The organism is Streptomyces sp. NPDC048185 (assembly GCF_043202495.1).
Taxonomy (GTDB): Bacteria; Actinomycetota; Actinomycetes; order Streptomycetales; family Streptomycetaceae; genus Streptomyces.
On record NZ_JBIDAN010000012.1, the window covers coordinates 66,012 to 153,285 of the forward strand.

The window sequence follows — 87,274 nt, forward strand, 5'->3', positions numbered from 1 at the left end:
GTACCAAAAACTGCCGGCCCACCGGGGGGCCGGGCCGCCCCCCCCCCCCCCCCGGGCCCCCCCCCCCCCCCCCCCCCCCCCCACCCCCCGCCCAGCGGCCGGAGGCGAGGATAAGCACCTGGGGCGACCTACAGGGAGTGCGAGCACGAGCTGGCAGCTTCTGCGGGTGGCGGTCAACCACGCCGCTGTAAGGACCTTACTACTGAGGTTGAACTCGTGATGTCGTGCTGCTGATCAGGCGGGTCTGATGGTCAGGCCGGTCTAGGCGAGGCAGCCGTCTATGAGGTGGCTGCGGTACTGGATGTGCCGTAGGCCGGGCCGGATGCGCCGGACGAGGTGCTCGGGGGTGGAGAAGGCCACATTGGAGAGCCAGCCTCGTCACAGCAGCGACCAGATCCCTTCGACGGGGTTGAGGTCGGGTGCGTAGGGCGGCAGGTAGTAGATGGTCAGCCAGTCCTGAGCCTCTGCCCATTGACGCAGGTCGGCAGCTTTGTGGACGTTGAGGTTGTCCCAGACGAGCACGATGGGGCCGCCGAGCTGATGGTGGGAAGCGATCAGCAGGTCACGGTAGTCGCGCCAGGAGAAGCTCTTGCGTCCGTCACGCCGGCCGTCATCCTGGCGCGGCCGGCAGATGAGCCGAGACCGGTGGCCGGGTTTGTAGCGTCAGCGCTGCGATGGATATCCGTTGAACCGCCGCACCACTCCCGCCCCCGGCCAACCCGTTTCCAGTGATCCGGCTCGGCGAGTCGGATCGCTCCGCCTGTCCGGTCAATCTGCCGGTGAGGGACTACGTGAAGTCCGCGTAGGCGAGGTGGGTTGCGCAGGTCCGGCACCGGAAGAGGTATGCGGTCGGCTGGCCGTCGCTGTCCAGGGAGGCGAGGAAGTCGTCGATCTGAGCGTCCGGCCATCCCCAGCTGCGGATGTCCTGGCGCAGGCTTTGAAGTGCGTCCGGGTGGCGGGCCAGTTCGCGGGCTCCTGCCCTGCCCAGGAAGGCGGCGCCGTCACCGCAGTGCACCAGCCACTGCCCGTCCTGCCAGGCGGTGAAGCCCGGGGTCCGCTCGGCGATGGCCATCAGCACGGCCCTGGCGACCTCGCCGCCTGCCACATCTGCGGTGAAGTGTGCCTCGTACCGGCGGGCGGCGCTCCCGTCCGCGATGCACCACGGGCACAGCCGGCCTGGTTCCCCGGCGGTGTAGACCGGTCCTGTGTAGAGGCATCCGCGCGCCTGGCCGCAGCAGGCGCAGGCTGCGCTGGAGGCCGTCACGGAGCCGGTGGCCAGCGGGTCCGGGTGATACGGGAACTCGGGAAGAGGTTCTGTCACGGTCGGCGACCGTAACAACCACCACCCGCCCGCCGGTACCCGGGGAAACCGGGGCCCTGACGTCAGCGGGAGGCTCCCTCGGGCCACAGAACACGCACGGGGGTGCCCTGCCGTTGCGCGTAGGCGACGACGTCGGCGGTGCCGCCGTAGCCGCGGGCCGGCTTGCCGTCCCAGACGGCGAGGAGTTCGTCGACGAGGCCGACGATGATTTCGCTGCCCGCCATGTGGGCGTGGGAGTCGGAGGTGGTCAGGCCGGTTGCGTGGATGTCGGCGGCGCGGTGGAGCAGCCGGTCGTAGACGGGGTGGTGCCAAGTGGGGAGGCTGTCGCGGTATGCGGTGGCGGGGATGACCGCTTCGATGCGGCCGCCGTGGTCGAGGACGGTTTCGGCGAACCAGACGTCGGGGCCGTCGGCTAGGCAGGAGACCCCGGCCAGCTCACCCGGGCCATAGGCGCGCACCGTCTCGGCCAGCAGGGCGCGGACGCGTTTCTCGGTCCGGTCGTCCAGGCCGCTGTGGCCGGTAATCCCCACCCGCATGTGGAAGGCCTCCTTCAGAGGTAGACGCCGTGGAGGCGTTCGTCGAAGTCCCGCACCACGCGGGGCGGCGACGAGAGTGCCAGCGAGCGGCGTAGGGCGCGGGCCCGTTCCATGATCCGCCCTGAGCGGTAGTGCAGGCCCGCCTCGAGGGCGCGCGTGGCCACGGCGAAGGCGCCTTCGACGCGTCCGGCCGCCAGGTGTCCGGCGGCCATGTCGAGCAGGAGCAGGGCCCGCTGCTTGGCGTGGCCGGTGGCCAGGGCGTCGATGTCGTCACCGAGGACCCAATCGGGCAGGCCGAGCCAGGCGCCGCAGGTGACACGGTGGGCGGCGACCTTGCCGGTGGTGAAGGAGAACACCCACGGCCACGGCGGCGGCGCCCCCTGGCCAGGCAGGGCCTCGGCGGCCGTGCGGGAGCGGGTCAGTGCCGTATCCGCCGCCCGGCGGTCGCCGGCGGCCGCGTGGCCGAGGGCTTCGATGCTGGACAGCCAGGCGTCAGCGACGGCCGGGGTGTTCTCGCGCGGGGCGCGGCGGGCAAGGGCGGCAAGGTTGAGGGCCTGGGCGCCGTTGCCGGTGTGGGCTTCGAACTGGGCGAGGCTGCCGAGCTGGTAGGCGGCGAGCAGCCGGTCGCCCGCGGATCGGGCGGCGTTGACGGCGGCGCCATAGCGGGCGCGGGCGGAGCCGTGGTTGCCCATGTCCCACGCGAGCCATCCGGCGAGGCCGGCCGCTTCGCTGCCGACGGCCGCGAGCCGGGTGCGGTGCTCGGTGCCGGCGGTGCGGGCGGTGGTCTGGATGAGCCGCAGGTGGGCCTGGACGGCGTCTTCGAGGTCTGGGGAGGGGGTGGAGGCGTCCAGGCGCCGGTAGGCGGTGGTCGACAGGCGCAGCGCAGCCACCTGCCCCCCGGCGTCCGCGTCCGCCGCGGCGGGGGTGGGGGCGGGGAGGGTGGCCAGGACGGGGGTGGTGGCTGCGGCTACCGCTCCGCCGAGGAGGGCACGTCGGTGCATGTCGTCGTCTCCCGCCCGTGGCGTGGGCCGGGCGCTGGACAGCCCGACGAGGTCGGGCCGCAGGTCCAGGTGCGCGGCGGCCGCCGCCAGGACGTCGGTCTGGTAGGGCCTCGTGCCGCGCTGTTCCAGACGGGAGACGGCCGGCTGCGACAGGCCCAGCGCGTCACCGAGCTGGGTCTGGGTCATGCCCCGGGTTTTGCGTGCCAGTGCGATGACCCTGCCGTAGTCGCCGCTCCGGGACGCTGCCCGGATCTCCGCCTCCTGCTGCACGGCTCACCTCCCACGCTACGCATCCCCCCGGCCCCTGCCGCTCACGCGTATGCGCACAGCGGGTACGCGTATGCAGGTCCCGCATGGGCGATGGTCCCACAGCGTGCGGTGATCGTTGACTGAGTGTCAGCGGCAAACTCCCGGTGCTGACCGGGAGTTGCCGCCGCGCCCGGGGCGTCCCTGTTCCCCCGTCGGGGACGCCCTGGGCAGCCGGACGTTCACGAGCACCGCGAGGTCCCCGATGGCCAGCACGCAGCAGGACAGCCAGCCAGCCGTGCCCGTGCGGGCGGTGCTGTATGTGTGCTGCGAGCGGAGCCTGCTCAGGCCCGCACTGGGCGCGGAACGCGCCGAGGAAGAAGGCCGCGCGTTCGCCGCCGAGCGGGACATCACCATTCTCGAAACCGTCACCGACCCCTACGGACAGCCCGACCCCGCACGCCGCAGCGGCTGGCAGCGGGTGCGGGAGCTGGCCCACCTCGGCGATATCGGCATGGTCATCGTGCGCTGGCCGCCGTCCATCGCACCGGAGATGCCGCACGATCTGCGGCGCCGGGAGACCAGCAAGCTGAAGGAGCACGGCGTGGACGTGCGCTACTCGTGGGCGCCGCCCGTAGCGGCAGGCCGGCCGAGGTGACCCGCACGAGCATGCTGCATCACACGCACCCGCTCCTGGGCCGCCTGGTCCGCGATACGGTCTCCGGCCGGACCGGCTTCCTGCGGACCATCGCCCCCGACGGCGACTCGCAAAAGCCGGTGGCGTGGCTGCGCCCCGAAGGCGGCGGCACCGAATGGACCACCTCCCTGCCTGCGATCGAACCCGTCACCGCGCCCGATCCCCCGCCGGACGATCCGTCCAGTTCCGGGCGCTGACGGGCCGGACGACGGGGTGGGAGCGCGTCGTGGCGTGACGGAACCTGACCCGTCCCGATTCAGGCGGCAGGCCCAGGTGTTAAGTCAGAGGCCGGCCGTCTGGCCTGGAACGGGGGGCCGGGGCTCAGCGGGCGGCACGGTCAGGAGCCGCACAGAGCCACTGCCTGCGCGGTTCCGATGGTCATCTTGGCCAGCCAGCTGTTGTCGTTGGTGGGGGTGTTGGTGTCGACCGCGTCGACGTACTGGCCCAGTCCGTTCGTGGCCGGGGTCGAGGCATAACCGCCGGAGATGAGCTGGGTGCCTTCCGGGCAGGTCGCCTTGGAGTACCCGCCCCTTTCGGAGGCAGGGCCGAGCACGACCCGAGGGGCGGGTCCGCTGCCCTTGGCGCACATGGCGAAAGCCCTGACCTGGCCGCTGAGCATCTGTGCCGTCCAGGTGTTGGCCTTCAGCGGCTCAGGGGCGAAGACGACCAGACCGTCGGTGACGTTGTTGACGCCGTTGACGGTGTGGCGGGCGTCGTAGCCGCCGCCGACGAGCTGGGTACCGGCAGGGCAGGTGGCGCGGGAGAAGCCGCCCGGCTCGGAGATCGGCCCTGCCACCGTTACCGGGGCCTCGGCGGCCACGGCGGGAGTGCCTGCCGCTGAGGACAGGACGATGATGGCGGCGGCTGCAGCCAAGGTGCGCACACTACGCATGGAACGACAGTCCTTTCGAAGATCCCGGATCTTTCGGGTTCTTGGTAACGGGCCGCGCGCACAACACGCCCGGAAGCCCAGGTTCTGTCACCTGCACGGGCAAAAAGTCACACCGCCCGGCACCTGACCGGCTCGCTGCTCCAACGGAGCACGCGTACACGCGGCGGGTCACCGAGCCGAAGGCACGGTAAGAAGACGGTGGCCTGCCGCGGCATCTCCGCCTCCAGCGCTGCCGTCCCACGCCGCAGGGACCTGGGCGGACGGGCCGCCCGCTCGGGTGAACTCCCGCGCCTACGCGAAGTGCGGTCGAGGCGGGGTGCGTCGCGGCGGTCATGGAAGCGATCAACGATGTGCACGTGTCCGAGCCCGGCCTGGTCGTCTCGACGTCGCCGCGGCTGACGACGAAACCGCGTTCGCCTTCCACGCGGCGCTGGCCGCACGGTGGGCGACCAGGTACGTGGAACGCACCACCCGGGACGCCGGCCAGGCGGGGGTGCGGCTGCGCTGCTACCTTGACCTGCTCCAGCCCCTGAACCCGCCCGGCACCCGCGGCGGCGCCTGGTAGAAACCCGGGGCTGTCGGGCGACCGTCCCCACGGGCTCGAGCCGGTCGTCGGCGTGGCAGTGATGCCGTCGTCGCAGTCCTCGAAGCAGGACGCGATGTTGTTCCACATGAAGGCTGCCTTCCAGCCGGGCACGCCCTTCACCCAGCCGAGTGTGGACGATCGCAAAATTCCCCAGGCGGAAGTTCACGTAATTCCCCAGCTACTGACGTGAGCTGACGGTAGGCAGATCGTGAGCTGTTTCCAACCTCAGCTTGAGCAGGTCAGATGCAGGGGTGAGGACCGCACCCGCAGCAACCGCTTCAAGCGCTGAACACTTCGCGAAGCGCTGCAGGCCGTCGCGAGCCGGCAGGTCGGCAACGACAACGACGAAAGGCGGATCAGCGCGCCGGCTCAGACGTGCCTCGCGCCTGGTCGCGGCTGGCGACCACCAGGTATCCATCGCTCTCGGGGTCGAAGGTGGTGGACTGCACCGTGAGCCCGACACTCTGCAACTGCGCCACGAGGTCCTCGTACCGGTAGGGCCAGATGGACAACCGCTCCGAGCAGGCTCGCACTGCCCCATCCGGCTCGATCTGGGCAACCACGATCTCGAGGAAGTGTTCCTGCTCCCAGCGCTGCTCGATCTGCCAGTAGTAGCTGACGAGCGCATCGCGGCCGTTGCGGCGAACGAGTCGATCACGGACGTCTACCCGTGAGCCGGCGGAGCGCACGAGCTCCCAGTTTCGTGAGTGGAGCACAAGGCGTCCGCCCGGATTCAGCAGCCGCGACATCGCGTCCAGTGCGGTCAGGCGCCCGGCTGCGCCCTCAGCATGCCCGAGCGAATTACCGACGCAGAACACCAGATCGAACGTGGAGTCCTCCAGGTGGTCGGGCAGCTCGTCCCAACTCGCGCGGAGGGCTAGAAGCGAGACACCCCGCTCGTCGGCGGCCTTCTCGGTCCGGCGAACCATCCCACTGCTGGCGTCTGCGGCGACCACGTCAAGGCCAAGACTCGCGAGACCGACGGCGAGCTGGCCGGTTCCACACGCGCAGTCGAGGACGCGAGCGTTGGGCGGCAGAGAGCCCACGACATCGCTGTAGTAAACCGCGGCTGCCTTGGCGGGGGTCAACCTGTCGTCCCCGATCAACCACTCGTATACGTCGGAAAGCGCCCCATAACCAGCCACCGCGATAACCTCCATCACTCGACGACCCACGGGCTAGACCGCGCCTGCGATTCGGACCTTGCACCTCGCACTGTGCCGGGCCGTGTCAGCGAAGCATTGAGCAGGACCCAACCACTTCTGGCCGCTGAGACTCCACCGGAATTCGCGGGAAACCGCGGCACGCCGCACCGAGGCAGGTCCCCACTCCACCGGCGCCCCATCGGCCACGATGGGGACCGCGGTCGGCAAGCGCGCGTTCGCTGCGGAGCGCTTGAGGCACAGCCATCCAAACTGACTGCCGAAACGCCGCGTCCGGATGAAGGACCGCCGGCGTCCGCCTCTACTGCCATATCCCACGACGTCCACTGGTTTTTCCTACTTGGTCTTGTCAATGGGGTTCCTGGGCCGCTTGTTCGGGCGGTAGCTGGGCCCGTTCATGATCACCTGGTGGCTGGTGTTGATAAGCCGGTCCAGGAGAGACTCGGCGACGACGGGGTTGGGGAAGAGGGGATACCAGTCGCTGGGCGCCCTGTTGCTGGTGATGATCAGCGAGCGTCCCTGCCGCTCGAAGCACTTATGGTGCTGTTGACCGCATACGTTCACCGGGTTGGGGATCCGTGACGCCAGGAGCTGAGTTGCTGTCGGAGGCGGCTTGTACTCTGCACTCATTCGACGATCGGACAATCATGAACGCGACCACGGGGGCACGAGTCGGGCGTCCAGGGGTGGGAGCACGGGGATTCGATGAGTGACGCACATCCGATACGAAGCCGCAGACCGGGCCTCTCGGTCGGTGCGCGGATCATCGCCGTGGTCGTCCTCGCCGCCATCGGGGCCGTCGGCGCCTGGCTCCAGCACGATGCTCCCGGTCGGAGTGCGCAGCCGCGTACGGAGTTCACCGCGAGCAATCCGCCCGCCGGTCTGCCCGCCGCGCTCACCACCGGCCAGCACCTGAACTGGTCCCGCTGCACCTCGCCGCCCACCGCGCGCGCGGGCTACGACTGCGCCGTCATGAAGACTCCCCTCGACTACCGGAAACCAGATGGCAGGACGATCGACGTCGCCCTGATCCGCCGCAAGGCCACCGGCCCGAATGCCCGGCGCATCGGCTCGCTCGTCCTCAACTTCGGCGGCCCGGGCGTGTCCGGCGTGAGCGGACTGCCTGAACACCTCGATCAGTACGAGCCGCTCCTCGACCGCTTCGACCTGGTCTCCTTCGACCCGCGCGGCGTTGGCGCAACCATTCCGGTGCGTTGCGGGAAGACCGCGGACGACACTGGCTACGACGGGGCCGACGCCTGCGCCGAGCATTCCGGGGCGCTCCTCCCGTACATCGGCACTTCGCACACCGCGCGCGACCTCGACCTGATGCGCTACCTCCTCGGCGACGAGCGGCTGCACTACTTCGGCGTCTCGTACGGAACGGAGCTCGGCGCGGTCTACGCCCACCTGTACCCGTCGCACGTCGGACGGTTCGTCCTCGAGGCGCCCGTCGATCCGACCGAGGACCTCGTCCAGGAGCAGGTGTCGCAGGTCAAGGCGGTCCAGGCGGCGTTCGACCGGTTCGCTGCGCACTGCGCGGCGCGTATCCGCCACTGCCCGACCGGTGATGGGCCCGAGGAGGCCGCGAGACGCATGGCACGCCTGGCCGACCGCCTGGAGAAGGAGCCCGCCCCGGCCGGTGGAGGAAACGACCTCGACGCCGATGACCTCGCGTACGCCGTCAGCGACCATCTCGACCTCGGCACGGACGGTTGGTCGCCGCTCGCCGAGGCGCTCACCGCGCTGATCGACCACAACGACGGCGGTCCGCTGAGCGAGGGCGCGGACGACGCCGGCTCCGCCGACCGCGCAGCGACCCCGCGCGACAACAGCCGCGTCGCCCAGACCGCGATCACCTGCGCGGACTCCAGCCTGCGCCCAGGCTTCGAACGCCTCGGCAGGGACGAGGCCCGCGTCAGGGCCGCCTCACCCGTCTTCGGCGAAGCCTGGTCCACCGGCGTCTACCTCTGTTACGACTGGCCGTTCGACGGCGAGCGCGCCACGCCCCAGGTGAACGCCGACGGCGCGGCCCCCATCCTGGTGGTCGGCGGCACCGGCGACCCGACCACCCCGTACCCCGGCGCCCGCCGCATGGCCCGCGCCCTGGGCGACGGTGTCGGCGTGCTCCTGACGGCCGAGGAGGAGGGCCACGGCACATACCCGCAAAACCGCTGCGTCACGGAGGCGGTCGACACATACCTCCGCACGGGCCGCACCCCGGCCGTGGGGACGGTGTGCCGGGGCAGCATGTCCTGAAGTTCCGTACGCCTCAGCCGGGCGGCTGTCAGCACACCGGTTCGTTCGCAGGGGACCAGGGGGGCCTGTCCGGTACGGCACCGACGCCGCACGGAGTCGATCGCTCCACCGCAGGCCGCGCCTCAAGTTCGTGCTCGTCGGCTTGGAGAACAGGCACTGGGTCTCACCAATTCCCCACCTGCCGCGTGGTGGTCGTTCACCATCAGACGTCATGGGGGGGATCATGAACATCCGTAGAACCGCCTGTGTTGCTCTTCTCGTCGCAGCGAGCGCGACCGGCTGCAGCAACGATCCAAGCGGCAATAAGGGACCGACGACCACGACCCCGCCAGTCCCCCACAACGCCAACGGCGTCGGCCGCCGCGAAGGGCAACACCGGGAGCGGGTCGCTCGAGCTCGGTGTCGCGATCTCTTGGAGTCGGGCGTCGCCGGCCCGGCCTCCTGGGCTTCGAAGAGGCGGGCCGCGTCCTGCGGTGGCAGGGCGACGGTCAGGTGCCGGATGCGGTCCGGGTCCGTCGACCCGATCGGCGCGGTGTAACCGAGACGGGCGCGGTTGTTGATGACGATGGCTGATGCGGCTCGGCCGGGCTACCGTTCAAGGCGCAGCGGCGTCACCGTCGTCCCCCGCCCAGCGAGCACCGCAGCGACCGATGGCCACGACCGCCCACCAAGGAGAGCCCTTTCGTGCAGAAGACTGTCCTCGTCCCCTACGCCCACCTCCCCCGAGCGCACCACAACCGCCACGTTCTGACCAGCACCATCGACGTCTTCGGCACCGCCCACTGGCTGCTCGCCGAACGCGCTCCGCAGCCCGGCGACGATGTCCTGCCCTTCGACGCGCTGGTCGTCTCGGTCCATCCGGGCGGCGACGTCGGACTCACCGAGCTGAGCGCCGTGCGAGCCCGCTGGCCGCGCCTGGACCGCCTGCCGGACGGTGGGTTCGTCGTCGCCGCGTCGCGTGCCCGCCGGTTCGAGGACGCGGACCAGGTCCAGGTCTTCGACGCGCTGGGGCGTGAGACCTCGTCCTTCTCCGTCGGGGACGCCATCGAGCATCTGCTCGTCGACGAGGCCGGCCATATCTGGGTCGGGCACTTCGACGAGAACCCGGCCGGGATCCGCCGCTGGAGCGCCACGGGTCGGCTCGCCTGGACGTCGGACGGCGCCCGCATCCCCGGTCTCTTCGACTGCTACGCCCTGAACGTGTCGGGCACCGCCGCCTGGGCGTGCCCCTATACGGACTTCCCGCTCGTCGAGATACGCCCCGACCGCACCGACCAGTCCGTGAGGGTGTGGTCGAACCGCGTACGGGGCGCCAAAGCGGTGGCCGTCCACGGCGAGCGAGTCACCTTCTACGGCGGCTACGGCGCGGAGCGGGACCGACTCGCCCACGGAGAGCTCACCGAAACCTCTGTCGAGCCGACGGAGGTCAGCGTGCTCGCCCTGCCCAATGGCCCTGCCCCCGGCCGCCGACGGGTCGTCAGCCGAGGAAGCAGGATCTACGTCCAGGCCGAGCCATTCACCGCTTGGGGCCTGTTCGACCTCAGTAGCTGATGCCCTCCCGCCCCGGAGTTGTCGGGAGCGGGACCAGGTGGAGCGCCGGGCAGCTACGCGGTTCCGGGACAAGACTCGGATGCCGGAGCTCCCCCCCCCCATCGCAGCAGTCTCTTCGCCGCCTTCGTGGCCGCCCAGTACATGGGCCAGTCCGGCATCGACCCGCCGTTGGCGCCCTGTCGGATCCGGTCAGGGAGGTCCGCGACAGCCGGCTGGGCATCTACGCCGTCGCTGAGGCGCTGCGCTCCTGACGCATCTGCCCCGGGCGACGGGCGTATGCCGCTTCCGGGCGTATGCCGGTCCCGGGCGACGGCGTATCCCGCGTATGCGGGTCTCCGTCGGTGGCGGCGACGTACGCCCGCCTACGGCGCGTCGCGGCCGGTCTGCGAGGATGTCGGGCGGCCGTCCGCACCAGGTCCGCCGCGCTGCGCGAGCCCGGGAACGCGAAGGCGGCGACAGGCGGGCGGGGACGGGCCCCGGGGCCCCGCGGGTGGGAGAGCGGAGTGGTGCGGGACGTGCCGGAGTACCCGGAGTACCTTGCCGCGGCGGTGTTCGCCGCGGGCGGCCTCGTGCATGCCGTGCTGGCGCCGCACCGGTTCTCCACCGCGGTCCTGTTCTGCCTCGCGGTGACGTCTGCCGGACTGGGTGTGTCCGCCCGCAGCGCGCAGACCCACCACACCGTCGCCACCGTGCTCGCCGTCCTCGCCCTGCTCGGGGCGCTCGCGCTGGGCCTGCTCCTGCTGGTCGACGCCGTCCTCCTGGTCCGGCGCTACGGGCCGCAGACGCCGTTGCTCGCCACCGGCGCCGCCGGCTGCGCGGTGCTGGCGGTGCTCGGCCTCGACGCCGTCCTGTACGCGGTCGGCGGCGAGGTGGCGGGTGGGCTCATGGTCGCGGTGAACGCGGCCGCGGGGTACCTCTCGCTGCTCTTCCTCGTCTTCACCGGGTACGTGATCGTCGGGGGGCGCAGCACCCCGCCTCAGGGGACCACCCATGTCGTCGTCCTGGGCGCCGGGCTCGAGGGCGACCGGCCCGGCCCGTTGCTGCGGCGCAGGCTGGAGCGCGCCCTCGCGGTCGACGCGCCCGACGTACCGGACACGGATCCTGTGACGTTCGTCGTCTCGGGCGGGCAGGGCGACGACGAGGTCGTCTCCGAGGCGGACGCCATGGCCGACTACCTGCGTGCCCGCGGAGTGTCCTCCGACCGGATCGTGCGGGAGGACCGCTCCGTCAACACCAGGCAGAACCTCCGCTTCAGCGGGGCCCTCATGGAACGCGCCGGTCCCGGCCACCGGGCCACGGTGGTCACCAGCGGCTTCCACGTCTACCGCACCACCCTGCTGGCCCGCCGCGCCGGCGTCCCCGTCGGCGTCATCGGTGCGCCGACCGCCCCCGCGTACTGGCTCTCCGCGACCCTGCGCGAGTTCGCCGCCGTCCTGTGGCTGGACCGCCTCCCGCTGGTCGGGCTCAGTCTGCTGCTGGCGGTGCCCGTGGCGACGGCGGTCTTCGAGCGCTGAGCGAATCCTCGCGCCCTTCGGTGACACCCTCCTCGGCGTGCCGGTGCGATGAGTTCGCCGGTCGTCGGCAGTCTCCCCTGTACACGCACCTCGGTCGGCCGAGCAGGGGCCGCGGGGCCGGAGGCGTGGCGGAGCGAGCGAGGGAGTCCACGATGCCCCACCCGATGCGGCTGTACATGTCGATGTCGCTCGACGGGTTCATCGCCGGGCCGGACGACCGGCCGGGTCAGGAGCTGGGGCGGGACGGCGGACGGCTCTTCGACTGGCTCGACGACCGGGAGTCCGACGGGCCGAGCGGCCAGGTCTACCGCGAGGCGCTGGCGACCGGCGCGCTGATCTCCGGCCGGCGGACCTTCGAGCTCGCCCGGCGCTGGCAGGGCGACCATCACGACGGCGTGCCCATCTTCGTCCTCACCCACCACGTGGACGACGGGGACGAGCCACCCGGCCACGCGCGGTTCGTCACCGACGTCGACGAGTGCGCCCGGCTGGCGCGTGCCGCCGCCGGGGACCGGCCCGTCATGGTGCACGGTGCGGGGGCGGCGCAGGCGCTGCTGCGAGCCGGGCAGCTGGACGAGATGGAGATCCATCTGGTGCCGGTCCTCCTCGGAGGCGGCCGGCGGCTGTTCGAGCACCTCGGTGGTGAGCACACCGAGCTCGAACTCGTCCGGCGGCTCGAGGACCGGGACGTCACGCACCTCCGCTACCGGGTGCGCCGGGCCGGGGAGGCGGCGTGAGGACGCTCTTCGTCTCGTACCGCGTCACCGATCTGGAGCGCTCCCTGCGCTTCTACACCGCCCTCGGCTACGGCGTGCTGGGCCGGGTCGAGGCGGGCGACGGGAGCCGCCTGGTGATCCTGAAGTTCCCCGAGGAGACGGCGGCTTCGCTGGAGCTGGTCCACCGTCCTGCTGACGGAACCGTCGACGTGGGCAGCGGGGTCGACCACCTCGCGGTCCAGGTGGACGGTTTGGCCGGCACCCTGGAGGCGCTGGCCGGAGCCGGTCTGGCCCCGGGGCCCGTCCTGAGTCCGGGCGGCCCCGCAGGCCCGAAGACCTCGTGGCTCACGGACCCGGACGGGTACCGGATCGAACTGGTGGAGTGGCCGGCCGGACACTCCGACGGGATGACCGCGGCGGACTTCTCCTGAGTGGCGGGCGGTCCTGCCCGGCCCCTGGTGGCGGCCGTCGCGGCCGGGTCCGCCGCTGAATTGCCTACGGCCGTCGCCGCCCTGGTCAGTCCGGTTCCGTCGTCGTGATCACCATCAGCTCGGTCCCCTTGCCGTCGCGTCGACCACGTCGCGCACGGGCCTGAAGCCCAGGCGGTGGCACATGGCGAGGCCGGCCGCGTTGTCGGCGCCGACCATGCCGTGGGCCTCCTTCAGGCCGAGGGTCGTCGGCGGCGTGGCGCAGCAGGCCGCGGACCACCACGGCGCCCAGGCCCCGGCCCCATGACTCTGCCCGCGTCATGGGGTTCTGGCACAACTTCCGTGAAGCCGGACCGATCCCCCGGAGGGTCCTGGCTGGCCGGCTGCCGCCGTCTCCCCCGCCGCCATGAACGCAAGGCCGAACACTTCCTCGCCTCCGTCGGCATAGCCGCAGCCCTCATCAGCTACCGCCGACTGGCGACTCTCCTCACGGCCTGAGCCGGTTCTGCTGTACGTCGAAGCAGACCAGCCCCATGGTCTCCGCCACGGCCGCCGCGTAGGCGGACGCCTCCTCGGTTTCGGGGTGCAGCCCGTGAGAACGCCGTGCCCGCAGGACATGTGCCGGGCGAGCGGACGGGTCAGATGCTGCACCGACGCTCCGGCCGGGTAGCGGAGCCGGCCGGCGGGCAGCCGCAGACCGAGAGAGGTCCCGCCGGTGGCGGAAACTCAGATGCTCTGAGCCCACCGTCCGGTTAGGGTCGGGCGGTGCCCAAGCTGCAGCGGCTGCACGCTGGCCATGCCCCGGCGGTCCTGGCCTTCGAGTTGGAGAACCGCGCCTACTTCGCTGCCTCGGTCCCCGACCGCGGCGACGACTTCTTCGACAAGTTCACCGACCGGTACGGCGCCCTGCTGGCCGAGCAGGAGGCCGGCATCTGCGCCTTCTACCTGCTCGTTGCCGAGGACGGCTCAGTTCTGGCCCGGTTCAACCTGTACGACCTTGAGAACGGCACTGCTGAGCTCGGTTACCGGGTCGCGCAGCACGTCGCCGGACGCGGCGTGGCGACCGAGACCGTCCGGGAGCTGTGCCGGCCGGCAGTGGCGCGGCACGGGCTGCGCACCCTGCGGGCGGGCACCTCCTGCGAGAATGTCGCGTCCCAGAGGGTATTGATCAAGGCAGGGTTTGTCCTGGTTGACCCGTCCGACCTTGGGCATGAGTCAGGACCCTGGTTCCAGCGCGACTTGGTACTGCAGCGGTAGACCGTGATCTTGCTAGTGGACCGGTTGCGCCTGCCGTCGGCGACCACATCGAGGCCACCGGGCCCGTCCTGAAGTCCGGCCGGACCCTGACCGTGTGCCGGCTGGAGGTCCACAGCGTCCAGGGCGACGGCGAGCGCAGGCTCGTCGCCACCGTGACCACGCCCGCAAGCCGGAGTGCCGTACGGATCGCGTGCGTTTTTCCGTGCATGCAGGCCCTCGGATGGCAGGTGCTTGCTCGGTAAGGTGCCTTCATCGACGTGCCTGCTTCCGATATGACTTCGATGAATGCGGGCGGGTCACCGGCTTGGCACGCGGTGACAGCAAGGACAGAGGTCGTGCACCGCCTTCGGTGTTCCGCCTGGCCCGGGCGAGCAGGGTGCCGGGTCCGCCGGGCCCCCCGGTGACGGCTGCGGCCTAGGGTGGCGGAATGATTCCGCCTGACGACCGGACGGCCCTGGACCTGCTGGACGCCCACCTCGAGGCGCTGTGGGGGACGTGGGAGGCGTCGGACGTGCTTCCGGCCGAGCCGCCCGGACTCGCGGCGGAAGGAACAGGCGAGCTCGTCCACTGGGCCCTCGGCCGGCTCCGGAGCATCCCGCGCGAGCCCAAGGACGCCTTCGCCCGTGAGATCGGCGACCTGATCATGGAATTCCGCTCCCGCCGCAGCCCCTGGAACGCGGCGGTACTGCGGCTGCTGTACGACCAATGCGTCTTCGTCGCCACCGGCCCGCGGCGGCACGAGGACTGGACGCATGACGTCCACGCCGTGCTGCACCGGACGGTCACCGATCCCCGCGGCTGGCTCCGGCTGGACATGGACTGCCCCGACCCCGCCCGCCAGACCGTGCCCGCCTACCCCTTCGACCCGCCGGCCCCGGCCGACATGCCCGCCCACCTGCATCCCCTGAACGCCCAGGCGGCAGTGGCAGCGCTGGCCGTCATGGCGGAGGAATGGCAGTCGGAGCAGGCCCCCGTCCGCTCCCGCCCGGACCGGGACGCCCTGCTGGCGGACGCCCGGTTGCTGCTCGACCGGTACGGGCCCTGCGCGCACTACTGGACCAACGCGACAGCCGCCGCCACCCCGGCCCCCGACTTCCTCGCCTCAGGACTTGAGGGCACCCGCACCCACCGCTTCCACACCACCGCATACATCGCCGGCCTCGACATCTTCGAGGACCTGGGCGTGATCGCGGTGAACGACGAAGAGGTAGGCGTCTTCTGGTCCTTCGGGGCCTACTGACAACCACCAGGCAAGCGCTGGACGCGTGCGGGCCTTCGCCGACACAGTCCCCTCCGCGCCGGAAGCCCCCCTGGCGCAGCAGTGGGCGCGCAGTGACCGGCACGGCGCGGCGTCGTTGCACCTGGCATCGCGCGCATGCATGCACATCCGACCCCGCGGATACGCGCGCGGCCCCCGGGACCGCTCAGCGGCCCGGGGTCTGGGTCCTGTTCGCGGCCAGGGCAGCGCCTTCAGCCGTCTCGGCCACCGTCAGAGCTGCGACCTGAGGCGTGTGGTCGTCGGCGTCGCCGTCGTCGGCCGACGGCCGACACCACCCCGCATATTGCGATCTCACGCGGCGCTGGCCGCATGGTGGGCGACCACGTCCGTGGGACGCACGGCGCGGGACCCAGCCAGGCTGGGTGTGGCTGCGGGTGGCGGCGGTGTGCCGGTGGCTGCTGCAGTGCGTGACCGTGTCGTCGGCCGGGTGCGGCGACCGCGGGGGCCCAGCCCTGGGGGGCATGGGTCTCGCTGCGGGGGTGAGGCCGGCTGGGGTGGTTCAGGCGGTGGCGGGGGTCGGGTCCGTCACGGGCGCCATATGCGGCTGACAGCACGCCGGCGGGTGCTGGTGCGGGGGCTGGTGTCCCACAGGGTTTCGACGGCGTCGCACCATTGGTCGAGGTCGGGGGCGGCGCTGAGTTCGATGGAGCGGGCCTTGGCCCGCAGGGAGGCTTGCATCCAGGTAGCGGGGTCCTGGAGGGCGGTGAGGGCGTGGATCCAGGCGCCGAGGTCGTCGCGGTAGGCGAAGATGCCGGCGTCGCCGAGGGATTCGACGAGTCCGGGGGTGGGGTGGGCGATGACGGGGATGCCGGAGGCGAAGGCTTCGATGGCGACGCGTCCCCAGGACTCGTACAGGCTGGGCATGAGCATCACGCGGGAGCGGCGGTAGACGTGGTCGCGCATCTGCTGGCCGGGTACGCCGTCGACGACTTCGCAGTTGGGCAGGCGTGGTGGGGGCATGATCTGCTGGCCGTAGGCGCCGCGGACCCCGAGGAAGTTCCACTCGGGGCTCCAGGCGGCGATCTGCCAGAACAGTTCGCCGCCCTTGTCGGCGTTGAGGTTGACCAGGGTGGCGGCTTCGCCGGGTTCGGTGCGGTATTCGTCGGCGAGGACCGGGGGGCGCACGACGATGCTGTTGCGGGGCAGGAACTCGCGGGGGTAGCGGGCGTAGAAGATTTCGCCGTCGCGGCGGATCCATTCGCTGTTGTAGACGACGAGGTCGGCGCCGGCGGCGTTGTGGAAGCTGGTGGCGAAGTTGTCGTGGCAGATCACGGCGAGCGGGATGCGGCGGTCGCGGGCGAGTCCCGCGAGGACCGGGACGTTTTCGTAGTGGGAGAGCAGGACGTCGGCTTCGGTGGCCTGGGCGGCGAAATCCAGGCCCTCCTGGAAGGGGACGACGCGTACGCCGTCGATCTCGTAGCGTTTCTCGGTCTTTCCTGGGTGCGACAGCCAGACGGTCACGTCGTGGCCGCGCTCGGCCAGGGGGCGGAGCATCGAGTGGAGCATCCACTCCGAACCCGCGTTGTGATCCGGTGGGTAGCCGTATACCCGGGCCATCAGGGACATCCGCCGCCTGGTGGGGGCGGCGGCCAGCCGGTAGGGACGCAGTGCCGCTGGGTCCACACGCAAGATGATGGTTCTCCGAACGGGTCGAGTCGGGACGGCGGTTCGCCGGCAATGCCCGCCAAGCGCGGGCTGCCCGCCCGCCCTGGCCACGTCTTCTCGTGCCGGGGCGGCGCCGATGCCACGGCGGTCACACCGAAAACATCAGCAACCGCCTCCATACCCTTCGTAATCACTCGGACACTTTGAGTGCCCAGCGGGAGATGGGCGTGCGGAAGCACGCAACTCCGCAAGTTCTACAGCCTGGTTCACCGCGCGAGCGCCCCCTGCGCCGGGCGCCACCTGCCGGACATGCCGCCAGGCACAGTCCCGCACGCCGGGGCGCTGGCCGCGGACCGCCCGGCGGGGCGCAGCGTCGCGCACGCCGGTGTGCCGGCAGCCCGCATCCCGTCGGACAGGGCGCTCCGCGCTCCGGCGCACCGGCCACGGGCATGCCACGCCGTCACATTCTTCCCATTTATTCACTCACATGAAGGAGATGACGGTTCGCACCGAGGGATGCGGCAAGGCTGCCCGTAGCAGCTGGGCTGTGGGCGCCGCTCACCCGCCGCAAGGTGAGCCGGGCACCCCGCCTTTCCCCAGCACCCCTTTTCCGCCTGGCCGTTCGCGAGCGGGCCAGGTCTCACAGCCATGGGAGTTTGGCATGACTACAACAATGGAGCCTGCGGCCGACGTCGAGGCGCCGGACTGGGCCGAAACGGGCATCGAGACACTCGGCTACGCGAACCGGTTCGCGGTGTGGGATTCGGAGTTCCGCTACGACGGCCGCATCCGCGTCCCCGCGGGTGTCAAGATCAGCAAGGTCGAGTACGCCTACTACGGCCGGGACGACAAGTCCTACGTCACCGCCACCGTCGTCCCTCGCGGACAGATGGGCACCAGCGAGCAGTACGAGATCGTCGACCTGACGTTCCTGGAGGACTCCGACGTCATCACCTTCACCCTGCGCGGCGACCTCAACGTCGACGCCGCCCCGGAGCAGAACCAGTACAGCCGCACCTACCGGCTCGGCGTGAGGCTCAGCCTGAACGACGGCACCACCCGCATCACCCACGTGCCGGTGGAGGTCCTGTGGCCGCACTACAACGCGGACAAGGGGTACGCGGGGCGGCCGTTCGTCCGTCTGCCCTACGACACCGGCTGGGGCGGAAGTCCCAACAGCCAGGCCGGGTTCGGCTACGTGTCCGACAACGGCTACGTCGCCGAGAAACTCATCGTCGACCTGGTCAACCCCCGCCAGGACGTGAGGGACGTGGCCAGCAACTACAGCGACCACGTGTACTGGCAGCTGCTGCACGAGGACGGCACGCCCTCCCACCTCACCCCCGACCCGGTCAAGCTCAACGTCAAGGGACACCAGGGCGGCGGCACCGGTGACAAGAGGATTCTCGAGGCGATCAACCTGCGCGATGCGGGTGACAAGCCCGGCTACTACCGGTTCCTGGTGTGGCCGCAGTCCATCGACACCGCCAGCGGCAAGACCAGCATCTTCAGCTGGGACCGCACCAAGCTCGAGGACGCCTTCCAGATCGGCAGCATCTACTACCGCTACACCGCCACCGGCGCGACCGGCGCACGCTTCAGCGTCGTTCCGGGCGGGCCGCCCGACGTGAGGCTGTCCGCCGGCGGACCCGTCGGCTATCCCGGGGTGCGGCTGTCGACCGACGACGGCCCCGTCCCCGTTCACACCGTCCAGGTCAGCCTGCCGGCGGGCATGGGGCTCGCGTTCGTCGCCGAAGGCAATCCCGGCTACATGCTGACCGTCCTCGACGGCGACGGAGCAGCGAAGCACTACCCCGGCCAGCTCTCCGCCGACGGCCAGACACTCACCTTCTCCAAGGTCAACCTGGCGCTCGCCGGCAAGTCCTCCCAGTCCATCGCGTTCGTCGCCGTCAGGGCCACCGACCCGAACGCCACCGGCCGCACCTCGCTGACCTTCCAGGTCGGCGCCGAAACCAGCCAGAGCACCCCCATCGAGGTCGGGCCCCGCTGACCTGCGCTGCTCGCCGCCCAGCCCCCGCCCCGGGGCCGGGCGGCGAGCCCCGTGCATGCGTGCACCGGACCGGCAGGCGCAGCACAACACTCCCGGCCTGCTACGGGCCAGCACCTCGCCGCACACCGGCTAACGCCATCACCGACGCCGCCCATGGCTCCGTCAAGGGGGCAACGGGACGTCGCCAACTCCTGCCGCCACCTGGAAGCCGACGGCGTGGTGAGGCAACTCCACAGTGGGCCCCGCGGGCCGTCATGGCAGCCCTCCTCGGGGCGCGTGGTGTGGAGGCCACCGCGGTCGAGGCCGCCGCGGACGGCCAGCCTCGGATACGCCCTGATCCGGCCGTGAGCGCGGCCGTGACCGTGGCAATCCGCCCTAGCGTCCTTCGCGCTGTGGTCAGTGGGTGACCACAGCCGTCCCCGTGCCCTGGCGCCGGGACGGTACGGATGTGCGCCGGTGTGTGTCAGCGGAACTGGAAGTGGGCGACGTGGTCGCTGCCGTCGCTCCGCTTCAGGTGGAAGGTGCGGCAGGTGCCGGCCCACGCCCTACCCGGCAGAGATCGTTGTGCAGATCGACTTCGTCAGCGGACGGGTCCGCCTGGTCGTGTCCCCCGCGGATCTGGACGAGTGGGAGCGCTGCCTCGACACCCTGGAGGCGGAGCAGGGAGCCGTATGGCCGGCCGGTGACCGCAGCGCCTGGATGGACATCTGCGCCCGTGGAGGTGGTCCACAAGGGCCTGCTCCGCTCCCGCCTGATGCCGGCGGGCACTGGTGGAGGGCACCAGCGATGAGCCATGACGGCCATGATTCCGCCTCGAGCGTGGCCGGGGCACAGGCTCGAGGGGTGTCTGGGCTACCTGGACAGGGCGTGGGTGAGGGCTTGGTCGAGCAGTTGCCGCAGGATGGAGGAGGACGGTGCGACGGCGGTCGCGAGCAGTGCCGGGCCGCCGGCCAACGGTGTGAGGACGGCACATCCGCTTCGAGAGTCCTCGCCGAGAAGGACGGAGCTGCGGGGAAAGCGGGCGCCGGGGTCGACGAGCAGGAGTTGGCCGACGGCGCGGTGTCGGTGCAAGACGGCGGGGCCGTCCCAGCCGGGTTCTGGGTCTCCGTATGCGGTCTGCTGGTCGAGCAGGACTTGTCCGGCGCGGTGGACGAGGAAGCGGCTGACGAGGTGGCCCGCATCTTCGTTGGCGCGGCCCAGGAGTTGCTCCTCTCGCAGCAGCAGTCGGGCGGTGGGGGCTAGTTCGATGGTGTAGGTCTGCTGGAGGTTGCTTCCGGCGGCGCTGATCAGTGGTTGGGGCAGCCAGCGCAGGCTGGCGTGGTCGCCGGCGGTGAGCCGTACGTCGTAGGTGGCCGGTTGGGTGGTGGGGCCGCGCAGGGCGAGGGTGGCGGCTGCCGTGGTGACGTCCAGCGCGGCTCGGGCGGAGGCGGTGACGTCAATGGTGAGCCGGTCGCCGCCGAGGGGGCCGCTCATCGCGCCGATGATCCCCACTCTGGCGGTGTTGCCGTCGGGGCGCATGCGGCGGAGGTGGAAGGGCCCGTCGCTGTGGAGTCGGGGGAGCGTGGTGACGTGTCCGTTGTGGGTGGCGTGGATGTGGGCTCCTGCAAGCACGCCGGCCGGGTGTGCGGCGGGCTCGGCGGCGCCCGGGACCTCGGCGGCGCCCGGGACCTCGGCAGCGTCCGGGACCTCGGCGGCGTCCGGGTGCTCTGTGGTGGGCACCGGGCGGGGTGCCGTGAGGGATGTGGTGGCGGTCATGCTGTCGCCCTGGCGTGCCAGGTGGTGAGGTGCGCGGTGATCCAGGCGGCGACTTCACGGATGCCGTCGTCGCAGGTGAGGCTGGTGAAGATGACGGGGAGGTTGCCGCGTTGCCGTTTGGCGTCGGCGGCCATGGTGGCGAGGTCGGCGCCCACGTGCGGGGCGAGGTCGGTTTTGTTGATGACGAGGAGGTCGGCAGTGGTGATGCCGGGGCCGCCCTTGCGGGGGATGTCGTCGCCGCTGGAGACGTCGATGACGAAGACCTGTACGTCGACGAGGCCTTTGGAGAAGGTGGCGGTGAGGTTGTCGCCGCCGGATTCGACGAGGACGAGGTCGAGGGGGTTGAGGGTGTCCTCCAGGTGTTCGACGGCTTCGAGGTTGGCGGAGATGTCGTCGCGGATCGCGGTGTGGGGGCAAGCGCCGGTCTCGACCGCGGTGATCCGTTCGGCGGGCAGAACGGCTTCGCGTAGGAGGTATTCGGCGTCTTCGCGGGTGTAGATGTCGTTGGTGACGACGGCGATGGACCAGCGATCGCGCAGGGTGCGGCACAGGGCGGCGACGCTGGCGGTTTTGCCGGTGCCCACGGGTCCGCCGAGCCCGACGCGGAGGGCTCGGCGGGTGCCGTCGGTGCGCAGGGGTGCGGCGCTGTGAGTGTGGCGGTGCGGCATGGTCACGTGGTGGTCGAGGTGCACAGGGGCTCCAGCAGGCGTGGGTGAGAGTCAGGAGGCGAAGAGGCGTACGGGCCAGGCGGCGTGCTGTTCACCGGTGACATCCAGAAGCGGCGAGGACGCCGACGGCAGGGCGTCGATGCCGTGGGTCAGAGCGCGGTCGGCGGCCTGGGTGGCAGCGGTGGCGACGGCGTCGACGTCGGAGCTGAGCCGGGCCAGCAGCCCTGAGGCGTCGAGCGGGTCGAGGCTGAGCAGGCGTACGGCCGCGGTGGCCGGACCGCCGGTGTTCTCGTAGGCGGCGGCGTAGGCGGCGTCCAACGGGGTGAGGCCGGCGGCCCGGGCGGCGAGACCCAGCACGATCGGCTGGTGCGCGCCCTGGGGACGTGCGGCGGCGAGCGCTTCCAGCGCTTGGGAGGGGAAGGTGGCACGGGCTGCGCGCATCATCTGGCGGCCGAGGCGTCGGGCGACGGCGCGTAGCGCGGGGGCGGGAGTGCGGGCGTCGGCGGCCTCGTCGAGCAGCAGGGCATCCATTCCGGCGGCGGCCGCGGCGGCCAGGCCGGCCGTGGTCAGGCCGGTGGTGTGCAGGCGGCCTCGGCAGAAGGCTTCCAGGCTGGCGGTGTCGTGTACGGCCTGGCGGGCGACGGCGGCTTCGACGCCGCCGGAGTGGGCGTGTCCTCCGGCAGGGAAGCGGCCGTCGGCCAGCAGGAGCAGGGCTGCACGGCTCATAGGGGGGAGGCTGCCTTTCGCAAGGGGTGGATGGGGTGCCGGGCGCGGTTCGTCGGGTGCGGGACCTGCCTGGACCCGGGCCGGCCCGGCTGCAGCGTGGTGTCGTAGGCCGGGCGGGTGACCGCATCAGAAAAGGAAGTACCTCTGGGCCAGAGGCACTTCGTCGACGTAGGAGCGCGGCACGGTTGCACCGTTGATCTCGGTGCGGGCGTCGGACGTGGTCGCGCCGCCGATGGTGACCTCGAAGCTGTTGTGGTCGACTTCGAGGCTGTCGGGCACGGTGTCGTTCAGTTTCATGTGGGCCTTCGTGACCTGCCGGGTGCTGGTGATGTCCACGAAGTCCTTGTCGAGTCCGAGGCCGGGATTGCTCCTGGTGCCGTCTCCGTTCAGGGTGTCGGCCACGCCCGGAGCGACGAAGTTGACCGAGTTGCGTCCCGGGGAGCGGCCGGTGGAGCCCCAGACCGGGCGGGGCAGGTAGGGCTGGGGTGTCGGGATCGAGGCGTTGGCGTCTCCGACCTGTGCGTAGGCGAGCTGGCCGGCCTTGAGGAGCATGTGCGGTTTGACGCCGAAGAACTTCGGCTCCCACAGCACCAGGTCGGCGAGCTTGCCGGTCTGCACGTCACCGACGTGGTCGTCGATGCCGTGGGTGATCGCCGGGTTGATCGTGTATTTGGCGACGTAGCGGCGTGCGCGGAAGTTGTCGTTCGGCTGCCGCTGCGCGGTGAACGAGTGGTCTTCGTCATCGGCCATCGTGGGGACGCCGGCGGCCTCGAGGTCTTCCTTCAGCGGTCCGTAGCGGGCCTTCATGACGTGCGCGGTCTGCCATGTACGCATGATCATTTCGCCGATGCGGCCCATCGCCTGGGCGTCGGAGGACATCATCGAGATGGCGCCCATGTCGTGCAGGAGGTCCTCCGCGGCCATGGTGGAGGGCCGGATCCGGGAGTCGGCGAAGGCCATGTCCGCTGGGATCTCCGGGTTGAGGTGATGGCACACGATCATCATGTCGACGTGTTCCTTGACGGTGTTGACCGTCAGCGGCCGTGTCGGGTTGGTCGAGGCCGGAAGGACGTTGGGGTCCTTGACCAGCTCGATCATGTCCGGTGCGTGCCCGCCGCCGGCCCCCTCGACGTGGAAGATGTGGATGGCGCGGGCTTTGTTCGCCGTGGACTTGCCGTCCGCGTCCCGGGCGTTGCCGGTGAAGGCTGCCCGTGTGCTCTCCAGAAAGCCCGACTCGTTCAGGGAGTCGGCGTGCAGGGCGAGCTGGACGCCGCGCTCCTCGCAGATGTCCAGGGCCCGGTCGATCACCGCGGGCGTGGCGCCCCAGTCCTCGTGGATCTTGAAGCCGCAGGCACCGGCGTCCACCTGCGCGTTGAGTTCGTGCTTGTTCATGGTGCTGCCTCTGCCGAGCAGACCGACGTTGACCGGGAACTGATCCAACGCCTCGAAGACGCGGCGGATGTGCCAGGCGCCCGGGGTCACTGTGGTGGCCGTGCTGCCCTCGGCCGGCCCCGTGCCACCGCCAATGAGGGTGGTCACGCCCGCGGCCAGAGCCTCCTGGATCTCGCCGGGGCAGATGAAGTGGACATGGGTGTCCACTCCCCCCGCGGTCAGAATTCTCCCGTTGCCGGAGATCACCTCGGTGCTCGGCCCGACCACGAAGCTTGTCGGCGTCACCGGAACGGGCAGCGTGTTGCCTCGGGTGGTACGGTCCGGCTTCTCGAAGCGGTCGCTCGGGATGGGGTCCATGGTCTCGGGGTTATATGCCTTGCCGAGGGCGGCGATGCGGCCGTCGCGGATGCCGATGTCGGCCTTGACCACACCCCACCAGTCGAGGACCAAAGCGCCGGTGATGACGGTGTCCACGGGCCTGTTACCCGTGTCCTCGCCTGTGACGCTCTTTCCGTCTCGGGCCAGATGCGACATGCCCATCGACTCGCGGATCACCTTGCCGCCGCCGAAGACCATCTCGTTGCCGCTGCAGGAGGGGCCGCCGCTCCAGTCGGCCTCGATCTGCAGCGTGAGGGCGGTGTCGGCGAGCCGGACCCGGTCACGCGTGGTGGGACCGTACAGCGCGGTGTACTCCGCTCGCGTCAGCTCGTTGCTCGCCTTGGGCCGGCTCGTCCCGCCCTCGGGCTCCTGGCTGCGGCCTTGTGCCGGCAAGGTGCTCATCGGACGATCCCTTCGCGCAGTCCGTGGATCTTGCTCAGGTCGCTGGTGCCGCTGCCGCCGGCCGTGACATCACCGCGGAGCTGCACCAGTTCCACGCAGCACTCGTCGCCCGGTTCGAACCGCACCGACGTGCCCGCAGCGATGTTGAGCCGTCGCCCCCTGGCCGCTTCGCACTCCCACAGGCTGCGATCCTCAGGCACTGTCTGGCCGGCCGGGACCACGACACTGATGACCTTCAGCCCCGGGTTGACCTCGGCGAAGTGATAGTGGGAGCCCACCTGCACCGGGCGGTCGGACTCGTTCTTCACCCTGATCCTCGTCCTGCCCGGCCCCGGCAGGACCGTTGCGTCCTGCTGCAGGCTGACACCCTCCAGGTCTCCGTCGAGATGCTCGTTGAAGCAGATCGCGTCATAGCGGCGGACAGCTTCGTCGGGGTCGCAGTCGCTGGGCGGTGTGTCGCTGTGTTCGCAGTCGACGGGCGAGCCCGGCGTGCGAGGCGGCCGGGGGTGCTCGACCTTGCCGGGGTACACCTCGGGCTCCGCTGCGGCCTCCGGGAGGGGATCGTGGATGGTGACCAGCTTGGTGCCGTCCGGGAATGTCGCCTCCACCTGCACGTTCTTGATCATCTCCGGGACGCCGTCCATCACCTCCTCCCGAGTGAGCAGATGGCGTCCCGAGTCCATGATGTCGCTGACGGTCTTGCCCTCCCGTGCCTGCTCGAAGACGTGCACGGACAGCAGGGCCATCACTTCCGGATAGTTCAGGCGCAGCCCGCGCTCACGGCGACGTTGCGCGACGTCGGCCGCGACAGAAATCAGCAGGCGCTCCTGCTCATGCGGAGTCAAATGCACGATGAGGCCGTCTCTGTTGGTCGTACAGGTGCAGCGGCCACGTCTGCCGAGGGGACGTTCTCCCGTGGCGGCAACCGGGCGCTCTTCGAGCATCACGGAGCCACATCACACGCAGAGCCAAACTGTGATCGAACCACACCATTCGGTGAAAAAGCTGGTGCGGGACCCTCAGCGCCCAGCAAGAGCAGGTGCCTGCCGCTTGCCGGCTCCAACAAAAGTTGCTGATCGTAAGGCCGTGGGCAGACTGCGGGTGCCGGACCGGCAGGCCCTGTGCGGGATCCTGTCCTGCACACCGGTATCCAGTGGGAGTACCTGCCTCAGGAGCTCGGCTTCGGCTGGGGCACGACCTTCTGGCGGCGCTTTGCGGTCTGGAAGGAGGCCGGCGTCTGGGACCAGCTGCACCAGCTGCGGCTGAACGAGCTGCGGTCGAAGTACCAGCTGGACCGGGAACAGGCGGTGGTCGACTCCTCGCACGTGCGGGCCGCCCGACGGAGCCCGAGAGCGGACCCAGCCCGGTCGCCCGCGCACGGCCGGGCAGCAAGCACCACCTCATCGTCGACGGACAGGGCATCCCTCTCGCGGTGTCCCTGGCCGGCGGAAACCGCGGGCGACGTCACCCAACTCGAGCCGCTGCCCGGCAAGATCCCCGCCGTCGCGGACCAGGTCGGCAGACCCCCGCCGACGCCTCGAAGCACTCCTGGCCGACCGCGGCTACGACCATGACACATACCGCCGCCTGCTCCGGCAACGAGGCGTCCGCTCCGTGGTCGCGAAAAGAGGCGAGACACACGGCACGCCTGGGCATCTTCCGCTACGTCGTCGAGCGCACCATCGCATGGCTGCACGGCTTCCGCCGACCGCGGATCCGGTGGGAACGACGCGACGACATCCACAAGCCTTCCTCGGCCTTGCCGCCTGCCTGATCACTCACCGCCACGTCCAACGCCTTTGTCAGGGCCTCTTACAAGCAGCGCAAAGAAACGGCCTATGCCGCGGGGGCTGGGGCGGTGTCGTTCGGCAGCTGCGGAGGAGAGCCCTGGGTCCACACAACCCGCAGCGTTGCGCTGGAGATCCGCCACCCATCAGCCGTCCTGACCAGTTCAGAGTCGGCATGGCCGGCGGAGATGAAGATGCTCCCGGAGCCATCTGCCAAGACATGAGTGCTCAGCTGGGCGCCACGGACAGTGGCCTGGGCGCCGTTGATCTTGATGATGGCGTTGGTGCCCAGATGCACGGTTCGGTCGAACAACGACATTCCCCGCCGGACATGAGCCCGCAGGGCATCGCGCCCATGGACGGTGCCGATGGGCATCTCCGCGGTGACGTCTTCGGTATGGAACGCGCGAGCCCACTCTTCGTCGAAAACCCCGTCATCCAGAGAACGCAGGTAGCGGTCCATCAGGTCGGTGATCTCAGCGCGGTCGGTCAAGGCCTGCAACTGTCTCTGCATTTCTTCGGTGTCCATGCCGGAAGACTCCTCCCTCAAGCTGACTTGAGGTCAAGGAAGTTGCGCCGGATCCAACTGACCGAGCGTGTGGATCGGTCACCACGGTCAACCCGTCACAGGTGCCTTCGGTGACATCGGTGGCGGCCGTGCCTCACAAGCAGCAGATGTCCCGCAGTCACACGGACTGATGAACCCATGTGCCTCCCACAACAAGGGTCAGGTCAGGACCGCAGATAGTGATCTGTCGAAGGGCCGTGACGTGGGAGATGACGCGGGCCCCTCGATGTCGTCGACGTTTCGCGCAGCAGGATGGCGGGCACCGGGGTGCCTAGTTCCGGGCTGGCGTTGATCGCGACGATCGCGCGCTCCAGGCGGTGGTGCTCGGTCCGCTGTGAGTTTTTCCCGCTGGCTCGGGCCGGGGCGAAGCAGCCTGGTCGTCATATGGACGGCAGGCTGCTTGTCACGGTGCCTTTCGGTCCCTCACCTCGTTGGCCGGCCGCCGGCGGCCCGGGCGCGACGGCCGTACCGACATGGTGTGACAGTGCCGGTCACATGGACGTGCGTGCGTCGTCGGACCGGGACGGCGCGCGCAGGCCGTTCGTCACCAGGGCAGCTCTCCCTCGTCGTCGAAGAAGCGGCCTGTCGGTTCGTGGCCGTCCACGGTGGCCAGCCGGATCGCGGCGGCTGCGCCTTGCTGCGGAGTGCGCACTCCCCGGAAGCCGTTCAGGTCGGTCGCCGTGTAGCCAGGGCAGACGGCGTTGATCAGGATGTGCGTGTCGGCCAGTTCCTTGGCGTACTGCACGGTGACGGCGTTGAGGAACGTCTTCGACGGAGCGTATCCGATGGAGATGGGTCCCGTTTCGGCGCCAGGCGTGGTCTGGAGGCTGAGGGAGCCGACGCGGCTGGAGACGTTCACGATCCGCGGTGCCGGCGAGCGGCGCAGCAGCGGCAGCAGGGCGTTGGTGACGCGGATGACGCCGATCACGTTGGTCTCCACGGCCGCCCGTACCCGGTCCACGTCGACCGTGGTGGGCTCCTGCGGTATACCGCCGGTGATGCCGGCGTTGTTGACGAGCGCATCCAGCCGCCCGGTCCGTTCCTCGATCATCCGGGCCGCCGCGGTCACGCTCGCGTCGTCGGTTACGTCCAGCGGCACGCCGAACACGTCGGCGCCGGCCGCGCGGAGCTTGTCCACGGCGGCCTCGCGCCGTTCCTCGTTCCGCGCGCCGACCCCGACCGTCCAGCCGAGGGCGCCGAGTCCGGCGGCGATCTCGTACCCGATGCCCTTGTTGGCCCCGGTCACCAGCGCGACCTTGGGGTGGTTCACGGTGTTCGTCTCAGTCATGACACAGATGTTTCTCCCCCGCCGGGCAGGGCGTCCAAGACCGACTGGGTGGGCGGCGATACCGCCTGGGTATCACTCCTGGCCGGGCCGGTTAGGCTGGCGGGGTGGAGACACGAGAGCTGCGGTACTTCGTCGCGGTCGCCGAAGAGCTGCACTTCGGCCGGGCCGCGCAGCGGCTCGGAATCGCCCAGCCTCCGCTGTCACGGGCGATCGCCGGGCTCGAACGACGCCTGGGTGCCCCCCTGTTGGAGCGAGGCAGCCGGGGCGTCGCCCTGACGGAGTCCGGGGTGGTGCTGTTGCGGGAGGCGCGGGCGGCGCTGGACGCCGTCGAGGCCGCGGAACGACGCACCCGCCGGGCCGCACTCGCCGCGACGGGCCGCCCCGCCGTGGTCCTGGCCGCGAAGGCGGGCGCCTCCGACGAGCTGCTGGCCAAACTCCTCGACGCCTACGCCGCCGAGCCCGGCGCCGTCGCCGTCGACGTCGTGCTGTGCGGGCCGGGCGAGCAGGCTACGGTGCTGCGCACCGGCCGGGCCGACGTGGCCCTGCTGCACCGGCCCTTCGACGACACGGCCGGCTTCGACACCGAGGACCTGCACTGCGAGGGTCAGATCGCGATCCTCCCCGCGGGCCACCGCCTCAGCACCCGTCCTCATCTGCGGCTCGCCGAGGTCACCGCCATTGCCGACCTGCCCCTGCCCCGCTGGCCCCGCCCCGACGGCACCTTCCCGGACGGGCCCGGACCGCAGGTGCGCGACCACACGCAGCTCACCCAGCTCATCGCCCTCGGCCGGGCCTGTGCGGTCGTCCCGGAGTCGGGCGGCACCGGCCTGCGCGACGGCCTCACCGCCGTTCCGGTCACCGACGCCCCGCGCGTCACCACGGTGATCGCCTGGCCACCGCACAGTCGGTCAACGGCGGTCGCGGGACTGGTCCGCGCCGCCACCGCCCTGTGACCGACGGCGGTGAACGCCAGGAAACCGTGCCGGATTCCGGGGCCGGCGTCCTGTCCCCCGTCAGCTTCCGGCACACCGTGCGCTGGATAGTGGGAGATGTACGCAGTACCCGCGGCGTTCCTCGGAGCGCATGCGTAGCGTACGTATCGCGTACCTCATGCCTCGGCGCACACGAGACCTGCTGGCAGCCTGCTCAGCGCCGGGGTGCGCCAGCCGCAGCGGAGCCCCGGGACCGCAGGTGTCCCAGGGCTCCTGGCCCGCCTCGCTCGGCCGGCGCTGACGCCGCGGAGGTCAGGCCACAGACAAGACGATCTTCCCGGTGGTGCGTCCAAGCTCACCGATCTCGTGTGCCTTCGCGGCTTCGGCCAGCGGCAGAACGGTCTCGACCACCGGCTTCAGCGCGCCCCGTTCCGCCAGGGCGGCGATCTCGCGCAGGCCGAGGTGGTCGGGCTCGACCAGCATCCACACCGCGCGTACGTGGTCGGGGACGGCAGCCGGAACGTCGTCGGGGCCGGGCAGGGTGACCAGACGGCCGCCTGTCCGCAGCACCTTCAAGGACCGCTCGGCATTCTGGCCGCCGAGCCCGTCCAGCACCACATCGACGTCCCCGACGACGTCCTCGAAGCGGACCGTGCGGTAGTCGATCACCTCGTCCGCGCCCAGTTCCCGCAGCAGGTCGTGCTTGCCGGCGCTGGCGGTGCCGATGACGTGGGCACCGCGGGCCTTGGCGACCTGCACGGCGAGGTGGCCGACCCCGCCGGCCGCCGCGTGCACCAGCACCCGGTCGCCGGCGCGCACGCCGGCGGTGTCCACCAGCGCCTGCCAGGCGGTCAGCCCGGCCAGCGGCAGCGCCGCAGCCTCGACGTGCGTGAGGTTCGCCGGCTTGGGCGCGAGGTGGCGGGCCGGGGCGACGACGTACTCCGCGTACGCGCCGGCCTGCCGCGGGAACAGCGGCATGCCGTAGACCTCGTCCCCGGTTCGGAACATCCCCACCCCCGGGCCGACGGCCTCGACGGTGCCGGACACGTCCCAGCCGACCGCCGGCACGTCGCCCCACTCGATCAGGGCGCCACTGGCCCGGGTCTTGCAGTCCACCGGGTTCACTCCGGCCGCGTGGACCCGGACCAGGACCTCGTTCAGTCCGGGCTCGGGACGGACCGTCTCACGCTCGACGAGCGTTTCGGGTCCGCCCCACTGTTCCACGACCACCGCACGCATGCTGTCCGCCTCACTCTTTCCGTCTCGATCGGATGTGCCGTCCGGGATCTTCCCGGTGCGACGCAGTCCACGATCCGGTATCCGCGCCCTTCATGGTGTTGGCCGTCCGGCCACCATGTGACAGGATCTGGCCATGAGCGAGACGCAGTGGCCAGACACCGGCACCCACCCCTGCCGGGTCGACGACGCGCCGGAACCGCACCGCATCGCGGTCCTCGCCCTGCCCGGCGTCCCGCCCTTCGAGCTCGGTATTCCCTCCCGGGTCTTCGGCAGTGTCCTGGACCCGGGCGGACGCCCTCTGTACGAGGTCACCGTCTGTACCGCCGACGGCGCTCCCGTCCTCAGCGACGCCGGGTTCACCGTGCAGCCCGCAGCCGGTCCGGAGGCCCTGGCCGCCGCCGACACCGTGATCGTGCCGCCCACGCACGCCATGCCCGAACTGGGCCTCGGTGGTCCGCTGCCGCCCGCGGTGACCGCGGCCATCGCCCGGATTCGGCTCGGCACCCGCCTGGTGTCCATCTGCACCGGCTCCTACGTGCTGGCCGCGGCCGGGCTCCTCGACGGCCGGCCCGCCACCACCCACTGGAATCTCGCCCCCGAGTTCCGTCGCGCCTACCCCCACGTCAAGGTCGACGAGGACGTCCTCTTCGTCGACGACGGCGACGTCCTGACCTCCGCGGGCGTCGCCGCCGGCGTCGACCTGTGCCTGCACATGATCCGCCGTGACCATGGCGCCGCAGCCGCCAACCGCGCCGCCCGCATGTGCGTCGTGCCGCCCTGGCGGGACGGCGGACAGGCCCAGTACATCGACCGCCCGGTCCCCGAACCCACCGTCGCCACCACCACCGCCACCCGCGCCTGGGCCCTGGAACACCTGGGCGAGCCCCTCTCCCTCAACCGCCTTGCCGAACACGCCCGGATGAGCCTGCGCTCCTTCACCCGCCGCTTCCGCGACGAGGTCGGGATGACCCCGGTGCAGTGGCTCACCGCGCAACGCCTCGAACTGGCCAAACAGTTGCTGGAGACCACCGACCTGTCGATCGACCTGGTCGCCCACCGCTCCGGCTTCGGATCCGCGAACTCCCTGCGCGCCCACATGAGAACGGCCTTCGGTGTCTCACCCGCCGCCTACCGCCGCACCTTCAGCCCCCACGACCCCGTGGAAGCCCAGCTCTGACCGCGAGCAGACGGAGCGGCACCTACGACCTGGTGGTGCACCTGCCGGCCGACCTGCCGTTGCGGAGGGGCGCCGCTGACGCCGGGCGCCGGCGGGCGAGGTGCTGCCCACGCAATCATCCCCACGGGGTGCACTCCTCCACCGCCGGCGGAACGTTGGCAGCAATGTCCTCCCTATCTCCCCAGTATGGTCAGCCGCCAGGTCACACCGCCTGCTGAGCCGCTGCAGCTTCACCGCCGGCGTCACACCAGTGGCGTCCCCGTCGACGAACCTCATAGCTTGTGCACTCGTGACTGATGCTCCGCAGATGCGCCCGAAACCACACGGCCTCGGCCGGGTGTTCAACGAGGTGCCGGAGCTCTACGACCGGGTCCGGCCGGGATACCCTGACGAGCTGTTCGCAGACCTTGTCGCCGTCACCGGCACGGACGACGGATCGTCGGTGCTGGAGGTGGGCTGCGGCACCGGTCAGGCGACGCGCTCGCTGGCAGCACTCGGATGCTCGGTGACTGCCATCGAGCCAGGCGCAGACATGGCCGCACTCGCTCGCCAACGCATCGCATCCTTCCGCAACGTTGAGGTCGAAACGTCGACGTTCGAGGAGTGGGACGACCGTGGCCGACGCTTCGATGCTCTCGTGGCCGCGTCGTCGTGGCACTGGGTCGACCCGTCGATCGGCTGGCAGCGGGCGCACGACGTGCTCCGTCCCGGAGGCTGGATGGCGCTGCTCGGCCACGTCGTTGTCCACCGGCCGGGAGAGCCGGAGGTGTACGCCGAGACCGCCGATCTCCACGAGCAGTTCTGCCCCGGGAACCCCGACTGGGGTCACCCTCCCCTGGAGGACGACGTGCGTACCACCGACGAGGGCTGGGGCCTGGCCGACGATCCCGGAGGGCTGTTCGGCCCAACGGTCGTGCGCTGGTATCCGACCGTTCAGTGGTTCAACGGGGACGGCTTTGCCGATCACCTGCGCTCGTTGTCGCTGTACCGAAGGCTCGACCGCGAGGTCCGTGAACCCCTGCTCGACGCCGTGGCCGAGCGCATCCGCACCCGGATGGGCGACCGAGCATCACGCCGTTATCTGAGCGTCCTCCGTGTCGGACAGCGTTCCGGGTGAGCGCAGTGGTGAAGGACCTGCCGATTCAGCGGCAGCGGACCCACCGCACTGTCGTGGGACCGCGCCCGCGACGCCGCCTGGAAGCGGACTCTGGGTCGTCCGCTCCGGAACCACAACCGGTCATCGTCCGGACTCGGGTGAGGTATTCAGCGCACCACGTCTCACCGACCGGCCAGCGCGTGGGCTCGCATCGGCGCAGTCGAGCCTGTCCCCCGCGGGAGCTACGCCCGAGTTGGCTCTGTGTGGTGACGACTGCGCCCCGCACTCTCCGTAGCCTTGCACCTGGCCGCAGCGCTCGCGCCAGGCCGATGGCGAAGAGAGAAGAGCTCCGACCATGTCGCATGGTCATTCATCCATGTCCCGTAGAGGGGAACAACCGTGACGCAGGCAGCCAAGAGATTTCTCGTCGCAGCAGCGGCCACTGCAGGCTTGACGTTCGTGATGCCGACGACCCCCGCCTCCGCGGCCAACGAGACTTCTTGCGGAGATCCCACTCTCCCCCAGCGGACGGACCTCGCATGGGTGGAGACGAGCACCGGCAACCGCATGTGCTTCGCCAACGCCGGCAGCTTGAGGGTGTCTTTCAACGACGTCAGGAATTTCCACTCGGGCAACAACATCATCACATTCAGTTACATTATCGAGGAGAACGACTACTACACCGAGCGCACCTTGCGCAAATGGCAGGATTACACCATCGACTGGGGTCTGCACGCCCGCGTGTACAACGTGCGTATCTGCGGAGGCCTCGTGGACTGCCCGGTGAGTTGAGGCAGGGCTCGATGGGAGACACCTGGGCGATGCCGTTCGCGACGCAGTTCAGCAATGCCCTGATCGCGGACGACGAGGGTCCCTGTTTTCCACCTCGAGCCCAGTGGTGGCGAGCCGGATCGTTCAGTGCACCTTCGCCTGGCTCTGCCGTTCTGTGAACCGCGTGCGCGGCAACCGTTCCCTGACCAGAATCCCTCAAGAAGCAACAACGAAAAGGGTGCTCGTGAAACCGACAGTCAAAACCGCGGTCGTAGGAGCAGTCCTCGCGTCCATCACCGTACTGGCGGCTCCGGGAAACGCATCGGCTGATGACCCCAAAGAGGGGGGCGTCAGCCGCTGTTCAGCAGGTAAGGTCTGCCTCTTCGACGGCCACGACAATACCGGGGACGTCCTGCAGCTCGATCCGGTGGACACCCCCAACATCGGCTGGGCGTGGAACGACCGAGCCAGTTCGGTGTGGAACCGTAGCGACAAGTTCGTCTGTATCTGGACCGATGCCGACTACTACGGTTACTGGTTCAGCATCCCGCCGGGCGCGAAGCAGGAACTTCTGTTCGCCTACGACAATGCGGTGACCGCCCTCGGGTACGGTGGCTGCGGGGGCTGAGCCGGCTGGTTCTGAGGTTGGACTCGTGGTGTCGTAGGGGCTGACGGGTCGTCGTCCGTGCGGTATCACCGGGGCGTGCAGTAGCCACGAGGGAGCGGGCTGACGGCCGAGCGTCGGCAGGCTCGCGAGGAGTTACGGCTCAAGGCGGCTGGGGGTTCGCCCGGGACGAGGCGAGCTCGGTGATCGCCAAGGAGTTACGGGTCAGCGTCCGTTCAGTGCAGCGATGGCGGCGGATGCGGGACGAGGACGGTGCGTCGAGCAGTATGTCGGTGCTGCCCTGCCCGGTGGCTTCAGGGCGCCCGGCGGGCGTACGACGAGAGGCGGTCGGCGAGCGCGACGACGAGGCCGCGCAGTTCATCAGGGCGCTCGACGACGAACGGCCGGTCGAGCGAGGCGAGTACCGCAGGCAGCCAGTCGAGCCGCTGCGCCCGCAGTTCGACCCGCAGCCAGCGTTCGGCCGCCCGGTCCTCGCCGGCCGCGGGCTCGTGCTCCTCCAGGCTCGCGATGCCGACGGGGAGGTGGGCGCGGATCTGCTCAACTGTCCCGTGGATCCGCAGGGTCACCTCATGCCGGTACTCGGCGGCGGCGAGTCCTGACAACACGCGCTGTGCCGGGCCGGGGCCCACGGGCGCTTCGAACGAACCGGGCAGGGTCCTCGCGTCCGCGATGCGATCGAGCCGGAAGGTTCGGTCCTCGCCGACCTCGGCGTCCGTGCCCGTGACGTACCACCGGCCCGCGTGGGCGACGATCCCGTACGCGTGCAGTGTGCGTTCGCTGCGCCGTCCGTCGCGGTCGGTGTAGCGGATCGATACCGGCCGGCGGTGGCGCACCGCGTCGGCGATGGTGAGCAGCAGCCCGGCGTCCGGGTGATCCGACTCGCCGGGCTGATCCGTGAAGGCGAGAGCTTCCAGGAGGGTGTCGAGCCGGCGGGCGATGTGCTTGGGCAGCACCCGCCGGATCTTCGCTGACGCCGTCTCGTTTGCCGTGCGCTCCGTCGTCGTGAGCCCCGCCCGGCGGCCTGCGACCAGGCCGAGCAGCACGGCCAGCGCCTCGTCGTCACTGAGCATGAGCGGAGGCAAGCGGTACCCGGGAGACAGCCGGTACCCGCCGTAGCGGCCGCGCACCGACTCCACGGGCACGTCCAGGTCGGTCAACTGGCCCACGTACCGCCGCACCGTACGCCCTTGGACGCCGAGCCGGTCGGCGAGCTCGGCCACAGTCCGGGTGCCGCCCGACTGCAGCAGCTCCAGAAGTGTCAGCACGCGGCCGGTGGGTCGGGGCATGTTCGCAGCCTAACGCGGATACAGGACCGATTCTGTCCTCTATTTCTCCTAGCCTGCGACGTGCACGCCTCCGGAACAGTCAAGGAGATTCCCATGGACTTCGTCTCGATCCGCATCATCACCAGCGACGTCGCGCGCCTCGTCGACTTCTACGAGCGAGCCACAGGGACGCGGGCGACGTGGGCCACCGAGGACTTCGCCGAACTGAAGACCGCGGGCGCCGCCCTCGCGATCGCCGGCACCCGCACCGTCCCGCTGTTCGCCCCGGGCTCCGCCCGCCCGGCGGACAACCACAGCGTGATCACCGAGTTCCTCGTCGACGACGTGGACCGCGTTCACCAGAACCTGACCGGCTTCGTCACCGACTTTGTCACCGAGCCCACCACAATGCCCTGGGGCAACCGGTCCCTGCTGTTCCGCGACCCCGACGGCAACCTCGTCAACTTCTTCACCCCCGTCGCCCCGGCAGCGATCGAGAAGTTCGCACGCTGAGGCCATACTCATTCCGGATCCCCGGCCGAGCCGTACGCATCGCGTACGAGGGGCGCACGCGATGCGTAATTTGCGCGTAGGTCTCGGCGACGGCCATGGGCGGCCGCTGGCTCTGCGCGTCACCGCAGGCCAAGCGGGCGATGCGCCGGTCTCAAGGCCGTCATGGCTGCTAGCCGTTGAGTGGTGGGACGGGGCACATAAGCCATCCACGGTACGAGGCTCAGGTGGGCCGGAGGGCCGATGGGCCGGGTGGCGCTTCGGGCCGCGGGGTGCGGGGCCCGTCACGAGGTCCACCGAACTCGTCGATCTTCACGTACAGTTCGGCTGATGAGGGCGTTCCACGTTCTCGTTCGTCATACAACGAAAACGACGAAAACGACGCCTTCTCCGCGTCCGTGAAGAGGCGGACCCGCATGACAGACCGTGACGTCCTGGTGTTTCCGGAGGAGCGGGACCGCGTCGACAGCCTGCCCGCCGATCACCCGAGCGGCCTCCTGCTGCACGTCGCCGTCGACGCGCATCTCGACCATCCCGTAGCCCGCCCGGGGGGGCCGTCAGTCCTCCGGGAGCGCCGGGTCGGCTACGTCGGTCCGGCCCGGGCCATGCGCTTCCTCGGCCCCGCCGTGGAGGAGCTCCGTGACCCGGAGGACCCCTTCGGGCCGCTGATCACCCGAGAGAACAGATAGGAACCTCTGTGACAGGAAGATCCCCTCGTTCCGCCTGGATGACGGGAATAGTCACCGCCGGTGTCGTCGCCGGTCTGCTCGGCACCGCGATTCCCGCGAACGCGGTGGTCGGTGCCGCCGTCACCGACGCCTCGTACGCGTTCACCGCGAACCTGCACATCGGTGAGGGCGACCAGACACGAGCCTGCTCGGGCGCGCTCATCGACCCGCAGTGGGTCCTCACGGCCGCCGCGTGCTTCGCCGCCGACCCGGTGGCGGGCGGCACGGTTGCCGCGGGCGAGCCGGCCCTGAAGACGGTGGCGACCGTCGGGCGCAACGACCTCCTGGGCGCCAGCGGCCATGTCAGCGAGGTCGTCGAGCTGGTGCCGCGCGAGGGCACCGACCTCGTACTGGCCCGCCTCAACGCCCCGGCGGCCGGCGTCACCCCGGTCCCGCTGGCCGCCACGCCCGTGGCCCAGGGGGAGGTCCTGAAGGCGGCGGGCTTCGGCCGTACGAAGACCGAGTGGCGCCCCGACAAGCTGCACGCCGCCACGTTCGGTGTGGACGCCGTCACGAGCGGAGCCCTGTCCCTCTCGGGTGCCACCGCCGACGACGCGATCTGCGCGGGCGACACCGGCGGCCCGCTCCTGCGCCAGAAGTCCGGCGGCGGCTTGGAGCTGGTCGGCATCAACACCCGTTCCTGGCAGGGTGGCTGCTTCGGCTCGTCCGAGACGCGTACGGGCGCGCTGGCGACCCGCACGGACGGCATGCGCTTCGGCGCGGCCCTCGCGGCCGGCCAGACGCTCCGGGCGGGCGACGTCCTGGTGTCGGCCTCCGCCCGGGTGGCGATGCGCGCCGACGGCGACCTGGTCGTCTCGTCCGTCGCGGGCACGAGCCTGTGGTCCACGGGCACGGCCGGCAACGCGGGCGCGACGGCCCACTTCGGCGCGGACGGTGATCTCGTGGTCCGCGACGCCGCGGGCACCGCGACTCTGTGGCAGTCCGGCACCAGCGCGGCCGGCGGCAGAGCGGTCCTGCTGGACTCCGGCGACTTCGTCATCCGCGACGCGTCCGGTGCCGCCGTGTGGTCCAGCAACACCGCCGTCCGCGGCGACCTCGACCACGACGGCCGCAGCGACATGTCGGCCTGGTACGTCTTCCCGCAGGGCACGGACGCCACGTACAGCTTCTCCGGCAAGCCGGACGGCAGCCTCGGCGGCTACAAGAAGACGTACACCTCGGCCGTGGGCCAGTGGGGCGACGAGCACATGAAGCGCGCCACCGGCGACTTCAACGGTGACGGCCGCGCCGACTTCATGGCGATCCAGGGTTACGGCGACAGCAGCGTCAAGCTGTTCATCGCGCTCGGCAAGTCGGACGGCACCTACAGCGAGCCGAGCAAGGCGTGGGAGGTGGTCCCGAACCACGTCACCTTCCACGAGACCTACATGACGCCGCTGGCCGGCGACTTCAACGGCGACGGCTACGACGACGTGGCGATCTGGAACGTGGACAGGACCACGGGCGTCACCAAGCTGTGGACGCTGACGTCGAACGGCAACGGTGGTGTCGTGCGGCTGATCCCGTCCGAGTGGTCCGGCCCCAAGGGCACCTGGCTGGCCTCCCGCTCCAAGTTCGTGACCGGCGACTTCAACGGCGACGGCCGCGACGAGGTGGGCCTCCTCTACGGCCAGGGTGACAACAGCATCAAGACGTACGTCTTCCCCACCACGCCGGCCGGGGTCTTCACCACCCCGGCGACGTGGTGGACGGGCCCGGCGGCCACCACGTTCGACTGGAACCGCGCCCGCCCGCGCACCGGTGACTTCGACGGCGACAGCCGCGACGACCTGATGTTCTGGTACGACCACACCGACGGCACGGACACGGTCCAGACCCTTCTCTCCACGGGCACCGCCTTCGGCCCCACGCCGAAGCTCACCCTGAGCGGCCGCCTCGACATCTCGTCGATGCAGCTGGTGGTCGGCGACTACAACGGCGACGGCCGCGACGACCTCGGTGCCATGCACGGCGACTCGTCCACCGGCGTCGTCCGCCTGTGGACCTGGACGACCAAGCCCGACGCCACGTTCAACGGCGCCCTCCTGGGCTGGGAGTCCTCACCGAACAGCTTCGTGTACGGCCAGACGCACTTCATGCACCCGTACTACGTCTGACCTGCCCTCCCACACCCGCAGGCCCGGCGCGCTCCGACGGCCGGGCCTGCGGCCGTCCCGGAAGCGCCAACCATGTCGACGGGCCGGCCGGCGCCGACTACGCGTCCGGCGCGGTGTCAGTGATCAACACGGCTACCGAGCAAGTGGTCGACACCTTCGCGGCCGGCGACGGCCCCGTCGGGGTGGCGATCCTGAATGCGGCGCAAGGCGGCGGGCACTGCACGAAGCCCCAGAAGGGCCCCTGCCGAGCGCCAGGGAGTGGCGGGAACGGACGGGGTGCCCGGTTCATCGGGCACCCCGCCCGCGGTCCCCCGGCGGAAGAGCGGCACGCCGTCCCTGTTCGGTGCTCACGGAGGTGCTGTCGGTGTGCGGGCCCGCGTCACAGCGCGGTGGGAGCAGTCAGCGTCGGGTCCTGGCCGGAACGGCGCAGTGCCTCGGCGACGAATCCGGACGCCACCAGCTCGGTCACGAGTTCACCGAGAAACCGTGTGGTCTTCGGGCGCCGCTCCTTCGTGGTGCCCATGGCCTGTCGGATCGTCATGAACGCGGGCTCCAGCAGGCGCAGTTCGGCCCGCCGGGAAACGTGCGCGGTCAGCGGCTGGCGGATGCCGGCCGCCACGTCCAGGCCCTCGGCGTGGAAGACGTCGGTCCCCTCTTCGCCGCGCACCACGGTGGCGTGACGCAGGGTGCGGCTCAGGTGGAGGTCGTACGCGGATCCCTGCTTGACGCCGATGCGCACCCCGTCCCGGTCCACGTCGTCGGCAGAGACGAACGCCGAGTTCACCGGTGCGGCGTACACCCCCTCGATGTGCACGTACGGCGCGCTGAACGCGACTTCCCTCTCGCGGTCCGGATCCACGGCCAGGAAACACAGGTCGGCCCGGCCCTCGGCCATCGCGGCGTACGACTTGCGGGCCGCATCGAAGCAGAGGAACTGCACCGGCAGGGCCAGACGTGCGGCAACCTCGCGGGCGAGCTCGACCGTGACGCCGAACGGCTCGTCGGGGGTGCCCTGAGCAAGGACTGGGTTGCCGAGGTTGATGGAGGCGCGCAGCACCCCGGTCGGGGCCAGGTCGTGCGCAAGCTCTGCGTCTACAGGTGTCATGGCCCGAGCCTAGGAGTGGTGATCGAGACGTGCGACGACGCCCGGGGCGTCGCGAGCGGCGTGGACGACGGCTCACGGGGGGGGGTGAGGGAGATCTTGCGTGAGGTTCCCGCCGGGCCGGCTCCGCGCACCCGCACCATCAGGGACCGTGCCAGACCCGCGGGCAGCGGCATCTCCCCGCGCTCCAGGCGTACGACGGCACCGACGTCCGCGCCGGGCCGGTCGCCGTGACCGCCGTCTGGGTCTGTGTCACGGTCACCCCCCACCTCGTATCAACGCCCAGGTCAGGTCGGCGACCTCGGTCACGCTCATGCCGTTCTCGCCCTCGAACTCGCCGCGGACCCACCGGCCGACGACCGCCAGCAGGGCCCCGCTGAGGAAGTGTGCGCGCACCAGGAGTGCCGTCTTGTCGAACGCGTCCGGCGGGGTCTCGGTCAGCAGCTGCTCGAACCACGCCTGCGCCAGGAGCCGTTCGAGGCGGGCGGCGAAACGCGGGCTGCCGTCCTCGCCGAGCATCCGGCGGTAGACGGCGCGGTGCTTGTCGACCTGTGTGAACAGGCTGATCAGGTGCACCGGTGTGGTGTCGGGCAGCGTATGGGTGTCCGAGATGAGCCGGCAGGCGCGGGCCGCCTCGACCACACCGTCCATCGTCGACTCGGTGGCGTCGAGGAGCAGGTCCTCACGGTCCTTGTAGTGCAGGTAGACCGTGGCCCGGTTCACCTCCGCGCGCTCGGCGATGTCGCCCATGGTGATGCCGTCCAGGTCCTTCTCCATCGAGAGGTCCAAAACCGCGGAGCGCAGCAGCGCCCTGGTCCGCCGGGCACGGGGATCGCGCGAGGCGCCCCGGGTGTTCGAGGTGTTCGGCATGGGACCACGCTTCCACACCACACGACATGAATGCAACACCTGTCTGTTAAGCGACATGTGTCGCACAGTCGGGGAGGAGCCGGCCGCACCGGGCCGTGCGCACACCCCGCAGTCCCCCATCCCCCTGACAAGGAACACGGTTGAGATGAGCGCAATATCCCAGGCCTACATCGTCGACGCGGTGCGCACCCCGGTCGGCCGCCGCAAGGGCGGACTCTCGGGCGTCCACTCCGCGGACCTCGGCGCCCACCTCCCGAACGCCCTGATGGACCGCCCGGGCGTCGACCCCGCCGCCGTCGACGACGTCGTCTTCGGCTGCCTCGACCAGCTCGGCTCGCAGTCCGGGGACATCGCCCGCACCAGCTGGCTGGCCGCGGGACTGCCGGAGAACGTGCCGGGCGTCACCATCGACCGCCAGTGCGGCTCCTCCCAGCAGGCCGTGCACTTCGCCGCCCAGGCGGTCATGAGCGGCCTGTCCGGGCTCGTCGTCGCCGGCGGCGTGCAGAACATGTCGCAGATCCCGCTCACCGCCGCCGCCCTCGTCGGCGACCAGATCGGCCACCCCGCCCCGTACTCGGGGCCCGCGGCTGGCGCAAGCGGTACGGCGACCAGACCGTCAGCCAGTTCCACGCCACCGAGCTGATGGCCCGTCACTGGGGCATCTCGCGCGAGGAGACCGAGGAGTTCGCCCTGACCAGTCACGGCCGGGCCGCCCACGCGGTCGACGCCGGCTGGTTCGAGCGCGAGATCGAGCCCTACGACGACGGCGAGCACGCCCTCGCGGCCGACGAGGGTCCCCGCCGCGACACCACGCTCGAGTCGATGGCGCGGCTGAAGACCCTGGACCCCGCCGGCCGGATCACCGCCGCCAGCGCCTCGCAGATCTCCGACGGCGCGGCCGCCCTGCTCATCGCCTCCGAGGAGGCGCTGCGCGAGCACGGTCTGACCCCCCGGGCCCGCATCCACCGCATGACCGTCCTGGGCGATGACCCGATCATGATGCTCAGCGCCCCGATCCCCGCCACCCGCAAGGCACTCGCGGACGCCGGCCTCACCGAGGACGACATCGACGCCGTCGAGATCAACGAGGCCTTCGCCCCCGTCGTCCTGGCCTGGCAGCGCGAGATCGCCATCGCGCCCGAGCGGGTCAACCCGGTCGGCGGCGCGATCGCCCTCGGCCACCCCCTCGGAGCCACCGGCGCCCGGCTGATGACGACGATGCTGCACCACCTGGAACGCACCGGTGGCCGCTACGGTCTGCAGACCATGTGCGAAGGCGGCGGCCAGGCCAACGTGACCATCATCGAACGCCTCTGACCACGCCCGAGGCCCGGGCCGCCCGAAGCCGGGCCCCTTCTCACCCATGACGCCGGGGACGTGCGCCGCTCACCCGGCCTTCCCGTACTCGGGGTTCATCGCGGCGGCGATCCGCAGGTGCCGCGCCGCCTCCTCCTCCTCGCCCCGTCGCTCCAGGGTCCGGCCGAGCAGCAACCGGGCGTACGCGTCGTCCGGATTCTCCGCCACCAGCCTCTCCAGCCCGCCCTGCGCCCGCGCAAGCTGCGCCGAGTGGTAGTGGGCACGTGCGGCGAGCATCCGTACGCCCCGCTCATCGGGGTACTCCGCCATCAGAGCGCCCAGCAGCGTCAGACAGCCCAGCGGGTCGCCCTTGTCGAGCAGCGCCTCGGCCAGCCGCAGCCGTTCGACCTCGGCCGGCACCTCGCGCCGCGGCTCGGCCACGGCCCGTGCCACGAACCGCGCGATCACCTCGGGCGCGTGCGCCCCGGCCAGCGCCTGCCCACCGATCACCAGGGTCGGCGACGTCGTCACCCCGATCGCCTTGCCCCGCAGCAGGGTCTCCCGTACGTACTCCTCGCCCCCGCCCTCCTCCAGCAGCCGGGCACCCTCGGAGAACCCGGCGGCGGAGGCGACCTCGTGGAGCGTCTCCGTCCGGCTGATGTCACGCCGCTCCACGAAGTGGGCGCGCAACACCCCCTCCAGCACAGCGTCCTGAAGGGCGGCCCCGCCCTGCTCGTACGCCAGGGCGACCAGCCGGTGCGCGTCATGGCTCGAGGCCCGCCACGCCGCTCCCCACCGCGGGCCCAGCCCCTCGGCGGCCGCGATCTCCGAAACCCTGACCCGGTTCTCGGCCGCGCTCATCCCGGGCGCGCACCCCTGCAACGCCGCATCCACCACGGGGTCTCGCAGCACCTCCTCCAGCGGCTGCGCCCGCGCCGGTGCCATCGGGTCGATCCGGAACGGCCGCCACACCACCTCGACGGGCTCGCCGTCCCATCCTTCGAGCGCCCGCGCCAGCCGCCGCTTGCCGATGTACGCCCAGGCGCAGACCATGTCCGCCCACACTTCGATGTGCCTCATGCCCCCAAGTTATTCAACACGTGTCGTTTATTCAACACTCGTCGAACACGTGGCCCCGCGGTGCGCTTCCAGAGGCCGCGACAGGCCGGCTCAGGGAGATGGCTCGTCCGGCGGCGATCAGGTCGTAGCGCATCGTGCGGTCGGCGATCCGGTAGCGCAGCTTCGGTGTGAAGCCGGCTTTCCGGCAGGCGTTGACCATGGCTTCCGGGCCGCCGTCGTCGTCCTCGACGATCGTCAGCCAGGTATCCTCCGCCAGGTCGGCGAGGTCGATCTGCTCCCGCCCGGCCAGCGGGAGGCCCCAGGCGGGGATGGGCGGCCGACAGGCGCACGCACGCCGGCTCTTCGGGTATGAGGGTGCGGGCCGCCGCACCGTCGGGGAGCGGCGCCTCATGGTCGGCGACCTCTCCGTACATGATCGCGTCGTATTGTCCGGCGCCGAGCATGCGGGTGAGGACGGTCACCGAGTGCTCGATGCCGACCTCGATCTGGTGGCCGGGCAGTTCCTGCTCCAGGTGCCCGAACAGCCGTTCGGTAAGGACGAGTTGGATGGAACCGAGCCGCAAGGTCGGATGCGGGACGGCGGCCCGGACGCCTGCCGCGAGGGCGTCCATCTCGCCGAGCACCCGGCGCGCCTTCGCCAGGACGAACTGGCCCAGTCGCGTCGGCTCCACACCGTGCCGGCTGCGGACGAACAGTTCTCCGCCCGTGACGCGTTCGATCCGCCGGAGCTGGGCGGACAGGCCCGGCTGGGAAGTCTCCCTGCGCGCGGCGCGCGCCACCTATCGCACACACCTTGCCGGCTCCACCGACGACCTGAGGGCCCCGATCGCCCTGGCACCCGAGCTCGCGAACACCACCTACCGGAACCTGCTGATCGACTACGCCTGCGCGGGGCCGAAGCTGCCTCGCGGACTCGTTGCCGAGGCTCACAGGGGCCGTCGTCGCCACCGGTGCGGGCCGGATGCGGTGGCGGAGGCTGCCGGGTGTGGACGCTGTCACACGTGCGGTGTTCTACTCCGTGCCATGGCGACTGTGACGAAGTTTCAGCCCGGCCCTGTCATCGACAAGACCGTCCGGCTCCTGACCGAGCACTACGTCTTCCCCGAGACAGCCGGGCAGCTCGCCGACCTGCTGCAACGGCGCCATGCCGAGGGCGCCTACGCCGTTGACGACGCCGAGGAGCTCGCCCGGCTGGTCACCGCGGACCTGCAGTCCGTCAACGGTGACCGGCATCTGAGCCTGCAGTACCACGCCGACCAAGTGCCTGAGAAGCAGGGGGCGGCGGCCCTGCAGTCCATCCGCAAGGACTTCGACACCTCGCTGGGCGGTGCACCCCGGGTGGCCTTGCTCGACGGAGGGGTCGCCGTACTGGAACTGGCACCGATGCTGTTTCCGCTGGAGTGGGCCGCCGAACCACTGACCGCCGCACTCACTTTGACCTCTCGCGCCCAGGCGCTGATCGTGGACCTCAGGGCCAACCGGGGCGGCGACCCGGACACGGTCGCCTTCGTCTGCAGCCACCTGCTGGACGAGCGCACCCACCTCAACTCCATGTACTGGCGCGACGGCGCACGCACCGAGCAGTCCTGGAGCCAGCCGCACGTCCCCGGCACGCGCTTCGGCGGCACCAAGCCGGTGTATGTGCTGACCAGCAACCACACCTTCTCCGCCGCCGAGGAACTGGCCTACGACCTGCAGCAGCTCGGCCGCGCGGTCATCGTCGGCGAGCGCACCCGCGGCGGCGCACACCCCCGGGAGGGCTGGACGGTGCACCCACATCTGGAAGCCTCGATCCCCGTCGGCCGTGCCGTCAATCCCGTCTCCGGCACGAACTGGGAGGGCACCGGCGTACAGCCCGACATACCCTGCGCTCCCGGCGACGCACTGGACCGCGCGCACACGCTGGCCCGCGCCCAGCTGGCAGGCTGACCCTCCGGCAACATCGCGCGCAGTGCCTCCTCCAATGCCGGGTTCCATCCCGCGTGCGGTAACCCGAGGAGGTCTCAGGCAGCGCGGCCCTCCGGCCGGGAGAACCTGCTGTCCCTACGCCGCGAGGACCTCGACATCCGCTACCCGGGACTGCTCGACGCCGTCATCGAGGGAGCCGGGCTCGACGACGAGTCGGACAGGGCCGCCGCCCCGTCCTAGCGTCCGGCCTCCGCCGGCAGGCGGGCTGCCCGCGCCTGCCCGAGGCTGCGCGAGAAGCTGGGCACCTTCCGGGTCTGCCTGGTCCTCGGCGTCACCTGGGCCGTGCGGCACCTCCCGCTGGTCTTCGTCGACGGCGCCGTCCAGCACGACCTGGGCCTCGCCACCCCGAGCGGCGTCCTGTTCGCAGCCAGCAACATCCCGATGGCCATGCTGGTCACCGCCGCCTACGGGCGCGCCGGCATCGCCGCCTCGATCGCGGTGCACTTCGCGGTCAACACGACGATGATCCTGCTCGCCGTGGAGGAGCCGAAGGTCCAGGTCATGATCCTCGGCGTCCAGGCCCTCACGGTGACGGTCCTCCTCCTCACCCACCGCACGGGACGGCGGCGCCCGTGAACTCCGCGACCGACTGGCCGGGCGCCGGTACCGGCTACGCGCTCCGGGTCAGCAGACCGGCGTCGATGACCTCAGCGATCAGGCCGGCGCCGCGGCTGTTCTGGTGGATGTGGTCGGTCGTGAGCACGAGACCTCGCCGCCGCGAGATCGAGTCGAGGCTGCGGCGCAGCACCGCGCGCTGGACGAGGACGCCGACGGCCGCCGCGGGCGTCACCTCCCGGTAGGGGATCGGCGGCGGGTCCGCCCGGCGCAGTTCCTCCATCTGGCGTTCGTGGAGCGGAAGGTAGGCCGTCTCGCTGGTGGCGGCGACCTCGGCGATCATCCGGCTGTACGCCAACGATACCTGTGCCGCTGCTCCGTCGAGCTGTTGGCCGAGCACCGGTATCGACAGCAGACCGATCATCGCGTCGGTCTCCGCGCGCAGCCGGGCGACGACGGCTCCCAGGCACTGCTGGAACCAGCCGGCCGACGGGCGGTCGGGGAGCCGTTTGCGCCTCATGGCCTGCTCGACGGGGTAGCCGGCAAGGCTCGCTCGGGCGTCGTTGGTCCCGATCAGCACGGTGATCACATCGGGTGGGTCGGTGACGACGGCGTCGAGGCCCTGCAGGAGGTTGTGGGCGAAGTCGCCGTTGGCACCGAAACGGGCGAGTTGCACGTCGCCGGGGGTGTGGCGTCGTCCGAGGAGGTCCAGGTAGTCGGCGCTGAACTGAGCGCGGGTGAGGCTGTCGCCGAGGCACGCGATACGTGTCGTCACGGCGCTTGCTCCGGGCCGGGCGTGCCGACGCGTTCGGTCGGGCGGGTGCCGGTCCGAGGACGGTGATCGGTGCCGAGGCCCGCAGTGATGGCCAGGATGGACGTCGGCCCCTCCATGTCGACCACGTGCCACACTCCGGCCGGGTTGATGGTGGCCTCGCCCGGCCCGAGCAGGACGTGGTCGGGCACCCCGTCCACGTCGCGAGTGACCGTCACGGACCCGCTGAGGCACACGACCAGTTCGTCGCCTGCGGGGTGGCGCTCCTCGTGGTCGCCGGGCCCGTCGCCGTCGAAGATCATCACCATCCGGCCCTCTGCGCCGTCTGCCGCGACCGCGGCGCTGTAGGCCCGGAGCACCTCCGGGTCCCAGGTGAAACCCTCGACGGGTGCCGCTCTCGATCCCAGCCCGAGGTGCACGGGGGTGGTCCGCAGGTCCATGGGACTGCCTTCGTGGTTGCCGAGTCTCATGCCGACGATCGTCCACGACGGCGATCGGGCGGTCTTGAAGAAAAGGGAAGAGAAGCCGGCGCGAGGGGCGGACGGTCGGCGGCTACCCGGCTGCGAGGAGGACTTCGCCGCGACGCCAGGCCGTCGGCGACCGGCCGGTGAACTCGCGCCAGTCCCGCACGAGATGGGCCTGGTCGGCATAGCCGGAGAGGGCTGCCACGTCGCCCCACGGGAGCGGGTCCCGCGCCGCCGCCAGTTCGTGCGCGTGCTCGAAGCGCAGGACTCGCGCGAAGGTCTTCGGCGACAGGCCCACCTCACCGCGAAACCGCTCGGTGAGGTACCGGCGGCTCCAGCCGAGTTCCGCGGCGACCGCACCGACCTGGACGCAGCCCCGCGCGGCGACGAGGCGGCGCCATGCCTCGGCCACCTCGGGGCGCACCCGGCGCACATGGTCGCCGCAGGCGCCACGGCCGACCGCTCGGAGGAGCAGTTCGTCCAGCGCGTTGAACCGCGCCCCCCATGTTGTCGCTGATCGGAGCCGGTCGACCAGCTCGGCGGCAAGCGCTCCGAGAAGCTCGTCGAGTGGGACCAGCCGATCGGCGAGCTCGGCGGACGGCATGCCGTAGACGGCCCGGGCCCCGAGCGGTGTCAGCGATACCTGAACACCCTGCTGGCGTCCGTCGTGGTGGATCGCGACGGACCGGCGCATCAGACCGCCGGCCACGCTGCCGAATCGGGTGACCGGTGACCCGTCGTCGACACCCGCCGCCATGTGCAAGGGATCTGACAGACTGATCACCGCGGTGAGCGCGCGGCTCGGCGGGCCGCAGTGCACCCCCGTCGGGAGCCCGCGGAGGTCGAAGCCGACATACGAGTCGACGTACTGCCGCAGGGCGGGCGCCGGACGCCCACCGATCCCGGTGGCCGTGTGGTCCTCCATTTTCGTCAGTGTACGAGCCGCCCGGCCCCGACATCGCGGGCCTCTGCCTCGCGAGGACGGTGTCGCACCACCGGGCCCGCCCCGAAGGGCGGGCCCGGGCCGGGTGTTGCCGGGTGGCCGGCCGGGTGAGCGGGCCGGGTCGGCCTGTGCGGCCGCACGCCGCTCCACTCCCCTACTGAGCCGGCGCGGTCGCGTCGGCCGTCTCGGTGTGCCCGCTGCCGAAGACCTCCTTGACGAGTGTTTGCGTCGCCTTCTGGAATGCCGCTGCCATGGACATCGCCGTGTCGTCGACATAGTTCAGCGCGGCGGTCAGGGTCTTGCTGCCGTCGGGCGTGCTGTACATCAGTGCCGCGTGGCCCGCCATGCCGCCGTTGTGGGTGATGACGGTGCCGCCGTCCTCGCCCGCCTGCTGCACGAACACGCCCAGGCCGTAGCCGGCCTTGGGGTGCGGCTTGCACATCTCGGCCAGCAGCGGGGCCGGCAGGAGCTTGCCGCCCATCAGCGCGGAGATGAACGTGTGGAGGTCCTGGGTGGTGGAGATCATGTCTCCACCGGTGGAGATCCACGAGGGGTTCTGGCGGGTGACGTCGACCGTCTCCGGCCGGCCGGCGTCCTCGTAGCGGTAGTAGGCGTGGGGGTGCGGTTCGGGGATCTCCGGGTCGGTGTCCGGCACCACGGTGTCCGCCAGTCCGAGCGGTCCCAGGATCAGCCGCTGCATCTCCTCGGCGAGCGAGCGGCCGGTGACCTTCTCGATCAGCAGTCTGGCCAGCACGTAGTTGGTGTTGGAGTAGCTCCAGTCCGTTCCCGGCTCGAAGCGTGCCGGCTTGGACAGGGCCAGCCGTACCAGCTCTTCCGGCCGGTAGGTCCTGAACCGGTTGTCCACCCACTCCCGCCCTGCGGTCGTGGCGGGGATCCCCGGCGCGAACGTCCCGTCGTCGTAGTACTCGCCGGTGAAGTTGAACACCCCGCTGGTGTGCTGCAGCAGCATCCGCACGGTGATCCTCGGGTCCAGCCCGAACCCGGTCAGGTGGTCGGCCACCGGGGTGTCCAGGCCGACCGTGCCCTCGGCCACCAGTTGCAGCACCACGGTCGCGGTGAAGGTCTTGGTGTTGCTGCCTATCCGGACGTGCCCGTTCACCGGCGGCTTCGCGGCCTCGCCCAGCTTGCGCACGCCGGCGCTGCCGCTCCACTCGCCCCGCTCGTCGTGCACGCGCATCGTCACGCCGGTGAAGCCTGACTCGACCATCTCCTCGATGGCTTTCTGCAGTTCCGGGCGGTTGTGGTCGGCGGGGGTGGTGGACATGGTGGTGTGCTCCTTCGGAAATCGAGTGCGGGATGCGGCCGAGCGGCGGGACCGGCGCGGGGTGCCCCTCTTACAGGCTGCGGGCGCTGATGTCGCCGTAGGCGGTGGTGGCGTGGATGGTCAGGGCGGCGTCGGTACCGGCGGTGTTGCCGAGCGCGTTGTGGATCCGGCCGTAGGAGGTGCCGGCGTCCAGGGAGGCGGAGACTCCGCGTGCGGCGCCGACCGAGATGTCGCCGGACTCGGTGCGCAGGGTGACCGTGCCGCGCACGGCCTCGGTGATGCGGAGGTCGCCCTTTCGGGTGCTGATCTGCGCGGGGCCGCCCAGGCGGCCGACCGAGACGTCACCGGACTGGAGGGCGAGGCGGGCGCCGGCGGTCTCGTCGAGCTTGACCGTGCCCTGGGCGCTCTCGAAGGAGACGTCACCGAGCCGTCCGACGCCGCGGAACTCGGCGAGGGACGTCTTCGCCTCGACGCGGGAGCCGGCGGGCAGCTGGACGGTCACCTCGATGGATCCGGACGAGCCGAGGATCTCGTTCTTCGCCTCCGGTGCCTCGATCCGCAGGACGCCGTCGCCGTAGGCGACCTCGGTCTGCTGCGCCGCCTTCACGTCGCGGCTCTTGGAGGCGTCCGCGGGGAGGACCTCGACGGCGGTGTCGGTCCGGTCCGCGGCGATGAACCGGACGCGGCCGGCGGGGATGTCGAGGACGGCGGTCACCGGGGCGGGGGTGTCGAACTTCTGCATCGTGCTCTCCTTCGGCTCGTTGTTTCCGATGGAAGAAAAGCTACGTTGCCTTTCATGAAGTGGCAATCGACTCGTTGCGTGAGTCCGTTGTTTTCGCAGGTAGTTGGGGGGAATTCATTGCAACGACGTGGAAATCTAACGCAACGATCCTCGCCTGGTTCGTTGCAATGGATGGAGAGTGAACGCTATCTTGGGGGCCTCACGGACCACTGGAGGAGACCGCGATGCCGGGAGGCAGACTCACCCAGCAGGAACGCCAGCAGATCGCGCTGGGGCTGGCCGACGGGCTCGCCTACGCGGAGATCGCCAGGCGCCTCGATCGCCCGACCTCGACGGTCACGAGGGAGGTGATGCGCAACGGCGGCCCCACCGCCTACCGCGCCGACCTTGCCCACCGCGCCACCGAACACCGCGCCCACCGCCGCAGAAAGGCCGCCCCCCGGGCCCCCCGTACGCCCTCGCAGGCCCACGGACGCGACGCCGAAGCCGTACGCGAGTACGCGGAGATGTTCACCACCGTCTTCATGCAGTCGGGCCTGCCCAGGATGACGGCCCGGGTGCTGGCCGGCCTCTACACCACCGACGCCGGCAGCCTCACCGCCTCCGAACTCGCCGAGAGCCTCCGGATCAGCCCGGCGTCCGTCTCCAAGGCGGTCGCGTTCCTCGAAAGCCAGGGCCTCATCCGCCGGGAACGCGACGAACGCCGCCGCGAGCGCTACGTCGTCGACGACGACGTCATGTATCAGTCCATGATGGCCAGCGCCCGCGCCACCGCCCACCTCGGCGAGGTCGCCCGGCAGGGCGTCGGCATCCTCGGCCCCGACACCCCGGCCGCCGCCCGCCTGGAGAACATCGCCCGCTTCGTCGACTTCGTCTCCGAGAGCATCACCCGCGCCGCGGACCAGGCCCGCGAGATCCTCCACACGAAACCCGGAACGGCCTCTCGGTGACCGGCTCCGACGACAGCGGGGATCACGCGCCTGCCCGCGGGCGTCCGGCCGTGGCAGGATGGCCGCATGCCGATCCGAAAGGGCGATGCCGCGTAGGCGGCCCAGGGCCGTCCGTGCACAGCGGTGGCGGCCACGACGGCAGTATCCGGTCGTGAGAGTGCGCGGTGTCTCCGCGCGGACCCGTGCGGCGATCCGCCGGGTCGAGGATCAGTGGATGTGGCCCAACGCGGTCGCCGATGCGCTCTCCCTCGCCGAGTGGGCCTTCGAGCAGCCCGGACGCTACCTGGACGCCACCGCGTTCGAGTCGCCGGGACTGGGAGACGCCCGTGACGATCTCGAGTGGGCGATGCGGCACCTTCCTCCCGGAGCCCGACGGGACTTGGGCCGGCTGGTCACACGCATCGACGCGGAGATCGAGCGCCGGACCCTGCCGGACCCCCACCTCACCGAGTTGACGGCGTCCGGCTGGTGGTGGACCAGGATGCCGGGCCTCTGACGGGGGGCCCTACGGATGCGGCTGGGCCGAAACGCGGTGATGGTGGACGGACTGCGGCAGGACCACACCGACACGATGGGCGGATGCGCCGATGGACAAGACGGAGCTCCTCGACTTGACGGCGCGCCGGATCGCGCAGGCCCCGGACGGGGGAGAACTGGGCAGCGAGGACGTCACCCGCGTCTTCGACGCCCTTTTCGGCACCGTCGAGCACGCCGGAACGATCGCCGAAGCACTGAAGTCCAAGGGGACGGTCACCCTGGGCAGCTTCGGCAGCCTGGCGCAGGAGGACGGCGCGGCGTCCTTCCGGCCCGGCAAGGCGCTCACCGAGTATCTGCGGGGCGAGGTCGGATGAGCACCCCGCACCGCAGCGGTTCATGGCACGCCTGACGCTCGAGGCCGCCGGTCCGGCGGCGCCCGCCACCGTCTGGGAACGCTATGTGCGCGTGGACCGGTGGGCGTCCTGGTCCCCGCAGATCAGGGCCGTTCACACCGACGCCCTGTACATCACCCCGGCGCTCGAGGGGACGGTCGAATCGTTCGCGGGTCTGCGGATTCCCTTCGTCGTCGAAAGCGTCGATCACCAGCTTCGGACATGGGTGTGGCGGGTTCGCCTGGGGCCGGTTCGGCTGCGCCTCCACCACGCCGTACGGCCCGATCCGCTGGGCAGCTCCACCGGCCTCACCATGTACGGCCCGCTGCCCGTCCTGGCCGGCTACGCCCCGCTGGCACGACTCGCTCTCAGGCGTGCGGTCCGGCCCTGAACCTGCTCACGCGGACGGTGACGGCCGCCGCACCCTGGTCGTAGCACCTGGTGTTTCCCGTGGTCAACCTGTGGTGTCCGAGGTGGGAGCCCGTTCCCCGAGTGCGCACACTACGAACACCGACCATGACGGCCTCGCGCCGTGAACAAGGGGGAACGAACGATGCGTACCACGAGGAAGGCGGCGGCAGCGCTCTCCGCCGCGGCACTGCTCTCCGGCCTGCTGACCCTGGCCGGAGCCCCGACGGCCAGTGCCGCCGACGGCTGCAACAACGACAACGGCCGGACCGTGCGGACCGCGTTCGGCGGCCGGGGGCAGGGCATCGAGCTGCGGGTGAACGGCTCGGGGAACAGCACCTGCGCCTGGGGGCGCATCGTCGGCGGCGCGCCGGGCATGCACGTCTGGGTGGACCGCAGCAGCGACGGCGGCCGGACCTGGGAGCCCCAGCTCGGCTGGAGGGAGATCAGCAGCGGAGGCAGCGTCTGGACCGAGGCGTGGCGCGACAGCAACGGCAAGCTGATGCGTGCCTGCGGCGACTCCGGTTACAACACGGCCATCACCTGCACCGCTTGGTACTGAGCCGCTGTCGCACCGTGGCCGGCCCGGCCCGGTCACGGTGCGAGGTTCCGCGGCGGTGACGTCGGGGCCTCGGTGTGCGCCGGCCGGCGCGGGTCGCGCGCCGGCCGGCATCCGCATGGCAAGACGGCTTGGCATCCGGAGCATCCCCTTCCGTATATTCGTACACATGTATGCATCGGCTCCGCTCCTGTGCCTCGCGCTCTTCGCGTGCTCGGCGTGGTGCGTCGACGACGGCCTCTGTCCCCGCTGAGCCCTTGGGCCGACCGTGCCCCCGCACCGCCGGCCCGCGAACGTCCGCCGTCCCCGTGCACACCACCCCGGAGATTCCGTCCGTGACCACCGCACCCCCTGCCGGGTCGACCCCGGCCGCGCCGCCGCGCGCGACCACCCCGCTGTTCGCCCCCTCCCCCACCTCCTCCGACCGTCCGAAGGCGCCGCCCCTGCCCCCGGTGCGGCGGACGCCGCTCGTCGTATCCGGGCTGCTCGCGGCCGCCCTCACCGCGTACGTGTGGTCCGCGCACGGCGCCAAGCCGGGCGTGCTGCTCCTGCTCGGCCTCGGCCTGGGCGTCGCCCTCTTCCACTCCCGGTTCGGCTTCACCTCCGCCTGGCGGCAGCTGATCGCCGTCGGCAACGGGAGCGGGCTGCGGGCACACGCCCTGCTCCTGGGCACCACGGCCACCCTGTTCGCGCTGCTCATCGGCACGCAGACCGGGCTGTTCGGCTCCCAGCCCGCGCCGTCCGCCGGGCCCATCGGCGTCGGCCTCTTCGCCGGTTCGGCGCTGTTCGCGATCGGCATGCAGCTCGGCGGCGCCTGCGCCTCGGGCACCCTCTTCGCGGTCGGCTCGGGACAGACGTCGATCGTGCTGACCCTCGGCGGCTTCGTCGCCGGCGCCACGCTGGCCGCCTGGCAGTTCGACCTGTGGAAGGACCTCCCCGCCTGGAAGCCCGTCGTGCTGTCCGAGCACATCGGCTGGTTCGGCTCCTGGGGCGTGACCATCGCCGCGCTGCTCCTGGTGGTGCTGGTCAGCCGGCGTGTCCAGGCCCGCCGGAACCCGCCGCCGCTGGGCGCCGTCCCCTCGGCGCGCCGGGCCGCCGTCCGGGCCGTCCGCGGCTCCTGGCCCCTGGCCGTCGGCGCCCTGGCGCTGGCCGTGCTCGGTGCGGGCGTCCTGCTGGTGTCCGGCGGCGTCTGGGGTGTCACCAGCGCCTTCAGCCTGTGGGGCTCGGAGCTGGTGGGCGTGCTGGGCGGCCACCCGGAGAACTGGACCTGGTGGCAGCAGCCCGGCAACGCCGAGATGCTGGCCGGTCCGGTGCTCGCCGACAAGACCAGCCTCACCGACGTCGGCATCATGATCGGCGCGGCCGTCGCCGCCGCGCTCGGCGGCACCTGGGCGCTGCACCGGGGCATCCCCTGGCGCACGGCGCTCGCGGCGGTGCTCGGCGGCGTGCTGATGGGCATCGGCGCCCGGCTGGCCGGCGGCTGCAACATCGGCGCCTACCTGGCGGGCATCGCGTCGGGCAGCCTCAGCGGCTGGCTGTGGGGCATCTCCGCGCTGGCCGGCACCTGGGTGGGTCTCAGGCTGCGGCCCCTGTTCGGCCTGGGCAACCCCAAGCCGGGCGACGGCGTCTGCTGAGGCCGGGCCGGGGCCTCCCCCGGCCGAGGCCCCGATCCCTCTCCACCACGCGGGCCGGGGCCTCGGTGCCCCGGGGGCTCCAGCGTGAAGGACCCAGGCCTGTGCGGCTTCCGTGCCGCACAGGCCGGGCCCTTCACGTGTGGCTTCCGTGCGGCTTTTGTACGCGGTACGTACGGTCGGCGGGGGGCGGTGGCCACGGGCGGACGCGGATGCGGCGGCATCCGGCGCGGTGGCGTCAACGACTGCTCACGGATGCCTCGCCCGAGGCGGTGACCGCACCCGGGCCGGAGGGATGCCGCGGCGCCGCGGAGCTTTCCGCCGGCTCGGACCTCGTCAGCCACAGGCCGGTGAACACGGCCGTGGCCAGGGTGACGGCGCCGGCGGCGAGGAAGGCACGGTCGAGGCCGGCCTCCAGGCCGGTCCCGAAGGAGGCGCCGCCGGACTGCCGGGTGACGACGGCTCCGAGGACCGCGACACCGAGCACCGCACCGATCTGCCGGGTGGTGCTGCTGATGCCCGAGGCGAGGCCGCCTTCCTGCGGGCCGACCGCCTGGACGGCGGCACCTGTCAGGGGGGCCATGGCGAGGGCGAAGCCGGTGCCGGCGAGCGCCAGCCGCCACCACACGTTCCCGTAGCCGGTGTCGGCGTGCACCGTGCCGAGCGCCAGCAGTCCCAGGCCGGCCAGGGCCAGGCCGGTGGTGACCACGATCCGGAAGCCGTACCGGGCGGCGAGCCGGCCCGCGTACGGGCTGACGATCACCATGGCGAGGGACACCGGCAGGGTCTGCAGGCCGGCGCGCAGGATCGAGCTGCCCTGGACGTACACGAAGAACTGGGAGAAGAAGAACGACGAGCCCATGAGCGCGAACCCCACCACGGTCATGGCGGTGTTGGACACGGTGAACAGCCGCTGCCGGAACAGTCCCAGCGGCAGCATCGGAGCGGGGCGACGGGCCTCGACGGCGACGAAGGCGGCGAGGAGGACCGCCGCTGCGGTGAAGCTTCCCAGGATGAGCGGTGAGGTCCAGCCGCGGGTACCGCCCTCGATCAGCCCGTAGGTCAGCACCCCCACCGCCGGCACGGACAGCGCCGTGCCCGGGACGTCGATCGCGGGGGCGCTCGGGTTGCGGGACTCGCCGAGGTGGCGCAGGCCGGCCAGCAGCAGGACCACGCCGATGGGCAGGTTGACCAGGAAGATGGCGGGCCAGCCGAAGGCTTCCGTCAGCACGCCGCCGGCCACGGGGCCCGCGGCCAGGCCGATTCCGCTGAATCCGGCCCACAGCCCGATCGCCTTGATCCGTTCCTGCGGCACGGGACACGCGGCGGCGAGCAGGGCGAGCGAGGCGGGGCTCAGCGCCGCGGCCCCGATGCCCTGCAGCACCCGGCCGGCGAGCAGCCAGCCGACCGAGGGCGCGAGGGCGCACAGCAGCGACGCGGCGGTGAACACCGCCACGCCGGTCAGGTACACCCGCTTGCGGCCGAACCGGTCGGCGAAGACACCGCCGGACAGCAGCAGCATGGCGACCAGCAGGACGTACGCGTCGACGATCCACTGCAGGCCGGTCAGCCGGGTGTGCAGCCGGTGCTGCATGTCGGGCAGCGCCGCTCCGACGATCGTGTTGTCGAGCAGGACCATGAACTGGCCCAGGCAGGTCACCGCGAGCAGTACGGCCCGGTTCGTTCGACTGCCTGCAGCCGCATGCGATGCAGCCATGGGATTCCCCCTCGATCGTCGGTTGCGCCCGGTCACGGCCGACACGGGTGGCCGGTCACCCGAGCGCACTAAAGCAGCCGTCGACTGCGTTAGGCGACTATAAAGAGGGTCACCTCGCAAACGCAAGTGCTGGCTGCGTTAAGGTGGGGGCATGAATGAGCGACAGCCGGCCCGACGGCCCGGCGGGCGCAGTGCCCGCGTCGGCGCGCAGGTGCACCAGGCCGTCACCGGCCTGATCAGCGAGCGCGGCTACGGCAACTTCACCGTCGGCGACGTCGCCGCCCGCGCAGGCGTGGCCGACAGCAGCATCTACCGCCGGTGGGGCGGCATGGAGACCCTGCTCACCGACGTGGCGCTCACCCGGCTCAACGCGCAGTCGCCGATGCCCGACACCGGGAGCCTCGCCGGCGACCTGCGCACGTACGCGGCCCAAGTGGCCCGTGAGATCACCGGGCCGGACGGTCCGGCGGTGCTGCACCTGGCCGTCGCCCTGTCGGGCAGCGGACAGCAGGGCATGCAGGCCGGTGACCGCCTCCGCGCCGAGCGCACCCGCCAACTGCAGTCCATGCTCGACCGTGCCCGCGACCGGGGCGAGACCGCACCCGACGCGTTCGACGTGCTGGACCACATCCTGGCCCCGATGTACATCCGCGTCCTGTTCGGCATGGTCCCGCTCGACCCGGACTACATCGACGGGCTGGTCGACCGGTTGCTGTGACCTCGGCCGGAACCCCAGCTTTCTGGGGTACCCGGAGGCACCGCACCGTCCGAGACTGAAGTCATGGACACCTTGGAAACCACCCTCACCGGCAACAAAGACATCGTGCGCGGGTTCATCGACGCGCTGTTCACCAAAGGCGACCTCGGCGCCGTCGACGACTACCTCACCGAGGACTTCGTCAACCACGACCCGCCCTTCGGCGCGCCCGGCGACCGTGAGGGCATGCGTTCGGCCGGGGCGCTGTTCCGCTCGGCCTTCCCCGACTGGCACAGCGAGCCGCACCAGATGATCGCCGAGGGCGACCTCGTCGTCGAGCGCTTCACCGCCTCCGGCACGCAAGGCGGAGAACTGCTCGGCGCACCCGCCCCGGCCGGGCACCGGACCGTGAGCCTGCACGGGATCAACATCTTCCGCATCCGGGACGGACGCATCGCCGAGCAGTGGTGCCGGCTCGACGAACTCGGCGTTATGCGCCAACTGGGGCTCGTCCCCGCGCAGGCGTAATGTCTGAGGCATGGCGGGAGCGACGGCCGCGGCAGCGCGTCTGGAGCGCCGGATGTCGGGCATCCAGACCCTGTGCCGAGCCGGTCTGGACGCGGACGCGCTGCGCACCGGCTTCCTGGACCGGTTGCGGACGATCATGCCGGTGGACGCGGCCTTCTTCGCCACCGTCGACCCGGCGACGCTGCTGTTCACCTCCGCAGTGGCCGAGGAGCCGCTCGCCGCGGCGACCCCGCTGTTCCTGGAGAACGAGTTCGGACGGCAGGACGTGAACAAGTTCGCCGCGCTGGCCGAGACCGCGCCCGCGGTGTCCTCCCTCGACCTGGCCACCGGAGGTGAGCGTGTGAGCAGCGCCCGCTACCGCGAGGTGATGGCTCCCCTCGGCCTCGGCGACGAACTCCGCGCCGCGCTGGTGACCGAGCATCGCTGCTGGGGTGTGCTGTGCCTGCACCGTGAGGACTCCCCCGCCGGATTCTCCGCCGACGAACTGGCACTGGTCCGCCGCCTGGCCCCGCACCTTGCGGGCGGGCTGCGCCGCGCGGTCACCGGCGGCGCCTTCCCCGCCCAGCCGCCCCTCCCGTCCGCCCAGAGCCCGCCGCCCGGGATCGTGGTACTCGACGACAGCCTCGCCCTGGTGTCCGTCAATCCCGAGGCCGAGCAGTGGCTCGCCGACCTCCCCGGCCACCGGTGGCCCGGCTCCGGGACACTGCCCGTGGCCCTTCACGCTGCCGCCGCACGGCTGGTCCTCGCCGAGCGGGCAGATCCCGTGGCCTGCCCGCCCCCGGCCGCCGTCCGGCTGCGCGGCCGCTCCGGACGATGGCTCTCCCTCCACGCCAGCCGGCTGCAGGACCCGGCCGGCCCCCGCATCGGCATCGTCATCCAGGCCGTCCCACCGGCCGAACTCGGTTCCCTGCTGCTGAGCGCATACGGTCTCACCGAGGCCCAGCTGCGCGTGGCCGCCCTCATCCTCAAGGGCCGCTCCACCCGCGAGATCGTCACCGAGCTGTTCATCTCGGGGAACACGGTGCAGGAACACCTCACAGCGATCTTCGACAAGTTCGGTGTCCGCAGCCGGCGGGAACTGGTCGCCACGCTGCTCGCAGGCAGCCGCCCCCCGGAGTGATCCCGCCGGCCGGCCCGAAGCCCTGGCACTCGCCGGCGGTCAGGCCTCGGAGGCGGCCTGCCGGATCAATGGCTCGAACTCCCGCCGCACGTACGCGTCGAACGGTGCCGTGAGCGCTCCGTCGATCACTCGCCGCACTCCGTGCTCCGCCGCGAACTCCTTGATCGCTGCGCGGGCATCCGGCTCCACGCCCCCGCCCACGATCAGCACTCCGAACTCCTCGCTCCGCAGCAGCTCCCGCGCCCCCTCGTCGGTACTCGCCCCCTCCGCCTCGAAACCGTCCGCCCGCAGCGTGGCCAGCACCTCCGCCAGTCTCGCAGGCGTCCTTCCCAGCACCAGTGTCCTCACGGCCGTTCCTCTCGATGCATCCGCGTCGTCGCCCTCGAACCTAGAAGCTCGACCCGACTTGAGGTCAACCGCTCCCTTCGGACAGTCACCGCCGGACCGCCGCGCCGGCACCACCGCGCAGCCCGTTCACGGGCGTTCGTACAGCTGGAGCAGGCCGCCGAGGGAGAAGCAGGAGGCGCCGCCGAGGGTGGCCCAGTTGGCGACGTCGGCGTTGAGGAGGCTGCCGGTGGCGGGGCGGGTGTAGGCGGCGAGGGCCGAGGCCATGAAGAGCACGGAGCCGAGCTGGTTGACGGCGACGATCCACCAGCCGAGGCTGCGACGGCGGACGCAGGGGCGGCCGTGGCAGATCTCGGCGAGTGCGAGGTGGCCGGAGATCAGGAAGAGGACGCAGCCGATCACGTCCGGGGCCCAGATCAGCCGGTTGGTCTGCCGGACGCTGAGGCCCTGGAGGAAGGAGTCCAGCAGGTCGACGGCGAACACCAGGGTGCCGGTGAACAGGACGAAGGCGCTCAGCCAGTCCACTCGAGCCGGCTCGTAGCTCCACCAGCGCCAGGCGCGGGTGACGAGCCGGCCTTCGCCGCCGGGGACGTGGCGTGGGGCGTTGACGACCTGGAGCAGTGAGACGTAGCCGCCGGTGTTGAAGAAGAGGCCGCCGGCGAAGTAGACCGAGGCGCAGGTGGTGGCGTCGCCGGAGCCGAGCTGGGCGACGCCGGCGCCGATCGCGAAGAGGGCCCCGCCCACGATGAAGGCGATCGCGGCGGTGGCGTTGAGGCTGCGCAGGCGGTGGAGCGCGGTCTCGTCGGCGCGGCTGTGCCGGCCGGCGGGTGCGCCGGGCGGGTGGACGGTGAGGATTCCGCGCCGCCGGGCGAGCCGTGACTCCCACACGGCGGTACCGCCACCGGGAAGGTGCCAGGTGAGGCGGGAGGTGAACGGTCCCGCGCCTTCGGCGCGCTGCTCGCCGGCCGTCATGCGGGCGGGACGGGTCGCCGGTCCGCGTTCCGGCCGGAGCCGCCTCGCGCATCGCTCATGGCATTTCCCGGGTCACTGGGCACAGGGGGCAGCCGGCGCTGCGCTTCCCTCGAACATGCGCCGACTCTGCCAGAGCGAGCCGCGCATGACGGTCATTTCGCGAGTGTTGTGCCCAGCGGTCCCGCGGCCGGGAGCAGGGCGGCGTGCCGGGCCCGGCGCCGGGGCTCCGTAACCGCCACCGGCTGCGGGAGCCCGCGTCGTCCCCCGCGTCGTCCCCCACTTGCTCGATCTATCGATACTCGATAGGTTTTCGTCGTGAAACGTTGATGAAAGGGGTGGGTCGTGAGAAAGCTGACCGTGAGTGTGCTGCGCGCCGTGCTCGTCGTGGTGCTCGCCGGCACCGTCTTCGTCCAGGTGTCGATGGTGTGGGCGCTGATCGCCGACCCGGAGACCGGGAACCTCCCGCTCACCCCGCTGCGGGTGATCACGATCCTGGGGATGGTGTCGGCCCAGGTCGCCCTGGTCTGCGTATGGCGGCTGGTGACGATGGTGCGACGCGGAACCGTGTTCTCCCGCGCCGCCTTCCGGTACGTGGACGGGATGACCGGTGCGATCGTGGCGGCTGCCCTTCTGTGGTTCACGGTCACCGCCCTCAACGCGCCGGGCCAGCGGGACGATCCGGGCGTGACCGTCATCATGGGCGGGATCGGCGTGGCCGTCCTCGGCGTCGCGCTGATCGTGCAGGTGCTGCGGATGCTGCTCGCCCAGGCCGTCGCGCGCGACGTCGAAGCGGCACAGCTGCAGGCCGAGCTGGCCGAGGTGATCTGATGCCGATCGTGGTGGACATCGACGTGATGCTGGCCAGACGCAAGATGTCCGTGGGCGAGCTCGCGGAGCGCGTCGGGATCACGCCCACCAACCTGGCAGTCCTCAAGAACGGCCGTGCCAAGGCGGTGCGCTTCGCGACCCTCGCCGCGCTCTGCGAGGTGCTCGAGTGCCAGCCGGGCGACCTGCTGCGCTGGGAGGCCGAGGACGGCCAAGAGGAGGCAGCGGCAGGAGCACGGCCGGCGGAAGCGGTTCGCTGAGGCGGGCCCGTGAGGCCGGCGCCGAGGGCGTTGCGCGGAGCAGGGGGCCGCCCTCCCGACCCCCGTGACGGGAGGGCGGCCCCGGTCCCTTTTTCCGGTGGCGGCCCGGTCAGTACAGCTTGCCGACGGCCGTGGTCGTGGTCTTCTTGAAGGCGGCCACGGGCGCGTCCCCGAAGTCGCCCATCTGCCCCCACTGCACGACGGTGACGGTCCTGCCGTCCCGGCCGACCGACAGCAGGGCGATGTCGGTGGCGCCCCAGGACGTCCCGGTGTGCAGGCCGCGGACGCGGGCGCCCTCCTCGACCGGCAGCTTGCCGTAGTCCCGGCCCTCGGCCTCGACGTCGGGCGAGGACTCCTCGATGCGGTCGGCGCAGGTGCGGATCAGGTCGTCGTAGTGCTTCGCCAGGGCGTCGGCCTGGGCGGCTGTGCCCGTGACGACGGTCAACTGCACGGCGCCGGTGTCCAGGTCGGTGCGGAACTCCCGGTACCGGTAGGCGTAGGAGGGCACGCCCTCGGTGCTCACGCAGAGGCCGAGTTGCTCCGGGAAGCCGTCGGTGACCGGCCCGGCGGTCCAGGACGACGTCGGGTGCGGCGGCAGCTGGGACGCCGACAGGAACCTGGGCACGGCCGTCTTCGGCGCGGCGCCGGCGGCGGGCGCGGTGAGGGCGGTGCCCGCCGCGAGGGCGGCGACGGTGAGCGCGGTGAGAGCGCTCGTGCGGATGCGCATGGACATGGATGTCCCCCCGTGGATGAGTGCGTGGACGTGGATGCCGCGGCGAGGTCCGCCGGCCGGCGCGGGCCTGGCCGGCGCGGCACCAAGAGCATCGGCGCTCGCGGCGGCCGGACGCAACAGCCGACGGCCGGTCGGGCACGGTGGAACCGTCCCAGCCCGTCTGACGTGCAGGTACATGGGGTGCCTGGGACACCGTCCCGGGCCGGGTGGGGCGTACGAGGACGGGGTGACCTGTGTCGGCACAGGACGACGGCGACGGCAGCGACGAGGTGGCCCGGTTCGCGGCGCTGCTGCGGGCGCTGAAGGAGCGTACGGACCGCAGCTACGGCTCGCTGGCCCGCCGTCTGGGCATGAACACCTCGACGCTGCACCGCTATTGCGCGGGCGGCGCGGTGCCGCTCGACTTCGCCCCGGTGGAACGCTTCGCGGCCCTGTGCGGGGCGACGCCGGAGCAACGCCTGGAACTCCACCGCCGTTGGCTCCTGGCCGTGGCGGCCCGCCGCCGGCCCCGTACGGCGGGGGCGGCGCGGAGTACGCCCGCAGACGCGGCGGGCGGACCGGACGCAGCCGTGGAGGACGTCACCGAACCGGACACGGCACCGAAGCCCACCGGCGGCCCGGGCGCCGGAACCGGCCCTGCGTCCGGGCCTCCCGGCGTGCCCGTGCGCCCGCTCCCGCGCCGCCCCTGGTACCGCCGCAGACGTCTCGTGGTCGGGCTGGCCTCCGTCTGTGCCGTGCTCGCGACGCTCGGGGCACTGTCCGCGCTGCCGGACGGACGGCGGCCGTCCGCCGAGGGCCCTGACCGGGTCACGGGACCGGCGGCGTCCGCTACGGCGGGGGCCGGTGCGTCGGCGTCCGGTACGGCGGAGGCCAGGGCACCTGAGCGACCGGGCGACTCACCCGGCCCGGGCGGCGCCCCCGCCTCCGAGCGGCCTTCGGGCTCCGCCACCCCGAAGAAGAAACCGGGCACCTCTCCCCCGCCCGGCGCGGCATCCGCCCCGCCCCGCGGCGAACAGCCAACCGCCCTGCCGCTCACCTGGACCGTCGACTCCCAGGCCTGGAAGCTCGGTTGCGGCCACGACTACGTCATCGCCAAGCCACCGGACCAGGTCCCCCCTCCCCCTGCCCCGCAGGACGCGGCGCCCTGGGCGGCGACGCAGAGCGCGGTGCACGGCGGCGAGACGCTCGTGCGGCTGTCGGTGCAGGGGCGCAGTGACACGGCCGTCGTGCTGGAGGCGCTGCGTGTGCGCGTCGTCGGCCGCACAGCCCCGGCCGAGGGCAACGCCTATGCCATGGACCAGGGTTGCGGGGGCGCGGTCACTCCCCGGTACTTCGCCGTGGACCTGGACAAGGACCGCCCCATCGCCCGCGCGGTCGCCGGGAACGACTCCGGCACGCCGATCCCGGCCGTGCGCATGCCCTACCGCGTGTCGGCGAAGGACCCCGAGGTGCTGCTGGTCACGGCCGGGACCAGCTCGTGCGACTGCCGCTGGTACCTGGAGCTGGACTGGTCCTCCCAGGGCCGCAGCGGCACCGTGCGCATCGACGACGACGGCCGCCCGTTCCGCACCAGCGCCCTCGAGGGCCTGCCCCGGTACAGGTACGACACCCTGGGACGCCGGTGGGGGCCCTACGGCTGAGGACCGCAGCCTCAGCGCCGTCCGGGAGCCGCCCGGTGAAGCTCAGTAGGCGTGGTGCCGGAAAGCAGGCGGTCGAGGGCGAAGGCGGCGGGGTGCGTGTCGGCGGCCAGGAGCAGCAGGCGCAGGGGCTGGCGGCGCAGCCCTGTCACGGTCGTCCGGCGGTCCGGGCCGCCGGGCGGGGTGGGGTCGAAGAGGAGGTGGAGGCCGGCGACGTCCATGAAGGACGTGTGGGCCAGGTCCCACTGCAGGTCGGTGACGCGTGCCGGCAGCGCGGCGGCGGCGGCGCGCAGCGGGGGCAGGGTGTCGAGGTCGATGTCCCCGCACGGGGTGATGCGTGCGAAGGTGCCGTCGGTCGTGGTCGTGATGTCCATGCTGGGCGCGCCCCCTTCCGGGGGTTGGTGAGCCCCAAGGCGAAGCCCCTGGGCGGGAGCGTACGGCGAGGGCGGGGGCCGGGTGCCCGGGGTGGGGGCAACGCCCGGCTCCCCAAGGGCCGGCCACCCGAGGGGTGCGCCGGCCGGTCTCGTTGTCCGTCCACCGTCGCACACTCCCGCCCCCGACCGCGATCCTGTGCCGGGGGAACGCTTCGCGGAGCCGGTACCACCCGTGTGACCGCGGCTCTACCCTCACTGATCATGGGGAGCAGGGAGTGGCGCACACTGACCGGCGCGGTGGGCGCCAGTGCTCTGGGCTGGGTGCGGCCGGGGCAGTTCACCTTCGTTTCGTGTATCACAGCAACGGGGGCCGCCGGGGCGGATGGAACCTCCCGAAGGCGGCGGGTGGTACGAGTTCGCCATGTTCAGCGGATGCCTCGTGACGATGTACTCGATCCCCGGCCTTCTGCGCCGCACGGAGTGGTGGCCGGCTCTGAGCCTGACCCTCGGAGCCGTTGTGGGCATGATCTCGGTTCTGACGCTGGGTCAAGGGCAGCGGTACTGGGTCGCCGCCGGTGTCATGACGGTCGTCGGAGTCGCGGCTCCCCTGGTGAACAGGCTCTGGGGCCGCAACCACCCGGTCTCGAGGCACACGCCGGCGGACAGGCCCGGGTAGTCGTCCGTTCGGCGAGTGATCGAACTGACCGGGTGGGAGCCGCTCGGGATCTCCAAACGACGTTCGAGCCGCCCGCGTCCCGGGACGGTGCCGGGCAGCAGTCCGGTGCCGGGGGGCCGTGCGGTCCCTTCGGCGCTGCCCCGGGCCTGCGGGCGTGCCACCGCGTGTCCTTCGCTGGCCATGGGTGTCCGGTCTGTGCGAGGCTCGAGGGGCGACCAGCCTGGTCTGGTGAGAGGCCCCGCGCCGCCCCTGGGCCACCACCGGTGGCCGGGACGCGGTACGGGTTGTCTCGCTCGGCTGTGCGCGGCCCGTATGCCGCGTGCTTGATGCCCTCCCATCACCGGAGGGTGTGATGGGCTCGACCCCGGAATCGAGGGGCGAACCATGCAGCACTTCACCGTGACGACCGCACAGCACGCTGAGCACACCGTCATCACCGTGCGCGGGGACGTGGACCTGTCCACCTGTCCCGAACTGACCCGGACGGCACTCGACCTGCTCCCGACCAGCGCGACCCTCTGCCTGGACCTGTCCGGCGTGACGTTCATGGACTCCAGCGGCCTGAACCTGCTCATCCTGCTGCAACAGCGCCAGCACGCCGAGGGCCACCGCCTTGCTCTCACCGGACTGCAGTCCCAGCCCGCCCGCCTTCTGGAACTGACCTCGACCTACGAGCTGCTCATGGACGCCCCCGCCGCCGGCGGGCAGTCGGCCTGACCGGGCGGGTGCGAGCACTTCGCCGCCTGTCGGTCCGCAGCGTCCGTTGCCGTTCTCCCAGTTGGGCAGTGGCCGGGCGGCGGCCACCGCCCGGCCGGCACGGTCCTGGGCGTCACCGAACTCGTGCCGTGGGTGTGCTGCTGGTCCAGGGCGCTGCCGTGCCGTCCGGGACGTTGATATCGGAGCCGTCCGAAGGGTTGAGTCGTGCTTCATGAGTCACTGCGTCAAGGCGTTCCCCGCCCCGCTGAACGGTCGACGAGATTTTCTGCCGTGCTGTCGGATTCCGCGTCCGTCGTTCGTCGTCTTCGTGAGGTGCCCGAGAGGAGAAAGCTCATGAAGTACGTGTTGTTCGTCGCCACCGACCCTGCCGGCGAACCGGCCGACGAGAACCCGCAGGTGTGGGCCGAGAAGTGGAACGGCCGGGGTGTCCGGATCGAGGGGATGCCGCTCAAGCCGGTGGAGGAGGCCAGGACCGTCCGCGTCCGCGGCGACCGCGTACTGGTCACCGACGGCCCGTTCGCCGAGACGGCCGAGTGGATCGCCGGGTACGACCTCGTCGTGGCGGCCGACCTCGACGAGGCGATCGAGGTCGCCGCGTCGCATCCGATGGCGGTCGGCGGACGCATCGAGATCCGGCCGGTCGAACCGCTCGACCTCGGACCGGGCACCGGGAACGTGCCGCACGAGGGCGACGCGCCCGCCTCCCGTTTCCTCGCGGTCTTCCGGACCGATCCGGGCGCCCCGCCGTTCGCCCCCGAGCCCTGCGAGGTGGCCGAGTGGGTCCGCGACGGCCTCGCCTCCGGCCGCTACCTCGGCGGCGAGCACCTGCGTGACGTAGAGAACGCCACGCTCGTGCGCCGCCGGGGAGGGAAACTGCTGATCACCGACGGCGCGTACACGGACGTACCGGAACGGGTCACCGGGATCGCGTTCGTCGACGGCCTGTGGGACGAGGCGATCGACTACCTCTCCCGCTCCCCCATGGCGCGGTCGGGACTCGTCGAGCTGCGCGAATTCTGGACGGACTTCTCGTGAGGACCGGGCCGGCCCAGGTGCGGGCGGCGGTCGCCGAGGCGTACCGGGAGGAGTGGGGCGCTGTGTTCGGCACGATGGTGCGTCTGACGGGCGACTGGGAACTGGCCGAGGACTGCGCGCAGGAGGCGTTCGCCCGCGCCCTGTCCGCCTGGGAGCGGGACGGGGTGCCGCGCAGGCCGGGGGCGTGGCTGGTGACCGCGGCGCGGAACCGGGCCCTGGACGTGCTGCGCCGGCGGACGGCCGAACGCGGCAGGCTCGCCGAGGTGGCCGCGCTCGAGGCGGTCCGTGAACCGCTGCCGCCCGGGGACGAACGGCTGCGGCTGGTGTTCACCTGCTGCCACCCGGCGCTCCCCCTCGACTCCCGGGTCGCGTTGACTCTCCGGGCGGTCAGCGGACTCACCACACGGGAGATCGCCCGTGCCTTCCTGGTCGGCGAGTCCACGGTGTCGCAACGGATCCTGCGGGCGAAGCGCAAGATCGCAACGGCCGGGATTCCCTACCGGGTGCCGCCACCGGGGGCACGCGCCGAACGGCTGGAGGGGGTTCTCGCCGTCATCTACCTCCTGTTCACCGAGGGGTACGCGCCGAGCGACGGCAGCACCGTCCGCGACGTCCTCGCCGAGGAGGCCGTCCGGCTGGCCCGGCTGGTCGCCGCCGAGGCGCCGGACGAGCCGGAGGCGCGAGGGCTGCTCGCGCTGCTGCTCCTGCAGCATTCCCGCCGCGCCGCCCGACTCGGCCCGGACGGCGGCCTGGTGACGATGGACCGCCAGGACCGCACGCGCTGGGACCGTGGGCTCATCGCCGAGGGCCTGGCCGTCGCCCCGGAAGCGGGCACGACGAGCGGCCCGTACGCGTTGCAGGCGGCGATCGCCGCGCAGCACGCCGCCGCCCCGGTCGCGGCCGCGACCGACTGGGGGGCGATCGTGGCACTGTACGACCGTCTCCTGGCCCTGCGGGCGAACCCGGTGGTGGCGCTCAATCGGGCCGTCGCGGTCGGGATGCGCGACGGCCCGCAGGCGCAGCTGGCCGCGCTCGACGCCCTCGGTGCGCCCGCGGAGCTGGCGCGGAATCATGCCGTGCACGCCGTCCGCGCGGACGCGCTGTGCCGCCTCGGTCGCACTCGTGAGAGCGCGGAGGCGTACCGGGCGGCGGAGGCGCTCGCACCGAACAGGGCGATCGCCCGGGAGTATGCGCGGCAGGTCGCCGCGTCGGGGGCACGGCTGCGTCCCGGGCAGGCGTAGTCGACGGTGTCCGCGGTTCGCGTGCCGTCCGGTGACGTCCTTTCAGGCTCGATGTGCACCGGAGGGCTCGTGCCCCTATACTTGATCTTGCAAGGCGGGCCGCTGCGGCGGCCGTCCGCTGTGCGTTGGTCGTCCAAGGAAAGACGCCCCGCTTCCTGCGGGGAAATGCAGGTGCAAGGCCTGCCCAGCGCTCCACCGGTCCCGCCCCCGACGTATCGGGGGCGGGACTTCTTCATATCCAGGGCCGGTCGCGGGGCCGGACCGCTCGTGGGGGCCCGGTCCCGCGACGTGGGGCTCACACGCGGTCGGCCGCGATCAGGACGTACTGGAAGGAGCCGTCCCGGTAGGACTCGATGAACGCCTTCTCGATTCCGGTGACCAGCGAGGACGTGGCCCGCAGTTCCCAGTAGGGCAGCGTGTCCGGCGTGAGGTCGACGATGGTGTGCGGCACGAGCCGGTTGTCGGCCATGGCGCGCAGGTATTCGCGGCGGGAGTGGATGTTGCACTCGAAGTGGGCGTTGATCTGGGAGACCCACTTCGACGGCTGGCCGTAGCGGGGGTTCCAGCAGCCGGTGATCGTCACGTACCGGCCGCCGACCTTCAGGAAGCGGGAGTGCTCGGCGAACAGGTCGTGGAGGTCGACGTACATGGTCGACTCGTTGTTCCACGAGGCCGCGATGCTGCCCTTGTCGAAGGGCGTGTCGAGCATGTTGCACACGCGGGAACGGACGCGGTCGTCGACCCGCAGTTCCCGGGCGCGCCTGTTGCCGAACTCGGCCTGGGCGGCGGACAGGGTGACGCCCTCGACCCTGCAGCCGAAGCGGCGGTTGGCCATGATCATCGATCCGCCGCGGCCGCAGCCGGCGTCCACGAGGGTGTCGTCGGGGCCGATGGGGCCGAGGTGGTCCATGAGGAATTCCGCCTGTGCCGACTCCAGCCGGTGCAGCTCCGCGACGAGCTTCTTCTCGTACTCGTCGTGTGCCGGGTCGCCGAGCGCGGCGTGGTCCACGGCTCCGATGCCGTAGTGGTGGTGGTAGAGCCCGTCCACGTCACCGAGGCGGAGGTTGACCGGCCGTGCCTCGGCGTTCCAGTAACGGGCGATGTCCTCCTGGTACGGCGTCGCCGGGGCCGGGATCTTCGCGGTGGCGGTGGAGGTGGTCTCAGTGGTCACAGATATGTCCGTTCCTTACCAGAAGTCGGGCAGGCTGTAGCGGTAGGTGTTGGTGCGGTGCCAGTCGTGGTTGCCGTCGACCCAGGCGGCCACGCCCTTGAGGAAGCGCAGCACGGCGGGCAGGGGGCAGGCCTGTGCGAGGTCGGCGGCGGCCGCCTCGAAGGCGTGCTGGAGTTCGTTGTGGACCTCGACGGCCTTGAGGTAGGCGTCGCGCTCGGAGAGCTGCTCGCACTCGGCGATCACCACCGGCAGGTTCAGGTGGCGTCCGGGGCTGTCGAGTTCCTTGGTGTACGAGTAGAGGTCGTTGACGATGGTGGTGGCGTTGCCGGCGAGGGCGATGACCCGTTGCATGTCGGGCCGGGCGTGCAGGTCGGCGGGCAGTTCGTAGCCGCCGACGGTGTCGGTGATCGTGGGGCAGGGACGGAAGTTGTTGAACTGGCGCATCGCCAGGTACTCCCACACCTGCGGGACGTGGGCGGTCTGTGCCCAGGCGGCCTCGGCGAGGTAGCCCAGGTGCAGCCGGGCCATGTCGTGCCGGTAGCGGTCCGCCTGGGAGGGGGTGGCCGCCTGGACGAAGTAGTCCATCGCGCTGCGGTAGGCGCGGCGCGGGGCGTCCGAGGTGAGCGATTCCCGCCACGCCGGCGTGTACTCCGCGGTGGTGTGGAAGTGGTCGATGGCGGTGTGCGCGAGCAGGAGGCGTCCGCCGAGGCCGACGGGCGACCCGCCGTGGTCCTCGCAGTAGCAGTCGTCCACCGCGTTCTCCGCGACCATCAGCCGCGTCGCGAGCATCAGATGGTCGACGGTCGGGGCGTCGGGGTGGCAGCCGACCATGTAACGGCCGACGGAGAAGCCGTCGAACTGCCCCTCCCACTCCTCGGGATAGAGCTGGACCTCGTCCTCGGCCCAGCGCTTGATCCGGCGGCTGACCTCCTCGACACGGGCGGGGTCGGGTTCGGGGACGGGGTGGTGGTAGAGGCCCGGGACGGCTTGCCCCTCGGCGGGCGGAGCGGGTGCCGGGGGCACGGGGCCGGGGGGTGGGGGTTCGTGCCTGCCGGGCAGGGTGAGCGAGGTGGTGCCCAGTCCGGTCGGTCCGCGCAGGATCCGCTGGAGGGCGGTGCCGGCCGCGGTCGTGCCGGGCGCAACCCGTGGGGCGCAGGGCGGTGCCGGGGGCGACGGCGGGCCCGGGATCGTGACCGGCGGGTGCAGTGCCGCCAGAAAGCCGGAGGCGGCCGGTGTGAGCGGCGTGTGCGGGGGATGCGGGGCGGGCGCGTCCGGTACGGCTGTGGGCGGCGCCGCAGGCTGCTGGGGCGGGGATGTTCCGAGGGGCTCGGAGTCGGGCATCGGCGGCTCCTTGCTGCGGTGGGGGTGGGTGCTCGTCGTGCGTGGTGCGGGCCGGGTGTGGGCCCGCTGCGGTGCGGGCCTCAGCTCGGCCGGGGGGCGATCTGCACGTTCTCCATCACGCCGAGGGCGTCGGGCAGGAGCACCGCGGCGGAGTAGTAGGTGCTGACGAGGTAGGAGATGACCGCCTGTTCGTTGATGCCCATGAACCGCACGGAGAGCCCCGGCTCGTACTCGTCGGGCAGTCCGGTCCGCTGCAGGCCGATGACACCCTGGTTCTTCTCGCCGGTACGCATCGCGATGATCGAGCTGGTCTGCTGCCGGCTGATCGGGATCTTGTTGCAGGGCAGGATGGGCACCCCGCGCCAGGCGGGGACGGACTGCCCGCCGAGGTCGACGTGGTCGGGGTAGAGGCCGCAGGCGTTGAAGCCACGTCCGATGGCGGCGATGGTCCTGGGATGGGCGAGGAACAGTTTGGTGCCGCGCCGGCGGCAGAGCAGATCGTCCATGTCGTCGGGGGTCGGCGTGCCGGAGCGGGGCTGGATGCGCTGCTTGAAGTCGGCGTTGTGGAGCAGTCCGAACTCGCGGTTGTTGATCAGCTCGTGTTCCTGGCGCTCGCGCAGGGCCTCGACGGTCAGCCGGAGTTGTTCCTCGGTCTGGTTCATCGGGCCGTTGTAGAGGTCGGCGACCCGGGTGTGGATTCTCAGGACGGTCTGTGCGACGGAGAGCTCGTACTCGCGCGGCTTCAGTTCGTAGTCGACGAAGGTGCCCGGCAGTTCGGCCTCGCCGACGTGCCCGGCCGACAAGGCGATCTCGGCCTCGCCGTGTTTGTTCTGCCGCTGCCGGCCGGCGGCGCCGAACTCGTCGAGGTGGGCCTGGAGATGCGGTGCGGAGGCCTGGACCGCGGCGAAGTCGGCACGGGAGAGGGTGAGGAGGGTGCCGGCCGTCTCGGCGGTGACCGTGCAGTCGTGGCGTGCGTCGGGGTCCAGCAAGGCGTTCTCGCCGAAGTGGTCGCCGTCCGCGAGCACCGAGAGGGTGATCTCGCCGCCGTACTTGCCCTGGGAGGTCTGGCTGACCCGGCCGTGGGCGATCAGGTGGATCCGGTCCGCGGAGCTTCCGCGCTCGACGAGGACCTCGCCCGCCGCGAAGTCGCGCTGCGTGCAGCGGTCGGCGAGGGCGGTGAGGACGTCCGTGTCCTCGAACCCGCGGAGAAGGGCCAGTTCACCGAGCTCCCGGGGGATCATCCGGACCGTGGCGCCCTCCTGGACGAACTCGATGCGTCCGTCGCCGACGGTGTGGCGCAACCGCCGGTTGACCCGGTAGGCGCCGCCCCCGGCCTCGACCCAGGGCAGCATCCGCAGCAGCCAGCGGGAGGTGATCTCCTGCATCTGCGGGGCGGACTTGGTGGTCGTGGCGAGGTTGCGGGCGGCGGCGGTGCTCAGGGACTGCTGCGGCGCGTCGGGTGCGGTCCGGGCTTCCGGGATGCTGTCGACGGACATCAGGGGGCTTTCTCCTTGCACGACGGGCGGTCCGGCGCGCACGGGCGCGCCGGCCAGGAGACAGGAAGGAGTGGTCAACGAGGGGGAGGGATCAAGGGACTTCGTCCACGTGCAGAAGCTAGCCGCTGGACCGGCCGCATCCCCCACGGAGACGAGATCCTTACCTCGAAACAGTGACAATCAGTTGAATGCGGTTTATCGGCCCGTCGGGTGTCCTCGCCCCGCCCTCGCCGGGCTCGGCCGGCTCAGCCGTCCGCCCCGGCCGCCCACTTGCGCCGCCGCAGCACGTGGTCGCTGAAGAGGTGCCGGCCGCGGTCGAGCAGTTCCGCCGCTTCCGCGCCGCGGTGCCGCTCCGTCGCCGACGGATCCCAGCGCTGCACGGCCTGTCCCGCCCAGGTGCGCAGCTTCACGTCCGGGTCCTCCAGCAGCCCGACCGCCGCGCGCAGTGCCACGACCCCTTCGCGGGCGACGAGCAGCCGGAACGCGGCGAGCCGGACGTGCCGCGGCCGCTCGGTGCCGGTGCGTTCGAGCAGCCAGTCGGCGGGCAGTTCCCGGGCGGACGGCAGCAGGGCGAGGGCGGTCTCGCGCACGACGCCGGCGGCGGGGTCGTCGAGGAGGGGCCGCAGCCGCTCCACGGGCGCGCGGTCCAGGGCCCGCAGCCCGGCCACCGCCCGTGCTCGCACGCCGGCCGCGGGGTGCTCGAGCAGCGGCCGCAGCAGCCCGGCATCGGCACGGTCCCCGCACTCGGCCAGTCCGATGACCGCACCGGGCGGCACGTCGGGGTGTCCCGGTGGTGTGCACCGCTGCCGGTACCAGGCCGCCGGGTCGCCTCCGTGCTGCCGTACGACGTACCGCGCGCAGGCGCGTACCAGCGCGGACCGGTCGGCGAGGTACCCCTCCGCCTGCTCCGGCCGTCCCGCGCGCCGCAGCGCGGTCACGCCGGCCGAGCGGGTCCGCGGGTTGCGTGCGGTCAGCAGTGGCGCCAGCACGTCCTCGTACGCCTCCGCGTCCGGCAGGGCGGTGAGCGCCGCTGTGGCGCACAGGTCCTGGACGACGGTGTCGTCGTCCTGAGCGGCCGCGCGGGCCAGTTCGGCGGGGCGCAGCAGCCGGCCGGTGACGGCGTGCCGGTAGGCGAACCGCCGTACGGCGCGGTCGGGCGAGGCTAGGAGGGCCGCGAGCCGCTCGTGGGAGGTCCGGCGCAGGACGTCCTGGAGCAGCTCGACGCCGAAGGCGCCTCTGTCCCGGCGGCCGACGCGCAGGATCAGCGGCGCGAGGCCGACGGCGGCGTCCGCGTCCAGGGTCTCGCGCAGCAGGTGCCGGGCGTGTGCGCGTACCGGGCCGGCCCAGTCGGTGCAGCGGATGACGAGCAGTGGCAGCAGTCCGGGGCGGTGGGCCGCGCGGGGCAGGGCCGCCTGGCGGATCCGTCCGTCGCGGTGGCACAGGGCGAGTGCGAGCCGGGACTCGTCGAGCCGGGCCGGATCGGCGGGCAGCGGGGCGGAGTGTTCCCACTCCGGCAGCGACGGCGAGCGGTACCAGGCCACCTCACGCACACCCGCGTCCAGGGCGAGCCAGTCGCCGGGGTCGGTGACATCGAGTGTGCTGCGCAGCGGTGCGCCTTCCGCGAGCCGCACCGCTGCGACCGTCCCGTCCACGGTGTCCCCACGCATCCCCGTCCCCTTCGCCGGCCGTACGGGCGAGCGTAGGTCGCGCGGGGTGCGCGGTGCGCGTGGATTACGGAGCCGGCGGCCGGCCGGGCAGCCGCCGCAGGTGCTCGGGCCCAGACCCGCACGGGTGCCGGCCGCCGGTACCCCGAGGGGGCGGGGGTTCGCCCCGCTCAGAGCGTCCTGTCGAAGTGGGTCCTCACCGCCTCCAGCGCCGGGGCCACCGTCGGTTCCTGGTCGTAGAAGTCGAACTGGCTGCCTGTCGTCCACCGCAGTTCCTTGGGGGCGGTCAGCGCCTCGTGGAAGCGGCGGGCGCCGTCCGGGACGGCGGCGTCCGGACTGTGCAGCATGAAGGTGGGGGCCGTGCACCGGGGGGCGACCGCGATGGGGTCGAAGGTCAGCCACTCCGGCCAGCTCATGACGGCGAACCGGTTGCCCCACTGCGGGACGGCCCCCCGGTCGGCGTTCAGGTAGTAGTCGAACGGCCCGTACATGGCGGCCCGTTCGTCGGTGTCGCTGGCCGCGGGAATGTAGTCGACCTCGCCCGTCGACGCGTACTTCGCCCGGGCCGCCTCGCCCAGGGCCATCCGCTCGCGGATGCCGTCGGGGCCGCCGTAGATGTCCTGGACCAGGGTCCGGTCGTGCAGCCAGGGGGCCACCATGGCGACGGAGCGGATCTGCGGGTCGCGGGATCCGGCGACCGCGACGTACCCGGCGCCGGCGCAGATGCCGAGGGCGCCGATCCGGGAGGCGTCCACGTCGGGCCGGGACTTGAGGTACTCGACGGCGCTGAGGATGTCCGCGATCTTGCGCTCCGGCGATTCGAAGTTGCGCGGGTCGCCCTTGGACTCCCCGAAGCCACGGAAGTCGAAGGCGAGCGCGGTCAGGCCACGCCGGGCGAGACCGGCGGCGTAGCGGCCCGCCATCTGCTCCTTGACCGTGAGCCACGAGCCGACCACGAGGACCGCGGGAGAGGCCTCCCCCGCCGGCTGCGACGCCGGCCGGTAGAGGTCGCCGCGCAGGTCGGCCCCCTCGCCGGGGAGCGCCACCCCCTCGACACGCACATCACCGCTGGGGTTCATGGGGTCTCCCTTCCGGGTCGTGCCGGCGCTCGCTGCGCTCCGCGACGCAAGGTAACCGCGCTACTTGACTGACTGTCAAGCAGACAGTCACATTCGGTCGGACGGTGAGATGACTCGGAGGGAGGTGTGCCCGGGGTGGCCCGGAGTCGCGCAGCGTCGGGCGGGGGGCCGTGCGGCCGGCGTCGAGGTGCAATGGGTTCCGGGGCGCACCGGCGGCAGGCGGGTGGGCCTGCCGTCATGGCCGGTGTCCTCACCTGGCGGCCGGAACGTGCCTGACCGGGTCGGTCCGGTCAGGCGGGGCCGGGGGTGCCGGTCCGGGCGGTGGGAGTGAGCAGGCCGGGCAGGCCCGCGTCGTTCAGGGCCTGCTGGTACGCGGCGGTCGACTCGGCGACGTACCCGTACTGGTGCCAGATGTCCGCGATCCGGCGCCACGCGGCGGCCGAGGAGCGGGCCGGGGGCAGTTGGCGAAGCTGCTGTGCCGCGGCCCGCAGTGTCTCCTGCGCCTGCCGGCTCTCGCCCGCGGCGAACTGGGCGTGGGCGAGCACGGCGCGGGCCTCGGCCGACTCCCGGCTCGGCTCGTCGCGCAGCAGCGCCAGCGCGCCGCAGGCGTGCCCGCGGGCCTCGGCGGTCCGGTCCAGTCGCAGGCACGCCGTGGCGAGAGCGGTCTGCGCCGATGCCTGTTCGAGGGGCGTTCCGACGTCCGCGAGCTGCGTGTGCGACTGGCCGAGCAGTTGATGTGCCCGCTCGGGGTCGGCGGGATCGGAGCACAGCAGCAGCGTCCCGTAGAGGCCGCGGAGCAGGGCGTGGTGACGTACGTGGTCGCTCTCGGCCAGCAGCGCGCGTGCCCGTTCGGCCAGTGCGAGGGCCTCGTCGACGCGGCCCTGGGACTGCGCCACGAGAGCGGCGTTCCAGTAGGTCTCGCGCTGTGCGGTCCGGCCGCCGCGGTCGTCGGCGATCCGGATCAGGCGGTCGGCCAGGAGGCGGGCCTTGGCCAGGTCGCCGCGGGTGCGGTAGCAGCCGACCAGCACGGCTCCGAGCTGGATGTGGTCGTCGGTGGCCTCCAGGCCGAGTTGGTCGAGCCGGTGCAGGGCCCGCTCCCCGGTCTCGACGCCGAGGACCTGGTCGCCGAGGGCCTGGTGGCAGCGGCACAGTGCCGTGGCCAGCCGGCTCCATTCCGCCGAGCCGGCAACGCACTGGGGGTCCTCGTACAGCAGGGTGAGGGCTTGGACGGCGGCGTCGAGGCGGCCGAGCTGTTCCAGGGCGAGCGCCTGGCCCAGCCGTGCCCGGCGCACGGTGGCCCGGGGCAGGACGGGCGCGGAGGCGAGGACCTCGCTGAAGGCCTGCAGCGCCTCCCCGCCGGCACCGTTGTGCAGGGCACGGTCGGCGAACGCCGCCTTGAGCTCCAGCTCGCGTGTGCGTGTGTCGTCCTGCCCGGTGAGCAGGTAACCGGGGGTGCATCCCAGGCGCTCGGCGAGGAGGGCCACGACCGCAGCCGAGGGGGTCCGCTTGCCGGACTCGATCAGCGAGACGTAGCTCACCGAGACGTCGTCGCTGGCGAGGTCCTGCTGCTTGAGACCCCGGGCACGGCGGAGCTCCCGCAGCCGTCGGCCGGTGCCTTCACCGTCTCCGGCGGCGGTGGTGTCCACGGTGTCTCCTCGGGCCTGCTGGGGTGCTGTCGACGGGCCGCGGGAGACTTTACAGGGAACTTGACAGGTTCCGCCATGGTGGTGAAAAGGTCGCGGTTCGCCGGTCCGCGGCCGCGACTTCAGATTGTCCGGCGTCCTTTCTCGCGGCCCTCCCGGGCCTTGGCTATGGTCACGCCGAGTGACGGCAGTGCACCGCATGAGGGATCTGGTCTGGTCGCGAGCGCATGCGGGTGGGAGACGGGAGTGGGGCATGTTCCGACCGGTGCGGCGTGCGGCCTTCTTCGACCTCGCTCATCCGGAGCGGTCCGCGGACGAGGACGTGGTCCTCGGCGACGCCGTGGCCGGCCACCGGGCCGCGGGGGACCTCGTCGTCCTGGTCGTGGAGGCCCGCAGGCCGCCGCAGCGGCTGCCCGCCGAGGGGGCCCTGCTGCGGCTGCCCGTGACCGCCGCCGGCGACACGGACAAGTGCACGACGGTCGTCGAGGCGATGACCCGTCTGTGCATCGACCCGGCCAGCTGTTTCGGCTACGGGGACCTGTGCGCCGGGGCCGGGCTGCTCGGCGTCGTCGGCAATCCCCGCGTCGTCGCCTGCAGCGCGGACGGCGGCAGACTCGCCCGGGAGCGCGGCTGGCCCGTCCTCATGGCGCCTTCCGCCGCGTAGGTGTCCGGCGGCCGGCCCTGCCGGACCTTTCCGGAGAACTGCCGAAGCCCGTCAACGTCCACGGATCCCAGGAAGTCGCCATGCCTGTGCAGCAGCCCGCTCGTTCGTCCCGGATACGCGTCGACCTGCTCACCCGGGAGTTCCCTCCGGAGGTCTACGGAGGTGCCGGTGTCCATGTCGCGGAACTCGCCGCGGAGTTGCGCGCCCTGGTCGATCTCGAGGTGCGCTGCTTCGGTGCGCCGCGCGAGAGCCGGCACGTGAGCGCCTACGCGGAACGCGAACTGCCGGGAGAGGCGAACCCCGCGCTGCGCACCCTGGGCGTGAACGTCGAGATGGCCGCGGCGTGCGCGGGCGCGGACCTGGTCCACAGCCACACCTGGTACGCCAACGCCGCCGGCCGGCTCGCGCAGGTGCTGTACGGCATCCCCCATGTCGCCACCGCCCACAGCCTCGAGCCGCTGCGCCCGTGGAAGGCCGAGCAGCTGGGCGGCGGTTACGCGTTGTCGTCCCTGGTGGAGCGGTCGGCGCTGGAGAGCGCCGACGCGCTGATCGCCGTGTCGCACGGCATGCGCCGGGACATCCTCCGGGTGTATCCCGAGGTGGATCCCGGCCGGGTGCACGTGGTGCACAACGGCATCGACACCCGGGCCTACCGTCCCGACCACGGCACCGCGGCGCTCGAGCGGCACGGCGTGGATCCCGGCCGGCCCGTCGTGCTGTTCGTCGGCCGCGTCACCCGGCAGAAGGGGCTGCCCCAACTGCTGCACGCGGCCTTCGGACTGGACCCCCGGGCGCAGCTCGTGCTGTGCTGCGGGCAGCCGGACACCCCCGAGATCGCGGCCGAGACCGCGGCGCTGGTCGAGGAGCTGCGCCGGGTGCGCAAGGGGGTCGTGCGGATCGACGGCATGCTCGACCGGGCCTCCTTGCTGCAGTTCCTCACCCATGCGTCCGTGTTCGTCTGCCCGTCCCTGTACGAACCGATGGGCATCGTGAACCTGGAGGCCATGGCCTGCGGGACAGCGGTCGTGGCCACCGCGACGGGCGGCATCCCGGAGGTCGTGGCGGACGGCGAGACGGGGCTTCTGGTGCCCCTGGAGCAGGAGCAGGACGGCAGCGGCACCCCGCTGGACCCCCGGCGTTTCGCCTCCGATCTCGCGGCCGCGGTGAACCGGCTCCTGGCCGACCCGGACCACGCCGCCCGGCTCGGCGCGGCCGGGCTCGCGCGGGCGCGGAAGGAATTCGGCTGGGATGTGGCGGCCGAGCGGGCGCACGCCGTCTACCGTTCGGTACTGGATTACCGGCCGCACGGTTCGCGGACCCCGACTTCATGATGTGCGTCTGTCGTCCTTGACCCGGACACCGCTTTCGCCGATATGTTCACAGACATGTCTCAAACGACTTCCGCGCACTCGGTAGAAGGCGTTCCGGAGCATTCCAGTCCCGCGCACGGAAACGCCTTCCCGAAGGGCGGGGCAATGAATTCCGGGGGGACCGTTGCGTCTTCCGTCGATTCCTCCCCGAAAAGCGGTGCCCGGGTAACGACCCTGGAGTTGTTCTTCGACCTGGCGTTCGTCTTCAACTTCACGCAGCTCGCCCGGGTGCTCAGCCGGGACATGACGTTGCGCGGAGTCGGCCAGGTACTGCTGATCTTCTGGCTCCTGTGGTGGATGTACGGCGGATACGCGTGGCTCACCAACCACCTTCCGCCGCACCGCAGGCACCACCGGGTCCTGCTGTTGCTCGGCATGGCCTCGTTCCTGGTCATCGGCCTGGCCACGCCGAACGCCTTCGACGGGGACGGCGTCGCGTTCGGCATCGGGTACCTGCTGATCGTCACCGTGCATGCCGGGCTCTTCGCGTTCGGCGGCCCGGGAGCGGCCCGCAACATGCTGCGCATCGCTCCGTACCACACGGTGGGGGCGCTCCTCATCATCTGCGCCGGCTTCCTCGACGGATGGGCCGTGTACGCGCTGTGGATCTCGGCCGTCGCGCTCGAGGTCGTCGCGCCGGTGGTGACGGGGGTGTCGGGCTTCGAGCTGAAACCGGGCCACTTCGTGGAACGGCACGGACTGCTCATGATCATCGCGCTCGGGGACTCGTTCCTGGCGCTCGGCATCGGCACCGACGGCGGTCAGGCGGGGCCGTCGGTCGTGACCACGGCGGTCCTCATCTTCGTCATCCCGGCCGGTCTGTGGTGGGTGTACTTCGACGAGTCCGAGAAGGCCTGGCGGGCCGAACTCGCCCTGGAGCGCCAGGACGCGGTGCACCGCTCGCGGCTCGCACTCGCCGCGTTCTTCTACGCCCACGTCCCGATGCTGCTCGGGCTGATCCTCATCGCCGCGGCCGTCAAGAAGACCATCGTGCATCCCTACGCCCCGCTGGCCACGGCCCCCTCCATCGCGCTGGCCGGCGGTGTCGCGCTCTACCTCGGCGGTATCGCCTGGTTCCACGGGATCCTGAAGATCGGCCCGCAGCGTTTCCACTTCACCGCCGCGCTGCTCGCCGTGTCGGCCATTCCGGTCGGCCACGCCGGATCGGCGGTGGCCGAGGTCGTCCTGCTCGGTGTCCTCATCGGCGCCGCCCTGCTCAGCGACCACCGCTGGACCAAGAAGATGGCCCACCTCTACCACTGAAGGAAGAAGACCCCATGGCTTCCGTGGCCGACCGGCTGGACATCGTCGAGACGTGCACCCGCATGGGCTGGTACATCGACCAGCGCGAGTGGGAGGCGCTGGAGGGCGTCTTCAGCGACGAGATCATGCTCGACTACACCAGCCTCAACGGCGGCGAGCCGGGCACCGTGTCCCGACAGGACCTGATCGGTGCCTGGTCGGGGCTGCTCGGCAGCTTCGCCGCCACCCAGCACCTGATCGGCAACTTCCTGGTCGACGTGCAGGGCGACAGCGCCGTCACCACCGCGATGTTCCAGGCGACGCACCGCATGCCCAGCGAACACGGCGGACCGCTGTGGACACTCGCCGGCACCTATCGCATCGGCCTGGAACGGACGGCGGACGGCTGGCGGATCAACGGCATCGTGATGACGGCCACCTGGGCCGACGGCAACCAGCAGCTGTTCACCCGCGCCGCGCAGGCCCGGTCCACCGGTTCCTGAGCTTCAGCCTTTCCTCTTCTAGGAGATCCCATGAGCAGCATCGCGGAAGAGACCAGGAGAGTCGCTCAGCGATGGTTCGACGCACTGACCTCGGGCGACTTCGAGACCGCCCTGGACACGCTCGCCGAGGACGTCGAGTGGATCAACTACACGCCGGTGCCCGGCTACAACGACGGCATGAAGTGGATCGGCACCCACCACGGCCGGGACGCGGTCCTCGCGACGCTCCGGATCTTTCACAGCACGGTGGACGTGCAGGTCGAGAAGCTGGTGAACCTGGTGGTCGACGGCTGCCAGGCCGCGGGCGTCGTCCACGAGCTGTCCACCGTACGGGCCACCGGCGCCACGTTCGAGATCGAGTTCGTCCAGTGGCTCACGGTCCGGGGCGACAGGATCGTGCGCTGGAAGTCCTACACGGACCCCTCCCAGATCCTGCGCGCGCTGCGCGACGGCACCCCCCGGCGGCCCGGGCACGTGGCCGCCTGACGTACGCCGGGACCTCACCGAACACCGCACCTTTACGACAGGGAGTCCGATCCCGTGAACCCGGCACGCACCCGCACCGCGCTCGTCACCGGCGGCAACCGCGGCATCGGTCTGGAGACCTGCCGCCAGCTGGACCGCGCCGGCCTGGACGTCGTGCTGGGAGCCCGCGACCCCGCCCGCGGCGCGGCGGCCGCCAAGGCTCTGGGCAGCCCACGGATCCGGGCCGAAGAGCTGGACGTCACCAGTGAGCGGAGCGTCCGAGCCTGCGCGCAGCGCCTCCTCGACGCCGGGGTCGACATCGACGTCCTGGTCAACAACGCCGGTGTCTACCCGACCGCGCAGTTCTTCGCCCTCGACGAGGAGACACTGCGCGGTGCCCTCGACGTGAACGCGATGGGTGCCTTCCGTACGTGCCAGGCGTTCGTGCCGGCGATGGTGCGGCGCGGCTACGGCCGCGTGGTGAACGTCTCCTCGGGGCTCGGTGCCCTCACCGGCAACGTGCCCTCGCCCGCCGCCTACGGGATCTCCAAGGCCGCACTCAACGCGCTGACCCTGGTGGTCGCCGCCGCGGTGCCCGACACCGTCAAGGTGAACGCGGTGTGCCCCGGCTGGGTCCGTACCGACATGGGCGGCAGCGCCGCCCCGACCGGGGTCGAGCAGGGCGCCGACACGGTGACCTGGCTCGCCCGGCTGCCCGGCGACGGGCCCACGGGCGGGTTCTTCCGCAACCGCCGCAGGATCGACTGGTGACTCCTTGCGGAGGCCGGCGCGCGGACGCCTGCCCCTCCCCGCAGCCGCTTTCCGCTTCGGCGGCCGCCGCCCGGAAGCGGAGTTCAGATAGTAGAGGACCGCTGTTTGATACGGCTTCCCGTCTTCTTCCATCATGCTCGGGAATGGCCACATCGGGCCGCACCCGACGAACCATCCGGAGACGACGAGGAGTTGTCGTGCTTTTCTACGTACAGATGAAGTGGAACCACGAGGGCCGGATTTCCCTCGACGAGCTGTGGGAGCTCGAACAGGACGAGGCCGAGCACGCGCAGGAAACGGTCGACTCGGGTTTCTGCGTCGGTATCTGGAAGGTCGCGGCACAAAAGCGCGTCATAGCCATCATCGACTCCCCGGACGCCGAAGAACTCGACCGCACCGCACTCGGCCGGCTGCCGATGCGTGAGTACCTGGAATTCGAGAAGGTCTGGCCGCTGCGCGACTACGTCGGCTTCGCCGACGACGTCAAGCAGCGCTACAAGGTCTGAGGCACCGGGCGACGTCCGTCCACGCAACCCACACCTTTGGGAGAAGACACATGCGCCACCGCATCATCCTTCCGCTGGCGTTGACGGCGCTGCTGCTCGCCGGCTGCTCCGGTGCAGACGACGAGCAGGCGTCGGAGCCGGCGTCGGCCACCACGGCCGAGACGGTACGGCGGGCAGGAGGCGGGTCCGGCAAGCCTGCCGGCAACCCGGTGGCACAGCGGTACGTCGACGCCGTGGCGACCGAGGATGTCGACGCCCTGGCCGCCGCCTTCCACGAGGACGCCGTTCTCAACGAGCCCGGCCGGTCCTTCCGCGGCCGTGACGAGATCAAGGCATGGGCGGCCGCGGAGGTCATCGGCGGCCGGCTGACGGTCCTGGACGACACCCCGAAGGACGACGGCACCACGCTGCTCCTGCGGTTCGCGCACAAGGGGGAGAGCGGCGACGGTTTCCGGGCCACCTACGAGTTCACCGAACGGGACGGGCTCATCGGGCAGCTCGACCTGGAGTACGCCTGATGTGCCGTTCGCCCGTCCCTGCGACCGAGGAAGCCCACCATGAGTGAATCCGTTGTGCCCGGCGGCCGGCTCGGCAGCCGGTCCGCGCTCGCCGCGCTCGGTCTCGGCTCCTTCGTCGTCGGGACCGCGGAACTCGTCGTCGTCGGAGTGCTGAACCTGATCGCCGGCGACCTCGGCGTCTCCGCCGGGACCGCCGGGCTGCTGGTCACCGCCTACGCGCTCGGCATCGCCGTGGGCGGGCCGCTGCTGACCATGCTGACCATGCGGCTGCCCCGGCGCACCGTTCTCCTGCTCACCCTCTCGCTGTTCGTCGTGGGCAACGTCGTCGCTGTCGTCAGCGGCGTCTTCGGGCTGCTGTTCGCCGCGCGCGCACTCTGCGGCGCCCTGCACGGGCTGTTCGTCGGCGCCGCCACGTCCGTGGCCACCGGCCTGGTGCCGGCGGACCACCGGGGCCAGGCCGTGAGCCTGGTGTTCGGCGGCATCTCCGTCGCCACCGTGCTCGGTGTCCCGGTCGGCACCGCGATCGGACAGGGCCTCGGCTGGCAGGCGACGTTCCTGTGCGTCGTCGGACTCGGCTGCCTCGCACTGGTCACCGTGGTGCTCACCGTGCCCCGCGCGAGCGGCCCGAGCACCCAGAACCTGGGCGCCCAGACCAGACATGCCTTCGCACCCCGGGTGCTGGCCATGCTGGCGGCCTACCTGCTGCTGATGGGTTCGCAGTTCGTCGCGTTCACCTACCTGACCCCGTACGCGGAGGACGTCACCGGCATCCCGGCCGGAGCGGTCAGCGCGTTCCTGCTGATCTTCGGTGTCTGCAGCGCGGTCGGTACGTTCGGCGGCGGCCGTTTCGCGGACAACAACGCCTCCCGCACCCTGCTGATCGGCAACCTGGTGCTGATCGCCGCGCTGGGCGCCCTGTACGTGTTCGGCGACAACGCCGTCCTGGCCGGGATCATCCTCGCGGTCTGGGGCCTGGTGGGCTTCGGCGTGACGCCGTCCCTCCAGCTGCGCGTGATCTCCCTGGCCGGCGAGGGCAAGGACCTCGCGGCCACCCTGGGGGCGTCGGCGGCGAACGCCGGTATCGCTCTCGGAGCGGCCCTGGGCGGCTGGGCGCTGTCCGCCCACGGCGCGGACGAGGTGCCGCTGATCGCCATGATCGCCCTGATCGTCGCCCTCCCCGTGGTCTGGGCCACCAGGTTCCTGACCGTGCCGGCGCCGCCGGATGCCGCCGCGGTGACGCCGGCGACGGCACCGCCCGAGCGGTCGGACGTCTCCGGCGGACTCGTCGACACCGCCCGCTGACGGGGCGCCGGCCCGCCCTCTCCGCCCCTCCCCCACACCCCCGCAGACCCCACACCCCCCTCACACCCCCACACCTCTTCCCTGCACGGAACACGAAAGCGAGAGCACAGATGACGACCGAGACTTCGCTGTCGGCGGCTGAGCGGAACATGGCCCTGGTCGACCGCTTCTTCCAGACCTACGCGGCCTACGACCTGGAGACGATGCGGAACGAGATCCTCGCGCCCGACGTCCGGTGGCACATCCCCGGCCGGCACCCCCTGTCCGGTACCCACGAGGGCGTCGACGAGGTGATCGCCTTCTTCGACCGCCTCGGCAGCGCCGGCTTCAAGGCGGACCGCATCTACTTCGGCGCCGACGACGACCGCGTGGTCGACGTGCACCGCGGCTGGAGCGAGGTCGGCGACGGCCACGACATCGACATGACGTGGGTCCTGGTCTGGCGCATCGAGAACGGCCGGGTCGTCGAGGCCACCAACTTCGCGCAGGACCAGGCGAGCGCGGACGCCTTCTTCCACCGCACCTTCCGACTGGCGCCGGTGTCACGGCGGCTCGCCTGACACCCCCACACATCACGGAGGCACGGCACACATGGACACACAGCGCACCCACCAGGTGCTGGAGGAGTGGTTCGAGGCGATCGGCCGGGGCGACGCCGACCGGATCCTCTCGGCGCTCTCCCCCTCCATCGTCTTCGAACTGCCGAAGGACGAGTGGAACTCGATCATCGGCTACCTCGGCGAGCACGTCGGCCGTGAGGCCGTGGCGGAAGCGTTCCGCATCAGGGCCGAAACCACAGAGGTCGTCGAGTACGAGCTGAAGGAACTCGTGGCCGAGGCGGGAGTGGCGTACGCCCGCATCTACACCAAGGCCTTCCACACCCGTACGAAGATCCCCTTCGAGATCGAGGACAGCCACCGCCTCGAACTCGACGAGGAGGGGAAAATCGTTCGCTGGAAGGTGTTCTTCGACCCCGACGGCGAGGTCGCCGCGTTCAAGGGGGACCTCGACGAGCGCCTGCTGGCGGCGGTCGTGCGCCGTGACGGCCCCGAGGTCAAGCAGCTCCTTGGCTACGGGGCCGACCCCGACCGGCGGGACCCGGACTCGGGCCTGACGACGTTGCAGGCGGCCGCCGGGATCGGGGCCGCCGGGATCGTGCGCGAGCTGATCGCGGCCGGCGGCGACGTGTTCACCACGGACAGCCGGGCGGGCGGCACCGCCCTGCACAAGGCCGTTCAGGGCGGCGACCTGGAGACCGTGCGGGTGCTGGTGGAGGCCGGGGCGTTCGTGGACGCGGTCGCCGCGACCACGGGGCACACTCCGCTGATGGACGCGCTCTGGTACAAGTGGCCCGACGTCGTGGGGTACCTGCTCTCGGCGGGCGCGGGCCTGGGGCTGTCCACCCACTACGGCTTCTCGATGCGCGAGCACTTCGAGTACGAGCTGAACGTCAACTCGCGCGGCAAGGAGCAGCTGCTCGAGGCGGAGCGGCTGCTCAAGGAGCGCACCGCGCACGACGAGAGGGAGGCGGCCGAGCAGCGGCTCATGGCGGCGGTCACGGCAGGTGACATCGACGCCGTGCGGACGCACCTGCGGAGCGGGGCGGACGTGGACCGCCGCTTCCCGGTCGTCAATGGCTTCAACGACGCCCACACCCCGCTCCTCGTCGCCAGCCGGGACGGTCACACGGACATCGTCCGCGCCCTGCTCGCGGCCGGTGCCGACGTGAACGCCGTCGAGCCGACCTTCGGCGCGGTACCGCTGCACAAGGCGGTCTACAACGGCCACGCCGACATCACCGCGCTGCTCGTCGAGGCGCCGGGGACCGACCTGGACTTCCAGGGCGCGACCAACGGCTACGCGCCGCTGCACGACGCGCTGTGGCACGGCTACGAGGACTGCGCGCGGGTGCTGATAGACGCCGGTGCCCGCACCGATCTGCTCGGCCACGACGGCAAGTCGCCCCGTGACATCGCCGTCGCCACCTTCGGCGCCGAGCATCCCCTGGTCCGGGAACTGGAGCGGGAGCCCGCCCGGGAGAGCTGACGCACAGCTTCTGCCGACCGTCGCTGCCGGGTGGCCGACGACCCGCTCGACCGGGCCGTCGGCCACCCGTCCTTTTTCCGTCCGCATCCAGGCGGACCCGATCGGAGCATCATGTCCTCACACCCCCCACAGCAAGCCCCGGACCCGGTCCGGCTCGCGGGCCGCACAGCGGTGATCACCGGTGCCTCCGGCGGCATCGGCGCCGCGACCGCCCGCCGTCTGGCCCGGGCCGGCGCGTCGGTCGCCGTGCTGGCACGCCGGCGCAGCGCGGTCGAGACCGTCGCGAAGGAGATCACGGCCGCGGGCGGCACGGCGCTGGCCCTGGTCTGCGACGTGGCGTCGCCGGACGATCCGTTCGAGGCCGCACGCCGCGTCGACGACGAGCTGGGCACACCGGACCTGCTGGTCAACAACGCCGGGGTGATGCACGCCTCGGCCCTGGCCGAGGGGCGTTGCGCCGAGTGGCGGACCATGGTGGACACCAACGTCCTGGGCGTCCTGCACACCACCGCGGCATTCCTTCCGGGCCTGACCGCGGCCGCCGGGGCCGGACGTCCGACGAACATCGTCAATGTGTCCTCCATCGCGGGCAACACGATGTTCGCCCCCGGCTACGCCGCCTACAACGCCACCAAGGCCGCCGTGAGCGCGATCTCCACGACGCTGCGCACGGAGCTGCTGGAGCACGGCATCCGGGTCACCGACCTGCGGCCGGGGCTGGCCGCCACCGACGTCGGCCGGCACCTCCCGGCGGACGTGGTCGACCGCCTGTACGCGCAGCACCGGGCCCTCGGCCCGGACGAGGTCGCCGACCTGATCGCCTGCGTCGCCGCGCAGCCGGACCACCTCACGGTGCCCTCGCTCGTCGTCGCACCGCTGACCCAGTGAACGCACTCCCCCCATCGTGTCCTCCCGCCCGGAGGCCACGGAAAGACGAGGAACCACATGACACCTGACTCCTCCGCCCGCACCGGCGCAGCGTCGTCCGGGACGGCAACAGCAGACACGGCGTCCGCGGCGCCGGACGGACCGGACCCCGGGCGCAGGCACCGGGGTGCGCTGATCCTGCTGTCCGCCGCTCTCGGGCTCGACGTGAGCGGTGTGGCGGTCATCAACTCGGCGCTGCCGGCGATCGGTGAGCGCTTCGACGCCTCCGGCACCACGCTGCAGTGGGCCATGACCGCGTACGCCATCACCTTCGCCGGAGTGCTGCTGCTCGGCGGCCGTGCGGCGGACATCATCGGACGCCGGCGGATCTTCGCGCTGGGCATCGCGTTGTTCGCCCTGGCGTCCCTGCAGGCCGCCCTGGCGCCGGCCCTGCCGGTCCTGATCGCCGCGCGGGCGCTCCAGGGCCTGGGGGCGGCGCTGTCGGGGCCGGCGTCGCTGGCCATGCTCAGCCAGATCTTCCCGGAAGGCCCGCAGCGCAACCGGGCGCTGGCGGTCTACGCGGCGACGGGGGCGAGCAGCTTCAGCGCCGGACTCGTCGGCGGTGGTGTGCTCACCGACCTGTTCGGCTGGCGGGCGGTCTTCGCCGTCAGTGTCGTGCTGGGCGTCCTGGTGCTGCTGCCGGTCCGGGTGCTGCTGCCCGGGGACACGCCGCGGCGCAGCTCCCTGGACCTGCCGGGCGCGCTGCTGGTCACGGTGGGACTGGCGCTGCTGGTGTACGGCGTCACCAGTGGCAGCGATCACGGGTGGACGCGGGCGCAGACCCTGCTGGTGCTGGTCCTCGCGCTCGCCGCTCTGGTCGGCTTCGTCTTCCGGGAGCGGCTCACCCCGGATCCGCTGCTGCCGTTGCAGATCTTCCGCAGCAACCCGGTCAAGGCCGCGACGGTGACCGGCGCGGCCTACTACACGGGCGTCAGCGGGCTGCTGTTCTTCGCGCCGCTGTACATGCAGGACATGCTCGGCTACTCGCCGTTCCAGTCGTCCCTCGCGGTGGTTCCGATGGGGCTGATCGTGATCGTCAGCTCTCAGATCACCGGGCGGTTCATCACCCCCGACCACTACCGCAAGCTCATGGCGGCCAGCCTGCTGCTGATCGGTGCCGGTATCGCCCTGTGGTCGCTGACCGGGCAGGACGGCTCGTACTGGACGGACATGCTGCCCGGGATCGCGGTCATGAGCGTGGGCCAGGGCATCGGGTTCGGGGCGATGACGTCCGCCACGCTGGAGGGTCTGCCGGCGCACCGGCACGGTGTCGCGGGTGCCGTGAACGTGACCGCGCAGCAGGTGGGCAGCAGTGTCGGGGTGGCGATCCTGGTCGCTGTCGCCGCCGGCACCGGCTCGGGCGGCACGACGGCGGGGCGTCTGGAGGGTTTCCACGCCGGCTATCTGACCGGTGCCGTGGTCTGCGCGCTGGGGGCGCTGTTCGTCCTCGTCCTGCGTTTCCCGCGGTCCGTGCCGGACGGTCCGGCGGCGTCGGGCGGAACGCCGCACGCCTGACCCGGACCGTCGACCACGCCGCAGGCCACCCGTCCGGGTGGCCTGCTCGCGTCGTGGGCGGGGGGGGGGCGGCCGGGGGGGGGGGGGGGGGGGCGCGCCCCCCCGGGCGGGGGGGCCCGGGGCCGGGGGGGGGGGGGGGGGGTCGCCGGGGCGGGGGTGCCCGGCCCGCGGCCCGCGGGGCCCCGGGCGCGGCC

General features: G+C 71.6%; 88 protein-coding genes and 8 pseudogenes (1 of these 96 running past the window's edge). 56 read left to right on the forward strand and 40 right to left on the reverse strand.

The features are described 5' to 3' along the window. On the forward strand, positions 1 to 191 hold the 3' portion of the coding sequence (locus tag ACGF3H_RS29100) for an endonuclease domain-containing protein (RefSeq protein WP_393816555.1). Its footprint begins 505 nt before the window's first position; 191 of the gene's 696 nt are visible here — the last part of the coding sequence; its start codon lies beyond the left edge, outside the window; its stop codon occupies positions 189 to 191. A gap of 70 nt (positions 192 to 261) precedes the next feature. On the opposite strand, the pseudogene ACGF3H_RS29105 reads toward ACGF3H_RS29100, so the two are convergent. From ACGF3H_RS29105 to ACGF3H_RS29120, 4 genes and pseudogenes are all read right to left on the reverse strand, one after another. Continuing rightward, positions 262 to 733, reverse strand: a pseudogene (locus tag ACGF3H_RS29105) (transposase). A 54-nt stretch (positions 734 to 787) separates the two neighbouring features. Further along, positions 788 to 1,321: a CbrC family protein gene (locus tag ACGF3H_RS29110; RefSeq protein WP_362498638.1), complete on the reverse strand. Its 534-nt coding sequence runs from the start codon at positions 1,319 to 1,321 to the stop codon at positions 788 to 790. 62 nt (positions 1,322 to 1,383) lie between these two features. Beyond that, entirely contained in the window at positions 1,384 to 1,857 is a 474-nt protein-coding gene (locus tag ACGF3H_RS29115) for a hypothetical protein (protein WP_362498641.1), read from the reverse strand. 14 nt (positions 1,858 to 1,871) lie between these two features. Then, positions 1,872 to 3,044, reverse strand: coding sequence for a DNA-binding protein (locus tag ACGF3H_RS29120; RefSeq protein ID WP_393816556.1), 1,173 nt, complete (start codon positions 3,042 to 3,044; stop codon positions 1,872 to 1,874). 325 nt (positions 3,045 to 3,369) lie between these two features. Here ACGF3H_RS29120 and ACGF3H_RS29125 point away from each other — a divergent pair, with 325 nt between their 5' ends. Beyond that, complete coding sequence (locus ACGF3H_RS29125) at positions 3,370 to 3,762, forward strand: recombinase family protein (protein ID WP_362498646.1); 393 nt, start codon at positions 3,370 to 3,372, stop codon at positions 3,760 to 3,762. After that, positions 3,759 to 3,998 carry a hypothetical protein gene (locus tag ACGF3H_RS29130; RefSeq protein WP_362498649.1) on the forward strand — a complete coding sequence of 80 codons (240 nt, stop codon included), beginning with the start codon at positions 3,759 to 3,761 and terminating at the stop codon, positions 3,996 to 3,998. The genes ACGF3H_RS29125 and ACGF3H_RS29130 overlap by 4 nt, the downstream gene beginning before the upstream one ends. Before the next feature lie 140 nt (positions 3,999 to 4,138). Here the strand turns inward: ACGF3H_RS29130 and ACGF3H_RS29135 are convergent, their stop codons facing one another. Next, on the reverse strand, positions 4,139 to 4,675 hold the full coding sequence (locus ACGF3H_RS29135; RefSeq protein ID WP_362498652.1) for a hypothetical protein: 537 nt from the start codon (positions 4,673 to 4,675) through the stop codon (positions 4,139 to 4,141). Positions 4,676 to 5,009: 334 nt separating this feature from the next. On the opposite strand from ACGF3H_RS29135, the gene ACGF3H_RS29140 reads away from it, so the two are divergent. Beyond that, the gene (locus tag ACGF3H_RS29140) at positions 5,010 to 5,258 is read left to right on the forward strand and encodes a DUF6207 family protein (RefSeq protein ID WP_362498653.1); all 249 of its coding nucleotides are present in this window, start codon (positions 5,010 to 5,012) and stop codon (positions 5,256 to 5,258) included. A 377-nt stretch (positions 5,259 to 5,635) separates the two neighbouring features. On the opposite strand, the gene ACGF3H_RS29145 is transcribed toward ACGF3H_RS29140, so the two are convergent. Both ACGF3H_RS29145 and ACGF3H_RS29150 read right to left on the reverse strand, forming a co-directional pair. Continuing rightward, positions 5,636 to 6,439, reverse strand: a complete 804-nt coding sequence (locus ACGF3H_RS29145) for a class I SAM-dependent methyltransferase (protein WP_362498656.1) — start codon at positions 6,437 to 6,439, stop codon at positions 5,636 to 5,638. Positions 6,440 to 6,778: 339 nt separating this feature from the next. Next, positions 6,779 to 7,072, reverse strand: coding sequence for an ATP-binding protein (locus tag ACGF3H_RS29150; protein ID WP_362498658.1), 294 nt, complete (start codon positions 7,070 to 7,072; stop codon positions 6,779 to 6,781). A gap of 75 nt (positions 7,073 to 7,147) precedes the next feature. On the opposite strand from ACGF3H_RS29150, the gene ACGF3H_RS29155 reads away from it, so the two are divergent. Beyond that, positions 7,148 to 8,701, forward strand: a complete 1,554-nt coding sequence (locus ACGF3H_RS29155) for an alpha/beta hydrolase (RefSeq protein WP_362498661.1) — start codon at positions 7,148 to 7,150, stop codon at positions 8,699 to 8,701. A gap of 403 nt (positions 8,702 to 9,104) precedes the next feature. Here the strand turns inward: ACGF3H_RS29155 and ACGF3H_RS29160 are convergent. Further along, positions 9,105 to 9,268, reverse strand: a pseudogene (locus ACGF3H_RS29160) (XRE family transcriptional regulator); the annotation flags it as partial. Between the two features lie 117 nt (positions 9,269 to 9,385). On the opposite strand from ACGF3H_RS29160, the gene ACGF3H_RS29165 reads away from it, so the two are divergent. The 6 genes from ACGF3H_RS29165 (at position 9,386) to ACGF3H_RS29190 (ending at position 15,407) form a co-directional block, all read left to right on the forward strand. Beyond that, a complete protein-coding gene (locus ACGF3H_RS29165; RefSeq protein ID WP_362498663.1) occupies positions 9,386 to 10,252 on the forward strand; it encodes a hypothetical protein in 867 nt (288 codons plus the stop codon). A gap of 515 nt (positions 10,253 to 10,767) precedes the next feature. Further along, positions 10,768 to 11,766, forward strand: coding sequence for a YdcF family protein (locus ACGF3H_RS29170; RefSeq protein ID WP_362498666.1), 999 nt, complete (start codon positions 10,768 to 10,770; stop codon positions 11,764 to 11,766). A 152-nt stretch (positions 11,767 to 11,918) separates the two neighbouring features. After that, positions 11,919 to 12,503, forward strand: coding sequence for a dihydrofolate reductase family protein (locus ACGF3H_RS29175; protein ID WP_362498669.1), 585 nt, complete (start codon positions 11,919 to 11,921; stop codon positions 12,501 to 12,503). Further along, complete coding sequence (locus ACGF3H_RS29180) at positions 12,500 to 12,913, forward strand: VOC family protein (RefSeq protein WP_362498672.1); 414 nt, start codon at positions 12,500 to 12,502, stop codon at positions 12,911 to 12,913. Before ACGF3H_RS29175 ends, ACGF3H_RS29180 begins: the two co-directional genes overlap by 4 nt. A gap of 762 nt (positions 12,914 to 13,675) precedes the next feature. Continuing rightward, positions 13,676 to 14,167: a GNAT family N-acetyltransferase gene (locus tag ACGF3H_RS29185; protein ID WP_362498675.1), complete on the forward strand. Its 492-nt coding sequence runs from the start codon at positions 13,676 to 13,678 to the stop codon at positions 14,165 to 14,167. Between the two features lie 427 nt (positions 14,168 to 14,594). Beyond that, entirely contained in the window at positions 14,595 to 15,407 is an 813-nt protein-coding gene (locus ACGF3H_RS29190) for a hypothetical protein (RefSeq protein ID WP_362498678.1), read from the forward strand. Between the two features lie 564 nt (positions 15,408 to 15,971). On the opposite strand, the gene ACGF3H_RS29195 is transcribed toward ACGF3H_RS29190, so the two are convergent. Then, on the reverse strand, positions 15,972 to 17,012 hold the full coding sequence (locus tag ACGF3H_RS29195; RefSeq protein WP_362498866.1) for a glycosyltransferase family 4 protein: 1,041 nt from the start codon (positions 17,010 to 17,012) through the stop codon (positions 15,972 to 15,974). A gap of 700 nt (positions 17,013 to 17,712) precedes the next feature. On the opposite strand from ACGF3H_RS29195, the gene ACGF3H_RS29200 reads away from it, so the two are divergent. Further along, the gene (locus ACGF3H_RS29200; protein ID WP_362498681.1) at positions 17,713 to 19,062 is read left to right on the forward strand and encodes a hypothetical protein; all 1,350 of its coding nucleotides are present in this window, start codon (positions 17,713 to 17,715) and stop codon (positions 19,060 to 19,062) included. A 456-nt stretch (positions 19,063 to 19,518) separates the two neighbouring features. Next, positions 19,519 to 19,761: pseudogene (locus ACGF3H_RS29205) on the forward strand (DUF5959 family protein); the annotation flags it as partial. A gap of 153 nt (positions 19,762 to 19,914) precedes the next feature. Here the strand turns inward: ACGF3H_RS29205 and ACGF3H_RS29210 are convergent. From ACGF3H_RS29210 to ACGF3H_RS29235, 6 genes and pseudogenes are all read right to left on the reverse strand, one after another. Next, entirely contained in the window at positions 19,915 to 20,817 is a 903-nt protein-coding gene (locus ACGF3H_RS29210; RefSeq protein WP_362498684.1) for an urease accessory protein UreD, read from the reverse strand. Continuing rightward, positions 20,814 to 21,509, reverse strand: a complete 696-nt coding sequence (gene ureG / locus ACGF3H_RS29215) for an urease accessory protein UreG (protein WP_362498687.1) — start codon at positions 21,507 to 21,509, stop codon at positions 20,814 to 20,816. Before ureG ends, ACGF3H_RS29210 begins: the two co-directional genes overlap by 4 nt. Positions 21,510 to 21,536: 27 nt before the next feature. Further along, positions 21,537 to 22,211, reverse strand: a complete 675-nt coding sequence (locus ACGF3H_RS29220) for an urease accessory UreF family protein (protein ID WP_362498690.1) — start codon at positions 22,209 to 22,211, stop codon at positions 21,537 to 21,539. Between the two features lie 126 nt (positions 22,212 to 22,337). Further along, positions 22,338 to 24,383: an urease subunit alpha gene (locus tag ACGF3H_RS29225; protein WP_362498692.1), complete on the reverse strand. Its 2,046-nt coding sequence runs from the start codon at positions 24,381 to 24,383 to the stop codon at positions 22,338 to 22,340. After that, a complete protein-coding gene (locus ACGF3H_RS29230) occupies positions 24,380 to 24,913 on the reverse strand; it encodes an urease subunit beta (protein ID WP_362498868.1) in 534 nt (177 codons plus the stop codon). The genes ACGF3H_RS29225 and ACGF3H_RS29230 overlap by 4 nt, the downstream gene beginning before the upstream one ends. Before the next feature lie 24 nt (positions 24,914 to 24,937). Then, positions 24,938 to 25,234 (reverse strand): annotated as a pseudogene (locus ACGF3H_RS29235) (urease subunit gamma); the annotation flags it as partial. Between the two features lie 270 nt (positions 25,235 to 25,504). Here ACGF3H_RS29235 and ACGF3H_RS29240 point away from each other — a divergent pair. Both ACGF3H_RS29240 and ACGF3H_RS29245 read left to right on the forward strand, forming a co-directional pair. Further along, positions 25,505 to 25,582: pseudogene (locus ACGF3H_RS29240) on the forward strand (hypothetical protein); the annotation flags it as partial. Positions 25,583 to 25,803: 221 nt separating this feature from the next. Beyond that, on the forward strand, positions 25,804 to 26,157 hold the full coding sequence (locus ACGF3H_RS29245) for a hypothetical protein (protein WP_362498870.1): 354 nt from the start codon (positions 25,804 to 25,806) through the stop codon (positions 26,155 to 26,157). A 62-nt stretch (positions 26,158 to 26,219) separates the two neighbouring features. On the opposite strand, the gene ACGF3H_RS29250 is transcribed toward ACGF3H_RS29245, so the two are convergent. Further along, positions 26,220 to 26,699 carry a nuclear transport factor 2 family protein gene (locus ACGF3H_RS29250; RefSeq protein WP_362498695.1) on the reverse strand — a complete coding sequence of 160 codons (480 nt, stop codon included), beginning with the start codon at positions 26,697 to 26,699 and terminating at the stop codon, positions 26,220 to 26,222. 583 nt (positions 26,700 to 27,282) lie between these two features. Continuing rightward, on the reverse strand, positions 27,283 to 28,026 hold the full coding sequence (locus ACGF3H_RS29255) for an SDR family oxidoreductase (RefSeq protein WP_362498697.1): 744 nt from the start codon (positions 28,024 to 28,026) through the stop codon (positions 27,283 to 27,285). Between the two features lie 104 nt (positions 28,027 to 28,130). Between ACGF3H_RS29255 and ACGF3H_RS29260 the strand changes: the two genes are divergently transcribed. Beyond that, positions 28,131 to 28,979: a LysR family transcriptional regulator gene (locus ACGF3H_RS29260; RefSeq protein ID WP_362498700.1), complete on the forward strand. Its 849-nt coding sequence runs from the start codon at positions 28,131 to 28,133 to the stop codon at positions 28,977 to 28,979. 291 nt (positions 28,980 to 29,270) lie between these two features. Here the strand turns inward: ACGF3H_RS29260 and ACGF3H_RS29265 are convergent, their stop codons facing one another. Next, positions 29,271 to 30,197, reverse strand: a complete 927-nt coding sequence (locus tag ACGF3H_RS29265; RefSeq protein ID WP_362498703.1) for an NADP-dependent oxidoreductase — start codon at positions 30,195 to 30,197, stop codon at positions 29,271 to 29,273. Positions 30,198 to 30,330: 133 nt separating this feature from the next. Between ACGF3H_RS29265 and ACGF3H_RS29270 the strand changes: the two genes are divergently transcribed. From ACGF3H_RS29270 to ACGF3H_RS29285, 4 genes are all read left to right on the forward strand, one after another. Then, positions 30,331 to 31,374 carry a helix-turn-helix domain-containing protein gene (locus tag ACGF3H_RS29270; RefSeq protein ID WP_362498706.1) on the forward strand — a complete coding sequence of 348 codons (1,044 nt, stop codon included), beginning with the start codon at positions 30,331 to 30,333 and terminating at the stop codon, positions 31,372 to 31,374. 289 nt (positions 31,375 to 31,663) lie between these two features. Continuing rightward, positions 31,664 to 32,491, forward strand: coding sequence for a methyltransferase domain-containing protein (locus ACGF3H_RS29275; RefSeq protein WP_362498709.1), 828 nt, complete (start codon positions 31,664 to 31,666; stop codon positions 32,489 to 32,491). A 378-nt stretch (positions 32,492 to 32,869) separates the two neighbouring features. Beyond that, positions 32,870 to 33,262, forward strand: a complete 393-nt coding sequence (locus ACGF3H_RS29280) for a beta/gamma crystallin domain-containing protein (RefSeq protein WP_362498712.1) — start codon at positions 32,870 to 32,872, stop codon at positions 33,260 to 33,262. Between the two features lie 163 nt (positions 33,263 to 33,425). Beyond that, a complete protein-coding gene (locus ACGF3H_RS29285; RefSeq protein WP_362498715.1) occupies positions 33,426 to 33,869 on the forward strand; it encodes a peptidase inhibitor family I36 protein in 444 nt (147 codons plus the stop codon). Between the two features lie 290 nt (positions 33,870 to 34,159). Here the strand turns inward: ACGF3H_RS29285 and ACGF3H_RS29290 are convergent, their stop codons facing one another. Next, the gene (locus ACGF3H_RS29290) at positions 34,160 to 35,152 is read right to left on the reverse strand and encodes a YafY family protein (RefSeq protein WP_362498718.1); all 993 of its coding nucleotides are present in this window, start codon (positions 35,150 to 35,152) and stop codon (positions 34,160 to 34,162) included. Positions 35,153 to 35,245: 93 nt separating this feature from the next. Between ACGF3H_RS29290 and ACGF3H_RS29295 the strand changes: the two genes are divergently transcribed. From ACGF3H_RS29295 to ACGF3H_RS29310, 4 genes and pseudogenes are all read left to right on the forward strand, one after another. Next, entirely contained in the window at positions 35,246 to 35,644 is a 399-nt protein-coding gene (locus ACGF3H_RS29295) for a VOC family protein (RefSeq protein WP_362498721.1), read from the forward strand. Between the two features lie 55 nt (positions 35,645 to 35,699). After that, positions 35,700 to 35,792 (forward strand): annotated as a pseudogene (locus ACGF3H_RS29300) (IS5/IS1182 family transposase); the annotation flags it as partial. A 265-nt stretch (positions 35,793 to 36,057) separates the two neighbouring features. Beyond that, positions 36,058 to 36,330, forward strand: coding sequence for a hypothetical protein (locus ACGF3H_RS29305; RefSeq protein ID WP_362498723.1), 273 nt, complete (start codon positions 36,058 to 36,060; stop codon positions 36,328 to 36,330). 38 nt (positions 36,331 to 36,368) lie between these two features. After that, complete coding sequence (locus ACGF3H_RS29310; RefSeq protein WP_362498726.1) at positions 36,369 to 38,486, forward strand: FG-GAP-like repeat-containing protein; 2,118 nt, start codon at positions 36,369 to 36,371, stop codon at positions 38,484 to 38,486. A 379-nt stretch (positions 38,487 to 38,865) separates the two neighbouring features. Here ACGF3H_RS29310 and ACGF3H_RS29315 read toward each other — a convergent pair whose 3' ends face one another. Together ACGF3H_RS29315 and ACGF3H_RS29320 are read right to left on the reverse strand one after the other, a co-directional pair. After that, positions 38,866 to 39,591: a transporter substrate-binding domain-containing protein gene (locus tag ACGF3H_RS29315; RefSeq protein ID WP_362498729.1), complete on the reverse strand. Its 726-nt coding sequence runs from the start codon at positions 39,589 to 39,591 to the stop codon at positions 38,866 to 38,868. A gap of 255 nt (positions 39,592 to 39,846) precedes the next feature. Beyond that, entirely contained in the window at positions 39,847 to 40,458 is a 612-nt protein-coding gene (locus tag ACGF3H_RS29320; protein WP_362498732.1) for a TetR/AcrR family transcriptional regulator, read from the reverse strand. A 154-nt stretch (positions 40,459 to 40,612) separates the two neighbouring features. Here ACGF3H_RS29320 and ACGF3H_RS29325 point away from each other — a divergent pair. Next, positions 40,613 to 41,775: pseudogene (locus ACGF3H_RS29325) on the forward strand (acetyl-CoA C-acetyltransferase). Positions 41,776 to 41,844: 69 nt separating this feature from the next. On the opposite strand, the gene ACGF3H_RS29330 reads toward ACGF3H_RS29325, so the two are convergent. The 3 genes and pseudogenes from ACGF3H_RS29330 to ACGF3H_RS29340 all read right to left on the reverse strand — a co-directional run. Continuing rightward, positions 41,845 to 42,834, reverse strand: coding sequence for a DsbA family oxidoreductase (locus ACGF3H_RS29330; RefSeq protein WP_362498735.1), 990 nt, complete (start codon positions 42,832 to 42,834; stop codon positions 41,845 to 41,847). 31 nt (positions 42,835 to 42,865) lie between these two features. After that, the gene (locus tag ACGF3H_RS29335; RefSeq protein WP_362498738.1) at positions 42,866 to 43,225 is read right to left on the reverse strand and encodes a LysR substrate-binding domain-containing protein; all 360 of its coding nucleotides are present in this window, start codon (positions 43,223 to 43,225) and stop codon (positions 42,866 to 42,868) included. 313 nt (positions 43,226 to 43,538) lie between these two features. After that, positions 43,539 to 43,613 (reverse strand): annotated as a pseudogene (locus ACGF3H_RS29340) (hypothetical protein); the annotation flags it as partial. 244 nt (positions 43,614 to 43,857) lie between these two features. Here ACGF3H_RS29340 and ACGF3H_RS29345 point away from each other — a divergent pair. Beyond that, entirely contained in the window at positions 43,858 to 44,763 is a 906-nt protein-coding gene (locus ACGF3H_RS29345) for a S41 family peptidase (protein ID WP_362498741.1), read from the forward strand. 321 nt (positions 44,764 to 45,084) lie between these two features. Further along, the gene (locus ACGF3H_RS29350) at positions 45,085 to 45,378 is read left to right on the forward strand and encodes a hypothetical protein (RefSeq protein WP_362498744.1); all 294 of its coding nucleotides are present in this window, start codon (positions 45,085 to 45,087) and stop codon (positions 45,376 to 45,378) included. A 34-nt stretch (positions 45,379 to 45,412) separates the two neighbouring features. Here ACGF3H_RS29350 and ACGF3H_RS29355 read toward each other — a convergent pair whose 3' ends face one another. The 5 genes from ACGF3H_RS29355 to ACGF3H_RS29375 all read right to left on the reverse strand — a co-directional run bounded on the left by ACGF3H_RS29355 (position 45,413) and on the right by ACGF3H_RS29375 (position 49,563). Next, positions 45,413 to 46,132 carry an SGNH/GDSL hydrolase family protein gene (locus tag ACGF3H_RS29355; RefSeq protein ID WP_362498747.1) on the reverse strand — a complete coding sequence of 240 codons (720 nt, stop codon included), beginning with the start codon at positions 46,130 to 46,132 and terminating at the stop codon, positions 45,413 to 45,415. Continuing rightward, positions 46,129 to 46,599, reverse strand: a complete 471-nt coding sequence (locus tag ACGF3H_RS29360; protein ID WP_362498750.1) for a cupin domain-containing protein — start codon at positions 46,597 to 46,599, stop codon at positions 46,129 to 46,131. The genes ACGF3H_RS29355 and ACGF3H_RS29360 overlap by 4 nt, the downstream gene beginning before the upstream one ends. Before the next feature lie 82 nt (positions 46,600 to 46,681). Beyond that, entirely contained in the window at positions 46,682 to 47,518 is an 837-nt protein-coding gene (locus ACGF3H_RS29365; protein ID WP_362498754.1) for a helix-turn-helix domain-containing protein, read from the reverse strand. Positions 47,519 to 47,690: 172 nt separating this feature from the next. Continuing rightward, the gene (locus ACGF3H_RS29370; RefSeq protein WP_362498757.1) at positions 47,691 to 48,821 is read right to left on the reverse strand and encodes a serine hydrolase domain-containing protein; all 1,131 of its coding nucleotides are present in this window, start codon (positions 48,819 to 48,821) and stop codon (positions 47,691 to 47,693) included. Between the two features lie 70 nt (positions 48,822 to 48,891). After that, a complete protein-coding gene (locus ACGF3H_RS29375) occupies positions 48,892 to 49,563 on the reverse strand; it encodes a DUF4097 family beta strand repeat-containing protein (RefSeq protein ID WP_362498760.1) in 672 nt (223 codons plus the stop codon). 224 nt (positions 49,564 to 49,787) lie between these two features. Here ACGF3H_RS29375 and ACGF3H_RS29380 point away from each other — a divergent pair, with 224 nt between their 5' ends. The 6 genes from ACGF3H_RS29380 to ACGF3H_RS29405 all read left to right on the forward strand — a co-directional run bounded on the left by ACGF3H_RS29380 (position 49,788) and on the right by ACGF3H_RS29405 (position 53,983). Then, positions 49,788 to 50,513: a MarR family transcriptional regulator gene (locus tag ACGF3H_RS29380; protein ID WP_362498762.1), complete on the forward strand. Its 726-nt coding sequence runs from the start codon at positions 49,788 to 49,790 to the stop codon at positions 50,511 to 50,513. 151 nt (positions 50,514 to 50,664) lie between these two features. Then, positions 50,665 to 51,009 carry a hypothetical protein gene (locus tag ACGF3H_RS29385; protein WP_393816557.1) on the forward strand — a complete coding sequence of 115 codons (345 nt, stop codon included), beginning with the start codon at positions 50,665 to 50,667 and terminating at the stop codon, positions 51,007 to 51,009. Positions 51,010 to 51,100: 91 nt separating this feature from the next. Beyond that, on the forward strand, positions 51,101 to 51,364 hold the full coding sequence (locus tag ACGF3H_RS29390; RefSeq protein ID WP_362498768.1) for a DNA-binding protein: 264 nt from the start codon (positions 51,101 to 51,103) through the stop codon (positions 51,362 to 51,364). Between the two features lie 22 nt (positions 51,365 to 51,386). Further along, complete coding sequence (locus tag ACGF3H_RS29395) at positions 51,387 to 51,773, forward strand: SRPBCC family protein (protein ID WP_362498770.1); 387 nt, start codon at positions 51,387 to 51,389, stop codon at positions 51,771 to 51,773. 162 nt (positions 51,774 to 51,935) lie between these two features. Then, positions 51,936 to 52,352, forward strand: a complete 417-nt coding sequence (locus tag ACGF3H_RS29400; RefSeq protein WP_362498773.1) for a glycosyl hydrolase — start codon at positions 51,936 to 51,938, stop codon at positions 52,350 to 52,352. A 332-nt stretch (positions 52,353 to 52,684) separates the two neighbouring features. Continuing rightward, positions 52,685 to 53,983, forward strand: coding sequence for a YeeE/YedE family protein (locus tag ACGF3H_RS29405; RefSeq protein WP_362498774.1), 1,299 nt, complete (start codon positions 52,685 to 52,687; stop codon positions 53,981 to 53,983). Between the two features lie 235 nt (positions 53,984 to 54,218). Here the strand turns inward: ACGF3H_RS29405 and ACGF3H_RS29410 are convergent, their stop codons facing one another. Continuing rightward, positions 54,219 to 55,697, reverse strand: a complete 1,479-nt coding sequence (locus ACGF3H_RS29410; RefSeq protein ID WP_362498775.1) for an MFS transporter — start codon at positions 55,695 to 55,697, stop codon at positions 54,219 to 54,221. A 151-nt stretch (positions 55,698 to 55,848) separates the two neighbouring features. Here ACGF3H_RS29410 and ACGF3H_RS29415 point away from each other — a divergent pair, with 151 nt between their 5' ends. The 3 genes from ACGF3H_RS29415 (at position 55,849) to ACGF3H_RS29425 (ending at position 58,042) form a co-directional block, all read left to right on the forward strand. After that, entirely contained in the window at positions 55,849 to 56,415 is a 567-nt protein-coding gene (locus ACGF3H_RS29415) for a TetR/AcrR family transcriptional regulator (protein ID WP_362498777.1), read from the forward strand. A gap of 63 nt (positions 56,416 to 56,478) precedes the next feature. Beyond that, on the forward strand, positions 56,479 to 56,922 hold the full coding sequence (locus tag ACGF3H_RS29420; RefSeq protein ID WP_362498780.1) for an ester cyclase: 444 nt from the start codon (positions 56,479 to 56,481) through the stop codon (positions 56,920 to 56,922). A 10-nt stretch (positions 56,923 to 56,932) separates the two neighbouring features. Then, positions 56,933 to 58,042 (forward strand): LuxR C-terminal-related transcriptional regulator, encoded by a 1,110-nt coding sequence (locus ACGF3H_RS29425; RefSeq protein WP_362498783.1) that lies wholly within the window; start codon positions 56,933 to 56,935, stop codon positions 58,040 to 58,042. Positions 58,043 to 58,081: 39 nt separating this feature from the next. Here ACGF3H_RS29425 and ACGF3H_RS29430 read toward each other — a convergent pair whose 3' ends face one another. Then, positions 58,082 to 58,390, reverse strand: a complete 309-nt coding sequence (locus ACGF3H_RS29430; protein WP_362498785.1) for a hypothetical protein — start codon at positions 58,388 to 58,390, stop codon at positions 58,082 to 58,084. A gap of 126 nt (positions 58,391 to 58,516) precedes the next feature. Next, a complete protein-coding gene (locus ACGF3H_RS29435; RefSeq protein WP_362498788.1) occupies positions 58,517 to 59,359 on the reverse strand; it encodes a hypothetical protein in 843 nt (280 codons plus the stop codon). Between the two features lie 342 nt (positions 59,360 to 59,701). Here ACGF3H_RS29435 and ACGF3H_RS29440 point away from each other — a divergent pair, with 342 nt between their 5' ends. Continuing rightward, positions 59,702 to 60,187: a DUF2975 domain-containing protein gene (locus ACGF3H_RS29440; RefSeq protein WP_362498790.1), complete on the forward strand. Its 486-nt coding sequence runs from the start codon at positions 59,702 to 59,704 to the stop codon at positions 60,185 to 60,187. Then, a complete protein-coding gene (locus ACGF3H_RS29445; protein ID WP_362498793.1) occupies positions 60,187 to 60,444 on the forward strand; it encodes a helix-turn-helix transcriptional regulator in 258 nt (85 codons plus the stop codon). The genes ACGF3H_RS29440 and ACGF3H_RS29445 overlap by 1 nt, the downstream gene beginning before the upstream one ends. Positions 60,445 to 60,553: 109 nt before the next feature. Here the strand turns inward: ACGF3H_RS29445 and ACGF3H_RS29450 are convergent, their stop codons facing one another. Further along, complete coding sequence (locus ACGF3H_RS29450) at positions 60,554 to 61,177, reverse strand: hypothetical protein (RefSeq protein ID WP_362498795.1); 624 nt, start codon at positions 61,175 to 61,177, stop codon at positions 60,554 to 60,556. A 233-nt stretch (positions 61,178 to 61,410) separates the two neighbouring features. Between ACGF3H_RS29450 and ACGF3H_RS29455 the strand changes: the two genes are divergently transcribed. Further along, the gene (locus ACGF3H_RS29455) at positions 61,411 to 62,817 is read left to right on the forward strand and encodes a helix-turn-helix domain-containing protein (protein WP_393816558.1); all 1,407 of its coding nucleotides are present in this window, start codon (positions 61,411 to 61,413) and stop codon (positions 62,815 to 62,817) included. A gap of 11 nt (positions 62,818 to 62,828) precedes the next feature. Here the strand turns inward: ACGF3H_RS29455 and ACGF3H_RS29460 are convergent, their stop codons facing one another. Further along, positions 62,829 to 63,188 carry a hypothetical protein gene (locus tag ACGF3H_RS29460; protein WP_362498800.1) on the reverse strand — a complete coding sequence of 120 codons (360 nt, stop codon included), beginning with the start codon at positions 63,186 to 63,188 and terminating at the stop codon, positions 62,829 to 62,831. A gap of 382 nt (positions 63,189 to 63,570) precedes the next feature. Between ACGF3H_RS29460 and ACGF3H_RS29465 the strand changes: the two genes are divergently transcribed. The 4 genes from ACGF3H_RS29465 (at position 63,571) to ACGF3H_RS29480 (ending at position 66,857) form a co-directional block, all read left to right on the forward strand. Further along, a complete protein-coding gene (locus tag ACGF3H_RS29465; protein WP_362498803.1) occupies positions 63,571 to 63,864 on the forward strand; it encodes a hypothetical protein in 294 nt (97 codons plus the stop codon). 384 nt (positions 63,865 to 64,248) lie between these two features. Further along, on the forward strand, positions 64,249 to 64,581 hold the full coding sequence (locus ACGF3H_RS29470) for an STAS domain-containing protein (protein WP_362498805.1): 333 nt from the start codon (positions 64,249 to 64,251) through the stop codon (positions 64,579 to 64,581). A gap of 333 nt (positions 64,582 to 64,914) precedes the next feature. Continuing rightward, entirely contained in the window at positions 64,915 to 65,616 is a 702-nt protein-coding gene (locus ACGF3H_RS29475; RefSeq protein WP_362498808.1) for a YciI family protein, read from the forward strand. Then, positions 65,613 to 66,857, forward strand: a complete 1,245-nt coding sequence (locus tag ACGF3H_RS29480) for a sigma-70 family RNA polymerase sigma factor (protein WP_362498811.1) — start codon at positions 65,613 to 65,615, stop codon at positions 66,855 to 66,857. The genes ACGF3H_RS29475 and ACGF3H_RS29480 overlap by 4 nt, the downstream gene beginning before the upstream one ends. A gap of 295 nt (positions 66,858 to 67,152) precedes the next feature. On the opposite strand, the gene ACGF3H_RS29485 is transcribed toward ACGF3H_RS29480, so the two are convergent. From ACGF3H_RS29485 to ACGF3H_RS29510, 6 genes are all read right to left on the reverse strand, one after another. Continuing rightward, complete coding sequence (locus ACGF3H_RS29485; protein WP_362498814.1) at positions 67,153 to 68,028, reverse strand: geranyl diphosphate 2-C-methyltransferase; 876 nt, start codon at positions 68,026 to 68,028, stop codon at positions 67,153 to 67,155. Between the two features lie 15 nt (positions 68,029 to 68,043). Next, entirely contained in the window at positions 68,044 to 69,369 is a 1,326-nt protein-coding gene (locus tag ACGF3H_RS29490) for a family 2 encapsulin nanocompartment cargo protein terpene cyclase (RefSeq protein ID WP_362498816.1), read from the reverse strand. 80 nt (positions 69,370 to 69,449) lie between these two features. Continuing rightward, positions 69,450 to 70,865, reverse strand: coding sequence for a family 2B encapsulin nanocompartment shell protein (locus ACGF3H_RS29495; RefSeq protein ID WP_362498819.1), 1,416 nt, complete (start codon positions 70,863 to 70,865; stop codon positions 69,450 to 69,452). Positions 70,866 to 71,110: 245 nt separating this feature from the next. Next, entirely contained in the window at positions 71,111 to 72,532 is a 1,422-nt protein-coding gene (locus ACGF3H_RS29500; RefSeq protein ID WP_362498821.1) for a hypothetical protein, read from the reverse strand. A 167-nt stretch (positions 72,533 to 72,699) separates the two neighbouring features. Continuing rightward, entirely contained in the window at positions 72,700 to 73,608 is a 909-nt protein-coding gene (locus tag ACGF3H_RS29505) for an alpha/beta fold hydrolase (RefSeq protein WP_362498824.1), read from the reverse strand. Between the two features lie 290 nt (positions 73,609 to 73,898). Beyond that, the gene (locus ACGF3H_RS29510; protein WP_362498826.1) at positions 73,899 to 75,254 is read right to left on the reverse strand and encodes a helix-turn-helix transcriptional regulator; all 1,356 of its coding nucleotides are present in this window, start codon (positions 75,252 to 75,254) and stop codon (positions 73,899 to 73,901) included. Positions 75,255 to 75,504: 250 nt separating this feature from the next. On the opposite strand from ACGF3H_RS29510, the gene ACGF3H_RS29515 reads away from it, so the two are divergent. The 13 genes from ACGF3H_RS29515 (at position 75,505) to ACGF3H_RS29575 (ending at position 87,080) form a co-directional block, all read left to right on the forward strand. After that, positions 75,505 to 75,915: a hypothetical protein gene (locus ACGF3H_RS29515; RefSeq protein ID WP_362498829.1), complete on the forward strand. Its 411-nt coding sequence runs from the start codon at positions 75,505 to 75,507 to the stop codon at positions 75,913 to 75,915. An 80-nt stretch (positions 75,916 to 75,995) separates the two neighbouring features. Next, positions 75,996 to 77,246, forward strand: coding sequence for a glycogen synthase (gene glgA, locus ACGF3H_RS29520; RefSeq protein WP_362498832.1), 1,251 nt, complete (start codon positions 75,996 to 75,998; stop codon positions 77,244 to 77,246). Positions 77,247 to 77,390: 144 nt separating this feature from the next. Further along, complete coding sequence (locus ACGF3H_RS29525; RefSeq protein ID WP_362498834.1) at positions 77,391 to 78,548, forward strand: low temperature requirement protein A; 1,158 nt, start codon at positions 77,391 to 77,393, stop codon at positions 78,546 to 78,548. A gap of 14 nt (positions 78,549 to 78,562) precedes the next feature. Then, complete coding sequence (locus ACGF3H_RS29530) at positions 78,563 to 79,030, forward strand: nuclear transport factor 2 family protein (protein WP_362498838.1); 468 nt, start codon at positions 78,563 to 78,565, stop codon at positions 79,028 to 79,030. 30 nt (positions 79,031 to 79,060) lie between these two features. Further along, the gene (locus tag ACGF3H_RS29535; protein ID WP_362498841.1) at positions 79,061 to 79,516 is read left to right on the forward strand and encodes a nuclear transport factor 2 family protein; all 456 of its coding nucleotides are present in this window, start codon (positions 79,061 to 79,063) and stop codon (positions 79,514 to 79,516) included. A 54-nt stretch (positions 79,517 to 79,570) separates the two neighbouring features. Then, entirely contained in the window at positions 79,571 to 80,266 is a 696-nt protein-coding gene (locus ACGF3H_RS29540) for an SDR family NAD(P)-dependent oxidoreductase (RefSeq protein WP_362498844.1), read from the forward strand. Positions 80,267 to 80,463: 197 nt separating this feature from the next. After that, positions 80,464 to 80,772 carry a muconolactone Delta-isomerase family protein gene (locus tag ACGF3H_RS29545; RefSeq protein ID WP_362498847.1) on the forward strand — a complete coding sequence of 103 codons (309 nt, stop codon included), beginning with the start codon at positions 80,464 to 80,466 and terminating at the stop codon, positions 80,770 to 80,772. Between the two features lie 50 nt (positions 80,773 to 80,822). Further along, positions 80,823 to 81,290 (forward strand): nuclear transport factor 2 family protein, encoded by a 468-nt coding sequence (locus tag ACGF3H_RS29550; protein ID WP_362498850.1) that lies wholly within the window; start codon positions 80,823 to 80,825, stop codon positions 81,288 to 81,290. A 39-nt stretch (positions 81,291 to 81,329) separates the two neighbouring features. Continuing rightward, positions 81,330 to 82,592, forward strand: a complete 1,263-nt coding sequence (locus ACGF3H_RS29555) for an MFS transporter (protein WP_362498853.1) — start codon at positions 81,330 to 81,332, stop codon at positions 82,590 to 82,592. Between the two features lie 110 nt (positions 82,593 to 82,702). Then, positions 82,703 to 83,152 (forward strand): nuclear transport factor 2 family protein, encoded by a 450-nt coding sequence (locus tag ACGF3H_RS29560; protein WP_362498856.1) that lies wholly within the window; start codon positions 82,703 to 82,705, stop codon positions 83,150 to 83,152. Positions 83,153 to 83,183: 31 nt separating this feature from the next. Further along, positions 83,184 to 84,638: an ankyrin repeat domain-containing protein gene (locus ACGF3H_RS29565; RefSeq protein WP_362498858.1), complete on the forward strand. Its 1,455-nt coding sequence runs from the start codon at positions 83,184 to 83,186 to the stop codon at positions 84,636 to 84,638. A 111-nt stretch (positions 84,639 to 84,749) separates the two neighbouring features. Beyond that, positions 84,750 to 85,526 carry an SDR family oxidoreductase gene (locus ACGF3H_RS29570; RefSeq protein WP_362498860.1) on the forward strand — a complete coding sequence of 259 codons (777 nt, stop codon included), beginning with the start codon at positions 84,750 to 84,752 and terminating at the stop codon, positions 85,524 to 85,526. Positions 85,527 to 85,583: 57 nt separating this feature from the next. Beyond that, on the forward strand, positions 85,584 to 87,080 hold the full coding sequence (locus ACGF3H_RS29575; protein ID WP_362498863.1) for an MFS transporter: 1,497 nt from the start codon (positions 85,584 to 85,586) through the stop codon (positions 87,078 to 87,080). The last annotated feature ends 194 nt before the right edge of the window (positions 87,081 to 87,274 follow it).

Excerpts from the sequence above, each read along its gene's own strand:
- ACGF3H_RS29115 (WP_362498641.1), bottom strand. The coding sequence starts at position 1,857 with ATGCGGGTGGGGATTACCGGCCACAGCGGCCTGGACGACCGGACCGAG.
- ACGF3H_RS29120 (WP_393816556.1), bottom strand. The coding sequence starts at position 3,044 with ATGACCCAGACCCAGCTCGGTGACGCGCTGGGCCTGTCGCAGCCGGCC.
- ACGF3H_RS29125 (WP_362498646.1), top strand. The coding sequence starts at position 3,370 with ATGGCCAGCACGCAGCAGGACAGCCAGCCAGCCGTGCCCGTGCGGGCG.
- ACGF3H_RS29145 (WP_362498656.1), bottom strand. The coding sequence starts at position 6,439 with ATGGAGGTTATCGCGGTGGCTGGTTATGGGGCGCTTTCCGACGTATAC.
- ACGF3H_RS29150 (WP_362498658.1), bottom strand. The coding sequence starts at position 7,072 with ATGAGTGCAGAGTACAAGCCGCCTCCGACAGCAACTCAGCTCCTGGCG.
- ACGF3H_RS29155 (WP_362498661.1), top strand. The coding sequence starts at position 7,148 with ATGAGTGACGCACATCCGATACGAAGCCGCAGACCGGGCCTCTCGGTC.
- ACGF3H_RS29175 (WP_362498669.1), top strand. The coding sequence starts at position 11,919 with ATGCCCCACCCGATGCGGCTGTACATGTCGATGTCGCTCGACGGGTTC.
- ACGF3H_RS29190 (WP_362498678.1), top strand. The coding sequence starts at position 14,595 with ATGATTCCGCCTGACGACCGGACGGCCCTGGACCTGCTGGACGCCCAC.
- ACGF3H_RS29195 (WP_362498866.1), bottom strand. The coding sequence starts at position 17,012 with ATGTCCCTGATGGCCCGGGTATACGGCTACCCACCGGATCACAACGCG.
- ACGF3H_RS29200 (WP_362498681.1), top strand. The coding sequence starts at position 17,713 with ATGACTACAACAATGGAGCCTGCGGCCGACGTCGAGGCGCCGGACTGG.
- ACGF3H_RS29210 (WP_362498684.1), bottom strand. The coding sequence starts at position 20,817 with ATGACCGCCACCACATCCCTCACGGCACCCCGCCCGGTGCCCACCACA.
- ACGF3H_RS29220 (WP_362498690.1), bottom strand. The coding sequence starts at position 22,211 with ATGAGCCGTGCAGCCCTGCTCCTGCTGGCCGACGGCCGCTTCCCTGCC.
- ACGF3H_RS29225 (WP_362498692.1), bottom strand. The coding sequence starts at position 24,383 with ATGAGCACCTTGCCGGCACAAGGCCGCAGCCAGGAGCCCGAGGGCGGG.
- ACGF3H_RS29250 (WP_362498695.1), bottom strand. The coding sequence starts at position 26,699 with ATGGACACCGAAGAAATGCAGAGACAGTTGCAGGCCTTGACCGACCGC.
- ACGF3H_RS29255 (WP_362498697.1), bottom strand. The coding sequence starts at position 28,026 with ATGACTGAGACGAACACCGTGAACCACCCCAAGGTCGCGCTGGTGACC.
- ACGF3H_RS29265 (WP_362498703.1), bottom strand. The coding sequence starts at position 30,197 with ATGCGTGCGGTGGTCGTGGAACAGTGGGGCGGACCCGAAACGCTCGTC.
- ACGF3H_RS29270 (WP_362498706.1), top strand. The coding sequence starts at position 30,331 with ATGAGCGAGACGCAGTGGCCAGACACCGGCACCCACCCCTGCCGGGTC.
- ACGF3H_RS29290 (WP_362498718.1), bottom strand. The coding sequence starts at position 35,152 with ATGCCCCGACCCACCGGCCGCGTGCTGACACTTCTGGAGCTGCTGCAG.
- ACGF3H_RS29295 (WP_362498721.1), top strand. The coding sequence starts at position 35,246 with ATGGACTTCGTCTCGATCCGCATCATCACCAGCGACGTCGCGCGCCTC.
- ACGF3H_RS29305 (WP_362498723.1), top strand. The coding sequence starts at position 36,058 with ATGACAGACCGTGACGTCCTGGTGTTTCCGGAGGAGCGGGACCGCGTC.
- ACGF3H_RS29310 (WP_362498726.1), top strand. The coding sequence starts at position 36,369 with ATGACGGGAATAGTCACCGCCGGTGTCGTCGCCGGTCTGCTCGGCACC.
- ACGF3H_RS29315 (WP_362498729.1), bottom strand. The coding sequence starts at position 39,591 with ATGACACCTGTAGACGCAGAGCTTGCGCACGACCTGGCCCCGACCGGG.
- ACGF3H_RS29320 (WP_362498732.1), bottom strand. The coding sequence starts at position 40,458 with ATGCCGAACACCTCGAACACCCGGGGCGCCTCGCGCGATCCCCGTGCC.
- ACGF3H_RS29330 (WP_362498735.1), bottom strand. The coding sequence starts at position 42,834 with ATGAGGCACATCGAAGTGTGGGCGGACATGGTCTGCGCCTGGGCGTAC.
- ACGF3H_RS29335 (WP_362498738.1), bottom strand. The coding sequence starts at position 43,225 with ATGAGGCGCCGCTCCCCGACGGTGCGGCGGCCCGCACCCTCATACCCG.
- ACGF3H_RS29345 (WP_362498741.1), top strand. The coding sequence starts at position 43,858 with ATGGCGACTGTGACGAAGTTTCAGCCCGGCCCTGTCATCGACAAGACC.
- ACGF3H_RS29360 (WP_362498750.1), bottom strand. The coding sequence starts at position 46,599 with ATGAGACTCGGCAACCACGAAGGCAGTCCCATGGACCTGCGGACCACC.
- ACGF3H_RS29365 (WP_362498754.1), bottom strand. The coding sequence starts at position 47,518 with ATGGAGGACCACACGGCCACCGGGATCGGTGGGCGTCCGGCGCCCGCC.
- ACGF3H_RS29370 (WP_362498757.1), bottom strand. The coding sequence starts at position 48,821 with ATGTCCACCACCCCCGCCGACCACAACCGCCCGGAACTGCAGAAAGCC.
- ACGF3H_RS29375 (WP_362498760.1), bottom strand. The coding sequence starts at position 49,563 with ATGCAGAAGTTCGACACCCCCGCCCCGGTGACCGCCGTCCTCGACATC.
- ACGF3H_RS29380 (WP_362498762.1), top strand. The coding sequence starts at position 49,788 with ATGCCGGGAGGCAGACTCACCCAGCAGGAACGCCAGCAGATCGCGCTG.
- ACGF3H_RS29390 (WP_362498768.1), top strand. The coding sequence starts at position 51,101 with ATGGACAAGACGGAGCTCCTCGACTTGACGGCGCGCCGGATCGCGCAG.
- ACGF3H_RS29395 (WP_362498770.1), top strand. The coding sequence starts at position 51,387 with ATGGCACGCCTGACGCTCGAGGCCGCCGGTCCGGCGGCGCCCGCCACC.
- ACGF3H_RS29400 (WP_362498773.1), top strand. The coding sequence starts at position 51,936 with ATGCGTACCACGAGGAAGGCGGCGGCAGCGCTCTCCGCCGCGGCACTG.
- ACGF3H_RS29410 (WP_362498775.1), bottom strand. The coding sequence starts at position 55,697 with ATGGCTGCATCGCATGCGGCTGCAGGCAGTCGAACGAACCGGGCCGTA.
- ACGF3H_RS29415 (WP_362498777.1), top strand. The coding sequence starts at position 55,849 with ATGAATGAGCGACAGCCGGCCCGACGGCCCGGCGGGCGCAGTGCCCGC.
- ACGF3H_RS29420 (WP_362498780.1), top strand. The coding sequence starts at position 56,479 with ATGGACACCTTGGAAACCACCCTCACCGGCAACAAAGACATCGTGCGC.
- ACGF3H_RS29425 (WP_362498783.1), top strand. The coding sequence starts at position 56,933 with ATGGCGGGAGCGACGGCCGCGGCAGCGCGTCTGGAGCGCCGGATGTCG.
- ACGF3H_RS29435 (WP_362498788.1), bottom strand. The coding sequence starts at position 59,359 with ATGACGGCCGGCGAGCAGCGCGCCGAAGGCGCGGGACCGTTCACCTCC.
- ACGF3H_RS29445 (WP_362498793.1), top strand. The coding sequence starts at position 60,187 with ATGCCGATCGTGGTGGACATCGACGTGATGCTGGCCAGACGCAAGATG.
- ACGF3H_RS29450 (WP_362498795.1), bottom strand. The coding sequence starts at position 61,177 with ATGTCCATGCGCATCCGCACGAGCGCTCTCACCGCGCTCACCGTCGCC.
- ACGF3H_RS29460 (WP_362498800.1), bottom strand. The coding sequence starts at position 63,188 with ATGGACATCACGACCACGACCGACGGCACCTTCGCACGCATCACCCCG.
- ACGF3H_RS29465 (WP_362498803.1), top strand. The coding sequence starts at position 63,571 with ATGGAACCTCCCGAAGGCGGCGGGTGGTACGAGTTCGCCATGTTCAGC.
- ACGF3H_RS29470 (WP_362498805.1), top strand. The coding sequence starts at position 64,249 with ATGCAGCACTTCACCGTGACGACCGCACAGCACGCTGAGCACACCGTC.
- ACGF3H_RS29475 (WP_362498808.1), top strand. The coding sequence starts at position 64,915 with ATGAAGTACGTGTTGTTCGTCGCCACCGACCCTGCCGGCGAACCGGCC.
- ACGF3H_RS29490 (WP_362498816.1), bottom strand. The coding sequence starts at position 69,369 with ATGCCCGACTCCGAGCCCCTCGGAACATCCCCGCCCCAGCAGCCTGCG.
- ACGF3H_RS29495 (WP_362498819.1), bottom strand. The coding sequence starts at position 70,865 with ATGTCCGTCGACAGCATCCCGGAAGCCCGGACCGCACCCGACGCGCCG.
- ACGF3H_RS29500 (WP_362498821.1), bottom strand. The coding sequence starts at position 72,532 with ATGCGTGGGGACACCGTGGACGGGACGGTCGCAGCGGTGCGGCTCGCG.
- ACGF3H_RS29505 (WP_362498824.1), bottom strand. The coding sequence starts at position 73,608 with ATGAACCCCAGCGGTGATGTGCGTGTCGAGGGGGTGGCGCTCCCCGGC.
- ACGF3H_RS29515 (WP_362498829.1), top strand. The coding sequence starts at position 75,505 with ATGTTCCGACCGGTGCGGCGTGCGGCCTTCTTCGACCTCGCTCATCCG.
- glgA (WP_362498832.1), top strand. The coding sequence starts at position 75,996 with ATGCCTGTGCAGCAGCCCGCTCGTTCGTCCCGGATACGCGTCGACCTG.
- ACGF3H_RS29525 (WP_362498834.1), top strand. The coding sequence starts at position 77,391 with ATGAATTCCGGGGGGACCGTTGCGTCTTCCGTCGATTCCTCCCCGAAA.
- ACGF3H_RS29530 (WP_362498838.1), top strand. The coding sequence starts at position 78,563 with ATGGCTTCCGTGGCCGACCGGCTGGACATCGTCGAGACGTGCACCCGC.
- ACGF3H_RS29535 (WP_362498841.1), top strand. The coding sequence starts at position 79,061 with ATGAGCAGCATCGCGGAAGAGACCAGGAGAGTCGCTCAGCGATGGTTC.
- ACGF3H_RS29550 (WP_362498850.1), top strand. The coding sequence starts at position 80,823 with ATGCGCCACCGCATCATCCTTCCGCTGGCGTTGACGGCGCTGCTGCTC.
- ACGF3H_RS29555 (WP_362498853.1), top strand. The coding sequence starts at position 81,330 with ATGAGTGAATCCGTTGTGCCCGGCGGCCGGCTCGGCAGCCGGTCCGCG.
- ACGF3H_RS29560 (WP_362498856.1), top strand. The coding sequence starts at position 82,703 with ATGACGACCGAGACTTCGCTGTCGGCGGCTGAGCGGAACATGGCCCTG.
- ACGF3H_RS29565 (WP_362498858.1), top strand. The coding sequence starts at position 83,184 with ATGGACACACAGCGCACCCACCAGGTGCTGGAGGAGTGGTTCGAGGCG.
- ACGF3H_RS29570 (WP_362498860.1), top strand. The coding sequence starts at position 84,750 with ATGTCCTCACACCCCCCACAGCAAGCCCCGGACCCGGTCCGGCTCGCG.
- ACGF3H_RS29575 (WP_362498863.1), top strand. The coding sequence starts at position 85,584 with ATGACACCTGACTCCTCCGCCCGCACCGGCGCAGCGTCGTCCGGGACG.